We start from the raw sequence: 81,993 nt of genomic DNA, 5'->3' as shown, positions 1-81,993 counted from the left end.
GGTTCTACGCTGTGGCCCGCGGCCACCGCCTGATCTTCAGATGTCCACACAACTGACGATGATCAAGCGGTGGCCGTACCAGTTCCGGGACCGCCACGCGGCAAGATCACGAAGTCCGGCTGGAGTAGTAGGCGCCGGTGAACTGCATCCCGTTGTCGGTCAACACCTGCTCCGGCACCCCGAACTCGGCGAGGGCGCCCAGGAAGGCCCGGCAGACCGCCCGAGACGTGGGATGAGCGACGACGGTGGCGATGACGAGGTAGCGGGAGTGGTCGTCGATGCCGGTGATCAGCTTGACCTCCCGCGTCCCGGTCGCGGTCGTGTCGTCGGAGATCATGACCGAGCCCATGATGTCGAGCTGCCACAGAGCCATCGACTCCGAGCGTTCCCAACGCACGTAGTCCGAACGCGGCCGCTTGCGCGATCTGGGGGTGATCAGGTTGTGCCGCACCAGGGTCCGGTAGATCGACGACCGTGATGGCGCAGGCGAGAGCCCGGCTCGGGCAAGCTCGTGCCCGAGGCGACGTGGGCCCCAGCGGGGGTGGGCGCGTCGCAGTTCGCAGATCCTCGCTTCGACGTCCGCGGCGAGCTGCCACGGATGGTGGTGCGGGCGATGAGACCGGTCCGCCAGCCCGGGCAGGCCGTCGTCGCGGTAGCGACGGACCCAAGAGTGCACGGTCTTGCGCGAGACCCCGTAGCGGGCGGCGACCTCGACCACCGGCGCTCCGGCGGACAGGACCTCCATGACGGCGTGATAGCGCTGCTCCACGACGCTCAACTCCACGAGCATCAGCCCCGGCCCCTCCACACGACGACGAGTCGCACGGAGCAGAACCGAGGGCGGGAGCGTCACCCATCAACTGAAGCCAGCGTGTCACCGATCAAGCGGAGCCCGACAACGTGGCCGCAGCGCGCGTGTTCAGACTTTCTGTTCCTGATCAAGGGCGCCTCCGGCGCCGCGCGGGGCGTGCGGCCTCCGGCCGGTCCCCGCGCGGCCATCATTTGGACGCCGACTTCGGTCGCTGCCGCCGCCCCGGCGTCGACGTTGGTGGGCGCGATCCCGGTATCAGCTGACACTGCGCGGCATCCGTTCGACGGGTGAGAGTGGTCCCGGAGCGGACGCGCAGGCAGCGGGCGGCTGGGACTCGCGTTAGGCTAGACGGAGCAGACTAGCCCACGCTTCGCATCTCGGAGAATGTATCTAACGCTAATGCAAATACAGCTAGTGCTGTACGTACTGGAAGGGCATGTATTTTAACTGACAGAATGAGAGATTGGCCACGCCATTGACAGCTCGAGCTAGAGGGGGAGACGAAAGTGCCGAGCCCGAGAATCTGGGGTCCAGTCATCCTGCAGGCAGCAGCGTCACTTGTCCAGCACCATATCAAGCCAGGCGATCAGGGCGTGGTCGAAACTTACTGGGATATTGTATTCGCCGCTAGTCATCAGCATGCAGTTCAATCGTTCACAGAACGAGCGGATGAGAACCTCGACCAGACGGCTTACGAATTTAGCCAGATCCTCCGCCAAGGATGGCTGAGAGGTGACGGCATCGACTCACCCCAAGCTGTCTTCACAGAGTCGAGCAGCATGCGGCCAATCTGCATTGAGAACCCGGCCAGCAATCTATACGGCGATAAACCCGAGGGGGCGTTTTGGACGTCCTCTTACCTGCCCGATGGCAGCAGCGCATGGACCCGCAGCGAGGACAGTGAGTTTTCGGGACAGAATAGACCACTTCGGAATTTTACATTCGAACCGATTGCTCCTGATGCGGTGTTCCTCATTCGTAGTCTGGAAGACTACCAAGAGCTTGTCACCACCTATCCTCGCGAAATTGGGAACAACCAGGTCGCAGTTGACTGGCCACGGGCGGCCAGCGACTACGTCGCAGTGCGCCTGACGGCCGCTGGACTTGCCCTCGCACACCACTACCGTGTCGCGACTCCAGCGGGGACTGCGCAGCTCACTGGCTGGGATGCCGAGTCCACAGCGTGGCTTCACTTGCCTCGCAACGCACGCCTGAGCGTCTGAGGCTCCATGCTGGACTCAGGACCACCCAGAGTAGGCTCGCCAGCACCTATGACGGGCTGTAACGACAGATAGCTCGATCGAGTGTCCGTCGTGGACAGCTCGATCTTGAATGTGATGCGGTCAGCCTACCGACATACGGAGGCAAGATGCGCATCCTAAGAGTCGTTATCGTTACGCTCGCTGTACCCGCCGTCATCGCTGCATCCGCCCTAATCGGTCCAGCGGAGGCGCACGCCGCAACCAAGACGATCGGCGACTGCGACATTATCATGGAGGTCCCTCATGCATCGGGGCACAATAGGGGCAGCGTTTCGGTTGACCCGCGAATCAAATGCAAGACACCTCAGCGCTACCTTGGCGTCAGCGCGGTTCTGAAGCGCAAGTTCCCGGGATCGCAGTACACATGGGAGATCCCAGCCAAGCGCAAAGGCGAGAATGTCAATTATATGAATGCCACCCCGAACGAGCCGTGCCAAAAGGCTGACTACCACGCAACTGCAGACTTCTTGATTGTCGACAACAACGGTGTGCGACACGAAGAGTTCGGGTACATCTCCGTAACAAAATCTAACCCATGCAGTTTGCCATGACGGGCCGACGGCACTCCGTATGTGGCAGTCTTGATCGGTCCTGACCGATTGTGAAGGCTCGGGTGCGGGTAGCTCCTCGCGCGGATCGGGTGACCTGTCCAGCCGGAGCAAACCCGGAGCGGACTGCCGACGGAGAACACCTGCATGATGGTCTGCGTCTCTCGCGCGGCCTGCCCTCGACTGAAGCTCGACCTGTGAGCGCGCCCGTCCGCTACGAGGTCGGCGAGTACGGCGTCGCGACGCTCAGGCTCGACCGGCCGGAGACCGCAACGCCCTGGGCGACGAGATGCTCGACGCCCTGCTGGCTGCCCTCGAGCGAGCCCGCGCCGAGGACGCAGTCCGGGTGATCGTGCTCGCCTCCTCCCACGACCGGGTGTTCTCCGCGGGCGGCGACCTCAAGGCCTTCGCCTCGGACGTGCCCACGGTCGAGAAGTACGCCGGCCTGGACCGCCTCCCGCGGCTCTACACGGCCCTGGGTGAGCTGGGCAAGCCGGTGATCTGCGCCGCCGGGGGAGACGTGCGTGCCGGCGCCTTCGGTCTGGCCCCGGCCTGCGACCTGGTCATTGCCCGGCGCGGTGTCCGGTTCGGCCGCCCGGCTCGGCTTCGTCAACGTCGTCGTCGAGGCCGAGGCGCGGCGAACACGATGGTCAGGTGGGCTTCGATGCTGTCGCGGGTGCGGTGGAACATCGGCCGGGCCGCCAGGTCGGTCTTGCTCATCCGGAACGACGCCTCAACCTGCCAGAGGTCGTGGTAGGCCGCGATCACCTCGGCCGCGTTCATGACCGGGGCGGGCAGGTTGGTGACGTAGCCCTTGAGCCCGGCCAGGCGCCGGGCGCCGGGCGCGGGTCTTCTCGTCGAGGATCTGGCCGTCGCCGGCGTTCTTGACGAACCGCGGCGTGCGGGCTGTCCTGTCGCCGTTGACGACTTCGCGGGCCCGGGTCTCCTGCGCGTTGAGGGTGCGGTTGTCCCGGGCGAACCGCTTGGCCGAGTAGCCCCAGACCGCCCGCCACGACCCCGGATGCGCCGACGGGTCCCAGACCGGCTCGGCGCGCAGGGCGGTGTCGTTGGCGGTGTTCGCGCCCTGTTTCGGGGTGATGGAGTCGACGTGCTGTCCGTCGGTGAAGGCGTCGCCGTGCCAGTGGAAGTGCGACTCCAGGTCGATCGGGGCCTTCGACTGCCGCGAGCCGACGATGAACTTGAACCCGGCGTCGTCGAGGGTGGTCAGGTTTCCGGCGGACAGCATGCCCGCGTCCGCCACGATGATCATGTTCTCGATGCGGTGCCTCGACTTGAACGCCTCGATGATCGGCACGATCGTCAGTTTCTCGGCCTTGTTGCCCTCGAAACAGCCGATCTCCAGGGGGAAGCCGTTGCGGTCGACCAGCAGCCCGACGACGACTTGTGGGTCGATGCGGCGTTCCTTGGAGAACCCGACCTTGCCCAAGCCGTCCTCCTTCTCCGCCTCGAAGTAGAGCGTGGTCACGTCGTAGAGCACTAGACTGACATCGCCGCAGCTCAGGGCATGCGCGAAGCGCAGATCGGCGATCCGGTCCCGGTAAGAGCCGCGCGCTGGTCCAGTCTCATCTTCCGCCGCGCCGCTGCCGTCCACTCCGGACTCATCGATGTCCTCGACCGCGGCGCTGGAGCCGAGGTCGGGGTCGGGGTCCTCGGTCTGGGCGGCGCGGCGCAGAGTGCGCCACAACGTGGGATATGACGCCGCTTGCCTGCCCATGTCGGCCAGCACCCGACCCACGTCGAGCAGCGATGTGGGCTCCACGACCCGGGCGATCACCAGATCGCGGAAGACCTCGTCGTCCAGCTCGGCGAACCCGAGAGACTCGTAGACCCCGACGAGCAGGTCGAACAACAGCGCCGAAGCGGTCGCAACCACGCTGCCCGCCGCAGTCGCCTCCACTGCCGGGCGCCCGGCCTTCGGCGCTTCCAGCGGCGCGGCGGGTGCGAACAGGGCCGGGTCCGCAGGTGGCGGGGCGAGCCGGGCCCGACGTGTCACCTTCGCCAAGCCCAAGTCCAACTCGCCCTGCGCGGCGTCGTCGAGCATGCCCCGGGCTCGGGCGATCAACAGCCCGAGCTCGACCTCGCTGTGTGCCGAGCCCAGATGCGCCACGATCCGCTGCCGGCGCCCGGACACGTACTCCGCGATCTGCACCGCCGTCGCGCCCGAGCCCGTCCGGACCCGCCTGATGAACGCCACAACCCGGCAGCCTACCCACCGATTAGTGCGTGAATCCCGCACCAACCGCGACAATCACCGCAGGTCACAGCCCTGCCACTCCGCCAAAGCTGTTCCGCTGATCAAACTCGGGTCTCCTTCTGCGCGGAACTGTCTGATCTTGGGCTCTGGCACAGAAGCGGTGGTGGCACGGCGCGTCACGGTCGGGTGATCTACCACGCTCTGTGATCATCTCGCCGGTGCAGTCATGATCTTGCTGCTGTGTTGTTTCCAGGCCTGTCGTCCCTGGTCATCGATGGGGTCACCGACACGGGGACCGTCGTGCGGGTCACTGCGCGTAGCGTCATGGCGTTGGCGGCGTGTCCGCGGTGTGGGACCGAGTCGCGTCGGGTGCATGCGTGGCACCTGCGGCATCTGGCCGACCTGCCGGTAGCGGGACGGTCCGTGATGGTGGACCTGCGGGTCCGGCGTCTGGTCTGTGGCAGCGCGGAGTGCCCCCAGCGCACGTTCCGGGAACAGATCCCGCAGCTCACGCAGCGGTGTGCCCGCCGCACGATGCGCTTGACCAGCACGATCGGGCAGGTCGCGATCACGCTGGCCGGACGAGCCGGAGCCGCCTTGTTGAGCCGGCTCGGAATCGCGGTTTCGCGCTCGACCCTGCTGCGCACGTTGATGGCGCTGCCGTTGCCGCCCGACCCGGTCCCGCCGGTGTTGAGCGTGGATGATGTGGCGCTACGGCGCGGGCACCGCTACATGACCATGGTGATCGACCCGGTCACCCACCGCCGGATCGAGGTCCTGCCCGACCGGCGGGCCGCGACCCTGGCCGCCTGGCTGCGCGACCGGCCCGGGATCGAGGTCGTCTGCCGGGACGGCTCGGCCGCCTATGCCGAGGCGATCGCCCAGGGCGCACCCGAGGCGGTGCAGGTCAGCGACCGATGGCATCTCTGGCACGGACTGGGCGCCGCGGTCGAGAAGATCGTGATCGCGCACGCCACATGCTGGCGTCGCGAGCCTGCGGCCCGCGGGGCAGCCACCACCACTGCACCCCCGACGCGGGCACTCGGGGAGCGGACGCGGGCCCGGCACGCGGCGGTGCACGAGCTGCTCGGCCAGGGGGTGGGCCTGCTCGAGTGCGCGCGTCGGCTCGGATGGGCGCTCAACACCGTCAAGCGCTACGCCCGCGCTGCGACGGCCGAAGAGCTGGTCCGCCCACCGCGCTACGGCACCACATTGGTCCACCCCTACCGCGATCATCTGCGCCGCCGGTTGACCAGCGACCCGACCGTGCCGGTCACCCAGCTGCTGGCCGAGATCCGCGAGCTCGGCTACCCCGGCAGTGCGAACCTGCTCGTGCGCTACCTCAGCCAGGGCCGCGCCCAAGCCGAGCGGGCCGTCCCCGCACCACGGCGGCTGGTGGCCTGGATCATGACCCGCCCCACCGACCTGCCCGACTACGAGCGCGTCCACCTCGACGATCTGCTGGCCTCCTGCCCGCACCTCACGGCGCTGGTCGAGCACGTGCGCGACTTCGCCGGCCTGCTCATCGCACGGCGAGGCTCGCAGGTGAAGACCTGGATGAACGAGGTCGAGAGCAGCGACCTTCCCGCGCTGCACGCCTTCGTCCGCGGCCTGCGCAAGGACCTGCCCGCCGTCATCGCAGGGCTGACTCTGCCCTACAGCAACGGCCCGATCGAGGGCGCCAACACGAAGGTCAAGCTCCTCAAGCGACAGATGTACGGACGTGCGGGCTTCGCCCTGCTCCGGCAACGGATCCTGCTCAGCTGACTCCGTCGCACCACCGCTTTTGTGCCAGAGCCTGATCTTGGGTGTAACTGGTCCTGACACGCGGAGCGCGCTCGGCGGGAAGGACCCGTAGTGACCGAGATGATCGAGTCCGTGCCGGCTCGAGGAGGTCAGCAGCAGCGCGCCCAGGAACTCCCGCAACAGCGCCCGCAGCAAGACGGTGCTGACCGAGGTCGGCCCGGTCGAGATCGACGTGCCGCGGGATCGGGACGGCAGCTCGAACCCGTGAGCGTGCGCACGCGGCAGCGCCGCCTCGACGGGATCGACCAGATCGTGTTGTCGCTGACTGCCCGCGGGCTGACCACCGGCGAGGTCGCCGCGCACGTTGCCGACGTCTACGGGGCATCCGTTTCCAAGGATACGATCTCCCGGATCACCGGCAAGGTCGTCGCAGAGATGACCGAGTGGGCCGACCGGCCACTGGATCGCGTCTACCCGGTCATCTTCATCGACGCGATCGTGGTCACGATCCGCGACGGGCAGGTCACCAACCGGCCCATCTCCGTCGCCATCGGTGTCACCGTCAATGGTGAACGCGACATCCTCGGGCTGTGGGCCGGCGACGGCGGCAAGGGGGCCAAGTTCTGGCTGGGTGTGCCCAGGGCTTGCCCGAGGACCGTGACAGCGTCGCGGTGATCGCGCGCTAGCAGACCCGGGAGCCGGTCGCGCTGACCTTCGGCGAGCTTGCCGATCAGATCGCTCGGGCGCGGGCCGGGCTGCGGCGGCTGGGCGTCGGGAAAGTTCTCAGGTGGACGTTAGAGTGGCGGCCCCGGCTGCAACGGGTCGGTGTTCCGGAGAGCGAGGCGTGGCGGTGGCGGTTCCCGACGGCGCTTTCGTCCGGCCGGTGAAGCCGCAGTCGGTGGTGGAGCAGGTCACCGCCGAGATCCGCCGGTCGATCGTCTTCGGCGAGCTGCAGCCCGGGCAGGAGTTCTCGCTGCGGGAGACCGCCGCGCACCTGGGCGTGAGCACCGCACCGGTCCGCGAGGCACTGCGTGTCCTGCAGGGCGAGGGGCTGATCATCGCCAGGCGTGCGCGCAGCGCCGTGGTCGCGCCGGCGGACCCGGATGATCTTCGGGCGATCTACCAGCTGCGTCGCCTGATCGAACCGGCGATCGCCGGCCGGTCGTGCGCGCGGCTCACCGACGCCGACCTGGCGGGCCTGGAGCAGATGGTGGCCGCGTTCGGGGACGAGAACGCCGGCATCGACGCGATCTACGAGGCGCACCGGCAGTTCCACTTGGCACTGCTGGGCCCTGCGGCCTCCGCGTGGGACCTCCGCATCCTCGAGACGCTGTGGAACGCCGCCGAGCGGTACGTGCGGATCGGGTTCGGCCGGCTCGACCCGGTCCCGGCCGAGCACTCCCGGCGCGGGCTCGCCCACCAGGAGCTGCTCGATGCCTTCCGCAGCCGCGACGTCGACGGGGTCCAGCGCGCGGTCCTGCGCCACCTCGACGACAACGAGCGGATCGCCCGTCGCGCCATCGTCGGCGACGCCTGAGCCCACGCCGGCCCGGAGGCGAACCTGATCGGGTCTTGCTGTGATCACAGATCACAACATACTGTGATCGGGCACACCGATCCGGTGCGCGGAGCCCGCAGCAAGCGCTCCCCGCGCACGTCCTCGCGCACGGATCCGATCGGCCCACCACACATCTACGGGGTGGTCCCGGGCGCGAGGAGGCGCCTCGAACCCACTCACTCACTACTCATCCAGCCCACGACGGATCGCCGGACCGGTCGGCGCGGGCGCTGGAAAGGACGGAACAGTGCGCATCCTCAACCTCGCCGGTCGTCTGGCGCTGGCCGTTGCCGACGGCGCGGTCGACGTCGAGACCGCGAGCGGCGGCCGGTTCGCGGCCGACGTGCAGGCGGTTTACCCGCAGTGGGCGGAGTTCCGCGAGTGGGCGGCGGGATTCCGGGGGCAGCCCACCACGCAGATCGACGAGAACGACCTGGGTGCCCCGGTGCCCCGGCCGCCGCAGGTCTTCGCGATCGGCCTGAACTACCGCGAGCACGCGGAGGAGGCCGGCCTCGACCTGCCCGAGCGGCCGATGGTGTTCACCAAGTTCCCTGCGTCGGTGACCGGCCCGTACGACGACATCACCCTGCCCCCGGGCTCGGTGGACTTCGAGGTCGAGCTGGTCGCAGTGATCGGCCGCCGCGCCGAGCACGTTCGGGTGGACGAGGCGTGGCAGCACGTCGCGGGGCTGACCGTGGGCCAGGACCTCTCCGAGCGCGAGCTGCAGACCGCGGGCCCCGACCCCGCCCAGTTCAACATGGGCAAGTCCTTCGCCGGCTTCGCCCCCATCGGGCCGTGCCTGGTCACGCCCGACGAGTTCCGCGACCCCGACGACCTCGAGCTGGGTTGCCTTCTCACCGGCACCCAGATGCAGAAGGCGCGAACCGGCGACATGATCTTCTCGATCCCGCAGATCATCGCGTTCCTCTCCTCGGTGCTGCCGCTGCTGCCGGGAGACCTGATCTTCACCGGCACCCCGTCGGGCATCGGCTGGGCCCGCGAGCCGAAACGGCTTCTGGGCCCCGCCGACGAGCTCGTGACCTACGTCGAAGGCATCGGCGAGATGCGCCACCACTTCGTCACCACCGCCCGCTGACCACTTCCCAACCATCCGAGAGGAACCCACGTGGCTGACATCGACGTCCCCGTCCTCATCGTCGGCGGAGGCGGCTGCGGCCTGTCCGCGTCGATCTTCCTGTCCGACCTGAGGATCGACCACCTGCTGGTGGAGCGCCACACCGGCACCTCCCACCTGCCCAAGGCGCACTACCTCAATCAGCGGACCATGGAGGTGCTGCGGCAGCACGGTGTGGCCGACTCGGTGTACGAGGTCGGCACGCCGCCGGAGAACATGGTCAAGGTCCGCTGGCGGACCTCGCTGGGCGGGGACGGGGCTCTGGACGCCCGCACGTTCTACGAGATGGATGCGTTCGGTGGCGGCGTCCTCCACGACACCTACTCGCAGGACAGCCCCTGCTTGTCCAGCAACTACCCGCAGATCCGGCTGGAACCGCTGCTGCGCCGGCATGCCGAGCAGCGGGCGCCCGGCCGACTGATGTTCCACCATGAGCTGACGGAGCTGGGCGAGGACGCCGACGGGGTGACGGCGGTCGTACGCGACCGCGACACCGGGCAGGACCGCACGGTGCGCGCCCGCTATGTCATCGGCGCCGACGGCGGCAAGACCGTCGGGCCCATGCTCGGCGTGCAGCTGCAGGGACCGACCGGGCTGCTGGACATGGTCAGCACCCACTTCACCGCCGACCTGTCGCAGTGGTGGGACGACTCCTGCCTGATCACCTGGTTCGTCAATCCCGAGGGCGCCGGCTCCTGGGGCAGCGGCGCGATGGTCCCGATGGGCCCGACCTGGGGCCGCCGCTCCGAGGAATGGGTCCTGCACTTCACCTTCCGGCCCGACGACCCGGCCCGCTTCGACGAGGCGGCGATCGTGCCGCGGATCCGGGAGCTGCTGAAGCTGCCCGACCTCGACATCACCGTGCACAAGGTCAGCCACTGGATTCTGGAGGGCGTCCTCGCCGACCGCTACCGGGCCGGCCGGGTGTTCCTGGCCGGCGACGCCGCGCACCGGCACCCGCCCACCACCGGGCTCGGCCTCAACACGGCGATCCAGGACGCACACAACCTCGCCTGGAAACTTGCCGCGGTGCTCGAGGGCACGGCCGGGGAGGCGCTGCTGGACTCCTACGAACGCGAGCGGCAGCCGGTCGGCATGCGCAACGTGGACTGGGCGATGTTCACCTTCCTCAACCACTTGGTGATCGACGCCGGGTTGGGTCTGATGCCCGGCGGGCCGCCCGAGGCGCAGGTGGCGGCGTTCGAGGCGCTCTTCGCTGACAGCCCGATGGGGGAGACGCGCCGGGCCCGCGCGGCGGAGGTCACCGAGACCCAACGCACCGAGTTCCAGGCGCACGACCTGGAGATCGGCTTCCGGTACGACGCCGGCGCGCTGGTGCCGGACGGGACCGAGCCGCCGCCGCGCGACCCGATGGGCTCGGTCCACCACCCGACGACGCGGCCCGGCCACCGTGTCCCGCACGCGTGGCTCGACCGCGACGGGGAGCGGATCTCCACCCTCGACCTCGCCGGACCGGCCGGCGGATACGTCCTGCTCGCGGGCCCCGACGGCGAGGCGTGGTGCGCCGCCGCGGAGCAGATCGCGGAGAAGCTCGAGATCCGGCTCACGACCGTCCGCGTCGGCGGCACCGGTGACTGCACGGACCCGACGGGCCGATGGGCCGAGGTGCGCCAGATCAGTGATGCTGGAGCGATCCTCGTCCGCCCCGACAACCACGTCGCCTGGCGCAGCAACGGAGCCGCGGACGACCCCGAAGGGGTGCTGACCCGTGTCTTCGACACCGTTACCGGCCGCTGACACCACCTACCGGAACGATCCCACGAGGAGCACGAGCATGACGTCTACTCCCAAGTTTGCCCACGTGGTGCTGCAGACCAGCCGACTCGAGGAAATGCGGAACTGGTACTGCACCGTCCTCGACGGTCACGTCGTGTTCGAAGGGCACGGTCTGTCGTTCGTCACCTTCGACGAGGAGCACCACCGCATCGCGTTCCTGGCCCCGCCCGTCCCATTGCACGACAAGTCACCGGCCGCGGCGGGGATGCACCACACCGCGTACACCTTCGCCTCGCTCGACGATCTGCTCGACCGCTACGCCGAGCTGAAGGAGAAGGGCATCGAGCCGCACGTGCCGATCCAGCACGGCGTCACCACCTCGCTGTACTACCGCGACCCTGACGGCAACTTCGTCGAGCTGCAGGTGGACAACTTCTCGACCCCGGAGGACGCCACCGCCTACATGAACGGGGCCGAGTACGAGCAGGACCCCGTCGGGCCTTCCTTTCTCCCAGAGCTGATGCTGGAGGCGCTCCGGAACGGGACCGCACCGGAGGAGCTGCAGACCAGGAAGTGGGCGGTGTCCACGAGTCCTGACCTGCCCAACCCGCTGGAGGCGTTGACCCGCTGACCCGCTCCCGTGCCTCGTCGAAACCTGGTTCGACGAGGCACGGGCCTCCTCAGCTGAACGGTCGCGCCTGATGCCCCGGGGTGCAGCGGCGAGATCTCGAGGTGCCGAGGATCGAAGTGGGCAGCCAGTTCGCGGACGGCGGGGGAGCGGGTGCGGGTGACCTGGTGGTCCTCAGCAGCAGCCAGGGCTTGCTCGGATCAGGTCATCAGCGCCCGCGTCTCGGTCCGCGATCTCGTCGCCGGTCCCGCCGCCCCCGCCTGCGACCGCCCCGCCGGCTCCACGACGGCGAAGCGGCGGCCGAGCGACTCCCCGACGTGCTTCAACGACCGCGTCAGACGTGCGGGTGCCGTTGCGGGAGTTCCCGCCATTCCGGCCCGCTCGTGGCGGTCGTAGCCGAGGTGCTCGCTCATCTCCGCTTCCGGGCGGTTCCGAGCACCGTCTTGGGCAACCCGGTCAGCAGGCCGCCAGGGCCGACGAGCTCGACACCCTCGGCGCGGGCAGCGTCCACGAGTTTGCTGGGCGAGTTGTTGCTGATCAATCCGATCCGGTACGACCTCGATCGTCTCGGTCATGGCTGGTCCTTCCTCCGAGCTCGGCTCGGCGTGTCGGACCAGCTACATCGAAGAGAGACCTCGTCGCGGACGGCGGCCTGGTCAGCGGCTGGCGGTCGTGCTCAGTCGAGTTCGCGGCGGGCGTACTCGGCGAATGTGGTGGGCTCGCGGCCGAGCAGCCAGCGCAGCACGTTGGGATTGCCGAGAATTCCGTAGCGGTCGTAGTGGTTGATCAGCCGGGTGAAGCCGTCGATGGTGTAGTCGGGCGCGTCCGCGGGACACACCGCCTCGGTGGGGACCTGTTCGGCGCGCACCGGGGCGCCGCCCACGCTGGTGAGCGTTTCAGCGATGTCGTGGCCGGTGAGGGTGTCGGTGCCGCATAGTTCGTAGGTCGCCCAACGGTGCTCGCGCGGGGCGGCCAGGACGGTGGCGGCGACGGCACCCACGTCGGCGAGGTCGACGAACGACAGCGCCCGGTCCAGTGAGTAGGGCTGCCGGAAGCGGCCGCTCTCCACGCAGTCGCGCACGTCCACGTTCTGCATGTAGTGCATGGGCTGCAGGATCGTGAACGGCAGACGCGAGGCGAGGAGGTGGCGCTCGACGGCGAGCTTGGACTGGTGGTTGAGCAGTGGCTCCAGCTGCGGATGGGTCACCGACATCAGCACCACGTGCTCGATGCCGGCGCGCTGAGCGGCGTCGATGACGTTCTGGCCCATGGTGATTTCGCGGGGGTGCATCGGTGGGCCGATGTGGACGATCGCACGGCAGTCGTCGAGCGCGGCGGGCAGCTCGTCCGGGTGTGTCATGTCGGCGACGACGGCCTCGCGGGCGCCCTCGGCGCGGACGGTCTCGGCACTGGCGGGGGAATGCACCAGGGCACGCACGTCGAACCCGGCGGAGCACAGGGCGCGCAGCACATGCCGGCCGGTCGTGCCCGCGGCGGCGGTGATCGCGATCATGGCTTGCCTTTCTGTCGTGGGCGTCTCCGCTCTGTGGGTGTCAGGGCGCGGTGGGCAGGTACTGCTGCGCGAGTTCGGAGCGGTTCCCGTCGATCACCAGGGCGCGTTCGACCTCCTGGAGCTGGTCGAGTGTCGTGATCTCGGGGAGTCCCGGTACGCAGATGGTCTCCCCGCGGTCGACGGCCACCGCGGTCGCGGTTGCGACGTCCTCTGCGGACATGACACCCGGCTGGCCTTGGTTGGCGCCGCCGGACCACTCGGTGGCGACGCGGCCGGGGCAGACCACGGTGGCGCTGACGCCGGTGCCGGTCAGTTCGGTCGCCAGGGTGCGGGTGAACGCGACGGTGGCGGATTTCGCCGCGGCGTAGAGGGTTCGAGGGGGCATCGGCACCGTGTTCAGTGTGGCCAGGCCCGCGCTGAAGGCCAGCAGCGAGGCGACCGTGACGATGCCGCCCTCTCCTTTGTCCAGTAGCGACGGCAGCACGGCATGGGTCAGGGTGACCGGCGCGGTCGCGTTGAGCCGCCACAACCGGTCGAGGTCGGCGGCGGCCACATCCCGCAGCGGTGCGTATCCACCCGCACCGGCGTTGGAGATCAGCAACCGCAGGTCTCCCCTCGCGGCGCGGTCGGCGGCCGCGTCCAGACCTTCCGGTGTGGCCAGGTCGGCGATGAAGATCTCGACCGTCGCGCCGCGGCCCTCGGCCCGCGCGGCGACCTGTTCGAGGCGGTCGCGGCGCCGGGCGAGCAAGACCAGGTCGTAACCCCCGTCGGCGAAGGTGTGAGCCAGCGCGGCACCGATACCGCTGCTGGCGCCGGTGATCAGGGCAAGAGGGCGACGTGACATACCAGCACGGTATCAAGTCCTTGATAACTATCAAGTACTAGATATGATTCAACTGCTGTAAGTTGGGCGCCATGAGCAGTAGCCCGGCGCCCGGTGCGCCACCCTCGGGCGAGGACGTCTTCGCCCGTGTCGCCTGGGCGCTGCGCCGCGCCGACCTGACCCTGCAGACGGTCAAGGAACCCCCACTGCGTGAGGTCGGCGTGCCCGGCTCCCACTACGCGGTGCTGGTCAGCCTGCAGGCCACCCCAGGTCTGACCGGCGCAGAACTGGCCCGCCTCATGGGGATCACGCCGCAGGCGGTGGCACTGCTGGTCGGCAAGCTGGCCGACCGGGGGTTGGTCGAGCGCCGGGCGCATCCACGTCACCGCAGCGTCCAGGAACTGCATCTGACCGACGTGGGCCGCAACGAACTGATCAAGGCCGAGCACATCGTCAGTGACCTTGAGCGGCACATCCGGGAATCCCTGGGCATCCGCCGGTACCGCCAGTTGCGTGCGTTGTTGGGCCAGGTCATGGACGACCTGCCGAACTGGGATCCCCCTCAGGTGGGCTGAGCCCATGTGCGCCGCTGGCAACGGCATGGCTCGTGGTCGGTACAGATGAAGATCAGCTTGGTCGTTGATCCATCTACCGGAGACCTCACCCCTCTCCCCGGCACCGACACACTCCACATCAACCCACCCTGCAGGCCTTCTGAACAGCTCCTGGTACTCCAGCGGTAGATCGTGATCATGCTGCTGTCGGCGGCGGTAGTGGCTGGTTCGGGCGCGGTGGTGGTGGCGGCGTCGCCAGTGGCTCCAGTGCAGGACGCAGGCCAGCGATCGGATCGGGTTGGTGATCAGCCGGTTGATCCGTCGGGCGATCTCGTTGCAGGTCAGCGGGATCAACCCGGCCGGTGAGGGTTGGTGGGCTCGGGTTGCGGCGACCACGGCGGCAGGTAGGGCGTGGGCGAGCATCGCGATCAGGGTCCAGCGTCGCCAAGAACTCCAGCGGCGGACCTGATGTTCGTCGAGCCCGGTCAGGGTCTTGGTGGCTTGAAACGACTCCTCGATGCGCCAGCGGGTCCCGGCGACGCGGACCAGTTCGGTCAGCGCGACGGGGCGGGGCGCGTAGCAGCGGTAGTAGGCCAGTTCGCCGTGCTCGGGGTGGCGGCGGATGAGCAGCCACCGTGCCCGGGCCCGACGCCATCCCTGACAGTTCGATCACTCTGGCGCAGGCCTCGCCGATCACCACGGCCAGGTCAGCGATCTCATTGGGACTCGCGACTGCCCAGCCACTGCTGGGCCGCGGCGCGGATGGGCCCAGGAGACACCGGCACCGCCGGCATCCGAAGGTCGAGCGGGCCTATATCTCCTCGCTGTCCTGTCGCCGCAGCACGAGGACGGCGATGTCGTCGGCGGGCGGTTCGGCGCCGACCAGTTCGAACATCACGGTGGTACACACGGACTCGGGCGGGCCCGTGAACACGGTGCTGCGCAGCCGTTCCAGGCCGGCGTCGAGTGAGCTGTCCCGGCGTTCGACCAGGCCGTCGGTGTAGAAGCACACGTCGGCGCCCGGCGGCAACGCCACCGTGGTCGTGTGGCGGGGGCGCCTGGGATCGACGCCCACCGGAAGATCGGCCGGCAGCTCGAGCAGCGTGGCGGGCTGAGCGCGGCGGGCCAGCACCGGCGGCGGGTGGCCCGCACACGACAGGCGCAGCTGCTCGCGCGACGGGTCCACCGTCGCGCAGAGGATGGTTGCCATCGTGTCGGGCTCGAAGAGCTGCAGTTGCATGTCGACCTTGCGGATCAGCTCGGCCGGGTCGTCGGATTCCAGCGCGTACGCCCGCACCGCGCTGCGCAGCCGGCCCATGTCGATGGCCGCCCGCAAACCGCGCCCCACCACATCACCGACGACGATCCACACCCGGCCGGTGGGGAGGCTGAACACGTCGTACCAATCGCCGCCGACGTCGCCGTCGCCGGCGACGTAGCGGGCGGCGAGTTCAAGACCTGGAACGGCGGGCAGCGCCGTGGGCAACAAGCTGCGTTGCAAGGTCGTGGCTGCCGTTCGCTCGACCTGGGACCGGCGCGCCTCGGTGGCGAGAGCGACCCTGTCGGCCACGAGTTGGAGCAGCATGCTGTCCTCGTCGGTGAAGCGACGGGGGGTCAGCGTCCCGACGTGCAGGACCCCGGTCACCACACCGCCGGCCACCAGCGGAACGCCGAGGAGCGAGCGGACCCCCCTGTCCCGCAGGATCGGGTTGAGCACGTTGGTGTGATCGACGTTCTCGATGATCACTGCTTGTTTCTCGGCTGCGATACGGCCGGCGAACCCCTTACCGAGCGGAATCCGCACGCCCTGCCGGAGCTCTTCCTCCAGACCACGCGCAGCGGTCGCCACGAGGTACTGCGCTGACGGGTCGAGGAGCAGCACAACGGCCGTGTCGACGCAGAGCAGCTCACGTACCCGGTCGAGCAACTCGACGAGGAGCTCCTCGAGATCCAGGTGGGCGAGCCCGGCGTCGGTCACCGCCCCGATGCGATGCAGTCGGTCACCCGCATCGCCGGGATCTCCTTGCCCGGTCGGCATGATCGAAGCCTAGTCGTTGCGGCCCATCACGTTGCTGACGGCCGGGTTCGGCGTGACGGCTTGATCGGGAGGAGGGGGCGCCCGGAGCGGCCTCACCACCTGCGGTGGGGCGTGACTCGCCGGCACGCCGGGCGCGTATTCAGATTCGCTATTTCGCTCCCGGCCGCGGCTCCGGAGTGGTTACAGCCCGGCCGCCACGAGCCGCGTGCCGTGTGGCGCCGGCGTGGCCCGGGTCCGTGACGATCTCGCTGTCGAGCAGGATCCGGGCGGTCCCCAAGCTCCGCTCGCGGTCGTACTTCCCGGAGTGGCTGCTCGAGCGCCGCCGCCGCGCCGAACGTGGGCCGCGATCGGCCCCGTACCGGGGCTCCGGAGCGCCGGGTCCGTTCGAATGGATGCACCCGCAGCTCGCCGAGGAGCACGTCGTGCTGATGGGCGCGACGTCGTATCGGTTGATGTCCGAGATCGTCGCGAACGGCGACGACCCGACGTTCCCCCGGAGGGCGGAGCTTCCCGAGATCGTGTTCTCGAAGACGCTCGAACCGCCGCTGACATGGGCGAACACCACCACATCGACGAACCGGTGGAAACGGCCGTGACCGCGTTGAAGGCCGAGGCCGACGGGCTGTCGATGCGCACCATCGGCAGCCCGTCCCTCGTCCGCAGCCTCTTCCGGCTCGGCCCGGTCGAGCGACTCCAGGTGATGGTCTTCCCGATGATCCACGGTGCGGCCGGCGAGGGACCCGTCCTCGCCGAGCTGCCCGTCCTCGACCTGAGCCTGGTCGGTACGAGCGTGATCGACGACCGCCTCGTCCTGCTCGACCACCGCGTATGCGGCGAGTAGTGGCCCGGTCGAGGGGCTGCGGCCGTGCGGCTCGATTCCGCCCTCCCCGGTTCAGCGTGGTTCGGCCCTGACCGCTGGGCCGCGACGGTAGGGACGTGAGTCGGCGGCGAGCAGGATCCGGATGCGGTAGTCGTCTGACACCTGGTTTCGTCATCTCAGGGCACGCAGCGCCGCCGCGGCCTCCGCGATGCATTCGGCGAGGCCGGGCGGCTCCTCCGCCGAGACCCAGCGCGCGAACGCGACATGGAAGACCGTCACCGCGCTGTGGGCGGCGAGGCTGGCGGCGGGCTCGGTCACGCCGCGCTTGCGGAGTGCCTCGGTCGTCGCGTCGACCATCGCCGCCAGTTTCAGCAGCTCGCGCTCCTGCAGACTCGGGTTGGCCGCGATGATCCGGGAGCGGCGAACGGCGTGGTCGCGAAGGTCCTCCAGCAGGCCGCCGCCCGTGACCATCCCGGCCAGCGCTGCGTCGAGCGGCGAGAGGTGATCCGGCGCGGCCAGGATCGCGTCGTACGCCGTGCGCTCCATGGTCGCGGATCCGTCGAAGAGGACCTCGCGCTTGTCGGCGAAGTGTCGGAAGAAGGTGCGCTCGGTGACGCCGGCGCTCTCGGCGATGTCGCCGGCGGTGGTCTGTTCGAAGCCGCGCTCGGCGAAGAGCTCCATCGCAGCGCGGATCATCCGCCCCCGCGCGTCCGGCTCCCAGCGACCCATGGCGAGAAGTGTAGTGATGACAGTTACTGACATAAGGGGCTAAGGTTGATGTCAGTCACTGTCATCTCTAGGGAAGGTGCCCGTCATGCGCGTCTTCGTCACCGGTGCCTCCGGCTGGATCGGCTCGGCCGTCACCGACGAACTGCTTACCCACGGCCACGAGGTCGTCGGCCTTGCCCGCTCCGACGAGGCGGCCGCCGCGCTCGAGGCGAAGGGTGCCACCGCCCACCGCGGCAGCCTCGACGACCTCGACAGCCTCGCCTCGGCAGCCACGGCTGCCGACGGCGTCATCCACCTCGCCTTCAAACACGACTTCTCCGACTACGCCGGGGCCGGCCGCAGCGAGCACGCCGCGGTCCAGCGGATGCTCGACACGCTCGAGGGCAGCGACCGGCCGTTCCTGCTCGCTTCCGGGCTGGCATCGGGAGCGACCGAGGGGCCGTTGACCGAGGACGACGCCTCGCCGTACTACGGTGCCGACTCGATCCGCGGCGGTAGCGAGAACCTCGCCCTGTCCTACGCCGGACGCGGGGTCCGCCCGGTGGCGCTGCGCTTCTCCCCGACCGTGCACGGCATGGGCGACCACGGCTTCACGGCGACGCTGACGAAGATCGCTGAGGAGCGCGGGGCCGCCGGCTACATCGGCGACGGCTCGACCCGCTGGGCGGCGGTGCACCGCTCCGACGCGGCGCGGATGGTCGCGCTCGCGCTGGAGAAAGCCCCGGCGGGTTCGCGGATGCACGCGGTGGCCGAGGGAGGTCTCCCCTCCCGTGACATCGCCGCCGCCATCGGCGACTACCTGGGCCTGCCGACGGTGTCGGTCGCGCCGGAGGACGCCGAGGCGCACTTCGGCTGGATCGGACGCTTCTTCGGCATGGACCTCACCGCATCCAGCGCCCGCACCCGGGAGATGCTCGGCTGGACGCCGACGGGCCCGACGCTCTTCGAGGACATCGCTTCCGGGGCCTACGCGCTGCCGGGGTGACCGCTCCTCACTGAACAAGCCCGACAACCACGCCGGCCAGCGCCCTGACCGCCAGCGGCGGGGTCAGACCGAGGATCAGCGTCCCGCCCTGCAGCATGTTCGGCTCGATCAGCACCAGCCCGGTGGTCGGCAGAAGGAGCGCGATCCCGAACATCGCCCAGGCGACCCGGTCGGCGACCGTTGGTCGTCGGGCCGCGGTCGAGGTCGACGTCCTGCCCCCGCTCGATGCGGTGGCCATGGTGTTCGGCCTGGACGCGCCGGACCCGCTCCGACTCGACCTGCTGGTCGGTAACGTCGCGGTCATGCTGCCAGCCGTGGACCACCTCGTGGTTCTCGGTGCGTGCGGCGATCTCGGCGCGCAGCGCGGCGAGAATCTCGACCTGGCGGCGGGCCTCGCCGACGGTCACCGGCTGCGGGTCACCGGCCTCGACCTGTGCAGCGCCGCCCGGCCTCTCGCCGGTACGTAGCGGCCGCGACGTCGGTGGGGGAGGGCGCGACCGCAAACAACGCGGTCTGGCTCTCGTCGACGACGATCTCGTTCCCCGCCACCTCGGCCTCGGGCTCGACCGCCGCGCTCTCGGCGGGCGTGCCCACGACCCGCACGGGCTCGTCCCGCTCGTCACCCAGGTCCAGGTCGAGCGACAGCTGGTCGGGGTCCTTGCACACCGCCGCGGTATCGACCGTGGCCTCGTCGGTTATCGACGACCTCGAACAGCTCGACCTGCTCGCCCGCAACCGTCTGGAGATCGCGGGGCAGGCCGCGGCTGCCGCTTCATCCGCGCCCGGGCTTCCGCTGCGGGTCGACCCAGCAGAACGTCTCTACCTTCGCCATGCCGAGCGCGGCGGCCTCGTCGAGCGCCGGGTCGAGGTCGCTGTCGTGCGAGGCCAGGATCACCAGGTCGATGTCGGGCTGGCGGGCCTCGCGGACGAACGTGAGCGCGCAGCGGACGTCGACGCCCTTCTCCCGGGGCGTCCCCTTGACGATGAACCGGCCGTCGCGGACGGCGTTGCCGGTCGGCACAGGGATCCCGACCGTGGCGGCCGGGTGCGCGAGCGTGGTGGCCTCCGTCCGATTCACCACCTCGGCGAGCGCGCCCCAGTGGTCGAAGTGGAAGTGGGTGGGGAGGACCTGGCCGAGCCCACCGGTGCCCACCAGCTCGAGCAGGGTGCCCGACTCTGCAGCGGCGTCGATCATCAGCCGCTCACCGGTGGTGGTGCATTCCAACAGGTAGGTGTTGTTGTATGAGCCCACCGCCACCTTCGTCATCCGGAGCCCGCGCAGCTCGCGGACTGCGGGGGCTCCACCGACGACAACCTCGCCGGTGTAGGCAGGTGCAGCTTTCTGCATCATCTCGTCCTCCCCTGCCGGGCGGCCGTCAGCGTCGCGGCTCGTAGCTGGCCTCACGCTCGGCGAGGTACCAGAGCGTGCGGCCCATCGGGGCGCGCGCCTCCTCTGCCAGATGCCCGACGACGCCCGCTGCCCGGGACACGACGGCCACGCCGCGGAGCACCGCGGTGTCGATGCCGAGGTCGCAGAGCAGCGCACCGCAGGCGCCGCCCGCATTGAGCGGCAGTGGCTTGCCCGACGGGGACGTGGCCTGTGCCTGGACGCGCAGCATCAGCCGCGTGTGCGGTCCGAGGACGTCGAGCTCGCGGGCCATGGCGAGCAGTCGCGCGGTGCGGGGGTCGCCGTTCTTGTGGAACGGATGCCCAAGGCCCGGGATCCGAGCTCCTCGGCTGCGGTGGTTCTCCACGATCCCGGCCGCGAGACGGTCGAGCTCCTCGTCGGATGTCGCCGCGTCGGGAGCGGCGGCGGTGAGCACGCGGCCGGCGTCCTCGAACACCCCGAGGAAGACCGACCCGGCGCCGAGGACGCCGGCTGCGACCGCGCCCTGGATCGAGTCCGGAGCACCGGTGTAGGTGAGCCGCGCGGCCAGGGCCGTGGGTGTGAGCCCGTGGTCGGCCAGCGCCACGAGCACGGCGTTGAAGATCCGCGCCTCGCCGGCGCTGGGCAGCCTGCCCGTGATCAGCAGGTAGAAGACGCTCCCGAAGTCGACCTCGCCCATCAGCTCGTCGGCGAGGTTGTAGCCCTGCACCCAGATGTCGTCAGCCGTGGAGCGCCCGATCGACGTGGCCATCGTGGGGAGGTCGGTCTCGAAGAGGGTCATCGACTCAGCCGACCTGGGTCTCCCGCACAGCGGACACGGGGTCGGCGTCGTCGAACCACGGGTCGGCGTCGAGGTCGCGGGCCGGAACCGAGAACTCGATGGAGATCCCGTTCGGGTCGGTGGCGTAAATCGAACGGAGCAGGCCGTGGTCGACCACCTCGCTGACGTCGGAGCCCCAGTCGCTCAGCCGCTTCCGGAGGTTCTCCAGGTCCTCGTCGGAGTCGACGCTGATCGACACGTGGTCGAACTGGATACCCGAGGCCGGGACCCCGGAGTCCTTCCGACCCGGCAGCTCGACGTCCTTCCACTCGAAGAACGCGATCGACGCGCCGCGCCCGATGCTGAGGAAGTAGTGCCGATGGGGGTAGTTCTCATCGCGGTTGCCGGTGGTGCCGACGAGCGGCATGCCGAGGACGTCGCGGTAGAACCGCACCGTCTTGTCCATGTCGTCGGTGACCAGCGCGAGGTGGTTCAAGCCTGCGTAGTTGATGGCTGCCATCTCGTCCTCCTGCGTCTGCGTTGGGCGGTGAGCGGGCCCAGGCCGCGGACGACCAGGGCGGGACGGGCTCGAAGAACAGCGCGGGGCAAAAAGATCGCGGCCCGGCCGTTTCAGGATCGTATGCGACTTTGCTATAAGGTCACAAGAGGTCGCCTTACGGACAGGGCCAGACTGAGGTCGCTAGAAGCCGAAATGCCATATCAAGCCCCTGACGGGCCTGGATGGAAGCCTCGACCGGCGGACCGCCCAAGCGGTAGCTTGTATCCAATCTTCCTCTCAGTGGGTCACCGACGCGACCGAGTCGGCGTGGCGTCACAGGACGAGGCGGGCGTGACGACGGAGGTCGAAGTGGCGAGATCGGCGAGAGCGGTGGCGTACGAGGCCCTGCAGCGCGGCATCGCGAGCGGTCAGTACCCGCCCGGGAGCTGGCTGCGCGAGGAGGACGTTGCAACCGCGGCGGGTGTGAGCCGCACCCCCGTGCGCGAGGCGCTGCACCGGCTGCAGGCCGAAGGTGTGGTACAGATCCTGCACAACCGTGGGGCCGTAGTCGTCGGCTGGACGGCGCAGGATCTTGACGACATCTACGACCTACGGGTGCTTCTCGAGGGCTACGGAGTGCGCCGTGTCGCGCAGGCCCCGGACAACGTCGACTTTGTCGCGCTACGGGCCATGTGCACGGAGATGGAGCAACTGCTGCCCGAGGCCGACGAGCAGGACCTGCAGCGCATCGGCCAGCTCTGCATCGACTTCCACACCATGCTGGCCCAGGCCTCACAGAATCGGCAGCTGCTCGCGATCATTCCGACGGTGCTCGCCACGCCGTTCGTCCGCGAAGCCTTCCACCACCACACACCGGCCGACCTCGAGCATGCCTTCGCCTCGCATCGCGAGATCCTCGAAGCGCTCGAAATCGGCGACGGCGACTGGGCGGAAGGTGTCATGCGAGCCCACCTGCGTGCCGGCCGGCACTCGTTGCGGGAGATGGAACAGGAGCGCCGGACCGGCGGGATCGACGGCGACCCCAGCCTTGCCTCTGCCTGACCAGGGTGGCGGATCGTACACATTTGCCTGCCTGAAGATCGGGGCAGCGATGGGGACGAAACGGCTGTTCGTACACAGTTCCTCTGAGCTGTCCCGTCGCCAGGAACGCCAGGCCCATCATCGGCTGGCGCGCGGGGTCCGTCCTCGATCGACCCCGGACAGCGTCGCCCCTGGCCTCTCAGGCACCGTCTTGGCAGCTAACTGCCCTCCGGTCTGCGCATGAGAGCGCTGTCCCATGCCGGTGAACGGCGCGACAGAACAGATTCCCCGGGCAACTCTTGACGCGCTGCTGTGACCGCCCTTACAGTCAAGTCGTATACAACATTGCGGGGAGCAGGCGTCCCGCTGTTCCCGGGGAGCAGTGGTAGCCGAGCGCCCGCTGGCACCCCAACTTGGATGGGATCCACCGGCGGCGTCCTGAACGCCGCCTCTTCGCCAACCGACGACGCGGGTTCCCGCCTGGACGGGCCCCGGCCCGGGTGGCGGCCGCCCGACAGCCGCGCTCTGACCTGTACGTCCACAAAGGAGTGGGACATGACAGAACTGGTCGACCGCCGCCCGAGCGCCACCCTCACCGGGGCGGAGCTGGTGCAGCGCGCCACCGACCTGGTGCCGCTGCTACGGGCCAACGCGGCGCAGGCGCACGGCGAGCGCCGCATACCGCGGGAGAACCTCCGGGCACTGGAGGAGTCCGGCATCCTGCGGGCCACCCGCGCCGTGGAGTACGGCGGGTCCGAGATCGACACCCAGTCGAAGATCACCATGTTCGGGGAGCTGGCCCGCGGCTGCGGCTCCACGGCCTGGGTGGCCACGCTCTACTCCGACGCCGACTTCATCGTGTCGCACTTCCCCGACGAGGTGCAGCGGGAGATCTTCAGCGACCCGAACGTGCACTGCACCGCCACGCTGGTCCCGACCGCTCGCGCCGAGCGCGACGGCACCGGATTCCGCGTCAGCGGCAAATGGCCGTTCAACACCGGATGCCTGGACGGCACCTGGGTCGCCGAGCCGGCCGTGGTCGAGCTCGAGGCCGGCAAGCCCGAGGTCTGCCTGTTCCTCCTGCCCTACGCCGAGCTCACGATCCTGGACGACTGGCACGTCAGCGGGCTGCGCGGCACCGGCAGCAACAGCGTCGTCGGCGAGAACGTGTTCGTCCCCGAGGAGCGCATGCTGCGGCTCGAGGAGTTCAAGCTCGGCTTCGGGCGCAGCGAGAACAACAAGGACCGGCCGATCTTCCGGATCCCGGCGGTCCCGTACGTGCTCACCAGCGGGGGCGCCACCTTCCCCGGCCTGGCGAAGGCGGCGATGGAGCTGTTCCTCGAGCGGCTCCCCACCCGCGGCCCGATCGCCTACACCGGCTACGGGCAGCGCAGCGAGGCCCCGATCACGCACCACCACGTGGCGGAGGCGTCGATGAAGATCCGCTCCGGTGACCACCTGATGCGGGGGGCTGCCGACATTGTCAGCCGCCACGCGCAGAGCGGCGATCCCTACGAGCCCGGCGAGATCCCCGAGATCTGGGGCATGGTCTCGTACTCGACCCGGCTCTTCGGCGAGGCCGTCGAGACGCTGCGGCAGGCCAGCGGGGCCAGCGGCATCCACGAGAGCCAGCCCATCCAGCTCGTCTCCCGCGACGCCCAGGCCCTCGCGACGCACGCCGTGATGATGCCGGCCACCGGCATCGAGATCTACGGCCGCTCGCTGTGCGGGCTCGCGCCGAACACCCCGATGCTGTGAGCGCCGCTCCCGTCGGGCAGACCACCGTCGACCCGGCCGACGCGCTGGCTGTGTTCGACCGGTGGTACGACGCCCACGAGTCCGGCGACGTCCCGGCCCTGCGCGAGGTGCTCGCCGACGACGTCGAGGTGCACTCGCTGTTCCGCGCGGAGCCGGCCCGGTCGCGGGACGCGGCGGTGGCGCACTTCCTGCGCACCACCACCGTCACGTTCGCGGGCCTCGCGATGGGGCTCGTGTCGACCCCGGCCGCCGCCGCGAACGGGGCGGTGCTCGCCGAGGTTGTGTTCACCGGCGCGTTCACCGGTCGGCTCACCTGGCGCGACCGCGTGCACCAGGGCGCGGGCCAGCGCTTCTCGCTGCCCGGCGTCGTGGTGCTCCGCACCCGCGACGGCGCGGTCACCTCGGTGAAGACGCTCTACGACCGGGACGACTGGCTCCGTCAGATCGACGTCCCGACCTGCTGATCCCGCACAATGAAGGAGTTCACGATGACGTCCACCCTCCCGACCCGAGTCGACGTGACCCAGTTCGCCGGCAAGGACACGATGATCCGGTTGATCCGGCAGGAGTACCAGAAGTCCTTCGACATGATGGTGGCCGCCAGCGAGGAGGAGTGGCACGCCCAGACCCCGTGCGACATGTGGGAGGTCCGGGACATGGCCGGGCACCTGCTCGACGCCGCCTTCGGCTACCTCGGCTACTTCAAGCAGGGCGAGCACGGCTTCCCGACCGAGGAGCCGCGCGGCATGCGCGCCTACGGCGAGGCGCTGGGCAAGAGCGCGCGGGAGTACCGCAGCGTCTACCGCTGGGAGGTCCTGGGCCGCCTCGACGCCTGCGCCGAGCTGATGTTCAGCTACTTCGACCGGCTCACCGAGGACGAGTGGGCCGGCAAGATCGTGCCGCACAAGTGGGTCGGCCCGGTGCCGGCGTTCATGATGGCCGCGTTCCAGCTCATGGACTACTCGGTGCACAACTGGGACCTGCGCAAGGCCCTGGGCAAGGAGGCGTTCGTCGACAAGGAGGCCTCCGACACCCTCGTCCCGTTCATGTTCGGGCTGATGCAGATCTGCTTCGCCCCGGAGCTGGCCGAGGGTGTGGACCTCACCATCGACGTGCACATCAACACCTCCGGTGACGAGCATTGGACCGTGCAGATCCAGGGCGGCGGCCTCACCTTCGCCCCCGGCGCCCCGGAGAAGGCCGACGCCACGTTCTCCTTCCCCTGCAATGAGTTCTGCCTCGACGTCTACCAGCGCCTGCAGGGCGGCACCGCCACCGGCGACCAGGACGCGATCGACACCTTCCGCAGGCTGTTCTTCACCATCTGACCCACCCTCACGACGGCCCGCAGCTCGGGCCCCGCCTCGCGCGGGGCCCTGAGCCGGCCCGCCGTGCCCGGACGAGGAGGACCCTCCGTGACTTCGACGATCGACGATCCGACCTCGACGGACGTGCCCACCCGCGAGGAGCTCGTCGCCCGCGCGGCCGAGCTGGTCCCGTTCCTGCGCAGCAACTCCGAGCGCTGCGAGCAGGAGGGCAAGTTGCCCGTGGACAACGTCCGGGCACTGGAGGAGGCTGGCCTGCTCCGGCTGACGCTCCCTCGCCGGTACGGCGGCTACGAGGCCGACACCCGCACCAAGGTCGAGGTGTACAGCGAGCTCGGCAAGGGCTGCTCGTCCACCGCGTGGGTGTCCGGGCTGTGGAGCGACGGCACACTGTTCGCCTCGCTCCTGCCCGACCACGTGCAGGACGAGATCTTCGCGGACCCGGACGTGCGGATCACCGTGTCGTTCCCGCTCGGCGGCACGGTCGCGATCTCCGACGGCGAGGGCGGCTACCGGCTGTCCGGCCGCTGGCCGTTCAACACCGGGTGCGCGCACGCGCGCTACGCCATCCGCAGCGCGGTGATCGACCCCGAGTCCGACGCCCCCGGCTTCGGCATGTTCCTCGTGCCCTACGAGGGCATGACCATCGTCGACGACTGGCAGGTCAGCGGGCTGTGCGGCACCGGCAGCAACACGGTGCTCGGCGAGGACATCCATGTTCCCGGCGATCGGATGATGCACTTCGGCGACGCCCAGCAGGGGAGGTTCCGGTCCGAGCTCAACGCCGGCACCCCGCTCTACCGCACCCCGATCATCTCGACGATCCTCACCACCGGTTCGCTCGGCTTCCCCGGCGTGGCCCGCGCGGCGCTGGACCACTTCCTGGGCCGCCTGCAGGGGCGCCCGATCACCTACACCACCTACGGCGACCAGAGCCAGGCGCCGATCCGGCACCACCAGGCCGCCGAGGCCGCGCTGCGGATCCGCGCCGCCGACGCCCTGACGTTCGAGGTGGCCGACATCGTCGACCGCCACGCCGCCGAGGACACCCCGTACGCCGACGGCGAGCACGCCCAGCTCTGGGGTCAGGTCGCCTACGCCACCGAGCTGTACGCCGAGGCCGTCGAGATCCTGCGCGCCGCGTCCGGGGCGTCGGCGATCCACAAGAGCTCCCCGATGCAGCGGCTCGCGCGGGACGCGGCCGCCCTGAAGGTGCACGCGATCATGTCGCCCACCACCGGCCTGGAGTTCCACGGCCGCGCGCTCGCCGGCCTGGCGCCCAACTCCCCCCTGCTCTGAAGGAGTCCCTCATGCATGCGACCGAGAAGAACCAGGCCTGGCTCCGCGACTACTACCGCGCCATCGACGCCGGCGAGACCGACGCGTACATGGCGATGTTCACCGAGGACGCCCGGATGGTCTTCGCCAACGCCGACCCGATCGAGGGCCGCGACGGGATCCGGGAAGCGCTGACCGGGCTGCTCGGCAGCGTCGACGCGATCCGCCACGTCCTGCACCAGGCGTGGCAGCTCGAGGACGACCTGATCGCCTTCGAGTGCGACGTCGTCTACACCCGCAAGGACGGCAAGGAGGTGACCGTCCGCGGCGGCTGCTTCTTCGTCTTCGCCGAGGACGGGCGGTGCCGCGAGCAGCGGATCACCGTCGACACCACCCCCGTCTTCGCAACCTGAGGAGCGCGCCCGTGGCCGACATCCTGACCTTCTCCGAGTTCCTCGCCCAGGGCGCGCAGCGGTGGCCGGACGAGCCGTGGTGCCACACGCCCGACGGCGAGTCGACCCGCGCGGAGATGTACGCCGACGCCCGCCGCTGCGTGGGAGGGCTGCGGGCGCTCGGGGTGGCGCCGGGCGACCACGTGGTGATCGTCCTGCCCAACGGGCTCGACTTCGTCCGGGCCTGGCTGGGGGTGGTGCTGACCGGCGCGGTCAGCGTCGCCGTCAACCCGAAGGCGGCGGCATCCGAGCTCGCCGCGGTCGTCGAGGAGACCGGGGCGCGCCTCGTCGTGGCCCCGGCGGGCACCCCGGTGCCCGCGTCGGTGACCAGGGTGGACGTCGCCGGCATCTGCACCGGCGAGCCGGCCGAGCCCGCGGTGTGCACGCCCGACCAGCCCGCGTCCTACATCCAGAGCTCGGGCAGCACCGGTCGGCCGAAGTTCATCATCGAGACCCACGGCATGTACACGATGGCCGCCGAGGGCTACCCGTACTGGCTCCGCCTCACCGCCGACGACGTGCTGCTCACGACGCTGCCGCTGTCGCACCTCAACGCGCAGGCGTACTCCACGCTCGGGTCCTACGGCTGCGGCGCCCGCCTCGTGCTGCTGCCGCACTTCTCGGCGAGCACCTTCTGGGAGACCGTGCGCGACACCGGCGCCACGGTGTTCAACGCGATCGGCGCCATGGTCGAGATCCTCATGACCCGCGACCCGTCACCGGTCGAACGCGACCACCGGCTGCGCTACTGCTACTCCGCGCCCGCACCGCACCGAGAGCGGCACGAGGAGATCGAGCAGCGCTTCGGCTTCCGGCTGGTGATCGGCTACGCGCTGTCCGAGTCGCCGTACGGGCTGATCTCGCCCGTCGACGAGCCGATCGCGTACGGCTCCATGGGCCGGCCCCGCCAGCACCCGCGGCTCGGGGAGATCAACAGCGCCAGGATCGTCGACCCGGCCACCGGCGACGACGTCGCGACGGGCGAGGCCGGCGAGCTCCTGCTGCGCAACCCCGCCACCACACCGGGCTACTTCGGCATGCCGGAGGAGTCAGCCGCGGTGCTGCGCGACGGCTGGCTGCACACCGGTGACCTGGCCCGCGCCGACGAGGCGGGCAACCTCTACTTCGCCGGCCGGGTCAAGGAGCTGATCCGCCGCCGGGGGGAGAACCTGTCGCCCGCCGACGTCGAGGTCGTCCTCGACGCCCACCCGGCCGTCTCGTCCAGCGCGGTGATCGGCGTGCCATCGCCGCTCACCGAGGAGGACGTGAAGGCGTTCGTCATGGTGCGCCCCGGCGAGCAGGTGAGCGCGGAGGAACTGCGGGACTGGTGCGCGGAGCGGCTGCCGCCCTACAAACGGCCCCGCTTCCTCGAGTTCGTCGAGTCCTGGCCGCTCACCGAGACGCAGAAGATCGCGAAGAAGGAGCTCCCCACGGAGCGCACCGCCGCGGAGTCCGACCTCGAGGCCCCCGCGCGCACCTGACCCGGCACGTCCGAAGCAGCTCCGACGCAGAAGCGAGACGACCATGGCACTCCTCGACGCTGTTCCCACCGTGCACCAGCAGCCGAAAAAGATCGCGCCGGGCACCTTCCTCATCCAGGACGTCCAGCATGCCCTCGGCGCACCGCTGTCGGTGTATCTCAACTCGGCCGTCATCCAGGGCGCCGAGCCGGTCATCGTCGACACCGGCAGCGCGCGCAACCGCGACCAGTGGCTGCAGGACGTGTTCGGCCTGGTGGAGCCCGAGGACGTGCGCTGGGTCTTCCTGACCCACGACGACTCCGACCACACCGGCAACCTCAGCCAGGTGATGGACGCCTGTCCCAACGCTCGGCTGGTGTGCAGCTGGACGCTGGTGGAGCGGTTCGCCAACGCCTACGACTTCCCGCTGGAGCGGTGCCGCTGGGTCAACGACGGCCAGTCCTTCGACGCCGACGACCGCACCCTGGTGGCGCTGCGGCCCCCGGTCTACGACTCCCCCGCCACCCGCGGCCTGTTCGACTCCTCGACCGGCGTCTACTGGGCGGCCGACGCGTTCGCCGCGCCGGTGCCCGGCGGGCCGGGCATCACACCGGTCGACACCATCGCGGACGTCGACCCCGAGGCGTGGTGGGGTGGCATGGTCATGTTCGGCATCCACGCGCTGTCGCCGTGGCTGAGCATGGTCGACGCCACCCGCTACGCGGCGTGCGTGCAGGAGGTGCAGAGCCACGGTATGTCCACGATCATCTCCGGACACAGCCCGGTGATCGACGGACCGCGGGTCGCGCAGGCCTTCGACATGATCGGCCGCCTCGCCGGGGCCGAGCCGCCGCCCTGCCCCGACCAGGCCGTCCTCGACATGATGCTCGCGGCGATGGGCGGGGAATAGGCAACGGCACGGCGGCGACGGCGGACCCTCAGGCGGTCCAGAACTCACGAACCGGGCGGAGAATCGGCACGAGCAACGCCCGTGCCTCTTTGCATGGCCGTACGCCCGGCACGTACGTGCGCGCGCATGACTGCCTCGGCCCACTCCGCATCGCCGGCGGCGATCGCCTCGAGCATCTCCCGATGCTGGGCCAGACTCCGGACGAGCTGATCGTGCGTGCGCTGTTGGTTGGCCGCACGCACCAGCGGGACCCGGTTGAGGCCCGGCAGGATGCTTATCAGCTGCCGGTTGCCGGCCACCTGGTGCAAGTCGCTGTGGAACTGAACGGCGAGCTCACTGATCCGCTTGCAGTTGGCCGGGCCGCCCTCGGCGAGCAGCCGTTCCATCTCCGAGCACAGCGATTCCAGGGCCGGTAGGTCTATGGCGACCCGTGGTGCCTCGACGGCCCGGCGGATCGCGTAGCCCTCGAGCATCATTCGAAGGTCGAAGATGTCGTCCAGGTCCTGGGCCGTCCACCCGATGACCTGCGCGCCGCGGTTGGGAACGAGCTCGACGATGCCCTCGGCGTCGAGCCGACGCAGCGCCTCCCGTACGGGCGTCCTACTGACCCCGGACCGAGCGGCGACCTCGGGTTCGCGGATCCAACTACCGGGCGGAAAGTCCCCCGTGGCGATGCCGTGTTGAATGGCCTGGTAGGCCATATCCGCCGCGCGCGCCATCGGGCCCCTTCACTGATCACTTCTGCCTGGTTCTGAGCACTTTAAGCGGTCGCCTGCGGCCCGGAGCCGCGACGGGATACAGCCCGTGGCAGGGCGGGGCGGCCTGTACCAGCGCGCCCAATCGGGCGCCGAACGCGCCCCCGACGTCGGCCCAATGCCGGTCCCCGAGCACGGCCCCGGCTTGCGGGCGGACCGGACGCACCCGCGCGGCGGCGTGTGCCACCTCGGCGGCCACGGCCGTCGTGCCGGGCATCGTGCGGGCGAACCATCGGCCGAGGTCTCCCCGGGCGAGCTGACTGGTCAGTGACATGGTCTCGTCCCGGGCGCGGCGGTTAGCGCTGGTCGGACCGGGTGTTGGCGTGGCCGGCGCGGCCGGGCCGGGAGCGCCGGTCGGCGAACGCCCACAGCGTGCGCCGGTGCCAGCGCCGTCCCTCGACGTCGTCGGGGTCGGGGAAGTAGCCCACGTTGCGGGCGAGATAGCTGGTGATCGTCCGCGGGCTGGCGTAGCCCAGGATCCGGGCGGCCTCCTCGGCGTCGACCAACTCGTCCGGCTCGGCGCTGCGATCGACCGGGGTGAGCGTGGCCTTCTTCGCCGCCTCCCGCTCCTGCGCCCGGGCCACCGCCTCGTCCTCGTCCTCGTCCTCGTCCCAGTACAGCCGCCGGCCCTCGCGGTGCACCGGCTCGGGGTGGCCGTTCTCGGCCCGCTCCCGGTACCAGCGCTCGGCGGTGGATTCGCCGATCTGCAGCTGCCGCATGAGCTCGGCGCGGTTGATGACCGCGCGGCCCTCGTGGATGCGGCGCTCAGGGGTCGGCATCCGCAACAGCCCAGGGGCCGCACCGGGGCCGATCGACCGGCACCGGCGGGCGCGCCGGGCCGCCCGCGGCCCGGCGCTCGTCACGATGGTCATGCCCCTGCTCCCTCCTGTCGTTCGTTCGGTGGCGGCCGGTGCTGGCCCGGGTCGGGGCGCTCGGTGTCGGCTCCGGGGGCCCAGGCCGTGCAGTGCGTGCGGGTTCGCTGTGGAGATCCGCGCGCACAGCGGCATCCCGTCGGCGTCGCAGAGCAGGTGGTACTTGCTGCTGGCCTTGCCCCGGTCGGTCGGGTTGCGGCCGGTCAGCTTGCCCCCCTTTTCGCCCGCACCGACACCGCGTCGATGCAGGCGCGGGACCAGTCCAGCAGCTCGGCCTCGGGCAGCTCGTCGAGCACCCGCCGGTGCAGCCGGTCCCAGACCCCGGCGGCCTCCCACTCCCGCAGCCGACGCCACGCGGTGTGCCCGGAGCCGCAGCCCAGCTGCGGGGGCAGGTCGCGCCACCGGCAGCCGGTGTGCAGCACGAACAGGATCCCCTCCAGCGCGGCCCGGTCGTCGATGCGCGGGCGCCCACCCGGGCCGCAGGACGGGGTGGGATCAACGGCTCGATCAGCTCCCGGAGCCGATCCCCGATCAACCGCTGCTGCTTGCGTACCGCCACGCCGGATGAAGATCAACGATCAAGGCGTGCAGGTCACGTACCGACACGCCAGGTCATGAGACCAGGTCTTGGGTCGTTCTACTGATTGGTCGTGGCCCTGCGCGTGCCTACGGTGGCGTTACGGCCCGGCGAGCCAGCCTGACGACTGGCGTGTGACGGCCTGTGGTCGCTCCGACGGGCGCGTGAACTGGTTCAGAAGGGGACAACACGATGCCATCGAAGACCACCCGTTCGACGATGACGATCGGGGATTTCCTGCTGCGGCGGTTGCGGGAAGTGGGCACCCCGCACCTGTTCGGAGTCGCCGGCGACTTCAACCTCGAGTTCCTGGTGCAGATGGAGGAGGACAACGAGTTCACGTGGGTGGGCAACTGCAATGAGCTGAACGCTGCCTACGCGGCCGACGGGTACGCACGGATCAGCGGGCTCTCGACACTCGTCGTGACCAACGGCGTCGGGGCGCTGAGCGCCATCAACGGTGTCGCCGGCGCCTACAGCGAGTACGTCCCCATCGTCACCGTCTGCGGGTCGCTTCCGCTGAAGGCGCTGGACCGGAACCTGCTGATGCACCACACGTCCGCCGATACCGACTACGACGCCGTCCTGAAGGCGTACACCCCGTTCACGGTGGCGCAGACCAGGCTGACGCCGCAGAACGCCGTAGCCGAGATCGACCGGCTCATCCTCACCGCCTGGCAGCGCAAGCGGCCGGTCTACATGGAACTGCCTTCCGACATCGCCTACCTCGATGTCGAGGTCCCGGCGGAGCCGCTGGACCTGGTGATGCCACCGAGCGACACCGAACGGCTGAGCACGTGCACCGACGAGATCGTCACCCGGCTGACCAGGGCGCGCTCGCCCGCGATCCTCGTCGACATCGCCGCGGACCGCTACGGCGTGGCCGATGAGCTGCAGGAACTAGCCGGCAAGCTGCAGGTGCCGATCGCCGCCATCAACACCGTCAAGGGGGTCATCGACGAGACCTGCCCGTACTTCCTCGGCCTCTACGTCGGGGCCGGCAGCGCGCCCGAGGTGCGGAAGGCGGTGGAGGACAGCGACTGCTTGCTGGCGATCGGGGTGCGGCGGGTGGACACGACGTCCGGCGGTTTCTCCGACGCGCTTCCCACGGAACGGATCGACGCCCGTGGTGACGCCGTCGACATCGGCCCCGACAATTACCAGGCCGTCTACCTGAAGGAACTGCTTCGCCGGGTCGCCGACAGCGTCTCTTCCAGGGAGCAGCCGGCATCCCCCCGGACGTATTCGGCGGTGCCGGCATCGGAGGTGGCGGTGCCGTCCGGTCCGCTCGAGCAGAACGCATACTGGGACCTGGTCCAGGGCTTCGTCCGCGAGGGCGACGTCATCATCGCCGAGGACGGCACCTCCGAAGCGGGCGGCTGGGGACTGCACCTCCCGCCGGGCTGCACCTTCGTCACGCAGGCCGTCTGGGGCTCGATCGGCTACACGGTGGGATCGGTCCTCGGCACGATGCTGGCCGCGCCGGACCGCCGCCACCTGCTGTTGGTGGGAGACGGGTCCTTCCAGCTCACGGCGCAGGAGGTGTCGACGATGCTGCGGCACGACCTCAAGCCGATCATCTTCCTGATCAACAACGGCGGCTACACGATCGAGCGCACCATCTGCGGCAAGGACGGCAAGTTCAACGACATTGCCAACTGGTCCTACGCCGACTTGCCGAAGGTCCTGCACCCGGGGACGAACGCCCGGACATTCGTCGTGAAGACCGCGGCCGAACTTCAGGCCGCGCTGGCAGTTCCGCACGACGGCATGATCTTCATCGAGGCGATCATGGACAAGTACGACGTCCCGCCGGCCGCCCTCGCCTCCGGCCATAAAATGGCGGAGGTCGACTACGGTCCCCGCGGGCCCCAGCACCGGCCCGGCATCCAGCTCTGAGCGAGGCCGGCCAAGGCCGGCGGGACGCCAGGGGCTGTTGAGAGAGCGGTACGGCATGGATAGGCGCGGTCGGCCCGGGACGAGTAGGCCTTGTCAGCCAGCACCCGGTCCAGCCACACCCGGCCCGCGGCCACCATCGACTCGAACCGCTCCGGGTTCATCTTCGCCGCCTACACCCGCTCTCGTACGGTCCGCGGCTTCTCCACCTGCTGCCCGTCCTCGGCCACGGCTCCCAGCTGACGTCACCACGGGCCGGTGCAGGGGACCGAGGCAGCAGCATGGGCCCTTCCGGCCGGACCTCCCGCCCGTGAGGGCCGGGGCCTCCCGGGTCTCGTCACCTCAGCGACGTGCCCACTCCGCTCCCGCCTTCCCACGTATCCGGGTAGCAAGGGACGACCGTCGCTTGGGAACTGTCTCCCATAGCCCCGAAGCCCGGTCGGGGACCGGCGACACCAACGAAATCCCGTTTTGTTGGCAGTGGCTGAGGCTCCTCTAACTCGGAGGTTTCGGGCTCGGTTGGCCTTGACTGGACCCTCGGTACCGGGACGACAGACCCAGAGAGGTGGCGCTACTGCATCCCATTCGGCGAGCCTTGACGAGATGTGCCACATGACTGTCTGATGTGTCACTAGACTCGACTCATGGCTGGCAACGCAGCAGATGCGCCGAGCGCCGATCTGACCGTCAACGAGCAGGGCCGGGTGACCATCCCGGCGCAGATCCGCCGGGCCGCCGGCATCGAGGCCGGGGTGCCCCTGGTGGTGTACGTGGAGGACGGCCGGGTGGTCCTGGAGACCCGCGAGCAGCTCGCCGAGCGGCTGCGCCGCGACGTCGCCGCCGCCTGGACCGGCGAGGGCTCGGTGGTCGACGAGCTGCTCGCCGACCGGCGCGCCGAGGCGGCCCGCGAGGACCAGGCGTGACCGCCGCCGCCGGGCAGCCGGCGGTGCTGGACGCCTCCGCGGTGCTGGCCTGGCTGCGCGCCGAGCCCGGCGCCGAGGCCGTGCACCCGCTGCTGGGCACCGCGGTGATCTCCGCGGCGAACTGGTCGGAGACCTGGCAGAAACTGGCCCAGCACGGCGTCGACGCCGACCGGGCCACCACCCGGCTGCGCACCCTCGGGCTCCGGGTCGAACCGGTCACCGCGGCCGACGCGGTCACCGCCGCCCAACTCTGGGCCCGCACCCGGGCGGCCGGGCTGTCCCTCGGCGACCGCTGCTGCCTCGCCCTGGGCGCCCGCCTGCAGTGGCCGGCGGTCACCGCGGACACCGCCTGGGCCGGCCTCGACCTGGACGACATCACCGTCCAGGTGATCCGCTGACCGTTACGAGAAGCCGCCTGATCGGCCCACGCCTCTGCCGATCACAGAGTCTGTGAGGCCGTCGAAGGAGCAGGTGGACAGCGCGATGCTGCTGCAGGCCTTCATCGCGGGGCTGGGCCTGGGCTGATCGGAGTCCATGGCAGCGCCGTGCCGGCCGGGGTGTCGCCGAGGACGACAAACTGCGCCGACGGTTCGTAGCGGTAGCCGATGCCGCGCACGGTGGTCAGCGGGGGTGGCATCCAGGGCAGCTTCGCGCGCAGCCGAGAGAGGATCACATCGACGGCCCGCGGGCCGAGCGAGCCGTCGGTGTCGTCGACGGCGTCGCGCAACTCCTCCCGGGAGACTGCAGCGTTGGGTCGTTTGACCAGGTAGGTGAGCACCGCCGACTCGCGTGGGGTCAACCGGGTCGCGGAACCGTCGACCGCAAGTTCCTGGTTGCGCAGGTCGAACACCCCGCGGGCCGGGGCCGCAAGGTGCAGTGCGCCGAGCGCGGTCACCGTAGCGGCGCGGACGTCGGGGATGCTGCCAAGTAGGCCACTCATGGCGGTGTCGACGGCCTCGGCGATGCGGGTCGTGGTGGCCGGGTTGTTGGTGGTGGCCACTTCGACCTCGATCAGGAGCCGGATCTGCAGCGCGGGCGGTGCCGCGGGGGTCGTGGTCGGGTGGGTGTCGTCGATGGGCACAGCGGAATCTCCGGGCGCGGTGGTGTCCTGATACGGCGACGGCCGCCCCGCACCGCGGCTCGCCCTGCTGGTGCGGGATGGGGCCGGGGTGCGGGACGGGTCAGTGACACAGCGCGCTGGCGGAACGATGTAGGTCGACGTGGCGCCGCGATGTCAGGTTCGGCGAGGTCGGGTGGTCGCCGGTGGCCCGCCGCCGAGACGACCGGCGGCCCGGCGCCGGTGCCGAGCCCTGCGTTTCGAGGTGGGGCACGGGTCAGCGCTCGAACGACGAGGTCAAAGAGCCGTCCTCGATGATCTGCTGGATGGCTCGTTCGATCAGCGGTGCGATGGACAGCACTGTCAATCGGGGGGACCACCGGTCGTCGGGCACCTCGAGGGTGTTGGTCACGACGACCTCGCAGGCGCCGCAGCGGAACAGCCGCTCGGCGGCGGGGTCGGAGAGCACCCCGTGCGGCGCGGCGACGACCACGTGGCCGGCGCCTGCGGCGAACAGCTGTTGCACGGCGCCGGTGGTCGTCCCGGCCGTGTCGATCATGTCGTCGACGAGCACACACAGCCTGCCTTCGACGTCGCCGACGACGCGGTGCGCGACGACCTGGTTGGGCAGCACCTTCGGGTCGCGGGCCTTGTGGATGAAGGCCAGCGGCACGCCCCCGAGGTGGTCAGCCCGCTTCTCCGCCGGTCGCACCCGGCCGGCGTCCGGAGAGACGACGGTGACGTCGCGGCCAGAATGGCTCGCCACGATGTGGTCGGCGAGAAGCGACTGGGCCAGCAGGTGGTCCACCGGCCCGTCGAAGAAACCCTGGATCTGGTCGGCGTGCGTGTCGACCATGATCAGCGTCTCGGCCAGGCTCTTGGTCGGTGCCGGACCGACCGACTGCACGACGAACACGTCGGCCCCGCGCACCGGCTCCTCGAAACGGATGACGATCTCGCCGTTGGCGAGGTCGTGCACCGACTGCGGTGTGATCGCGACGTCCAGGTGTTCGGCGACCTGCTCGGGGTAGCTGCGGCCGCCGACAAGCATCACCCGCCGTCGCCTCGAGGGTGTGCCGGCGATCGTCGCGGTGCTCGATCCGGTGCTCATCTCACCCCGCCTCCTCGTCCGAGGTACGGGCCGCCAGCAGCGTCCGGGCCCGACGGTAGGCGGCCCGCAGGTCGGTGCCTTCGTAGGTCACGCGCGCGAGGGCCCGGATCTCCGCGTCGCCGTTGACCGCGACGGTGTGCCGCAGCGCCCGGAACAGCGCGGTGTCCGAGCGCGAGTCGCCGTAGGCCACGCAGTCGTCGGGTGACAGTTCGTAGCGTGCCAGCAGTTCGTGCGCGATGGTCACCTTCGACTGCGTGGTCAGCACCAGCGCCGGGTCCAACGGCCCGCCGACCGTGATGTCGGTGGCGTGCGCCGTACCGACCCCCCAGCCGAGCAGCCGCCGGACGAAGAACAGCGGCGACATCGAGATCACCGCCGAGTATTCGCCGCGGGCGGCGATGTCAGCCCACACCTGCGCCACGCCCTCCATCCAGGGCGCGCCGTGGAACGCCGCGTCGATGTCGGACTCGGTGATCGTCTGCCAGATCGGATGGCACGCCCGCGCGAAACCGAGGTTGTCCATCAAACCGGTCGCCGAGGCGACCTCGAACCCCTCGATCTCGGCGAGCCGCCCGATCCGGCGCCCCAGCTCGAGGCTCGCGCTGCTGCCGCGCAGCAGTGTGCCGTCCATGTCGAACAGGTGCAGCGCCGTCACGCCGGGTCACGGCTCCCGGAGCTGGTCACCCAGCAGGCGCAGGGCCACCTCGACGGCCTGCAGCTTCACCTCGGCGCGGTCGCCGTCGAAGACGTGGCGTTCGGTGACGACCTTGCCGCCGCGGCGCAGCGCGGAGGTGTAGACGGTACCGACCGGGTCACGCTCGTTGCCGCCGGTGGGCCCGGCGTACCCGGTGAGTGCCACTCCGGCGTCGGCGGTGGAATTGTCGATGATCCCGGTGGCCAGGCCCTCGGTCACCGCGGCGCTGACGGCGCCGTGCTCGGCGGAGACCTCCGGATCGACGCCGAGCCCGACGGCCTTGGCGGAGCTGTGGTAGAGGACGAAGCCGCGCTCGAACACCGCGGACGCCCCGGACACAGAGGTCAGCGCGGCCGCGACGAGCCCGCCGGTCACCGTCTCGGCGGTGGCGACGCGTACTCCGAGTTGCGCGGCCCGGCGCAGCACCTCCGCGGCATGCTCCAGCAACTCTCGGTCGAACAGTTCGGACATGGTCTGCTCCTCGGGTCGGTGGCTCAAGGGGTGGCGGCGCTGAACGCGAGCGCTTCGCCGGCCAGCCGGCGGGTGGCCTCGGCGGGATCGGGATCGGCGTAGATCGCGCGCCCGACGATCGCGTGCGCCCGCGGGCCGCGCACCGCTCGGAAGGCCTCCGGAATGGCGCCGCCCAGTGCACCGATCCCGGGCAGGAAGAACGTCAGGTCGGGCTCGCGGTCGGTGAGGGCGGCGGTCACTGCGGCGACCTGCTCCGGGTCGTGGGCGGGAACGATGACGTCGCGAGCGCCCTCGGCAAGCGCCAGTTCCGCGACGCGCGGCAGCACATCGTCAGCGACCCAGCCACCACCGGAGATCGCGAAGTCGGGCAGCGGTAACGAAGCGCCGACGATCGGCCGCACGCCGTGGTTCAGCGCCCCGCCCACGAACCGGCGCACCGCGGTCGGCCCGGCGATCGGAAAGACGATCACCCCGTCGACGCCGGCCGCCGCGACGGCGGCTGCGAACGCGGGCCCGTTCGACGGGACGTCGAGCCCGGCCTTCTGGTGGTCGTAGTACAACGGGTGCGCGGTGACCGTGCGCAGCGCCTTCACCGCGGCGACCAGCCCGATCTCCAGCACCGTGGCTTGGCTGACCTTGTAGCCGACGACGCCGTCGATGCCGGTGGTCGCCTCGACCAGGCGCAGCACGTCGTCGAGGTGAGGGACGTCGAGGGCGGGGATGACCCCATGGGTCGGTTCTGATGTCATGTGTGGATTCCTGTCCCGGTGCGATCGGCTATGCCCCCGCGATCGGCAGCGATGCGGCGGACTGAGGGCGCGGGGCGATGACGGACGCGTAGTACTCCTCAGGGACCGTCCGCTCGCTGCGCTCGACGAGCTCGAGGAAGTCCCAGCGCCTGAGCAGCTTCCCGTTGCGGTAGACCGGCTGGAGCAGGTTCTCCTCGGCCGGGACCGAGTCCTTCGACACCGTCTCGTAGCGGCCGTCGACCTGCCGGACCGCGAGCCGGCCGCGCTTGGACGCCTTGAGGTCGACCCCGTTCGGGCTCTTCCAGATGTCGACCCACTCACCGCTGATCTGCACGGCGTTGGCCTTCTGTGCGAAATGCAGCGAGTCCCGGTTGATGTGCTGCAGCAGGCCGCCACCCATGCCGAAGTAGACGTTGTCGGCGGCAAGCTTGCGGCGATCGAGCTCCTCGTAGATCGCGCGCAGGCTGTCGAGGGTGATGCCGTCGCCCTGGCAGACCCGGATCCGGTCGGGCAGCACCTTGTAGCCCTTGCTGTTCTCGACGTAGCCGTAATGCTCGATCAGCCCCTCGATGGTGTCCGCGACGACCGTCACCGGCTCCCCGGAGTCAGGCCGCACGAACACCGTCCCGGTCTGGTTGTCGACCAGGTCCTTGAGCTCTCGGCCGAAGATGTTGTGCACCGCGTTGTCGAGGTCGTAGGAGTCGGCCACAATGACGATGGCCGGCCAGCCGCGGTACTTGTGGATCGCGTTCGCGTAGGCCTGGGCCTCGTTCTCCCGACCCCACGCCGTCATCGTCGAGTGCTCGGAGTTCGGCCCGGACGCGCCGGGCGCGACCGCGTTGTAGTAGCGCTGCGCGGCGAGCGAACCGGAGATCGTGTCGGTCTGCTCGAAGTTCACCAGGTGCGCGAGCCCACCCAGCGCCGCCGACTGCTGCGAGCTCACCCCGCGGGCGCCGTAGTCGTGCAGCAGGTCGCGGATGATCTCGGGATGGTCGGAGGTCTTGTCCAGGGCCTGCTTGATGATCTGCTTCGACAGCCAGCTCAGCGTGCCGACCGACGTCGGGTACCACACCGACCGCAGCAGCGGGGTCTCGACGAAGCTGGTGAGCCAGAAGTACTTCGGGTCGGTGTTGATGATCTGCACGAGCGCGTTGCGGATCGGCAGCACGGTGCCCTCGGGCACCGCCTCGATCTCCAGCGGCAGATACCCGTCGTAGTCGTTCAGGACGCCCAGCCAGCCGTCCCGGTTGAACGGGAGCCGGTGCTGCCGGGTGACGACCTCGGCCTCGTCGATGTCCTCCAGCGTGATCGGCTTGAGCAGGTACTCCTTGATGAAGGCCTGCAACCCGACGAACAGGTGAGCGGGATAGGGGCCACCGCGGGACTCGATGTAGCTCGACACGTACTCGGTGCCCGGCGGATACAGCACGTGGTGCGAATGCTTGTAGCTGTCGGTGTTGAGGATGATGTTTCCGAATCGGAGAACTTGCTGACCATGGGAGAGCCTTTCGGTTCATCGGAACAGCAGGGCAGCCGAACAGGAATTGTTCGAGAGTTGATATCGCGTGGACCGGAAATGACCTGGACGCGGCCACGGAAATCACGGTCAAGCGCGCAGCCGGAAAAGCGGCGGCAGGGTAACCGGGAGGCGACGGGTGCTACCCGAAGAAGCCTCTCAGGACGAGGCCGACGACACTGGGCGCCACTTGCCGGGTGAGATCAGGGACGACAACAACATCCGCCGAACCTCGAAACCGCAAGGACGAGCGACACTCTTCACACTGTTTCGATCGTATCAATTGTGTCGGTTGTATCGGGGACCCTGGCCGGCGTCTGGCTCGGCTTGACGGCCCCACTTGCGCACCGTCTCCCCGGTGCCGACTCCCAGCTTCTCGGCGACGGCGTTCATCGCCGCCCACAGCGAGTCGTAGTCGTCTCGGATCTCAGCGACCATCCGCACCGCCCGCTCATGCAACTCCGGCGGATACGGCGGCTGGGGACGACGTGTCATGACTCCATCTCCTCAGAGGATCGAGTCTCCGGACACGCCGGGGCAGTTCAGTGCGCCTTGTCGCGCACGAAAGCGGGGTCGATCGAGGCCGTGAGCGAGCGAGCCATCTGACGGCCGAGTTCTTCTGGGGTGGAGGGCCCAGCGGGTCGGAACCACTTGTAGGACCAGTTGACCGCACCGAGGCACATGTTGGCATAGATCGACGGTGTCATCCCGAGGTTCAGGCCCGGGTGTTGCTCAAGGTGCTCCTGCACCGCGGTGAGGAAGAGGTTCTCGAAGGCGCGCCGTCGCGACAGGACCTCGGCCGACAGCTCTGCCGGCAGTTCGTGCTCCTCTTCGAAGCACACCTTGAGCAGGGCTTGGTTGTGGCAGGTGTAGGCCACACGCGAGGAGATGAGGTCGCGGATGGCGTCCAGCGGGGAGGCTGCCGCTGCCACGGTCTCGCGGCCCATCTCCAGACTCTCGTCGAGCACGTCCGAATAGATCCGGACGAGCAGCTCCTCCTTGCTGCGGAAGTAGTGGTAGAGCGTCGGTTTCGACAAGCCCACGGCCGCAGCGATCTCGTTCATCGACGTGGCTCGGAAGCCTCGCCTGCTGAAGATCTCCACCGACTCGGAGACCACGCGCTGCCGTTGAGCGTCCGCCTTGGTGAGCATCGCCCGTCTCGGCGCGGTCTGCGTCATGTGCTCTCCCGTCCGCCGGTCCCGCTCTCCCCACGGTAGCCGGGCCCGGGGGGTTGACATCGGAAGGCTATTCTGCCGAAGATCTCGACCGCCCGGTCGGTCGAGTTTGTGAGGCGGTACACAGCATGTGGGAGATCGATGACGATCACGCGGCGTTCCGGGAGATGTGCCGGGACTTCACCGACCGCGAGGTCCGCCCGCTGGTGGACGCCGCCGAGGCCGCAGGAGCGTTCCCGGCGGAGCTGTGGAAGCCGCTGGGGTCCGCCGGTCTGCTGGGCCTGGTCACCCCGGAGTCGTACGGCGGATCGGAGGGCAGCGCCCTGGCCGTCGCGATCATGGCCGAGGAACTCACCCGCGCCAGCGGCGGCATCGCCGTAACTGCCCTGGTCAGCGCCTACATGGCCGGCCCGCACCTCGTCCGGCACGGCTCCGAGGAGCAGCGGGAGCGGTGGCTGGGCCCGCTCGCAGCGGGGGAGGCCGTGGCCGCCATCGCGGTCACCGAGCCGGCGGCCGGCTCGGACGTCGCGGCCATCGCCACCCGGGCCCGGCGAACGGACGAGGGCTGGGTGCTCGACGGCCGGAAGATGTTCATCACCAACGCGGGCGTGGCCGACGTCCTGGTGGTGGCCGCCCGCTCCGGCGGCCCCCGCCATTCGGGGATCACCCTTTTCGCCGTCGAGCGTGACACGCCCGGGTTGTCGTTCGGGCGGCCGCTGCGCAAGATGGGCTGGCACTCCTCGGACACCCGCGAGGTGGTCCTCGACGGCGTCGTCGTCCCCCGGTCGGCCGTCGTCGGGACCGAGAACCGCGGCTTCTACCAGATCATGGAGGGCTTCCAGCTCGAGCGGATCGCGCTGGCGGGGATGGGGCTCGGTCACGCCGCCGAGTGCCTGGACCTGGTCCGGGCGTACGTGCGCGAGCGGGAGGCGTTCGGCGCGCCGTTGGCGCACCTGCAGTCGATCCGGCACCGGATCGCGGTGATGGAGATCGAGTTGGACGCGGCCCGGCTGGTCACGTACCAGGCTGCTGCGCGGATGGACGCCGGGCATCCCGAGGCGGCTGTGTCGGTGGCCCGTGCGAAGTACCTGGCCGCGGTGGCGGCGAACCGGGTCGTCGACGACGCGGTGCAGCTCTTCGGCGGGGCCGGGTTCGTGGAGGAGACGCCGGTCGCCCGGCACTACCGTGACGCCCGGATCCTGCGGATCGGTGGCGGCACGGACGAGGTCCAGCTGGAGATCCTCTCCAAGGGCATGACTGCGAGCACGACGCCGGGCAGGGCCTCGTGACGGCCGCCACCGACACCGCCCGCCTCGCCGCCTCGACCGCGGGCCTGACGGGAGCGCCGACCGTCGCGGACGTCGCGGCTGCTCGCGACCGTGCCCTGCGTGGCGGCGACCCGACGCGTTGGCCCAACAAGCTGCCCGTTCGGGAGCGGCTGGCCGTGCTGTTCGACCCGGGCACCTTCGTCGAGGACGGTGTCCTGGCCTCGGCGGCCGACGACGCGCTACCCGCGGACGGCGTCATCACCGGCGTTGGCCGCGTCGAGGGCCGACCCGTCGCGGTGATCGCGCACGACTTCACCGTGAAGGCCGGGTCCTGGGGGGAGCTGACCTGCGAGAAGCAGATCCGGATCCTGGAGCGGGCCGACCGCGATCTGCTGCCGGTGGTCTACCTCGTGGACTCCGCGGGCGGGCGGCTCACCGACCAGATGGGCTTCTTCCCCGGCCGCCGTGGCGCATCAGCCATCTTCCACCTGCAGGTGCGGCTGTCCGGCCGGGTGCCGCAGATCTGCTGCCTGCACGGGCCCTCGGCCGCGGGCGGGGCCTACATGCCGGCCTTCTGCGACTGGGTGGGCATGGTCGCCGGCAACGCCTCGATGTACCTCGCCAGCCCGCGGGTGGCGGAGAAGGTCACCGGCGAGCGCACCACCCTGGAGGAGATGGGCGGGGCGATGATGCACGCCACCGTCTCCGGCTGCGGCGACGAGGTCTTCGACACCGACTGGGAGGCCATCGCCGCCGCTCGGCTCCTGCTGTCCTACCTGCCCGACGACTTCCGCTCGGCGCCCGCACGCTCCGAGCCCGCCGAGCCGGAGCGCGTCCTCGGCGACGTGGTCCCCCTCGACCCCAACTCCGCCTACGACGTGCGCGACGTGATCGAGGGTGTCGTCGACGCGGGGTCGTTCTTCGAGATCAAGGCCCGGTGGGCCCAGGAGATCGTTGTCGGATTGGCCCGCCTCGACGGCCAGGTGGTCGGCCTCATCGCCAACCAGCCGAGCGTGCGCAGCGGGGCGATCTTCGTGGACTCCGCGGACAAGGCGGCCCGCTTCATCTCGCTGTGCGACGCGTTCAGCATTCCGATGGTGTTCCTGCAGGACGTCCCCGGCTTCATGGTCGGCGTGGATGTCGAGCGGCAGGGCATCATCCGGCATGGCGCCAAACTGATCGCGGCGATGTCCTCGGCGGACGTGCCGAAGTACACCGTGGTGCTGCGCAAGGCCTACGCGGCCGGCTACTACGCGATGTGCGCACCCGGCTTCGAGCCGCGCGCAACCATCGCGCTGCCCACGGCGACCATCGGCCCGATGTCCGCCGAGGCCTCGGTGAACGCCGTCTACGCCAACAAGATCGCCGCTATCGCCGACGAGGACGAGCGCGCCGCCTACGTCGAGGAGCGCACGGCCGAGCAACGCGCCGACATCAACCTGCTCCGGATGGGCAGCGACCTGGTCGTCGACACCGTCGTCGAGCCGGCCGCCCTGCGCGCGGAGCTGATCGCCCGGATGGTCGACGCCGACCGCTGGACCCGCTCGACGGGTCGGCGACACCACCTCATCAGCCCCGTGTAGCCGACCTGACACCTGGAAGGACGACGATGTCTTCGAGTACGTCGCAGAGCACGCCCGACGCGGACACGAACGATCCTCTCGCCCAGCTCATCGCCAACCCCTTACGACCCCTGCCGCCCCACTGGACCAGGCCCGGCCGGGTGGCCGAGCTGGAGCACGTCCGCTCCCTGTCCGGTGCCGACGAGTACTGGGAATGGGTCGCGAACCAGCAGCGCTGGATGCAGCCCTGGCACACCGTCCGCTCCGGAGGTATCTCCGACTTCCGGTACTTCGAGGGCGGACGGATCAACGTCGCGGACAACTGCGTCGACCGCTGGGCCGAGGACCCGGTCACCGCTGACCGCCGGGCGGTGATCTGGGAGGGCGAGCCCGGTGAGGTCCGGACGCTCACCTACGCCGAACTCGCCGACCAGGTCTCCCGGCTCGCCGCGGGCCTGCTCGAGCTCGGGGTGCGCAAGGGCGACGTCGTCGGCGTCTACATGCCCAATCTCGTCGAGGCGTTCACGACCATCCACGCCTGCAACCGGATCGGCGCGATCTACACCGTGTTGTTCTCCGGGTTCGGCGAGGAGGCGGTGGCGTCGCGGCTGCAGGCCTCGGGAGCGGCCGCGGTGGTCGTGGCCGACTCCAGCTACCGGCGCGGCAAGCGGATCCCATTGTTGGAGACGCTGCGGGCCGCCCGTGACCGGGTCCCGTCCGTGCGGGCCACCGTGGTCGTCGACCGGACCGGCGACGGCGTCACACTGCAGGAGGGTGAGCACGCCTACGCCGCGGTGCTGGAGACCGGCGCGGCCGGCACGCCCGCGGTCCCGCTCGACCCCAACGAGCCGTCGTTCCTGATCTTCACCAGCGGCACCGAGTCCACGCCGAAGGGCGTGGTGCACAGCGTCGGCGGCTTCCTGCTCGGCACGTGGGCCAACGCCCACTGGCAGGTCGGCCACGAGGACGACGACGTGTACTGGGTGGCCGCCGACGTCGGCTGGCTGACCTTCCCCATCCAGGCCGTGGTGGGCGGGCTGGCCTGCGGCATGACGATCGCCTGCTTCGAGGGCGCGCTGGACACCCCGACCACCGCCCGGTTCTACGAGATCTGCGAGCGGCACCGCGTCACCAAGGTGCTCGCCGCACCGACCGTCGCCCGGATGTTGCGCAAGTTCGGCGACGATCTCGCCGCCGCGCACCCGCTGGGCCTGAAGCTGATCACCATGCAGGGCGAGCCGCTGGACGCGGACACCTTCGAGTGGACCACCAGCACCTTCGATGCTCCGGTGGTCAACGCCTACGGCCAGACCGAGACCGGCTCCACCTGGACCTACCCGGTGTACGGGGCGGAGGCGCTGAAGGCGGGCTCGGTCGGCACCCCGGTGCCGGGACACGAGTACGCGATCGTCGACGACGACGGCGAGCCGGTCCCGCCGGGGGTCAAGGGGAACCTGGTGCTCACCACGCCGTTTCCGACGCTGGCCCGTACCGTCTGGAACGACCACGAGCGCTACGTCACCACCTACTTCTCGCGCTTCCCGGGTCATTACGCCACCCACGACGAGGCTGTCCTGGATCATGACGGGCACCTATGGGTGCTCGGCCGCGCCGACGACGTCATCAATGTGGCCGCGCACCGCATCTCCACCATGGAGATCGAGGCCGTCGTCACCGCCCACTCGGCCGTCGTCGAGGCGGCAGTCGTCGGGGTGCCGCACGACACCAAGGGCACCGTGCCGATCGCGTTCGTGACCCTGGCCCATGACGCCCTGGCCGACGACGCGCAGGCCGACGACGTGCTGGCCGACATCAAGCGCCGTGTCGTCGCCGAGCTCGGTGGTTACGCCCAGCTCGACCGCGTCTACGTCACCGCGGCGATGCCGAAGACCCGCACCGGCAAGATCATGCGCCGGCTGCTGCGTGACCTCATCGAGCATGGCGAGCCCACCGGCGACACCAGCGCGATGGAGGACGCGACCGCCCTGGACGTCGTCGCGGCCGCGGTCCAGAAGTGAGAGGCCCGAATGTGAGCACCGCGCGAGCCCGGACCGGCGCGGAGGGCGTGGCCGCCTTCGTCGAGCACCGGGCGCCCGACTTCTCCGCCGACCGATTCCAGCCTCAGGAGACCTGATGACGAGAAACGACGAACGCGCCGTGTCCGGCCGCTGGTTCGAAGAGCTCGAGGCGGGGACGGTGGTCCAGCACGCCACCCGGCGCACCGTCACCGAGACCGACAACGTGCTCTTCACGACGATGACGATGAACCCCGCGCCGCTGCACCTCGACGCGGACTACGCGGCCGGCACCGAGTTCGGCCGGCCCCTGGTGAACAGTATGTTCACCGTCGCGCTGGTCGTCGGGCTCTCGGTCCCCGAGCTCACCTTGGGCACGATCGTCGCCCAGCTCGGGCTCGACGAGGTGAGCTTCCCGAAGCCGGTGTTCCCCGGCGACACCGTGCGCGTTGAGACCGAGGTCGTCGAGGCCCGGGCCTCCCGGTCGCGGCCCGACGCAGGGCTCGTCGTGTTCGAGCACCGCGCCTACAACCAGCGCGACGAGCTGGTCTGCCGCGCCCGGCGGACCGGTCTGATGCACAGGCGGCCGGCCGGCCCCGGGAAGGATGGTTCCGAGAACGGGAGCGCGCCGTGACCGGACTGCTGTCACGGGGCTGTGTGCTGGCGGTGTCGCAACGCGACCTTGCCCGCGGCGGCAGTGACATGAGGGTTGTCACCGGGACGGCAGCGTGATCACGGGCCACCTCGGCGCGATCGCCGTCGGGGGCCGGCAGGTCGGCCGGGCCCGCACGATCATCGAGACCGACCTGACCGCAGCGGCCACACCCGAGGTTGTCGTCGTGCGGGGGAGCGCCACGTGACCGCGAGTCCGGTGCTGGCGCGCAGCCTGCTGTTCGTGCCGGGCGGGCGGCCCGAGATGGTGGCGAAGGTGGCCCGCTGCCGGCCTGATGTCGTCGTCGTTGATCTCGAGGACGCGGTCGCGCCGGGGGAGAAGGAGCGGGCCCGCGCGGGCGCGCTTGCCGCGCTGCGGGCCGAGCGGCCTGGCGCCGGTGTCGTGCTGGTGCGGATCAACCCGCCCGGCACGGCGTGGTACGCGGCCGACCTCGCGGCCGTGGCCGACGCCCCGGTCGACGGGGTGGTGCTGCCGAAGTACGAGCGGGTCGAGCAGCTGCGGCAGGTCCGCGCCGCGCTGCCCGCCGGCTCGCGGGTCGTCGTCGGGGTGGAGAGCGCGCTCGGGGTCGCCGACGCACGGCCGCTGCTCGCCGCCGAGGGCGAGGACCGCCCGGACGCCGTCTACTTCGGAGCCGAGGACCTGATCGCCGACCTGGGCGGGCGCCGCACTCCCGGCGGCCTCGAGGTGCTCCACGCACGCAGCCACGTGTGCCTGGCCGCGCACCTGGCGGGGGTACCTTCGATCGACCAGGCGGTGGTCGCCGTGCGGGACACCGACGTCTTCCGCACCGACGCGGAACAGGGCCGTGACCTGGGCTACCACGGCAAGATCTGCCTGCACCCGCTGCAGGTCGAGGCGGCCCATCTGGTGTTCACGCCGTCGGCGGAGGAGTCCGCGCGCGCCCGCGAGGTGCTCGCCGCCGCCGCGGCCGGCGTCGGCGTCGTGGACGGACAGATGGTCGACGCCGCGCACATCACGATGGCCCGGGGCGTGCTCGCACGGGCGGGAATCGGAAGAGCAGAAGCATGAGGATCGGACTGATGATCCCGCCCCAGATCCCGCTGGACCGGCTGGTCCCGCTCGCACGGCGGGCGGAGGAGCTCGGCTACGACCTGCTGGCCTGCGGTGAGCATGTGTTCTTCCATGTTCCGGCGACCAATGCGTTCGTCGCGCTGGCCGCCGCGGCGGGGGCGACGAGCCGGATCAGGCTGCTCAGCGCCGTCACTCTGCTGCCGACCTATCCCGCGGCGCTGGCGGCGAAGATGGCAGCGACGCTCGACGGCGTCAGCGGTGGCCGGTTCGAGTTCGGCGTCGGTGTGGGCGGGGAGTTCCCGGCCGAGCTGCGCGCGTGCGGAATCGCCCCGGAGGAGCGCGGCCCCCGCACCACCGAGGGGCTCGAGGTCATGGCCCGACTCTTCGCCGGCGAGACGCTCACCCACGAAGGCCGGTTCGCCCGCTACGACGGCGTGCGGCTCGATCCGCTGCCGGTGCAGCGGCCGGGCCCGCCGATGTGGGTCGGTGGGCGGGGCCCGGCGTCGTTGCGTCGGGCTGCCCGGTTCGGCGACGTCTGGCTCCCGTACATGGTCACACCCGCGCAGCTCGCCGACGGCCTGGGAACGGTTCGGGCGCACGCCGCCGAGCTCGGCCGGCCCGGCGCCCGCGGCGCCCTGTTCTGCTGGGGTGCGGTCGGCGCCGACGGGCGGGCGGCCCGGCGCACCGCCCTCGACACCCTCGGCGCGATCTACCGCCAGGACTTCGCCCCGCTCGCCGACCGCTACGTCCCCGCCGGCACCCCGGCCGAGGTCACCGACCGGCTGCGCGAGTACGCCGACGCCGGCGCCGAGACCGTCCTGTTCGCCCCCGCCTGCCCGGCCGACGACCTCGACCGCAGCGCCGAGATCTTCGCCCATGAGGTCGCCCCCGCATTGGTGACCATCCCCGTCCGGAAGGAGACCGGATCCCGGTGCTGACCGATGAGCCCAAAGAGCCTCTGCGCTCGGTCCTGGTGGCCAACCGCGGCGAGATCGCCGTCCGGGTGATCCGCGCCGCGCGCGACGCCGGGTTGCGCAGCGTCGCCGTCCACGCCGCCCCCGACCGCGACGCCCTCCACGTGCGGGAGGCCGACGACGCCGTGGCCCTCGACGGCAGCGACGCCGCGACGACCTACCTCGACGCCGATGTGCTGGTCGCAGCCGCCCTCGCCTCCGGTGTTGATGGTGTCCACCCCGGATATGGCTTCCTCTCCGAGGACGCGGACTTCGCGCAGGCCGTGCTCGATGCCGGTCTGGTGTGGATCGGCCCGCCACCACAGACGATCCGCGAGCTCGGGGACAAAGTCGCCGCGCGTCGGATTGCCCGCGAGGTCGGCGCCCCGCTCGCCCCCGGCACCACCGACCCCGTCGACGACGCAGCCGAGATCGTCGAGTTCGGCCGCCGCCACGGCTTCCCGCTGGTCGTGAAAGCCGCCTTCGGTGGTGGGGGCCGCGGGCTCAAGATCGTGCGCGAGGAGGCGGAGATCCCCGAGGCCTTCGCCGCCGCCACCCGGGAGGCCGTTGCCGCGTTCGGCCGCGGCGAGTGCTTCGTCGAGCGGTTCCTCGACCGCGCCCGGCACGTCGAGGCGCAGGTCCTCGCCGATACCCACGGCACCGTTCTCGTCGTGGGCCTGCGGGACTGCTCCCTGCAACGCCGCAACCAGAAACTGATCGAGGAAGCCCCCGCCCCCTTCCTCACCCCCGACCAGGAGCAGGCCCTCCGCTCCTCGGCCGAGCGGATCTGCCGGGCAGCCGGCTACGTCGGCGCCGGAACCGTCGAGTACCTCCTCGGCGACGACGGCACGCTCTCCTTCCTCGAGGTCAACACCCGACTGCAGGTCGAGCACCCGGTCACCGAGGAGAGCACCGGCGTCGACCTCGTCGCCGAGCAGTTCCGCATCGCGGCAGGCGCCCCGCTCTCCGGCGAGCTTCCCGAGCCGCGGGGACACAGCATCGAGTTCCGGCTGACCGCCGAGGACCCGGCGCGGAACTTCCTGCCCTCACCGGGGACCCTCGCCGGTTACCGGATGCCCTCCGGACCCGGTGTCCGGGTCGACTCGGGGGTCCTCGAGGGCGACACCGTCGACGGCCGGTTCGACTCGATGTTCGCCAAGCTCATCGTCACCGGGCGCGACCGTGACGAAGCGCTGCGGCGGGCCCGCCGAGCGCTGGCCGAGACGCGGATCGAAGGGGTGCCGACCCCGTTGCCGATCTACCGCGAAGTGCTCGATCACCCTGACTTCACCGCTGAGCGGTCGTTCGCGGTACACAACCGCTGGATCGAGCAGAACCTCGACCAGATCCTGCGGGAGCCCGAGCCGACCGGTGACCAGCTGACCGTACGCGTGGGCCGGCGGCTCATGTCGGTCAGCGCTCCCGGATTGGCCAACCTGGGGGACCGGGCCACGACGATCCGCCGTGAATCCGCGGCGCTACAGCGAGCAGAGGACAACGAGATCCTCGGCAACGCCGTCACCGCCCCGATGCAAGGCACTCTCGTCCGGGTCGCCGTCGAGGACGGACAGACCGTCGAGAAGGGGGACCTGATCGCGGTGGTCGAGGCGATGAAGATGGAGAACCCGGTGCTCGCGCACCGAGTAGGCATCGTGCGGTCGCGGTCGATGTCGGTCGGAGCGTCCATCGCGTCCCGCACCGTGCTCTGCGAGATCGTCGACCCCTGAGCAGACGAGCTCCACGTCGGTCGTCACGACCGCCTCGCGCTGGCACAGCACGCCACCTCCGCATCCATTGACGAACTCGTCAGGAGAAGCCCGACATGGACAAGGTGGTCACCGCCGAGGAAGCGATTGACGATGCGGTGGATCTCAACGGGCTCGGTCTCGGTGGCGGCCGGATCTGCGTGCGGTAGATCAGCTCGGTGACCGATGTCGCGCTGTGGCCCACGAGGCGCGAGGTCTGGTCGGTGGAGGCCGGGGTGGAGAAGCTCGACCTGTTCTTGGCTGAGTGTCTGCCCGGCCGGCTGCGCCTGCGCGAACCCCTGCCGTTCGGTGCCGTCGATCCATGGTCGCACCGGCCCAGGGGCTGAAGGATGGCGCCATGGCGCAGGACACGCTGGGCGTGGCCCTCGAGGTAGCCCGGATTGCGGCGTCGCGCGGGTCGGTTGCGCAGCGGGCGCAGGCGCTGCTGGAGCCGTTGCACCGGCTGGTCCCGTTCGAAGCCCACTGGCTGGCGCTGCTCGATCCGGACGTGCAGACGTTCGCCCCGCTGGCCATCGCCGGGCACGACGAGCGGACCCGCCGGCATCTGGAGGGACCGGGGACCGTCGCTGATGTGGAGCTGGTGGGGCTTACTCGGCACCGGCGGGCGATCTGCGTCCGGGATTTCATGGTCCCGGTCCAGGAGGTGGTGACGTGGGCGGATTACCTGTGGCCGGCCGGGTTCCGGGAGGGCGTGGCCGCGGGGTTGTTCTCGCCGGACGGCCGGCATCTGGGTTCTCTTACGCTGACCACCGACACGCCGGCGCATCCAACCGATGCGGCGAGGGACCTGCTCTGTTTGCTGACACCGACGATCGCGGCCGCGCTGGACCCGACCCGCACGCCGGCGGCGGCGGCCCGGGCGGTGCGCGGCGCCCACGGCGGCGGGGTCCTCACGCGGGCCGGCGCGGTGCTGCCGTTGACCGGGCTGCCCGATCACCCGTTGCTGGGCCCGGGCTCGGCGCTGCTGGAGGTGGCCGCCCGGCAGGTCGCGAACGGGGAGCAGTACGCGGCATTCCTGTGCCCCGACCCCACGCGGCAGGCCGGCGGGGGCGGTCTGGTGCTGCGGCGGGTCACGGTGCTGGGCTGCGCCGACGAGCCACCGGACTTCCTGCGCGCGGCGCTCGTGGTGTGCGCGGCCGGGCCGCGACGAGGCCTGACCGATATCGAACTGGAGGTGCTCGGGATGCTGCTGGCCGAATGGCCCGACGCCCGCATCGCCGCCGCGCTGGGCGTCTCCCGCTACCAGCTCGCCGACCACATCGACTCAGTACTGACGCGGCTGGGTACCCGCGACCGCGGGGTTGCCCTGGTCCGGGCCCTCAACCAGGGCCTCCACATCCCGCCCGGGCTTCGCGTCCGGGTCTGAGAGGAGGCGGACGTGGCCGCTCCAGAGCTCGGGTCGAGCGCCGCCGCCGCGATCGTCGCCGAGGTGGCCGGGATCGCCGCGACCCCGGCCAGCACCGCGCAGCGGGCCGAGGCGCTGCTGGGGCCGCTGCACCGGGTGCTGCGGTTCCAGGCCGGTCACCTGGCACTGCTCGACCCCGAACAGCACGAACACCACGAGCTGGTGATCCACGGCCACGAGGACAGGACGCGCCGCTATCTCACGAGTCCGGCCAATCTTGAGGACCTCGAGCGCGTCGGCCTCACTCGGCTGGATCTACCCCTGCGGCTGCGGGATTCCCCGGTCCCGCCCGCAGAGCTGAGGCTCTGGGCCGAACACCTCACTCCCGCTGGGTTCCGGGAGGCGCTGGCCGTCGGCCTCCGCCCCCCGGGTGGCACCCACCTGGGGGTGTTGGCCCTGCACACCGACACCCCGGCGTATGTCACCGATGCGGCGTGTGAGCTTGCCGGCCGGCTGGCCCCGCTGATCGCGCATGCGGTCGACCCGATGCGCGCCGTCACCACCCTCGCCGGAACCGTCCGTGACGCGGTGGCCGGCGCGGTGCTCACCCGGTTCGGGCAGGTGCTGCCGCTCAGCGCGCTGCCCGGGCACCGGCTGCTACAAGCCCGCTCGGCCGTGGCCCTCACCGCCGCCCGCCAGCTCGACGACGGCGCCGACCGGGCCCGGTTCCTGTGCCCGGACCCCGCCGGCCGGTTGCTGCGAGTCACCGCGCTGCGCTGCCCGCCTGAGCCCCCCTTCCACCTGTGGGCGATCGTGCTGCTCTCCCCACCGGGGAGCCTGCACGGGCTGACGCCGTTCGACCTGACCATCCTCGGGTTGCTCATCGACGACTGGCCGGACTGGCGCATCGCCGCCTGGCTGCAGCTGGCCGAGGGCACCGTGACCGGTCGCATCCAGCACATCACCGCCATGCTCGGCGCCCCCGACCGGGCGCTGGCTCTGAGTCGGGCCGCCCGGCTCGGCCTCCACATCCCGCGGATGCTGATCAACCGGCGAGGCTGAGGTCTCCGCATTGAGATCGAGAGTGAGGTCGACGACCGTCGCCGTGGTCGGCGCTGACTGACGTAATGCGCTCAGCTGGCCGACTCGCGGTTCTCCAGCCCGACCGCCGCCCGCAGATCGCGCGCGTCCCTGGGGTGGGTGTCGCCCATCAGGTCCGCGAGGGCATCGGCGATCGCGTTGAGCTTGGCCTGCGCCGCATCGTCGGACCGCTTCTGGGTGTTCTGCAGCAGCGCCGCGAGCAGAACGATCACGATCGTGGTCACCGTGTTGATGATCAACTGCCAGGTGTCGACACTCTGCAGCAGCAGAATCGACGGCGCCCACAACAGCACCAACAGCAGACACAGCACGAAGAACAGCGCCCGCGACGTCCGCTCCGACACCGGGGTGGCATACCGATCGAAGAAGCTCCGCCGGCCGGCCCGGTGCCCTCGACCCGCCGACGCTCGGGGCGCGCGCTCCCTCGCTGCCCTTCTTCCCCGGGTCGCTTCCGCCCCCAGCCCGCCGATGCGCCGCGGCACGCCTCATGAGACCCACCTTCGCACGGCTAGGCGATCGGCAGCCCCGTGACGATCCGGGCGGCCACCTGACCTGCGCGCCGCCAGTCCGGCGGGCCGGCGGCGAGGGAGGTGGTGTGGGCAGGGGCTCGGGGCGGCAGCGTGGCGTGGTGAACCACGATGCGACCGCCCGCGTCGATACCCACCCCGACCTTCAGTTTGGAGTTCAGCGCGGCCGCATGCGCGAGGGCTACGGCGTCGCGATCGTCGCCGTCCCCGACGAGCTCGACGCGGGTCGGCACCCCTTCCTCCTCCGCGCCCGCACACACCTCATGCAGCGCACCGGGCACCGCATCGGCGTGCCGCTGGATGACGATCGACGGGCGCTCCACCTCGCGGCCGTGGGTCACCCCGGCTCCTCGGCGTACGCGTCCACCAGCCCGGACGCCACCGCGTTGCGAGGGCCCTCGCTGCCGTGGATGTTCCCGGTGCCGCAGACGATGCCGTGCGGGGCGAGCGCATCGGCGATCATGTCGGGTATCTCGAAGTCCAGTGCCGAACCGCCGAGCAGCACCACGAAGTCCAGTGCACGCAGGTTGCCGTGCGGCACCACCTGCCGCAGGGCGCGCACAGCGTTCACGCAGAACACCCGCCGCTTGGCCTCCCGCCGCACCCGGCGGACGGCCTCGAGGTTGTGCCGCGTGGGCACCGGGACCAGCCCGTCGGGGGTCATCACCACGACCCGCGCGAACACGTGCGGCGGCAGCGGCTCGTCGACGAACTCCACCGTGCCGTCCTCGTGCCGCAGGTGGTAGAAGCTCTCCACCTTGCCCAGCGGGTAGCGCTTGACGCTCTCGGCGACCTCCCGGTCGTCCAGCGCCAGTTCGGAGTCGATGAGCTTGGTGACGAGCTCCCCGGCCCCCGCCACATGCACCGCGGTGATCTCGCCGGTCGCGGTGAGCAGGGCCGCGTCGGTCGAGCCGCCGCCGAGGTCGATCACCGCGACGGGGCGGTCGACCCCGGGCGTGGTGAGGGCCCCGCGCACGGCCATCGCGCCCTCCACCCCGCCGACCCCCGCCGAGGTGCCCAGCTCGGCGGCGACCTGATCGGCGACGGCCTGCATGCGGCTGCGGTCCGTGCTCACCATCGCCGCGAGCGCGACGGCGTGCTCCAGCGCAACCTCGCCGGCGAGCCCGCCGCGCACCTCGGCGGGCACGATGGTGTCGACGGCCAGCACGTCGTGGATGGCGATCTCGCCCGCCGGCTGGCCGGTGACGTCGGTCATCGTGTCGCGGACCTGCGCCAGCATGCCCCCGACGTGAGTGCCGGGCTCGCCGTGCACGTCCTCGACGGGCTGCGCCCGGGCCAGCGTGTCCATGATCGCGTCGGCGCCGGCGTCGACCTCGACCCGCAGGGTCTTGCCCGCCCCGCGCAGCTCCAGCGCGCCGGCCGGAATCATCCGATCGGTGACGTCCCCGGACGGGGTCCGGATGACGACCGCGGACCGGTTGCCGGTGAGCGCCCTCGCCACCGGGGAGACCTGCCGGGTCTGGGCGGGGTCGAGCGCGAACACGGTCGCCAGGCCGTATGAGTTCGACAGCGTGCGGATCGTCCGCCCGGGCGGGGCCACCTCGACGGCGGCGAGCATCCCCAGCGGCACCTTCTCCACGGCTGCGACCTCGTCGACCACCGGGATCCGCCTCTCGAGCCGGTTCGTCACGAGCACCGCGTCATCGCCGGCCAGCACCGCGGCCACCACGTCCACCCCGCCGCGGACCACGGCGTTCAGCGTGTCCGCGACGTCGTCGAAGTCCCAGCCATGTGGGACGACGACGATCACGGGGCCCTCGACGTCGTGGCGGTCGCGGAGCAGTTCCCCGATCGGCACGGTGACGCCGACACCGAGGCCCTCACCGCCCGGCGTGGCCGGGTTGTGCCCGATCATCGTGGACTCGGTGATGATCGTCTCGGTGATCGTCTCCATGGCCAGTCCGCTGATCACCGGCGTGGCCTCGTTGAGCAGCACCGTGTGCAGCTCGCCGACGCCCGCCCCGGTGCGGGCGAGCACCTCGCGCACCGCGGCCACCGCGCCGACGGCGTTCTCGGGCGTGCCCTTGACCCCGGTGGTGTGCTTCAGGGCGGTGCCGAGGTAGGTCACCGCCCCGTCGGGTCCGACGCGCGCCAGGCAGGCCTCGGTGGTGGAGTTGCCGACGTCGACGCCGACGACGAGCCTCGTGCCCACCTCACCGGCTCACTAGGCGCGGCTCAGCTCGAACACGGGCTTCACCTCGACCGGACCGCGATCGGGCTCGATGCACTCGAACTCCTTGAGATGCAGCAGCGCCGCCTTGGCCTGCCAGCGCGGTCGCGCCATCTGGTCGTTGCGCGTCGGGACAGGCTCGGGCGACTCGCCCTTGGCGTACTGCGCCGCGTTCGAGCCGATCTTGCGGAACACCTCCGCGTCGAGCAACGGCGACTGCGGGAACAGCTCGAGGTTGGACAGCCGCGGCAGGTCCTTCTGGTGGATCATCGTCGTCCCACGGGACAGCACGCCCACCGCGATTCCCGAGCCGGAGAGCTTCGCGCCGAGGTGGGAGATCGCCGCGAGGTCCGCCGTGTCGCGGACCCGGATCACCCGGGCCGTGACGCCCTGCTCCTCGATGCCGGCCAGCAGTTGACGCAGCACCTCGGCATGTGGGAGGTCGACGATCGTCTTCGTGAACTGCCCGGCGAACGCCGGGGACACCGTGATCACGACCTCGTCGGGGCGGGTGCCCCGCTGCGCGGGCCCGGTCTCGCTGAGGCTGACGCTGCGCTGCGTCGCGGGAGTGGTCGATGTGGTCACAGCTCAGCCCACCTCGGTCTCGGGGTTGGTCGCGGACGTGACGTGGCGGAGCTTCTTGAGCTCCTCCCACCGCTCGCCCTGCAGGCGGTAGCCGGTGCCCGGGCCGGCGTAGTCGTTGGCGTCGTTGATCGCCGACAGCGGGACGAAGTCCGGCGTGAGGATGGCCGAGGTCTGGAGCAGGTCGCCGGACACCCGCTGGCGCAGCACGGTCAGCAGGTTCTCCGCGACGTCGGAGAACCCGGTGGCCTCCAGCCCCTTGACCAGGTCGAGACCGGTGACGCCGCGGTCCATGACCGCCTGCGCCCCCTTGAGGTCGGCGAGCACGTCGCGCAGCGGGTAGTCGTTCGAGGAGTTGGCGTAGACGGCCGCCTCCACCTCGGCGTCGGTGATCTGCGGGAGGTCGAGGTACTCGAACAGCGCCTGCAGCGCCCGGGCCGCCTTCTCCCGCACCTGCAGGATCACGTCCTCCCGGACGTGCCGCAGGCCGCCGTCGACCTGCAGGTCGCGCTGGATCGTGTTCCAGTCGTCGTAGTCGTCGGTGTCGAAGTTGGACCCGGCGAACATGTTGTCGGCGTTCGGAACCCCGGAGTAGCCGGAGCAGACGAAGTCCGTGCCCGGCAGCAGCTGGGGCATCAGCCGGGCGGTGCGGCGCATCGCCGAGTGCGAGAACGACTGGTCGTTGCCCGAAGCGCACTCGAGGTCGACCATGCTCGCGACGAGGTTCTCCGCGGCCACCGCCCGGATGCCGCCCGGTACGGCGCCGGGCACGCCGATGCAGCTGATCGAGCCGTTCTGCAGGCCCTGCACCCCCGCGCCCTTGGCCATGAGGATGCAGCGGATCTCCAGGTACAGCATGGACTTGCCCTCGGCGTTGCCCATCTGCACCTCAGAGCCCGTTCCCGAGGTGAACCGCATCTTGATCCCGCGCGAGGCGTAGGCGGAGGCGAGGAAGGTCTTGGACCACGGTGTGTCGTCGCCGTCGACGAACACCGACTCGGTGCCGTAGATCGAGATCGTCTCGGCGTAGGCGGTGATGCCGCGCATGCCGAGCTCCAGCTCGGTGGCCTCCTCCAGCGCGCACTGGGTGAGCACCCCGCCGCGTCCCACCTGCGCGCCGACCTGCAGCGCGATCGCCACCAGCGGTGCGTAGCGCACCACGCCCAGCGTCGTCTCGAGCTCGGCGAACCCGCGCAGGGCGCCCTCGGCTGCGTCCGCGGCGACCTGGATGGGGTTGTCCCGAGCGCTGGTGGAGTGCGCCTGGTTCGCGGGCGTGCGCCGCGCCCGCATCTTCTGCATCCCCTGCATGATCTCGACGACGTTCATCAGCCGGACGACGTCGAGGATCTTGGCCGGGGTGAGCCCGCGGGTCACCGCGAGCACGTCGCGGCGGGAGACGCCGGGGTCGATCAGCATGCGGGCGATCTCGTCGGACGGGACGGCCATCGAGGCCTCCGTCGTCGCGACGTCGATCGCGTGGTCGGCGATGAAGGTGTCCATGAAGTCGAAGTCGGCGCGCGGCGTGCCGTCGAGCTCGACGATCCGGCCGTCCTCGACCCGGACGCTCGGGCGCGGGTCGAACTCGCTCTCCATCGCGACGAGGCCCTTCTCGGGCCACTCCTCGACGAAGCCGTCGAGGTTCACCGGGCGGTTCTCGAGGATCTCGGTCCGGATGGACGTGCGGCGGGACGGCACGGGCTGGGTGGCGGTCATCGTGGGTTCCCCTCTCAGTCCTGCTCGGGCCGCGCCAGCAGGTTCCGGCGCTCGTAGACCTCGGCCGCCTCGCGCACCAGGGCCCCCGACTCCGCGGCGCTGTAGTGCTCCTCCAGCCGCTCGGCGATCTCCAGCAGCCGCTCCTTGCTCGACGCCCGCGGCCGCAGCGCGTTGTAGATCTCGAGCACCTCGGCGTCCGGGATCGCGGTCATCTCCGCCGCGCGCCGGAAGTTGGCCGCGAGCTGTGGCCGGTCGCTCGCGTCGGCGATCTGGGCCTGCAGCAGCAGCGTCTCCGGGGCGATCCGCACGTCGTCGGGGCCGACCTCGCCGGAGACGACGGCGTCCATCGTCAGGTCGGCGAGTGCCTTGCCGGTCGGCGTGCGCAGGAGCTCGGGGCGGTTGATCGACAGCGGGTAGTCCGCGGGGCCGAGCGTGGTCGCCGGGGGGCTCTGGGTCATCGACGGGTCCTCTTCGAGTCATCGGGCCGGGATTGCCGGTCCGTGACACGTACCACGTTCCGGGGGCCGCTGCCTAGGCGTGGCGGCCAGACGGACCCGACCCGACGGAGAGGTGTTGCGGACGCCCGAAACGCGGTTTGCTGTCCGGCATGAGCGCAACGCTGACGTTCGCCGATGCCCAGCGCATTCTCACCGCCGGGCTCGCCAAGGCCGAGGAGATCGGCCAGCCGATGAACATCGCCGTCGTCGACGCCGGAGGGCACCTCCTCGCGTTCGGCCGGCAGGACGGCGCCATCCGAGCCAGCATCGACATCTCCCAGCGCAAGGCGGTCACGTCGATCCTGATGAACGCCCCGACGGCTGCGCTCACCCCGCTGGTGCAGCCCGGCGCCGAGCTCTACGGGCTCGAGCAGACGGCAGGCGGGATGGTCGCCTTCGGCGGGGGCGTGCCCATCTACCGCGAGGGCGAGTTGGTCGGCGCGGTCGGCGTCAGCGCCGGCTCCGTCGAGCAGGACGTCACCGTGGCGGAGGCCGCGGCGGCCGCGGTGAAGGGCTAGCAGAACGGCGGGTTCGTCGTAGCGGCCGGCGAACGCCGGGTGTTGCGTGAGTTGGTGGATGCCCCTTCCCACGGCATCACGCTGCTCGAAGGTCATCGGACAGATCATCGGCGGGTGGAGACCGCTGATCCTCGGCTGGCATCAACGGGATCGACGCGCGAGGCGATGCCCTCGGCCGCGCTGCACGGTTCGGCGTCTCCGCCCCCGTGCATGCCGGGGTTGGCTGCTGCTCTGCAGCGTGCGCTCAGGACGTCATGTACCGCATGAGGTCGAAGGCGAAATGAGGTCGAAGGCGAAGCCGACGTAGTGCTCGCCGACCTGTTCCGGGCTGAGAGGCCGTCGGGCCGCCAGCGGTCGGCAGGGCCGTACGCCTGGTGACGACCGCTCAGGACCGGCCTGGACGCTCAGTACGACGTGCTCGAATTGGAGTTCGGCAGCGCCTCGCCAGCCTGTGGTCACAGCCTCTCGAGGACCGTGTCCGCGGAACTGACGGTCACGCCGAGGGGGTCGGGTTCGACGAGGAGTTCGCGCACCACGCCATCGTCGAGGATCGCGGCGTAGCGCTGGGAGCGGGTCCCGAGACCGAAGCCGCGGCCGTCGAGCTCCAACCCCGCTGCGGCGGTGAACTCGCCGTTGCCGTCCCCGAGCATGAGGATCTTGTCGCCGGTGTCTCGGGCCTGGCCCCAGGCGTCCAGGACGAAGGCGTCGTTGACGGCGATACACGCGATCGTGTCCACGCCCTTGGCCAGCAGCTCGTCGGCCCGCAGGACGTAGCCGGGCAGATGGTGGTCGGAGCAGGTAGGGGTGAAGGCGCCGGGCACGGCGAACAGGACCACGGTGCCCGTGCCGAGCACCTCGTCGCTCTCGACCGGTCTCGGGCCCTCTCCGCTCATGGTCATGAGCGTCACGTTGGGGATGCGATCGCCGACAGATAGTGCCACCGGTCCTCCTGACGGTTTCGGGACAACGAATCATCATGTCCCGGGTCGGCCGGATTTCCCACCCTGCTTTCCCACCCTGAGGCCTTCGACCCGGCCGGCAGCCGGGGAACAGCTCCGTAGCCGATGCCGTGCGGAACCGGTCGCGAGAACGCCGGCTCGTCCGGCTGGACTGCGCCGCGCACCTGGACCGCACTGGCCGCCGCGATCACCCTCGTCGCCGCTGCGCGTCGAAGCTCATCGGCCGGCATGCTGGTCATGACCGCCGGTGCTCCTGCTGGCCGCCAACGCCGGTGGCGCTTCCTGTCTCGCGCCCGGTGGGCCCGCATTCGGGTGCGGGATGTCCCGGATCCGTCGGCGCCTCTGTTGCCGGTGTTCCGAACGCCTCCCGGAACACGGTGTCGCTGACCTGAGGCCCGAAGTCCGGTCCGGTGTCGGACAGCGCGAGGACGTGGACCGGCGCGTCCGGGCGGCAGGCGCGGTGCAGATTGCGCACGTACCGGCCGCGGTCGACAGGGAGGAGTCGCTGCCGCGGACGTCGTAGCCGAGCAAGGTCGATGGTGTGCGGCCGACGCGGCTGGCCCATCAGGAAGGCCCTTCGAGCTGGGTCGCGTCCTGCCGGCGTCGAGGAGCTGCACGCGCTCTTGCGGTAAGCGCTACCCGAGCCTGCCGGCTTGAGCAGCTGTTGCCACGGTCTCCACTCGGAGTCGAGGTGGGCTCGGGCCTGCGTGTGGATCTCGTCTGGCCCAACCGCGGTGCGTGATCTGTAGCGGACAGTGGTCGATGGCGTCGCTTCGTGACGGACGTGGGGTTGCGGCCGAGACCCCTGACAGGCGGAGGTTGCGCTTGCAGTGGTCCCTCTGCGTAGAGGTCGCACCAGTCGGATTGGGCCATGTCGGGATCCGAAGGTCGGATGGGCTGCCCAATTCGGGTGGCTTCTGACAGTGTGCTTCGCGAAGCAACCGAAATGCGGGCGTCAATCGCAGATGGCCACCAATGGGCGATTCTCAGGGTGCGGTTCGGCGTTGCAGGATTTTGTTGCGAGACTTTTCACGGGCCGTGGGACTTTTCATCCGACTCGGTCCCGACCTGCGGCGGAGTAGCACAGAACTGCGTCGACGCGATGTTGCCGAGGCGATAGTTATTTTGTTGTCGGGCGCAGTACCGGCGACTGCTGCCGCCCGCCGTTTCCGACTAGAACAGAAAGGGGAGCGTTTCTATGACGGCGCTGGATGTGGCGCCCGGGGCGCGGTCCGCGGGTGAGGTGTTGGCGTGGAGCCGTGGCGTGGCCGAGCCGGCGTTGCGGGAGGCGGTGGGGTGCTTGCCGGCGTCGATGCGGCGGATCGCCGGATACCACCTGGGGTGGTGGGAGGCCGACGGTACGGCGATCCGCGGCGAGGGTGGCAAGTCGATCCGGGCGGCGCTGGTGTTGTTGTCGGCCGAGGCGGCCGGTGGTGATGCCGGCGCGGCGGTCGCGTCGGCGGTGGCGGTGGAGCTGGTGCACAACTTCTCGCTGCTCCACGACGACATCATGGACGGTGACCCGACTCGACGGCACCGCCCGACGGCATGGCGGGTGTTCGGCGTGGCCGATGCCATGCTGGCCGGCGATGCCATGCTGGCCCTGGCCGGCAAGGTGCTCGCAGGCGTCCCCGCGGCCGCGGAGCGGCTGGCGGAATGTGTCATCGAGTTGTGCGACGGGCAGAGCGCGGATGTCGCGTTCGAGCATCGCGTCGATGTGGGCATCGATGAGTGCACGGCGATGGCCGGTAGCAAGACCGGTGCACTGCTGGGGTGTGCCTGCGCGTTGGGCGGGCTGAGCGCGGGTGCCGAGCCGGGCGCGGTGGCCGACTTCGATGATTTCGGTCGCCAGGTGGGGCTGGCGTTCCAGCTCGTGGACGATCTGCTGGGGATCTGGGGGGATCCGGCCGCGACCGGAAAACCCGTCTATTCGGACCTGGCCAGTCGCAAGAAGTCACTCCCGGTGGTCGCCGCGCTGACGTCAGGCAACGCTGCGGGCCACGAGCTCGCCCGCCGGTACACCGGCGACACGCTGGCGGGCGGCGACGATCTGCCCCGCCTGGCCGCGCTGATCGATGCGGCCGGTGCCCGGGATTGGGCCCGGGAACGGGCCGACCACCACCTGCGCATCGCGACCCGGTCCCTGGAGCGGGCCGCCCGCGCACCGCGCGCCCGGGCGGACCTGCTCACGCTGGCCCGCTTCATCACCCGCCGCGATCACTGACCGAGGAGCGCCCACCATGACGCAGCTACACCCACCATCCGTGGCGACCTTCGCCCCGGCCACTGCGCTGGCAGGCGAGGTCAGTGTGGCCAGCACAGTCCGCCTGCCCGACCAGACGCGATCCGAGTGTCCCGCGGCCCCGCTACTGGTCGGCGCCCTGCGCCGCCGGGGCGTGACGACAGAGGCCACACCGCTTCACGTCCGCGCGGCGGGGCCGGGTGACGAGTCCAGCGCGTTCGTGGCCACGATCTGCGGTGCCGACGGGCAACTGGGCCTGGCCGCCTCGGCCGTCCGCGGTGGAGCTCTCGAGCACGCCGCACGGGATGCGGTGGTGGCGGCACTGGCCGCGTGCCGGCCGCGTACCGTGCTGCTTGCCTCGCCCCGGTCCTTCTGCGCCGGGGTGGAACGCGCGATCGAGATCGTCCAGCGGGCCCTGGACCGGTACGCCGCCCCGGTGTATGTGCGCAAACAGATCGTGCACAACTCCCACGTCGTGGCTGATCTGGAGCGCCGCGGGGCGGTGTTCGTCGACGAGCTGGACCAGGTGCCCGACGGGGTCACCGTGGTGTTCTCGGCTCACGGGGTGTCCCCGGCGGTGCGCGCCGAGGCCGACCGGCGGGGCTTGGACGTGATCGACGCGACCTGCCCGTTGGTGTCCAAGGTGCACGCCGAGGCGCGGCGGTTCGCCGCCCGCGGCGACACCGTGGTGTTCATCGGCCACGCCGGACACGAGGAAGTCGAGGGCACCCTCGGCGAAGCCCCCGACTCCATGATGCTGGTCGAGACCGCCGAGGAAGCCCAACGGCTGCAGGTGGCCGACCCGGAAAAGGTGTCCTACCTGACCCAGACCACCCTCGCCGTCGACGCGACCACCGAGGTGGTCGACGCGCTGCGCGCCCGGTTCCCGGCGCTGGCCGGGCCCGCTTCGGACGACATCTGCTACGCCACCACCAACCGGCAACGGGCGGTGTCCAGTGTGTTGGCCGACGCCGACCTGCTGCTGGTCGTCGGCTCGCCGAATTCCTCGAACTCGGTTCGCCTGGTGGAGCTCGCCCACCGGCGGGGGGTGCCGGCATACCTCATCGATGACGCCACCGACATCGACCTGGCCTGGCTGAGCGACGTCGACACCGTCGGTCTCACCGCCGGCGCTTCCGCACCCCCGCTGCTGGTCGACCAGGTCGTCGCGGCGTTGTCCGGGCTCGGCCCGATCCACGTGGAAGAACGCGCCGTCGCCGAGGAGAACATCCGCTTCGCGGTCCCGGAGAAGGTGGCCCACCCATGAGCACCCTGCTCGAGAAGGTGCACGACCCAGCCGATCTGCGCCGGCTGGCCCCGCACCAGTTGCCGGTGCTGGCGCAGCAGATCCGACGCTTCCTGGTCGAGAAGGTCTGCGCGGCCGGTGGCCACCTGGGCCCGAATCTGGGCATGGTGGAGCTGACCATCGCGCTGCACCGGGTGTTCGACTCCCCGCAGGACACGATCGTGTTCGACACCGGCCACCAGACGTACGTCCACAAGATCCTCACCGGGCGGCGCAAGGGTTTCGATGCGCTGCGGCAGCCTGGCGGCCTGTCCGGCTACCCGAGCCGGGCCGAGTCGGTCCACGACCACATCGAGAACTCCCACGCCTCCGCGGCGCTGGCCTACGCCGACGGCCTGGCGAAGGCCTACCGGCTCACCCGGCAGGCTGATCGGGCGGTGGTCGCCGTGGTCGGGGACGGGGCGCTCACCGGCGGCATGGCCTGGGAGGCGCTGAACAACCTCGGCGGTGCGCCGAACCGGCCCGTCGTCATCGTCGTCAACGACAACGGCCGCTCCTACGCCCCCACGGCAGGCGGCCTCGCCCACCACCTGAGCGCACTCCGCGACAGCGGCCGCGGGGCCCGCAACGTGTTCACCGACCTGGGTCTGGCCTATGTGGGGCCCGTCGACGGCCACGACATCAGCGCGTGCGAACGGGCACTACGGCACGCACGTTCGATGGGCCGGACCGTGGTGGTGCACTGCGTCACCCGCAAGGGCCGCGGCTACGCCCCCGCCGAGGCCGAGACCGCCGAGCTCATGCACGCCGTCGGCGTTCTCGACCCCGCCACCGGCGCGGCCCCACCCGGGCCGCGGACCTGGACGGACGTCTTCGCCGAGGAGATCTGCGCGATCGGGGCCGAACGCGAGGACATCGTGGCGATCACCGCCGCGATGCCCGGCCCCACCGGGCTGGCCCCGTTCGGGCGGCGATTCCCCCGCCGGTTCTTCGATGTCGGCATCGCCGAACAGCACGCCGTCGCCTCCGCCGCGGGGCTGGCCATGGCGGGCCTGCACCCGGTCGTCGCCATCTACGCCACGTTCCTCAACCGCGCCTTCGACCAACTCCTCATGGACCTCGCTCTGCACCGGCTGCCGGTCACCCTGGTACTCGACCGCGCCGGCATCACCGGCCCCGACGGACCGAGCCACCACGGGATGTGGGACCCGGTCATCCTCGGTGCGGTACCGGGTCTGCGCCTGGCCGCCCCCCGCGACCCCGCCACCCTGCGGGAACTGCTGCGCGAGGCGGTGTCGGTCACCGCCGGCCCCACCGTCGTGCGGTACCCCAAGGCCGGCGCGGACGCTGACATCGCAGCGGTCACCCGGATGGACGGCCTCGACGTCCTGCACCGCGGCCGGCGCAGATCGCTGGACGTGCTGATCGTCTCCTACGGCGCACTCGCCCCGAGCTGCCTGGACGCTGCCCGCCGACTCGACGAGCACGGGATCGGGGTCACCGTGATCGACCCGCGCTGGGCGCTTCCGGTCAATCCGGCGTTGGTGCACCTGGCCGCCCGCCACGAGCTCGCGGTCACCGTCGAGGACGGCGTCCGCACCGGCGGACTGGGTGCCGCTCTCGCCACGGCCTGCACGGACACCGACGTCGACACGCCCGTGCACACCCTCGGTCTGCCGCCGGCGTTCCTCGATGCCGGCCGTCGCGCCGATCTGCTCGCCGCGCACGGCCTGACCGGCACAGCGATCGCCGACACGATCCTGAAAGTCCTCACGACGACCAGACCCTCAGATCTGCTCACGACGAACGGAGCCGTGTGATGACCGCCGTAACGTTGGGCGAGCCCACGGTGCCCCGGGCCCGGCGCCGCTCCCGTCGGATCGACGTCGGTGGCGTGCCGGTCGGCGGCGGCGCCCCGGTCAGCGTGCAATCCATGACCACCACCCCCACCGCGAACGTCGACGCCACCCTGCAACAGATCGCCGAACTCACCGCGGCCGGCTGCCAGATCGTCCGGGTCGCCGTCCCCAGCCAGGACGACGCCGACGCCCTCCCCACCATCGCCCGCAAATCACCGATCCCGGTCATCGCCGACATCCACTTCCAACCCAAATACGTCTTCCAGGCCATCGGTGCCGGCTGCGCCGCCGTCCGCGTGAACCCCGGCAACATCAAGAAATTCGACGACAAGGTTCGCGAGATCGCCACAGCCGCCGCGGCCGCAAGCGTCCCCATCCGCATCGGAGTCAACGCCGGGTCCCTGGACAAGCGCCTCCTCGACAAATACGGCAAGGCCACCCCCGAAGCCCTCGTCGAGTCCGCGCTGTGGGAATGCTCCCTGTTCGAAGAACACGGCTTCACCGACATCAAAATCTCCGTCAAACACCATGACCCCCTCGTCATGGTCGACGCCTACCGGCGGCTCGCCGAACGCTGTGACTACCCGCTCCATCTCGGCGTCACCGAAGCCGGCCCCCCGCCGCAAGGCACGATCAAATCCGCCGTCGCCTTCGCCATCCTCCTGAACGAGGGCATCGGCGACACCATCCGCGTCTCCCTCTCCGCACCCCCCGTGGAGGAGGTCACGACCGGCGCCCAGATCCTCGAATCCCTCGGCCTGCGCCCCCGCCGGCTCGAGATCGTCTCCTGCCCCAGCTGCGGCCGCGCCCAGGTCGACGTCTACGCACTCACCCGGCAAGTCCAAGCCGCCTTCGCGGACTTCCCCCACCCCCTCCGTGTCGCGGTCATGGGCTGCGTGGTCAACGGCCCCGGCGAGGCCCGCGAAGCCGACCTCGGCGTCTCCAGCGGCAACGGCAAGGGGCAGATCTTCGTCAAAGGCGCCATCGTGAAAACCGTCCCCGAACACCGCATCGTCGAGACCCTGATCGAGGAGGCTCTCCGCCTCACCGACCACGTGAACTCGGATTCACGGTGAACTCTGACTACCCGCCGACAGTGGTGACCGCCTGACCGCGGTTACCGACTCAGGCCTGCGCAGCACGTCGAGCGAGCAGGACACAGCGCAGGTCTCCGCAGCGAGAGAACCTGCGCCTCACGATGAGATATGGCCGCTCGCCCTCGATTGGTAATCATTCCTTCCCGCTCACTGTCTGGAGTAAGACGTGCCCAATGGTGTCCAGCTTCCCATTCCGTTCCCGCCGCGCATCAGCCCGGATTTCGAGAGAGCGGAATCGGTCCATCTCGAGTGGCCGCGTTCGTTTGGTCTGATCTGCACCGAGAAGGCTGCCCAGCGTCATGCTCGAGCCCGATTCGTTGAGCTCGCCGCGCGATTCCACCCCACGGCGCAGGGACCTGACCTCGACCTGGCCGTGGACCAGTTGAGCTGGTTTTTCATCTACGATGACACATTCGATGCACTGCCAGGGCAAGATCCCGATCGGGCGCGTAAGTACAATGATGCCCTCATCGAGTTGCTCGACCCTACCGTGGTGCCGCCGTCGGAACCGATCCTCGCGGCGTTCGCCGATATGTGGAGACGCACGTGCGAGGGAATGTCGGCAGCCTGGCGTGCCCGCGCGTCCGATAGCTGGAGAGTCTTGATGAACAGCTTTCTCGCCGAAGTCGTCCATCGGCGGTCCGGGACGATACTCACCTCTGACGAGTACATGCAGCTGCGACGCGATTCGATCGGCGTTCACCCGATACTTGACCTTGCCGAACGCGTGGGTCACTTCGAGGTGCCCGAGGCCGCTTTCAAGAGTGACCACCTGACGGCCATGCGAGCCCTTGCCCGTGATGCTGTCATCTTCCACAACGACATCTGCTCCGTCGAAAAGGAGGAATCGTGGGGGGATCCGCACAATCTTGTGCTCATCCTCGAACGTGAACAGCGGTGCAGTCGTCCTGCGGTCATCGAGTTCATGCGCGAGATGGTCCGCGAACGCCTTGAACGCTTCTGCGGTCTCGAGGCTTCTCTGGTATCACTGTACGAGTCACTGGGACTGAATGACCGGGAACGGGAGAGCGTGCGCCGATACGTGGGCGACGCACTCCGTAGCGTCGTACGCGGAGACTACGACTGGGCCGAGCAGTCCGGACGCTACGCGGCCTCGGAGGCAAAGGGAGAATCTCGGATTCCGCAGGGCGAGAACCAGTGTGAAGTCGGCCAGGTCCTGATCTAGGGCGCTCAGTACTGGCACGACAGTTCGGCATCGTTGCGACGTGCCGAGAGCGATTCGGCATGTCGGGAGCGATGCGGGGCAGCGGGTCGACGTCCAGCGGCATCGCATGCTCGCGCCAGCCAGGACTCGTACCCGACGTGCCGGCGCGGCCGACTCGAACGCCGTCCTCGCGCATGTCTCGAGCGGCTCGCTGCGCTCTACGCCACCTTCGTCGAGGAAGCCCGGCATCCCGACCGGATCATCGCCTCTGACGGTTCGGCGAGGCTGGGCCGCATCCGACGAATGTGGGACCCAGGACGTGTGCCGCAGGCCGCGTCGACACCGCGCCGTCCGCGGGACCTGAGCGGGGCCGGCTGTGCGGCACCTGCGACTCCTGGCTGGCGCCGGACAGCGCCTCCCGTAGTTGGCGTAGCCGGCCAGGACCGGGGACAGCCAGCTGGTGCGCCGGGCAAAGGCGTTGACCGCACCGAAGGTCTGCCGGTTGATCCACCAGCGGAAGTCTTCGTTGTCGTCGATCACGAGATCTCGCCTTCCGAGGCGGGGCGCCCAGCAGTTCGGGGCGCGTCGGGGTTGGGGAAACCCCGGGGGAGGGGAGTCACCGGCTCTTGCCCGCAGGAGCGCGGGCTGGCCTACGCCCTACCCGTGCTCCCGCCCAGCTTCACCATCATGGCCATCGCCGCCGCCGAGTACGCGATCGCCGCCCTCACCGCCGGCCCGACCCGCGCCCGGCGCCGCCCCGGACCCGACAGCATCGCCCCCATCCCCGCCCAGGCCCGTCCGAGGGCCGGGTGGACAGCAGCCCCGTGGAGGTGATCATGTCCGGCCCCCGGCCACGACCAGACCCGGCGCCCCGGCGCGGACCTGAGTCGGTGAGCCCGCCCCTGCCCGGGGCCGCCCCCCGCATCACCGCCCAACGCCGGGTCATCCTGGCCGCACTGGCCGAAAACCCCGGCTTCATCGACGCTCAAGCCCTGCACGCCCAGCTGACGTCGGACAACCACGAGATCGGGTTGTCCACCGTTTACCGAGCCCTGCACGCCTACACCGGCACCGGCGACATCGACACCACCCGCGGCGAGGACGGCACCGAATTGTTCCGCTACCACCGCGAACCCGGGCACCACCACTACCTGCGCTGCCGGGCCTGCGGCTACAGCATCCCCATCCATTCCGACACCGTCGAAGCCTGGGCAGCCGCTGTCGGCCCCCGCCACGACTTCACCGACACCACCCACACCCTCGAGGTCCTCGGCGTCTGCCGTACCTGTCGACCGCCCACCGGCGATCTCCCGAGCCATCCAGGCGGTCGGTGATCCGGGTCTCGGGCGCGACCCGTTCATCACACGGGCTTGCGCAGATTGGACCAGGGTTCCCGGGTGCCGAACGCCTCGCACTGTTCCTCGGCGAACCGGATCGCCTCGGCCGCCGGGCAGCCGACGTGCCGGGGATGTCCCCGGCACGTCGGTCGGGGACATCCCCGCGGCATGTCCGTCACGAAGCGCCGCTCTACCTGTGGTCCTGCCTGCTGCGCTGCGTGCGAATCTGGCCGTCCGGGTCGTCGATCTCGACGTGCTCCTTGCGAACCTGACCGGACACGGTCTCCTGATCGCGGACGGTGTCGGTCTGAAGCCGGACCCGCTCGACCGCCTCGGTCTCCTTGGTGACGATCGGGCGTTCGGCGTGCAGGGTCACCGACTGCTCCTCCTCGCCGATGTCGCTGCCCTGGCGGGCGTTGCCGTCGCGGATCGGCTCGCGCTCGACGCGGACCTCTTCACGGCTGACCGGAACGGTGACCTGCTGTTCCTCGGTGACGACATACTTGCGCAGTCGCACCTGACCGGTCTCGACGGTCTCGGTGCCGGCCCGCAAGCGCTCCTCGGAGCGGGTGACCGAGTCGCCCTCGGCGCGGGCATGCTTGGTGGTGTCACTCGCAGTGTCGTGGCCGCGGGCAGCGCCGGCGCCGGGCGCGGCATCGGGGTGGGAGTGGCCGTAATGGGCGTAGATCTGCTGTTCCTCGGCCCGGGACAGGCGACCGTCGTTGCCGCCCGCCTGGGGGGCGTTCTTGATCGTGTCCTTCGAGGTGTTCACGTGGAGGTCGCGGCCGGCGCGGGTCGCTCCCGCCAGCGGCACGAAGGACTCCTTGGTCCCGAACAGGCCGGTCTTCACCGTGGCCCACACCGGTGCGCTGGTCTGACTGTCGAGGTATACCTGCCCGACCTTGCCGACCTTGTCGCCGTGGGCGTCGTAGACCTCGCGGCCCAGCAGGTCTCGCACGTCGTCTGTCTTGATCGTCACGTGTCAGCCTTCCGTCATCGCGTCTAGCCGGACAGGCCTTGGGTGCCCGCGCATCGGCGCTCGACTAACACCGAGATCACGGTCTTCATGCGATCGAGTGGAGCGCATGTGGTGTTGGGGCACTCGCCGACGCGGTTGCATAACCCCAGTTCAGGACCTGTGTCAGTCCGTTCTTCAGCGATACGGGCGGCGCCGACGGCATCATCCATGCGGGCCCGGTCGGCAGGTGGTGCACCGATGTGTGGGCGGCGCTCGATCGAGGGCCAGGTGGGCGAAAGCCACCTGATCAGAGGCTGAACATCCAGGCCGCGGTGGCAGACGTGATGACAAGTGCAGGGCCGGGTGCGACGCGGGAGGGCCGGGGGTGCGCCTGGACCGCGCGGCCGGGTCAGCGGAGCTCGGCCTGCAGCTGCCCTTCGGTCGGGGTCTGAACCGGCAGGAAGGCGGCCTCGCGGTAGCGCCGCGCGGTGGGGCTTCCGGCGGCGAACCCGGCCCCGCCGGCGATCCGTAGCTCCAGTTCGACGGCGGCCTGCGCCAGCCGCCCGGCCTGCAGCCGGGTCTGCACCACCTCGCGCACCGGCGCGAGGGCCTCCACCAACGCGGCCGCGCGCTGGTCAAGGTCGGCGAACTGCTGCGCCAGGGCTGCGTGATCGTCGTGGTAGCCGGCCATCGTCCGCGCCGGCCACGCCTCGGCGGCGGTCAGCGCCTCGGCGGCCAGCCCGAGGCAGAACGCGGTCTGCAGGATGAGCAGGCGCGGCTTCATCGCCTTCAGGTAGCCGACGAAATCGGTGCTGATCACCGCCTGCGGCTCGACGCGGGCCCCGCGCAGGACGAGGTCGGAGGAGGCGGTGGCGCTCATCGCCAGCAGGTCCTGCGGGCCGCCCAGCGACAGCCCGGGATTCTCGCCGGTCACCGCGAGCACCAGCCGCTCGCCATCCTCCCCCCTGGCCGCCAGCGCCACGACCAGGTCGCGGCCGAACAGGTTCGACGCCCACGGGATCCGACCGTCCAGGACGAGGATGTCGCCGTCGCGGCGGAACGTCACCGGCAGCTCACCCAGCCCGGCCATGTGTTTGATCGCCGGTGCCATCGCCGTCGAGCCCCACACCGTCGCGCGCCGCAGCTGATCGGCCGTCGCCCGCATCCGCGGTGACGGCGAGGCCGCCACGCACTGCACCACCATCGTGTGCGCCCACAAGCTGAACGCCGACGCCAGATCCGAGCGGGCCACCAGTCTGATCAGCTCGAAGCTGACCCGCAGCTCGGGATGCCCGAGCAGGCCGCGTTCGGCCAGAAAGCGCAGCCCGTCGCGGACGTCGACCTCGCAGCGGTCCACCGCGGCTGCGCGAGGGCCGAAGAAGCCTCGAATCTCGGCAACCGGCAGTTCAGCGGCAACCAGCGACATCCACCCTTCTCCGTTCCCGAGTCCGGCCCCGCACTGGCCAGGGGCCGAGGTCGACCTCACCCCGGTCGGTGCCGTCGGCTGCCGACCAGCCACACCACCGCGGGTGCAGATAATGCCCGAGCCGTTCAACCCCGGTGGCACGGTGCCTGGCCATGGCCGGCCGCCGAGACGGCCGACACGCCGTCCCGCCGCCACGGCCGGGGGCCAGCCTGCACCGACCGTGGACGGGAGCAGCGCACAGCGGTGTACCTGCCGAACACGCCGAGCTGGGCCCGGCCGGCGTCGAAGCTGTCCCGCGACAGGGGAAACGGCGGGGCAGATGCTGGGGACTCGCATCAACGTACGTCGACCAGGTCACGGCGCCGATCCTCGTGCTCGCAGGACGCAACGACCCCCGCTGCCCGGCCCGGCAGATCGACAACTACCTGCAGGCACTCGAGCGCGCTGGTGGTGAGCCTGAGGTGCTGCGCTACGACGCCGGCCACGGCTCCTCTGTGTCGAGCACCGTGGAGACCCGCATTCTCGCCGCAGTGGCCTTCGCGCGGTCCATAACGCGTGCAGGCGGACCCGGAGACGAGGCTGCAGACGCGGCATCAGCGCGGAGACCGGCGACGATCAGGTGGAGGAGGTAGATCGCCGAGGCCCTGCCCGGGCCCATCGTGCGGCCCCGGCCACGAGGAAGGGTTGTAGAGCGCAAAGGGGTTCTACGTCGTCCCCGAGGGACTCGCGGCGCCCTACGCCGCAGCCCACGGCGGGGGACCGGTGGCCGTCGCCGCCCTGATGGCCTCCATGCCCGCCGGCGGTGTCGTCGGTGCCTGGGCGTTCACACGGTTCGTCTCCGATGAGCGAAGGCCGCGCTTGATCAGGCCGCCGGCGGCCATGTCCGGCGTCCCACTCGTCGCCTGCCTGCTGGCCCCCGGCCTCGCCACATCGGTCGCCCTCTGGGCCCTCACCGGAGCCGGCTCGACGGCCTACCGGCTGCAGACCCAGGCCAGCTTCGTGCGCGCGACCCCGACCGAGGTCCGAGGTCAAGCCCTCGGCGTTGCTACCGCAAGCCTCGTAGCCTCCCAGGGCCTCGCCCTGCTCATCGCGGCACCAGTGGCGGAGGCACTCGGCGCTCCGACGACCGTCGCGCTCAGCGGCGCGGCCGGGGCGTTGATCGCCATCATCACCACGTTCGGGACTACCGCGAGGACTCACACCCGCCAAGGCTGTGCTCCGTCCACTCATGACTGATTCACCAGGTCCAGTTGCGCATGGGTGTTGCTCCTCTCGGGTCGGGTCGGGTCGATCGGGTGGGTCGGCTGGGGTTCACCAGGTCCAGTTGCGCATGGGTGTTCCTCTCGAGTCGGGTCGATTGGGCAATTCAGCCGCTGTTCACCAAGTCCAGTTGCGCACGGCTAACCCTCCTCAGGGGTCGAAATCCACGATCATGCTCGGAACGAGTCAGATCTCGCTCAGTTCCAAATCCAGTTCCGCATGAATGTCTCCTCTCGGTGAATGTGTCGCCCGCTCAATCGCGCGGCGGATTCGCTCAGTTCCAAACCCAATTACGCACCGGTACCTCCTTCCCGGAGCACCTGTCGGCCGCCATCGCCTGGCAGCTCGGCCGTCGTGTGGAGAGTCACAAGCCCCTACAGGGTCTCAGTCGGGAGAGTGATCACGGCAGCAGGTGGGTGGCTGAGGGTCTGCTCGACGTGCAAGCCGGTAGTCCGGTCCGAGATCACTCAGCGTCACGGCCACCCGTGTCATCCTGACCTTTCGTCGCTGCCAGGCGCCGCCTCCCCGTCGGACCTGTGACAGCTGGTCGTCTCCCGGCTACGATCCGTCTAGTTGGGGGTACCTATGAGGATGAACGCGGCGGGGACGGGGGAGGTATCAAATGATGCCGCCGTCACCGCGTAGTCAGAACTGGATCACCCGTTGGGCGGTGTGGTCCCTACCCTCGCGGCTGCTGACTGCGGTCCTTTCGGTTGAACTGCTCACGGCGGGCGTTCTGGTCGCCGACCTGTTCGCGATCCACGATGTCGATCAATATTTATGGATCTTGGGCGTGCTGGCCGCGGCCGGAGTCGTGCACACCGAGGTCTCACTCGGAGTCGAGCGGATCCGACGCCGAGTGACAGAGACCCGCCACATCGACCTCAGCTCGGTGTGGACCTTCGCTGCGGCGCTACTGCTGCCCCCGCTACTGGCAAGTGCAGTAGTGCTGATCATCTACGGGCATCTGTACTTCCGAGTCCTGCGCCCGGCGAAGACACCGACGTACCGGCAGGTGTTCAGTGCGTCGACGATCCTGCTCGCCGTTCACGCAGCATCAGCCGTTCTCGGCTACCTCGGCCGCGACGAGCTGTTCAGCAGCAACAGAGGCTTCTTCACCATCGTCCTGGCGTTGCTCGCCTACACCGTCATCAACACGTCGTTGATCGTGGGGGTGATCGTGCTCAGCTCCGACGCGAAGTTCCTGCACGTTCTCGGTCGGGGTGACGAGGTCATGCTCGAGGTGGCCACGCTCTCGATGGGTGCACTGGCCGCTGGAATGCTGCTGTCCGGAAATCCCTTCCACGCTGCGCTGGTTCTTCCGCCACTCCTCGTCCTGCACCGGGCGATCCTCGTTCGCCAGCTGGAAGAGCAGGCGAATACCGATAGCAAGACGGGATTGCTCAACGCGGCGGCCTGGCACAACCAGGCGGCGCGAGCTCTGCGACGTGCGCAGCGCACCGCCGCGAGCGCCGCGGTCCTCATCATCGATCTCGACCACTTCAAGGCCATCAACGATCGGCACGGACATCTCGCCGGCGACCAGGTGCTCTCTGCCATCGCGGGAGCGTTGCGAGCCGAGGTCCGCGATAACGATCTCGTCGGTCGATTCGGCGGCGAGGAGTTCGTCGTCCTGCTACCCGGGCTCGGGCTGGGCGACCGACCTAACGGGGAGCGCTCTGAGCTGCACTTCGTAGCCGAACGGATCCGTCAACGGATCGACCACCTCGCCGTTGAGATCCCGACGCCTGACGGGCCCCTGACCGTCAACGACATCAGCGTCTCGGTCGGCGGAGCAACCTTCCCGCAGGACGGCGCCGAGCTTCGACAGCTGCTCGAGGTCGCTGACTCAGCCCTCTACGCAGCCAAGCGTGCCGGACGCAACGCCGTCCGGATGGGGTCGCACCTGGACGCTTCCCCGCCCACCCAGCGCACCAAGTCCGGCGAACGACGCCCCCGCCGTACACCCCGCGCCCTTCCCGACCGATTGGACTAGCCAGGACCCGTGAGCGGGGTAGCCTTGGTGGCCATCCGGCAGCAGGAGGGCAGACAAAATGGTCTCCACCTCACGACGTCCCAGCCACTGGCCGACGTCCCGCGGGATCCTGGCGCGCGTTGCCGCGACATTCACGGCCGCCGCCGTCTGCGCGGGCCTGGCCGGACTCGCCGCAGTCCCCGCGCTGGTGTCAACCGCCACGACCCAGGCCGCCGAGCAGAACATGCAGACGAACTGGAACTGGGGCGTCTGATAACCCGCACCCGAAGAGGGGTCTCGCCGGGCCGCGGCCATCGCCGCCGCCGGGCTCCTCGGGCATGACGGTATGCACGGGTCGTACCTTCCCGACCGGCGTTGCAGTGCCGGTCTTGCGTGAGAGCCTCAAGAGCACCGGGAGGGTACGACCCCCTTCCACCTGATCCACAGATGTCAAGCATCGCTCGCCGGGGGCCCGGCGCGGACATGAGACATTGGCATGGTGAACAAGGTCGACTTCTACTTCGATCCGGTTTGTCCCTTCGCCTGGATCGCGTTCGGCTGGATCAAAGAGGTTGAAGCGCAGCGCGACATCGACCTGAACGTGCGGATCATGAGCCTGGCGGTCCTCAACGACGGCCGCGAGGGGCACACGCCCGAGTCGGCGAAAGGCCTGGACAGCGCCTGGCGGCCGGTACGGGTCGCGGGCGCGGTAGAGGAACGGCTCGGCCAGCCCGGACTCAGACGTTATTACGAGACTTTCGGGCGGCTTTTCCACGTCGAACGAGTCCGCGGCAGAGACAAGGTGATCCGCGAGACGCTCGCGCGGTTGGACGTTGACGACCTCATCGCGGCCGCGGACACCACGGATTACGACGAGGCTGTCAGAAAGAGTCACGATGCCGGCATGGAGCCGGTCGGCCTGGACGTCGGGACGCCCACTATCCACGTGGACGGCGTCGCGTTCTTCGGACCCGTCCTGAGTGCCATCCCCAGAGGTCAGGACGCTCTCGACATGTTCGACGGAACGCTGCTGATCGCACGCAATCCGCACTTCTCCGAGCTCAAGCGGACCCGGTCCAGGGAGCTCCGTTACGACTGAGAGGTGCTGACGCGACGAGTTGTTGTCGAGTCGGCGCCAGCAGATGATGCTGCAGGCCAGACCGAGGCTGCGGGCCGAGCGTGTCGCGGTGCTCGGCGAAGGTCTGCCGCGCGGTGGACGGGTCGATGGCGGGTGCGCCGACCTCCGGCTGCGCCGTCGGCGGTGTCCACCGCCGTCGGCGCGGGATCGCACCAAGCCCCTCCGACCGTCACGGCTACCAGCTGTCGGAGGTGCTGCGCCGAGCGCCTCTAGGGTGTCGGGGTGTCGATGACCGCGAAGTACGCCACCACCTGCGGCGTCTGCTCGTCCCGTATCCAGCCTGGCGAGGAGATCGCGCGGGCCGGCAGCACCTGGGCGCACCTCGCCTGCGCCGGCAGCGCGGCGGCGTCCACGGCGGCCACGGCGGCCGCGCCCCGCGCCCGTCCGACGCGGTCCGCGCCGCGACCCGACATGCCGGCCGCCGACGGGGCCCTCGAGGTCTGGACCGACGGCGCGTGCTCGGGCAATCCGGGCCCTGGAGGCTGGGCGTGGGCCACGCGGGACGGCCGGCAGCGCAGCGGCGGCGAGCCGGCCACGACCAACCAGCGCATGGAGATCCGGGCCGCGCTGGAGGCGGTCCGGGCGCTGGACGGCCCGCTGGTGGTCGTCAGCGACTCGACGTACGTAGTGAATTGCTTTCGCGACGGCTGGTGGAAGGGCTGGCTCGCCCGCGGCTGGGTCACCAGCGCGCGCAAGCCGGTCGTCAGCCGGGACCTGTGGGAACCGCTGATCACGCTGGTCAGCGACCGCGGCAACGTGTCGTTCCGCTGGGTGAAGGGCCACTCGGGCGACCCGATGAACGACCTGGTCGACGCCCTCGCGGTGGAGCAGGCCCGCGCGGTGGCCTGAGGCGGCTGCGCTGGGTCAGGCCCACGTGCGGGGTGCCCGGGAGCGAGCGTGATCGCGGTCAGAAGCCGTGGCCGCCGCCGAAGCCGCCGTGGTGGCTGCCTCCGTGGTGACCACCGGCGTGGCCGCTGTGACCGTGGTGGCTGGTGCCGCCGGCGACGGATCCGGTGGACGCACCGGGGTAGAGGTCGGCGCCGTGGGGCTGGTGGCGGCCGCCGGTTCCGGGGCGGTCGCGGTCGGGTCCGACGGGTCCGATGACGCCCTTGACGAGCACGACGAACGTCAGCGCGCAGAAGACGAGCAAGATGATCTTGATGGGGTCCATCTTCGGTGCCCTCCTGCGATCGCGCCCCTCGGCGTCCCCCCGGACGCTGTGCGCGATCTCGTCTCCCAGTGTTGGCCCGGTATCCGGGTCAGGACCAGCAACTTGAGGAAGACTTGATCAGAGCACGTCCCTCCCGGCGCGCGTGCGACCGTTCCGCGTCGGGCGTCCCGCACCGCGAGGGAGTGACAGTGGACCCTGGCGGGTACGCCGTGTTGTCGCGATCCTGACGAGCCGCCGAGGTTGGCGTCCGGGCCTTCGTGCGGCCGGCGGGTCCGGCCGGATCGGAGCGTGAGCCGGACGCCATGGCCAGCAGGCCGGCACCGTCACGATGACCTGAACGGACCGGCTCACTGCGGGCCGATGTGGCTGAACGAGCGGACCTCGAGTCCGGGACAGGGAGGGAACAGTTCGATGACGACGCCCAGCAACCAGTTCGCCGATATCGCCAAGCGCAGCCAGGAGGCGCTCACCGCGGCCGCCCGCACCTGGGCGGAGACCCTTCAGGGCTTTGCGAGCAGTGTGACCGGCGGCCAGCGCTCACTGCCGGACGCGCACGCCGTCGTGGACAACACGTTCAATTTCCTCGAGCAGATGCTGGAGAACCAGCGCCGGCTCATGCACTCCCTGTTGTCCTCAGGGGCTCAGGCTGCCGAGGCGGTCACCGAGCAAGCCGCTCGCGCGGCCGACTCGGGTACCGCGCACACGGTGAGCGCGGCCGAGGCCGTTGCGGACAAGGCCGCTGAGGCCTCCGAGGATGTCGGCGCGAAGGCTTCGAGCACCGCGCGTTCCGCGCGCGACGCTGCGAAGAAATGAGGAGGCCGCGCGAGCGGCGTCCTCAGTGGCAGATCAGTAGCTGCGGGCCATCCCGCCGTCGACGCGCAGCTGGCTGCCGGTGATGTAACCGGCTGCTGCCGAGCACAGGAACGCAGCAGCCTGGCCGAACTCCTGCGGAGTGCCGTAACGCCCGGCCGGGATGGTGGCGCGCGAGGCCGCCGCGACCTCCTCGGCCGAGGAACCGGTGTGCTCGGCTCTCGCACGGTCGATGAGCCGCACGCGGTCGGTGTCGATGCGTCCGGGAAGCAGCATGTTGCACGTGACGCCTCGGGATGCGACCTCGGCGGACAAGGTCTTGAGATAGGCGGCCAGCGCAGCTCGACCGACGTTGGATGCGGCCAGGTTGGCCAACGGCTCGACGACGCCGGAGGAGCCCACGGCCAGGATGCGACCCCAGTTGCGGGCGAGCATCGCCGGCAGCGCGGCGCCGACCAGCTGCCGCTGTGCGCGGGCCAGCGCGTCGATCGCGGCCGTGAAGTCCTCGTCGCTCAACGCCTCCGCGGTGCCGGGCGGCGGGCCACCGCTGTTCAGCACCAGGATGTCGACGGCGCCGAGTACGTGCTCGACTCGTGGGAGCAGCCCGGTGACTGCGGTCAGGTCGGCGAGGTCGACGACGAAACCGGCGGCACCGGGCAACTCGGCGGCGCGCTGCTCGACCACGTCCCCACGGCGTCCGGTGATCGCCACCCTGACGCCTTCGGCGGCCAGCGCTGCGGCGACCGCATAGCCCAGACCGCCGGTCGAGGCACAGACCAGGGCGGTGCGGCCGGTGATGCCCAGATCCATCAGGGCAGCACCGGATGGCCGGGTACGGGTGCGGACGCCATGGTCATGTCCTTCCGTTGCGGGGTTGCGGTGCGGCAGTCACCTCCTCACATTCTGCGATCATCGCCGCCAACTCACGTGGCCGGGACAGGAACGGCGAGTGTCCGGCGTCGATGTGGGCCACGCGGTCGGCCCGACCGGTCGTCATCCCCTCCTGGACGACCGGGGGAAGCCCCGGGTCGCTGTCGGCGACCACATACGTCGCAGGGATGGTCTCCCACGCCGCTGCCCGCAGCGGCTGCCGGCACGAGCTCAACGACTGCGGCTGAAGCCGGGCCACCGCCGCGGCCCGTGGGCCTCCAGCGCCGGGACGAGCTCGTCCCAGCACCAGGAGCCGTGCCAGGCGCCGTGCACGAGGACGACGGTGGCGCTCACCCGACACTCCCGCGGTGCGGGTCGGTGACGTATGTACGGGCCACACCGGAGCCGAACTCGGCGTAGCCCTCCGGGGCGTCGGTCAGGCTGATCACGGTGGCGTCGAACTCCCTGTCGATGTGTCGTTGCTGCGGTGCGACGGACCGGCCGGCGCAGCGCAGCCCATCGGGATGCGGAGTGGGTCAGGCGGGGAAGCCGACCGAGTGGGTGTCCATGAACTCGCGGATGCCCTCGATGCCCATCTCGCGGCCCATGCCGCTGTGGTTGAAGCCGCCGAACGGGGCCCGCTCGTCGAGGTGGGCGGCGCCGTGGGCGTTGACGAAGGTGTAGCCGGTCCGCAGCCGGGCGGCCAGCACGGCGGCCCGGTCGAGGTCGGTGGTCCAGACCGAGGAGCACAACCCCGACCAGGTGTCGTTGGCGCGGGCGATGGCGTCGTCCTCGTCGTCGAAGGGCAGGATCGGCAGGGTCGGGCCGAACTGTTCCTCGACCACGACGCGCGCGTCGTCGGCCGGGTCGAGCACCAGGGACGGCCGGAGGAAGTTGCCGCGGGAGATGTCGGCGCCCTCGGCGGCCTCCCCGAACTCGCGGACCTCGGCACCGGACCGGCGCGCCTGCGCGGTGAGCTCCTGCACGTACTCAAGCTGCCGCCGGCTGTGCAGCGGGCCCATGGTCACGCCCTCGTCCAGGCCGTGACCCAGCCGGGTGGCGGCGAGGATCGCGGACAGACCCTCGACCACCTCCTCATAGCGCGACCGGTGAACGTAGAGGCGCTTGGTCGCCATGCAGATCTGACCGGTGGAGTCGAAGGTCCCGGTGAACAGGCGCTGCAGCGCATCGGGGCCGAGGTCGGCGTCGGCCAGCACGATCGCCGGGTCGTTGCCGCCCAGCTCCAGCGCCACGCGGGTCAGCGACTCGGCGGCCATGGACATGATCCGCTTGCCGCCGTCCGGACTACCGGTGAAGCAGACCTTCTTGACCCGGGCGTCCTGGATCAGCGCCGCGCCGATCTCCGCGTCGGCGCCGGTGACGACGTTGAGCACACCCGGGGGCAGCGACCGGGCCACGAGCTGGACGGTGCGGACGGTGGCCAGCGGGGCGGTGGGCGGCGGCTTCACCACGACGGTGTTGCCGGCCAGCAGCGCCTGCGGCAGCGAGGCGGCCAGGATCGCCAGCGGCCAGTTGAACGGCACGATGATCGTCACGACGCCCAGCGGCAGGTAGGAGATCTCGGTCCGGTAGGGCGGTGCCGGCAGGCGCGTCACGTGCCCGAGCTCGTCGGTCAGGCCGGTGGCCAGGTCGAAGCGGTGGGCGAACACGACGGAGTCGACGAACGACTCCATCCGGATCTTGCCGTTCTCCCGGGTGAGCACCTCCGCCGTCGTCGGGCGGTCGGCCTCCAGGGGAGCGAGAGCCGCGGTCAGCAGCGCGGCCCGCTCCTGCGGGGGGCGGGCGGCCCAGGCCGGGAAGGCGCGGTGCGCCGCGGCCACGGCGGACTCGGCCTGCTTGGCGGTCGCGGCCGCGGCGTAGCCGACCACGGAGACCCCGTCGGCCGGGTCGATCACCTGCAGTGCGTCGTCGGCGCCGCGCACCTCACCGTCGATGAAGAGATCGGTTCTGATCTCGGGTAGCTGGTCCAAAGACACCATCGTCTGTTCCTCGGGATCGTCGCAGGGGGCTGCGGAACCGGTCGTACGGGGCGTGCCCGGTGACGGTAGGTCGCACGGCGGTCCGGCTCGCAGGGCATCGGACCCGATGCGCCTGGTGCGATCCGGCAGGCCGGACCGAGACATCTGACGTAGATGTCGCCGTTGTGCTGCGACCCTGTTCAGACCATGTGTCGGCGCGGCTACCGTCCGTTTCCGTCGCCCCGGCCGGGTTCGCCGCCGGGTTCGCCGATGCCTGGAGGAGACCGCCGTGCCCACGGTTCGCGAGACCACCTACGACCTGCTCCGCGCTTGGGGACTCACCACCGTCTTCGGCAACCCCGGCTCGAACGAGCTGCCCTTCCTCGACGGTTTCCCGGCGGACTTCCGGTACGTCCTCGGGCTGCACGAGGGCGCGGTCCTGGCCATGGCCGACGGCTACGCCCAGGCCACCGGCCGCCCGGCGCTGGTCAACCTGCACTCCGCGGCCGGGTTGGGCAACGCGATGGGCAACCTGGCGAACGCTCGCGCCTCGCACACGCCGCTCGTGGTGACCGCAGGGCAGCAGGCCCGCGCGATGATCGGCCTGGGGTCCGTCCTGGCCGAGCCGGCGATGACCCGGCTGCCCGAGCCGCAGGTGAAATGGGCGTTCGAGCCGGCCCGGGCCCAGGACGTACCGCGGGCGTTGTCGGAGGCCTTCCACCTGGCCACGCTGCCGCCGGCCGGTCCGGTGTTCGTGTCCCTGCCGCTGGACGACTGGGCGCGGGACGTGGATGCCGACGAGGTGGCCCACCTGGCCCGGCGGCGGGTGCGCGCGGCCGGCGCGGCCACCCCCGAGCTCGTCGCCGAGCTGGCCGACCGGCTGCAGGGCGCCTCGGCCCCGGCGCTGGTGGTGGGGCCGGAGGCCGACGACGAGCGCGCCTTCGACCTCGTCGTCGAGCTTGCCGAACGGCTGCAGACTCCGGTGTGGAC

Annotated in this window: 82 protein-coding genes and 7 pseudogenes; 52 read left to right on the top strand and 37 right to left on the bottom strand. The window is 70.3% G+C overall.

The window, feature by feature from the left end; translation table 11 throughout:
• Nucleotides 1-127: 127 nt before the first annotated feature.
• Nucleotides 128-778, bottom strand: a pseudogene (locus tag HF526_RS15850) (helix-turn-helix domain-containing protein); the annotation flags it as partial.
• A 539-nt stretch (nucleotides 779-1,317) separates the two neighbouring features.
• On the opposite strand from HF526_RS15850, the gene HF526_RS15845 reads away from it, so the two are divergent.
• On the top strand, nucleotides 1,318-2,034 hold the full coding sequence (locus HF526_RS15845) for a hypothetical protein (RefSeq protein ID WP_169382200.1): 717 nt from the start codon (nucleotides 1,318-1,320) through the stop codon (nucleotides 2,032-2,034).
• 876 nt (nucleotides 2,035-2,910) lie between these two features.
• Nucleotides 2,911-3,159: pseudogene (locus HF526_RS35430) on the top strand (enoyl-CoA hydratase/isomerase family protein); the annotation flags it as partial.
• A 95-nt stretch (nucleotides 3,160-3,254) separates the two neighbouring features.
• Here the strand turns inward: HF526_RS35430 and HF526_RS37455 are convergent.
• Nucleotides 3,255-4,836, bottom strand: a pseudogene (locus tag HF526_RS37455) (IS1634 family transposase); the annotation flags it as partial.
• A gap of 240 nt (nucleotides 4,837-5,076) precedes the next feature.
• On the opposite strand from HF526_RS37455, the gene HF526_RS15830 reads away from it, so the two are divergent.
• From HF526_RS15830 to HF526_RS15805, 6 genes and pseudogenes are all read left to right on the top strand, one after another.
• The gene (locus HF526_RS15830; RefSeq protein WP_420821625.1) at nucleotides 5,077-6,603 is read left to right on the top strand and encodes an ISL3 family transposase; all 1,527 of its coding nucleotides are present in this window, start codon (nucleotides 5,077-5,079) and stop codon (nucleotides 6,601-6,603) included.
• A 148-nt stretch (nucleotides 6,604-6,751) separates the two neighbouring features.
• Nucleotides 6,752-7,218 (top strand): annotated as a pseudogene (locus tag HF526_RS15825) (IS256 family transposase); the annotation flags it as partial.
• A gap of 214 nt (nucleotides 7,219-7,432) precedes the next feature.
• Nucleotides 7,433-8,119: a GntR family transcriptional regulator gene (locus tag HF526_RS36950; protein ID WP_211177283.1), complete on the top strand. Its 687-nt coding sequence runs from the start codon at nucleotides 7,433-7,435 to the stop codon at nucleotides 8,117-8,119.
• Nucleotides 8,120-8,387: 268 nt separating this feature from the next.
• Nucleotides 8,388-9,236: a fumarylacetoacetate hydrolase family protein gene (locus HF526_RS15815; protein WP_169382199.1), complete on the top strand. Its 849-nt coding sequence runs from the start codon at nucleotides 8,388-8,390 to the stop codon at nucleotides 9,234-9,236.
• Between the two features lie 30 nt (nucleotides 9,237-9,266).
• Nucleotides 9,267-11,033 (top strand): FAD-dependent monooxygenase, encoded by a 1,767-nt coding sequence (locus HF526_RS15810; RefSeq protein WP_169382198.1) that lies wholly within the window; start codon nucleotides 9,267-9,269, stop codon nucleotides 11,031-11,033.
• Between the two features lie 37 nt (nucleotides 11,034-11,070).
• Nucleotides 11,071-11,643, top strand: a complete 573-nt coding sequence (locus HF526_RS15805; RefSeq protein ID WP_169382197.1) for a VOC family protein — start codon at nucleotides 11,071-11,073, stop codon at nucleotides 11,641-11,643.
• 318 nt (nucleotides 11,644-11,961) lie between these two features.
• Here HF526_RS15805 and HF526_RS35420 read toward each other — a convergent pair.
• The 3 genes and pseudogenes from HF526_RS35420 to HF526_RS15795 form a co-directional block, all read right to left on the bottom strand.
• Nucleotides 11,962-12,215, bottom strand: a pseudogene (locus tag HF526_RS35420) (transposase); the annotation flags it as partial.
• 101 nt (nucleotides 12,216-12,316) lie between these two features.
• Nucleotides 12,317-13,153, bottom strand: coding sequence for an SDR family oxidoreductase (locus HF526_RS15800; protein WP_169382196.1), 837 nt, complete (start codon nucleotides 13,151-13,153; stop codon nucleotides 12,317-12,319).
• 40 nt (nucleotides 13,154-13,193) lie between these two features.
• Nucleotides 13,194-13,997 (bottom strand): SDR family NAD(P)-dependent oxidoreductase, encoded by an 804-nt coding sequence (locus HF526_RS15795; RefSeq protein WP_169382195.1) that lies wholly within the window; start codon nucleotides 13,995-13,997, stop codon nucleotides 13,194-13,196.
• Between the two features lie 71 nt (nucleotides 13,998-14,068).
• Here HF526_RS15795 and HF526_RS15790 point away from each other — a divergent pair, with 71 nt between their 5' ends.
• Nucleotides 14,069-14,551: a MarR family winged helix-turn-helix transcriptional regulator gene (locus HF526_RS15790; RefSeq protein WP_239028735.1), complete on the top strand. Its 483-nt coding sequence runs from the start codon at nucleotides 14,069-14,071 to the stop codon at nucleotides 14,549-14,551.
• A 790-nt stretch (nucleotides 14,552-15,341) separates the two neighbouring features.
• Here HF526_RS15790 and HF526_RS15785 read toward each other — a convergent pair.
• On the bottom strand, nucleotides 15,342-16,568 hold the full coding sequence (locus HF526_RS15785; protein ID WP_169382194.1) for a PP2C family protein-serine/threonine phosphatase: 1,227 nt from the start codon (nucleotides 16,566-16,568) through the stop codon (nucleotides 15,342-15,344).
• Nucleotides 16,569-16,804: 236 nt separating this feature from the next.
• Between HF526_RS15785 and HF526_RS15780 the strand changes: the two genes are divergently transcribed.
• Together HF526_RS15780 and HF526_RS15775 are read left to right on the top strand one after the other, a co-directional pair.
• Entirely contained in the window at nucleotides 16,805-17,164 is a 360-nt protein-coding gene (locus tag HF526_RS15780) for a hypothetical protein (RefSeq protein ID WP_169382137.1), read from the top strand.
• Nucleotides 17,161-17,409: a dihydrofolate reductase family protein gene (locus HF526_RS15775; protein ID WP_169382193.1), complete on the top strand. Its 249-nt coding sequence runs from the start codon at nucleotides 17,161-17,163 to the stop codon at nucleotides 17,407-17,409. The genes HF526_RS15780 and HF526_RS15775 overlap by 4 nt, the downstream gene beginning before the upstream one ends.
• A gap of 150 nt (nucleotides 17,410-17,559) precedes the next feature.
• On the opposite strand, the gene HF526_RS15770 is transcribed toward HF526_RS15775, so the two are convergent.
• Nucleotides 17,560-18,117, bottom strand: a complete 558-nt coding sequence (locus HF526_RS15770; protein WP_169382192.1) for a TetR family transcriptional regulator — start codon at nucleotides 18,115-18,117, stop codon at nucleotides 17,560-17,562.
• A gap of 85 nt (nucleotides 18,118-18,202) precedes the next feature.
• Here HF526_RS15770 and HF526_RS15765 point away from each other — a divergent pair, with 85 nt between their 5' ends.
• Nucleotides 18,203-19,102 carry an SDR family oxidoreductase gene (locus HF526_RS15765; protein ID WP_169382191.1) on the top strand — a complete coding sequence of 300 codons (900 nt, stop codon included), beginning with the start codon at nucleotides 18,203-18,205 and terminating at the stop codon, nucleotides 19,100-19,102.
• 122 nt (nucleotides 19,103-19,224) lie between these two features.
• Entirely contained in the window at nucleotides 19,225-19,569 is a 345-nt protein-coding gene (locus HF526_RS15760) for a hypothetical protein (RefSeq protein ID WP_169382190.1), read from the top strand.
• Here the strand turns inward: HF526_RS15760 and HF526_RS15755 are convergent.
• The 4 genes from HF526_RS15755 to HF526_RS15740 all read right to left on the bottom strand — a co-directional run bounded on the left by HF526_RS15755 (nucleotide 19,520) and on the right by HF526_RS15740 (nucleotide 21,769).
• Nucleotides 19,520-19,768 (bottom strand): hypothetical protein, encoded by a 249-nt coding sequence (locus tag HF526_RS15755; RefSeq protein WP_169382189.1) that lies wholly within the window; start codon nucleotides 19,766-19,768, stop codon nucleotides 19,520-19,522. The two genes, HF526_RS15760 and HF526_RS15755, sit on opposite strands and share 50 nt — an antisense overlap.
• Nucleotides 19,769-19,874: 106 nt before the next feature.
• Nucleotides 19,875-20,453 carry an MBL fold metallo-hydrolase gene (locus tag HF526_RS15750; RefSeq protein WP_211177282.1) on the bottom strand — a complete coding sequence of 193 codons (579 nt, stop codon included), beginning with the start codon at nucleotides 20,451-20,453 and terminating at the stop codon, nucleotides 19,875-19,877.
• A gap of 25 nt (nucleotides 20,454-20,478) precedes the next feature.
• On the bottom strand, nucleotides 20,479-21,270 hold the full coding sequence (locus HF526_RS15745) for a citryl-CoA lyase (protein ID WP_169382188.1): 792 nt from the start codon (nucleotides 21,268-21,270) through the stop codon (nucleotides 20,479-20,481).
• Nucleotides 21,271-21,274: 4 nt separating this feature from the next.
• Nucleotides 21,275-21,769 carry a VOC family protein gene (locus HF526_RS15740; protein WP_169382187.1) on the bottom strand — a complete coding sequence of 165 codons (495 nt, stop codon included), beginning with the start codon at nucleotides 21,767-21,769 and terminating at the stop codon, nucleotides 21,275-21,277.
• Nucleotides 21,770-22,099: 330 nt separating this feature from the next.
• On the opposite strand from HF526_RS15740, the gene HF526_RS15735 reads away from it, so the two are divergent.
• The 8 genes from HF526_RS15735 (at nucleotide 22,100) to HF526_RS15700 (ending at nucleotide 29,972) form a co-directional block, all read left to right on the top strand.
• Nucleotides 22,100-22,810: an FCD domain-containing protein gene (locus tag HF526_RS15735; RefSeq protein WP_169382186.1), complete on the top strand. Its 711-nt coding sequence runs from the start codon at nucleotides 22,100-22,102 to the stop codon at nucleotides 22,808-22,810.
• A 534-nt stretch (nucleotides 22,811-23,344) separates the two neighbouring features.
• Nucleotides 23,345-24,547, top strand: coding sequence for an acyl-CoA dehydrogenase family protein (locus tag HF526_RS15730; RefSeq protein ID WP_169382185.1), 1,203 nt, complete (start codon nucleotides 23,345-23,347; stop codon nucleotides 24,545-24,547).
• Nucleotides 24,544-25,011 carry a nuclear transport factor 2 family protein gene (locus HF526_RS15725; protein WP_169382184.1) on the top strand — a complete coding sequence of 156 codons (468 nt, stop codon included), beginning with the start codon at nucleotides 24,544-24,546 and terminating at the stop codon, nucleotides 25,009-25,011. The genes HF526_RS15730 and HF526_RS15725 overlap by 4 nt, the downstream gene beginning before the upstream one ends.
• 24 nt (nucleotides 25,012-25,035) lie before the next feature.
• Nucleotides 25,036-25,875, top strand: a complete 840-nt coding sequence (locus HF526_RS15720; protein ID WP_169382183.1) for a maleylpyruvate isomerase family mycothiol-dependent enzyme — start codon at nucleotides 25,036-25,038, stop codon at nucleotides 25,873-25,875.
• An 87-nt stretch (nucleotides 25,876-25,962) separates the two neighbouring features.
• Entirely contained in the window at nucleotides 25,963-27,171 is a 1,209-nt protein-coding gene (locus tag HF526_RS15715) for an acyl-CoA dehydrogenase family protein (protein WP_169382182.1), read from the top strand.
• 11 nt (nucleotides 27,172-27,182) lie between these two features.
• Nucleotides 27,183-27,563: a nuclear transport factor 2 family protein gene (locus HF526_RS15710; protein WP_169382181.1), complete on the top strand. Its 381-nt coding sequence runs from the start codon at nucleotides 27,183-27,185 to the stop codon at nucleotides 27,561-27,563.
• An 11-nt stretch (nucleotides 27,564-27,574) separates the two neighbouring features.
• Entirely contained in the window at nucleotides 27,575-29,083 is a 1,509-nt protein-coding gene (locus tag HF526_RS15705; RefSeq protein WP_211177281.1) for an AMP-binding protein, read from the top strand.
• 43 nt (nucleotides 29,084-29,126) lie between these two features.
• Nucleotides 29,127-29,972 carry an oxygen-binding di-iron domain-containing protein gene (locus tag HF526_RS15700; RefSeq protein WP_169382180.1) on the top strand — a complete coding sequence of 282 codons (846 nt, stop codon included), beginning with the start codon at nucleotides 29,127-29,129 and terminating at the stop codon, nucleotides 29,970-29,972.
• Nucleotides 29,973-30,016: 44 nt separating this feature from the next.
• On the opposite strand, the gene HF526_RS15695 is transcribed toward HF526_RS15700, so the two are convergent.
• The 3 genes and pseudogenes from HF526_RS15695 to HF526_RS15685 all read right to left on the bottom strand — a co-directional run.
• On the bottom strand, nucleotides 30,017-30,691 hold the full coding sequence (locus tag HF526_RS15695; protein WP_169382179.1) for a GntR family transcriptional regulator: 675 nt from the start codon (nucleotides 30,689-30,691) through the stop codon (nucleotides 30,017-30,019).
• Nucleotides 30,692-31,023: 332 nt separating this feature from the next.
• The gene (locus HF526_RS15690) at nucleotides 31,024-31,599 is read right to left on the bottom strand and encodes a hypothetical protein (RefSeq protein ID WP_169382178.1); all 576 of its coding nucleotides are present in this window, start codon (nucleotides 31,597-31,599) and stop codon (nucleotides 31,024-31,026) included.
• 96 nt (nucleotides 31,600-31,695) lie between these two features.
• Nucleotides 31,696-32,158: pseudogene (locus HF526_RS15685) on the bottom strand (IS5 family transposase); the annotation flags it as partial.
• Between the two features lie 210 nt (nucleotides 32,159-32,368).
• On the opposite strand from HF526_RS15685, the gene HF526_RS15680 reads away from it, so the two are divergent.
• The 4 genes from HF526_RS15680 (at nucleotide 32,369) to HF526_RS15665 (ending at nucleotide 35,393) form a co-directional block, all read left to right on the top strand.
• On the top strand, nucleotides 32,369-34,075 hold the full coding sequence (locus tag HF526_RS15680; protein ID WP_169382176.1) for an alpha-keto acid decarboxylase family protein: 1,707 nt from the start codon (nucleotides 32,369-32,371) through the stop codon (nucleotides 34,073-34,075).
• 90 nt (nucleotides 34,076-34,165) lie between these two features.
• The gene (locus HF526_RS15675; RefSeq protein WP_169382175.1) at nucleotides 34,166-34,315 is read left to right on the top strand and encodes a hypothetical protein; all 150 of its coding nucleotides are present in this window, start codon (nucleotides 34,166-34,168) and stop codon (nucleotides 34,313-34,315) included.
• A 401-nt stretch (nucleotides 34,316-34,716) separates the two neighbouring features.
• Nucleotides 34,717-34,995, top strand: a complete 279-nt coding sequence (locus HF526_RS15670) for an AbrB/MazE/SpoVT family DNA-binding domain-containing protein (RefSeq protein WP_239028733.1) — start codon at nucleotides 34,717-34,719, stop codon at nucleotides 34,993-34,995.
• Complete coding sequence (locus HF526_RS15665; protein ID WP_211177280.1) at nucleotides 34,992-35,393, top strand: type II toxin-antitoxin system VapC family toxin; 402 nt, start codon at nucleotides 34,992-34,994, stop codon at nucleotides 35,391-35,393. Before HF526_RS15670 ends, HF526_RS15665 begins: the two co-directional genes overlap by 4 nt.
• 101 nt (nucleotides 35,394-35,494) lie before the next feature.
• On the opposite strand, the gene HF526_RS15660 is transcribed toward HF526_RS15665, so the two are convergent.
• From HF526_RS15660 to HF526_RS15625, 9 genes and pseudogenes are all read right to left on the bottom strand, one after another.
• Nucleotides 35,495-36,076: a winged helix-turn-helix domain-containing protein gene (locus HF526_RS15660; protein ID WP_169382174.1), complete on the bottom strand. Its 582-nt coding sequence runs from the start codon at nucleotides 36,074-36,076 to the stop codon at nucleotides 35,495-35,497.
• A 100-nt stretch (nucleotides 36,077-36,176) separates the two neighbouring features.
• Nucleotides 36,177-36,326 (bottom strand): putative leader peptide, encoded by a 150-nt coding sequence (locus HF526_RS37450; protein ID WP_420821624.1) that lies wholly within the window; start codon nucleotides 36,324-36,326, stop codon nucleotides 36,177-36,179.
• A 3-nt stretch (nucleotides 36,327-36,329) separates the two neighbouring features.
• Nucleotides 36,330-37,163 (bottom strand): ribose-phosphate diphosphokinase, encoded by an 834-nt coding sequence (prs, locus tag HF526_RS15655; RefSeq protein ID WP_169382173.1) that lies wholly within the window; start codon nucleotides 37,161-37,163, stop codon nucleotides 36,330-36,332.
• 1 nt (nucleotide 37,164) lies between these two features.
• A complete protein-coding gene (locus HF526_RS15650; RefSeq protein ID WP_169382172.1) occupies nucleotides 37,165-37,818 on the bottom strand; it encodes a haloacid dehalogenase-like hydrolase in 654 nt (217 codons plus the stop codon).
• Between the two features lie 6 nt (nucleotides 37,819-37,824).
• Entirely contained in the window at nucleotides 37,825-38,328 is a 504-nt protein-coding gene (locus HF526_RS15645) for a CinA family protein (RefSeq protein ID WP_169382171.1), read from the bottom strand.
• Nucleotides 38,329-38,351: 23 nt separating this feature from the next.
• Nucleotides 38,352-39,077 carry an orotidine 5'-phosphate decarboxylase / HUMPS family protein gene (locus HF526_RS15640; protein ID WP_169382170.1) on the bottom strand — a complete coding sequence of 242 codons (726 nt, stop codon included), beginning with the start codon at nucleotides 39,075-39,077 and terminating at the stop codon, nucleotides 38,352-38,354.
• A 28-nt stretch (nucleotides 39,078-39,105) separates the two neighbouring features.
• Nucleotides 39,106-40,542: a nicotinate phosphoribosyltransferase gene (locus HF526_RS15635; protein ID WP_338051506.1), complete on the bottom strand. Its 1,437-nt coding sequence runs from the start codon at nucleotides 40,540-40,542 to the stop codon at nucleotides 39,106-39,108.
• 351 nt (nucleotides 40,543-40,893) lie between these two features.
• Nucleotides 40,894-41,088: pseudogene (locus tag HF526_RS15630) on the bottom strand (IS3 family transposase); the annotation flags it as partial.
• Between the two features lie 47 nt (nucleotides 41,089-41,135).
• Nucleotides 41,136-41,771, bottom strand: a complete 636-nt coding sequence (locus HF526_RS15625; protein ID WP_169382169.1) for a TetR/AcrR family transcriptional regulator — start codon at nucleotides 41,769-41,771, stop codon at nucleotides 41,136-41,138.
• 125 nt (nucleotides 41,772-41,896) lie between these two features.
• Here HF526_RS15625 and HF526_RS15620 point away from each other — a divergent pair, with 125 nt between their 5' ends.
• The 11 genes from HF526_RS15620 (at nucleotide 41,897) to HF526_RS15575 (ending at nucleotide 53,444) form a co-directional block, all read left to right on the top strand.
• Nucleotides 41,897-43,057: an acyl-CoA dehydrogenase family protein gene (locus tag HF526_RS15620; protein WP_169382168.1), complete on the top strand. Its 1,161-nt coding sequence runs from the start codon at nucleotides 41,897-41,899 to the stop codon at nucleotides 43,055-43,057.
• A complete protein-coding gene (locus HF526_RS15615) occupies nucleotides 43,054-44,619 on the top strand; it encodes an acyl-CoA carboxylase subunit beta (RefSeq protein ID WP_338051504.1) in 1,566 nt (521 codons plus the stop codon). Before HF526_RS15620 ends, HF526_RS15615 begins: the two co-directional genes overlap by 4 nt.
• A 26-nt stretch (nucleotides 44,620-44,645) precedes the next feature.
• A complete protein-coding gene (locus tag HF526_RS15610; RefSeq protein ID WP_169382167.1) occupies nucleotides 44,646-46,616 on the top strand; it encodes an AMP-binding protein in 1,971 nt (656 codons plus the stop codon).
• Nucleotides 46,617-46,731: 115 nt separating this feature from the next.
• Nucleotides 46,732-47,247, top strand: coding sequence for a MaoC family dehydratase (locus tag HF526_RS15605; RefSeq protein WP_169382166.1), 516 nt, complete (start codon nucleotides 46,732-46,734; stop codon nucleotides 47,245-47,247).
• Between the two features lie 94 nt (nucleotides 47,248-47,341).
• Complete coding sequence (locus HF526_RS36410) at nucleotides 47,342-47,473, top strand: hypothetical protein (protein ID WP_275404034.1); 132 nt, start codon at nucleotides 47,342-47,344, stop codon at nucleotides 47,471-47,473.
• Nucleotides 47,470-48,315, top strand: coding sequence for an HpcH/HpaI aldolase/citrate lyase family protein (locus HF526_RS15600; RefSeq protein ID WP_338051503.1), 846 nt, complete (start codon nucleotides 47,470-47,472; stop codon nucleotides 48,313-48,315). The genes HF526_RS36410 and HF526_RS15600 overlap by 4 nt, the downstream gene beginning before the upstream one ends.
• Before the next feature lie 11 nt (nucleotides 48,316-48,326).
• Nucleotides 48,327-49,256, top strand: coding sequence for an LLM class flavin-dependent oxidoreductase (locus tag HF526_RS15595; RefSeq protein WP_169382165.1), 930 nt, complete (start codon nucleotides 48,327-48,329; stop codon nucleotides 49,254-49,256).
• On the top strand, nucleotides 49,250-50,998 hold the full coding sequence (locus HF526_RS15590; protein WP_169382164.1) for an ATP-binding protein: 1,749 nt from the start codon (nucleotides 49,250-49,252) through the stop codon (nucleotides 50,996-50,998). Before HF526_RS15595 ends, HF526_RS15590 begins: the two co-directional genes overlap by 7 nt.
• A gap of 197 nt (nucleotides 50,999-51,195) precedes the next feature.
• Entirely contained in the window at nucleotides 51,196-51,363 is a 168-nt protein-coding gene (locus HF526_RS15585; protein WP_169382163.1) for a hypothetical protein, read from the top strand.
• Between the two features lie 11 nt (nucleotides 51,364-51,374).
• Nucleotides 51,375-52,403 (top strand): helix-turn-helix domain-containing protein, encoded by a 1,029-nt coding sequence (locus tag HF526_RS15580; protein WP_169382162.1) that lies wholly within the window; start codon nucleotides 51,375-51,377, stop codon nucleotides 52,401-52,403.
• 12 nt (nucleotides 52,404-52,415) lie between these two features.
• Nucleotides 52,416-53,444 carry a helix-turn-helix transcriptional regulator gene (locus tag HF526_RS15575; protein ID WP_169382161.1) on the top strand — a complete coding sequence of 343 codons (1,029 nt, stop codon included), beginning with the start codon at nucleotides 52,416-52,418 and terminating at the stop codon, nucleotides 53,442-53,444.
• A gap of 71 nt (nucleotides 53,445-53,515) precedes the next feature.
• Here HF526_RS15575 and HF526_RS36405 read toward each other — a convergent pair whose 3' ends face one another.
• Genes HF526_RS36405 through HF526_RS15545 form a run of 6 tightly spaced genes read right to left on the bottom strand, consistent with a single transcriptional unit; the run spans nucleotide 53,516 to nucleotide 58,954 of the window.
• Nucleotides 53,516-53,965 carry a low affinity iron permease family protein gene (locus tag HF526_RS36405; RefSeq protein WP_338051502.1) on the bottom strand — a complete coding sequence of 150 codons (450 nt, stop codon included), beginning with the start codon at nucleotides 53,963-53,965 and terminating at the stop codon, nucleotides 53,516-53,518.
• 26 nt (nucleotides 53,966-53,991) lie between these two features.
• Nucleotides 53,992-54,351 carry a glycerol dehydratase reactivase beta/small subunit family protein gene (locus HF526_RS36400; RefSeq protein ID WP_169382160.1) on the bottom strand — a complete coding sequence of 120 codons (360 nt, stop codon included), beginning with the start codon at nucleotides 54,349-54,351 and terminating at the stop codon, nucleotides 53,992-53,994.
• On the bottom strand, nucleotides 54,348-56,183 hold the full coding sequence (locus HF526_RS15560) for a diol dehydratase reactivase subunit alpha (protein ID WP_169382159.1): 1,836 nt from the start codon (nucleotides 56,181-56,183) through the stop codon (nucleotides 54,348-54,350). The genes HF526_RS36400 and HF526_RS15560 overlap by 4 nt, the downstream gene beginning before the upstream one ends.
• Before the next feature lie 12 nt (nucleotides 56,184-56,195).
• Complete coding sequence (locus HF526_RS15555; RefSeq protein WP_169382158.1) at nucleotides 56,196-56,786, bottom strand: propanediol/glycerol family dehydratase medium subunit; 591 nt, start codon at nucleotides 56,784-56,786, stop codon at nucleotides 56,196-56,198.
• A gap of 3 nt (nucleotides 56,787-56,789) precedes the next feature.
• Nucleotides 56,790-58,496, bottom strand: coding sequence for a propanediol/glycerol family dehydratase large subunit (locus HF526_RS15550; protein ID WP_169382157.1), 1,707 nt, complete (start codon nucleotides 58,494-58,496; stop codon nucleotides 56,790-56,792).
• Between the two features lie 14 nt (nucleotides 58,497-58,510).
• Nucleotides 58,511-58,954, bottom strand: coding sequence for a diol dehydratase small subunit (locus tag HF526_RS15545; protein WP_169382156.1), 444 nt, complete (start codon nucleotides 58,952-58,954; stop codon nucleotides 58,511-58,513).
• A gap of 149 nt (nucleotides 58,955-59,103) precedes the next feature.
• On the opposite strand from HF526_RS15545, the gene HF526_RS15540 reads away from it, so the two are divergent.
• Nucleotides 59,104-59,511, top strand: a complete 408-nt coding sequence (locus HF526_RS15540; RefSeq protein ID WP_169382155.1) for a GlcG/HbpS family heme-binding protein — start codon at nucleotides 59,104-59,106, stop codon at nucleotides 59,509-59,511.
• 455 nt (nucleotides 59,512-59,966) lie between these two features.
• On the opposite strand, the gene HF526_RS15535 is transcribed toward HF526_RS15540, so the two are convergent.
• Together HF526_RS15535 and HF526_RS15530 are read right to left on the bottom strand one after the other, a co-directional pair.
• Entirely contained in the window at nucleotides 59,967-60,410 is a 444-nt protein-coding gene (locus tag HF526_RS15535) for a peroxiredoxin (protein WP_211177279.1), read from the bottom strand.
• A 5-nt stretch (nucleotides 60,411-60,415) separates the two neighbouring features.
• Nucleotides 60,416-60,709, bottom strand: coding sequence for a hypothetical protein (locus HF526_RS15530; RefSeq protein ID WP_169382136.1), 294 nt, complete (start codon nucleotides 60,707-60,709; stop codon nucleotides 60,416-60,418).
• Nucleotides 60,710-61,668: 959 nt separating this feature from the next.
• On the opposite strand from HF526_RS15530, the gene HF526_RS15525 reads away from it, so the two are divergent.
• From HF526_RS15525 to HF526_RS15495, 7 genes are all read left to right on the top strand, one after another.
• The gene (locus HF526_RS15525) at nucleotides 61,669-62,694 is read left to right on the top strand and encodes a family 2 encapsulin nanocompartment cargo protein polyprenyl transferase (protein ID WP_169382153.1); all 1,026 of its coding nucleotides are present in this window, start codon (nucleotides 61,669-61,671) and stop codon (nucleotides 62,692-62,694) included.
• Nucleotides 62,695-62,710: 16 nt separating this feature from the next.
• Nucleotides 62,711-63,979, top strand: coding sequence for a 4-hydroxy-3-methylbut-2-enyl diphosphate reductase (gene ispH / locus HF526_RS15520; protein WP_239028732.1), 1,269 nt, complete (start codon nucleotides 62,711-62,713; stop codon nucleotides 63,977-63,979).
• Nucleotides 63,976-65,778 carry a 1-deoxy-D-xylulose-5-phosphate synthase gene (locus tag HF526_RS15515; RefSeq protein ID WP_169382152.1) on the top strand — a complete coding sequence of 601 codons (1,803 nt, stop codon included), beginning with the start codon at nucleotides 63,976-63,978 and terminating at the stop codon, nucleotides 65,776-65,778. Before ispH ends, HF526_RS15515 begins: the two co-directional genes overlap by 4 nt.
• The gene (gene ispG / locus HF526_RS15510; RefSeq protein ID WP_169382151.1) at nucleotides 65,778-66,893 is read left to right on the top strand and encodes a flavodoxin-dependent (E)-4-hydroxy-3-methylbut-2-enyl-diphosphate synthase; all 1,116 of its coding nucleotides are present in this window, start codon (nucleotides 65,778-65,780) and stop codon (nucleotides 66,891-66,893) included. Before HF526_RS15515 ends, ispG begins: the two co-directional genes overlap by 1 nt.
• 187 nt (nucleotides 66,894-67,080) lie before the next feature.
• The gene (locus tag HF526_RS15505; protein ID WP_211177278.1) at nucleotides 67,081-68,100 is read left to right on the top strand and encodes a terpene synthase family protein; all 1,020 of its coding nucleotides are present in this window, start codon (nucleotides 67,081-67,083) and stop codon (nucleotides 68,098-68,100) included.
• 642 nt (nucleotides 68,101-68,742) lie between these two features.
• Complete coding sequence (locus HF526_RS15500) at nucleotides 68,743-68,913, top strand: hypothetical protein (protein ID WP_169382150.1); 171 nt, start codon at nucleotides 68,743-68,745, stop codon at nucleotides 68,911-68,913.
• A gap of 56 nt (nucleotides 68,914-68,969) precedes the next feature.
• Nucleotides 68,970-69,413 (top strand): transcriptional repressor, encoded by a 444-nt coding sequence (locus tag HF526_RS15495; RefSeq protein WP_169382149.1) that lies wholly within the window; start codon nucleotides 68,970-68,972, stop codon nucleotides 69,411-69,413.
• Between the two features lie 193 nt (nucleotides 69,414-69,606).
• Here the strand turns inward: HF526_RS15495 and HF526_RS15490 are convergent, their stop codons facing one another.
• Both HF526_RS15490 and HF526_RS15485 read right to left on the bottom strand, forming a co-directional pair.
• Complete coding sequence (locus HF526_RS15490; protein WP_338051501.1) at nucleotides 69,607-70,395, bottom strand: DUF2382 domain-containing protein; 789 nt, start codon at nucleotides 70,393-70,395, stop codon at nucleotides 69,607-69,609.
• Between the two features lie 388 nt (nucleotides 70,396-70,783).
• Nucleotides 70,784-71,800: an acyl-CoA dehydrogenase family protein gene (locus HF526_RS15485; protein ID WP_169382148.1), complete on the bottom strand. Its 1,017-nt coding sequence runs from the start codon at nucleotides 71,798-71,800 to the stop codon at nucleotides 70,784-70,786.
• 152 nt (nucleotides 71,801-71,952) lie between these two features.
• Between HF526_RS15485 and HF526_RS37445 the strand changes: the two genes are divergently transcribed.
• From HF526_RS37445 to HF526_RS15455, 6 genes are all read left to right on the top strand, one after another.
• Nucleotides 71,953-72,432 carry an alpha/beta hydrolase family protein gene (locus tag HF526_RS37445; RefSeq protein WP_169382147.1) on the top strand — a complete coding sequence of 160 codons (480 nt, stop codon included), beginning with the start codon at nucleotides 71,953-71,955 and terminating at the stop codon, nucleotides 72,430-72,432.
• A gap of 247 nt (nucleotides 72,433-72,679) precedes the next feature.
• Nucleotides 72,680-73,036: an MFS transporter gene (locus tag HF526_RS15475; protein WP_169382146.1), complete on the top strand. Its 357-nt coding sequence runs from the start codon at nucleotides 72,680-72,682 to the stop codon at nucleotides 73,034-73,036.
• A gap of 646 nt (nucleotides 73,037-73,682) precedes the next feature.
• Nucleotides 73,683-75,056, top strand: a complete 1,374-nt coding sequence (locus tag HF526_RS15470) for a GGDEF domain-containing protein (protein WP_169382145.1) — start codon at nucleotides 73,683-73,685, stop codon at nucleotides 75,054-75,056.
• A gap of 58 nt (nucleotides 75,057-75,114) precedes the next feature.
• Complete coding sequence (locus HF526_RS15465) at nucleotides 75,115-75,309, top strand: hypothetical protein (protein ID WP_169382144.1); 195 nt, start codon at nucleotides 75,115-75,117, stop codon at nucleotides 75,307-75,309.
• 222 nt (nucleotides 75,310-75,531) lie between these two features.
• Nucleotides 75,532-76,134, top strand: a complete 603-nt coding sequence (locus HF526_RS15460; protein ID WP_169382143.1) for a mycothiol-dependent nitroreductase Rv2466c family protein — start codon at nucleotides 75,532-75,534, stop codon at nucleotides 76,132-76,134.
• Nucleotides 76,135-76,401: 267 nt separating this feature from the next.
• A complete protein-coding gene (locus HF526_RS15455; protein WP_169382202.1) occupies nucleotides 76,402-77,022 on the top strand; it encodes a ribonuclease H family protein in 621 nt (206 codons plus the stop codon).
• 58 nt (nucleotides 77,023-77,080) lie between these two features.
• Here the strand turns inward: HF526_RS15455 and HF526_RS15450 are convergent, their stop codons facing one another.
• Nucleotides 77,081-77,344, bottom strand: coding sequence for a hypothetical protein (locus HF526_RS15450; RefSeq protein WP_169382142.1), 264 nt, complete (start codon nucleotides 77,342-77,344; stop codon nucleotides 77,081-77,083).
• 411 nt (nucleotides 77,345-77,755) lie between these two features.
• On the opposite strand from HF526_RS15450, the gene HF526_RS15445 reads away from it, so the two are divergent.
• On the top strand, nucleotides 77,756-78,157 hold the full coding sequence (locus HF526_RS15445; RefSeq protein ID WP_169382141.1) for a hypothetical protein: 402 nt from the start codon (nucleotides 77,756-77,758) through the stop codon (nucleotides 78,155-78,157).
• A gap of 33 nt (nucleotides 78,158-78,190) precedes the next feature.
• Here the strand turns inward: HF526_RS15445 and HF526_RS15440 are convergent, their stop codons facing one another.
• The 3 genes from HF526_RS15440 to HF526_RS15430 form a co-directional block, all read right to left on the bottom strand.
• Nucleotides 78,191-78,964 carry an SDR family oxidoreductase gene (locus tag HF526_RS15440; protein ID WP_169382140.1) on the bottom strand — a complete coding sequence of 258 codons (774 nt, stop codon included), beginning with the start codon at nucleotides 78,962-78,964 and terminating at the stop codon, nucleotides 78,191-78,193.
• 43 nt (nucleotides 78,965-79,007) lie between these two features.
• Nucleotides 79,008-79,331, bottom strand: a complete 324-nt coding sequence (locus HF526_RS37440) for an alpha/beta fold hydrolase (protein ID WP_169382139.1) — start codon at nucleotides 79,329-79,331, stop codon at nucleotides 79,008-79,010.
• A gap of 229 nt (nucleotides 79,332-79,560) precedes the next feature.
• Nucleotides 79,561-81,024 carry an aldehyde dehydrogenase family protein gene (locus tag HF526_RS15430; RefSeq protein ID WP_169382138.1) on the bottom strand — a complete coding sequence of 488 codons (1,464 nt, stop codon included), beginning with the start codon at nucleotides 81,022-81,024 and terminating at the stop codon, nucleotides 79,561-79,563.
• Between the two features lie 268 nt (nucleotides 81,025-81,292).
• On the opposite strand from HF526_RS15430, the gene HF526_RS15425 reads away from it, so the two are divergent.
• On the top strand, nucleotides 81,293-81,993 hold a 701-nt coding region (locus HF526_RS15425; protein ID WP_338051500.1), incomplete at its 3' end, for a thiamine pyrophosphate-binding protein.

Source organism: Pseudonocardia acidicola, assembly GCF_012911935.1.
Taxonomy (GTDB): Bacteria; Actinomycetota; Actinomycetes; order Mycobacteriales; family Pseudonocardiaceae; genus Pseudonocardia; species Pseudonocardia acidicola.
The sequence above is the reverse complement of the archived record's forward strand: the minus strand, read 5'-3'. Positions and strand labels throughout refer to the sequence as shown.

What these genes read in the sequence shown, in the direction of transcription:
- HF526_RS15805 (WP_169382197.1), top strand. Translation starts at nt 11,071, where the DNA reads ATGACGTCTACTCCCAAGTTTGCCCACGTGGTGCTGCAGACCAGCCGA.
- HF526_RS15800 (WP_169382196.1), bottom strand. Translation starts at nt 13,153, where the DNA reads ATGATCGCGATCACCGCCGCCGCGGGCACGACCGGCCGGCATGTGCTG.
- HF526_RS15795 (WP_169382195.1), bottom strand. Translation starts at nt 13,997, where the DNA reads ATGTCACGTCGCCCTCTTGCCCTGATCACCGGCGCCAGCAGCGGTATC.
- HF526_RS15790 (WP_239028735.1), top strand. Translation starts at nt 14,069, where the DNA reads ATGAGCAGTAGCCCGGCGCCCGGTGCGCCACCCTCGGGCGAGGACGTC.
- HF526_RS15785 (WP_169382194.1), bottom strand. Translation starts at nt 16,568, where the DNA reads ATGCCGACCGGGCAAGGAGATCCCGGCGATGCGGGTGACCGACTGCAT.
- HF526_RS15770 (WP_169382192.1), bottom strand. Translation starts at nt 18,117, where the DNA reads ATGGGTCGCTGGGAGCCGGACGCGCGGGGGCGGATGATCCGCGCTGCG.
- HF526_RS15765 (WP_169382191.1), top strand. Translation starts at nt 18,203, where the DNA reads ATGCGCGTCTTCGTCACCGGTGCCTCCGGCTGGATCGGCTCGGCCGTC.
- HF526_RS15750 (WP_211177282.1), bottom strand. Translation starts at nt 20,453, where the DNA reads ATGATGCAGAAAGCTGCACCTGCCTACACCGGCGAGGTTGTCGTCGGT.
- HF526_RS15745 (WP_169382188.1), bottom strand. Translation starts at nt 21,270, where the DNA reads ATGACCCTCTTCGAGACCGACCTCCCCACGATGGCCACGTCGATCGGG.
- HF526_RS15740 (WP_169382187.1), bottom strand. Translation starts at nt 21,769, where the DNA reads ATGGCAGCCATCAACTACGCAGGCTTGAACCACCTCGCGCTGGTCACC.
- HF526_RS15730 (WP_169382185.1), top strand. Translation starts at nt 23,345, where the DNA reads ATGACAGAACTGGTCGACCGCCGCCCGAGCGCCACCCTCACCGGGGCG.
- HF526_RS15720 (WP_169382183.1), top strand. Translation starts at nt 25,036, where the DNA reads ATGACGTCCACCCTCCCGACCCGAGTCGACGTGACCCAGTTCGCCGGC.
- HF526_RS15710 (WP_169382181.1), top strand. Translation starts at nt 27,183, where the DNA reads ATGCATGCGACCGAGAAGAACCAGGCCTGGCTCCGCGACTACTACCGC.
- HF526_RS15700 (WP_169382180.1), top strand. Translation starts at nt 29,127, where the DNA reads ATGGCACTCCTCGACGCTGTTCCCACCGTGCACCAGCAGCCGAAAAAG.
- HF526_RS15695 (WP_169382179.1), bottom strand. Translation starts at nt 30,691, where the DNA reads ATGGCGCGCGCGGCGGATATGGCCTACCAGGCCATTCAACACGGCATC.
- HF526_RS15690 (WP_169382178.1), bottom strand. Translation starts at nt 31,599, where the DNA reads ATGACCATCGTGACGAGCGCCGGGCCGCGGGCGGCCCGGCGCGCCCGC.
- HF526_RS15680 (WP_169382176.1), top strand. Translation starts at nt 32,369, where the DNA reads ATGCCATCGAAGACCACCCGTTCGACGATGACGATCGGGGATTTCCTG.
- HF526_RS15670 (WP_239028733.1), top strand. Translation starts at nt 34,717, where the DNA reads ATGGCTGGCAACGCAGCAGATGCGCCGAGCGCCGATCTGACCGTCAAC.
- prs (WP_169382173.1), bottom strand. Translation starts at nt 37,163, where the DNA reads ATGAGCACCGGATCGAGCACCGCGACGATCGCCGGCACACCCTCGAGG.
- HF526_RS15645 (WP_169382171.1), bottom strand. Translation starts at nt 38,328, where the DNA reads ATGTCCGAACTGTTCGACCGAGAGTTGCTGGAGCATGCCGCGGAGGTG.
- HF526_RS15640 (WP_169382170.1), bottom strand. Translation starts at nt 39,077, where the DNA reads ATGACATCAGAACCGACCCATGGGGTCATCCCCGCCCTCGACGTCCCT.
- HF526_RS15625 (WP_169382169.1), bottom strand. Translation starts at nt 41,771, where the DNA reads ATGACGCAGACCGCGCCGAGACGGGCGATGCTCACCAAGGCGGACGCT.
- HF526_RS15620 (WP_169382168.1), top strand. Translation starts at nt 41,897, where the DNA reads ATGTGGGAGATCGATGACGATCACGCGGCGTTCCGGGAGATGTGCCGG.
- HF526_RS15610 (WP_169382167.1), top strand. Translation starts at nt 44,646, where the DNA reads ATGTCTTCGAGTACGTCGCAGAGCACGCCCGACGCGGACACGAACGAT.
- HF526_RS15605 (WP_169382166.1), top strand. Translation starts at nt 46,732, where the DNA reads ATGACGAGAAACGACGAACGCGCCGTGTCCGGCCGCTGGTTCGAAGAG.
- HF526_RS15595 (WP_169382165.1), top strand. Translation starts at nt 48,327, where the DNA reads ATGATCCCGCCCCAGATCCCGCTGGACCGGCTGGTCCCGCTCGCACGG.
- HF526_RS15580 (WP_169382162.1), top strand. Translation starts at nt 51,375, where the DNA reads ATGGCGCAGGACACGCTGGGCGTGGCCCTCGAGGTAGCCCGGATTGCG.
- HF526_RS15550 (WP_169382157.1), bottom strand. Translation starts at nt 58,496, where the DNA reads ATGACCGCCACCCAGCCCGTGCCGTCCCGCCGCACGTCCATCCGGACC.
- HF526_RS15545 (WP_169382156.1), bottom strand. Translation starts at nt 58,954, where the DNA reads ATGACCCAGAGCCCCCCGGCGACCACGCTCGGCCCCGCGGACTACCCG.
- HF526_RS15540 (WP_169382155.1), top strand. Translation starts at nt 59,104, where the DNA reads ATGAGCGCAACGCTGACGTTCGCCGATGCCCAGCGCATTCTCACCGCC.
- HF526_RS15535 (WP_211177279.1), bottom strand. Translation starts at nt 60,410, where the DNA reads ATGACCATGAGCGGAGAGGGCCCGAGACCGGTCGAGAGCGACGAGGTG.
- HF526_RS15530 (WP_169382136.1), bottom strand. Translation starts at nt 60,709, where the DNA reads ATGACCAGCATGCCGGCCGATGAGCTTCGACGCGCAGCGGCGACGAGG.
- HF526_RS15525 (WP_169382153.1), top strand. Translation starts at nt 61,669, where the DNA reads ATGACGGCGCTGGATGTGGCGCCCGGGGCGCGGTCCGCGGGTGAGGTG.
- ispH (WP_239028732.1), top strand. Translation starts at nt 62,711, where the DNA reads ATGACGCAGCTACACCCACCATCCGTGGCGACCTTCGCCCCGGCCACT.
- HF526_RS15515 (WP_169382152.1), top strand. Translation starts at nt 63,976, where the DNA reads ATGAGCACCCTGCTCGAGAAGGTGCACGACCCAGCCGATCTGCGCCGG.
- ispG (WP_169382151.1), top strand. Translation starts at nt 65,778, where the DNA reads ATGACCGCCGTAACGTTGGGCGAGCCCACGGTGCCCCGGGCCCGGCGC.
- HF526_RS15485 (WP_169382148.1), bottom strand. Translation starts at nt 71,800, where the DNA reads ATGTCGCTGGTTGCCGCTGAACTGCCGGTTGCCGAGATTCGAGGCTTC.
- HF526_RS37445 (WP_169382147.1), top strand. Translation starts at nt 71,953, where the DNA reads ATGGCCGGCCGCCGAGACGGCCGACACGCCGTCCCGCCGCCACGGCCG.
- HF526_RS15475 (WP_169382146.1), top strand. Translation starts at nt 72,680, where the DNA reads ATGTCCGGCGTCCCACTCGTCGCCTGCCTGCTGGCCCCCGGCCTCGCC.
- HF526_RS15470 (WP_169382145.1), top strand. Translation starts at nt 73,683, where the DNA reads ATGATGCCGCCGTCACCGCGTAGTCAGAACTGGATCACCCGTTGGGCG.
- HF526_RS15465 (WP_169382144.1), top strand. Translation starts at nt 75,115, where the DNA reads ATGGTCTCCACCTCACGACGTCCCAGCCACTGGCCGACGTCCCGCGGG.
- HF526_RS15460 (WP_169382143.1), top strand. Translation starts at nt 75,532, where the DNA reads ATGGTGAACAAGGTCGACTTCTACTTCGATCCGGTTTGTCCCTTCGCC.
- HF526_RS15455 (WP_169382202.1), top strand. Translation starts at nt 76,402, where the DNA reads ATGACCGCGAAGTACGCCACCACCTGCGGCGTCTGCTCGTCCCGTATC.
- HF526_RS15450 (WP_169382142.1), bottom strand. Translation starts at nt 77,344, where the DNA reads ATGGACCCCATCAAGATCATCTTGCTCGTCTTCTGCGCGCTGACGTTC.
- HF526_RS15445 (WP_169382141.1), top strand. Translation starts at nt 77,756, where the DNA reads ATGACGACGCCCAGCAACCAGTTCGCCGATATCGCCAAGCGCAGCCAG.
- HF526_RS15440 (WP_169382140.1), bottom strand. Translation starts at nt 78,964, where the DNA reads ATGGATCTGGGCATCACCGGCCGCACCGCCCTGGTCTGTGCCTCGACC.
- HF526_RS15430 (WP_169382138.1), bottom strand. Translation starts at nt 81,024, where the DNA reads ATGGTGTCTTTGGACCAGCTACCCGAGATCAGAACCGATCTCTTCATC.